A 114,317-nucleotide genomic window follows, 5' to 3' on the forward strand; every position below is an offset into this window, starting at 1 on the left:
CACCGGCAGTTGCGGTTTCATGGCGCTCTATCAGCAAGAGCTGGCGGAACAGGTTTCTGTTCCGGTGTTTTCCTCCAGCCTGATCCAGATCCCGCTGATGCACCAGATGGCGGGGCGGCGGGGCAGGGTGGGGGTAATCACCGCCCGCGCCTCTGCGCTGACGCCTGCGCATTTTGCGGCGGTTGGGGCGGGGGAGGCCCCTGTGGCGGTCATCGGAATGGAGGATAGGCAGGAGTTTTCCGAGGTCATCCTTCACAGCAAGCGGACCGCGATAGACGAAGAGAAACTGACAGCGGAGCTGGCGGCGGCAGGGCGGCAATTGCTGGAGCAGGCGCCGGATGTCACGTCGGTCGTGCTGGAATGCACTGATCTGCCGCCGTATGCGCACGCGCTGCAGGCAGCCATAGGCCTGCCGGTTGCGGATCTGACGACCCTGGCCGCGATGGCGCATTCGATCACCGTCCGGCGCCGTTTCTCTGGGCGTGTTCAATACGATTAGTCCAAGGAGCTGCGGCTTCGATCCAGCACCTTCGGGTACTGAAAGCGTCATCGACGGCAGCAAGAAAACCGTTCATGTCTGTAACAACGATAATCTGCAGGGCTGTTTCTGATCAGGTCAGGCCGAGAAGCGGCTCAAGGTATGAAACGCTAGGAATGCCAGACATGCTCTGCCGTCCTCTTGCAAGAAATGCGCTAATGTTAAGATTGGAAAAGACAAGGCTTCCCGAATTGTGAGGGTTCATCCCGTTTTTGAGACACGCAGACGCAGTGAACGGAAGAATTGGCGGGCTGCGCCGGAGCAAAACACCTCTGCTGGTTGCGTCAAACGGCTGTGCTTGTAAAATCCGTTTCCTGCGCACGGCAGAGGTAAGAGGTTGCCTGAACAGGGTTTGCAACGAATGGCGACGGAGCCGTAAATTATCGGGCTTGAATGAAACAGTGTCCAAATCCTGCTCCCGCAACCAAAGGTCACGACAAAGCCTCCGCAAAAAGCGGGGGCTTCTTCGTGTTCGGGCCCGCCGCACCCGCCGCCAGCCGCAGCAGCCCGGCCAGATCTCCTTTCAGGATCAGATCCAGGCCAGTGCCTTCCGCCGCGGGCATCAGCACGATCCGCCCGACCAGCGCCTCCTTGGCATCCTCCATGCCCTCGGCCGTGCCAAGGGACCTGATCAGCCGCGAGACCCGCTCCCGGTAGGCCTCCGCCATCGACGGGTGAAACACCACCGTGTCCGGGGCAGGGGTATGCGCCAGCTCCCGTTCCAGCAGCTGGCGCCGCGTGTCGAGCTCGATCATCCGGTCTTTGACCTGCTCCGCGGGCACGCCCGCGAGGATCGCATCCACCAGCTTCTGATGATCCCGTTTTGCGCGGGCCAGTACCTGTTCCTTTTCCTTGCGGCTCCCGGCGGCTGCCGCCTTCAGCCGGTTGCGCTCGGCTGTGTATTCTTCGCAGAAGACCTGCACCGCGTCCGGATCCATCAGGTGGTTCGCCAGTGCATCCAGCACCCGGGCTTCCAGGTCGTCCTGTTTGATCGTGCGCTTGTTGTTGCAGACCGCGGCTCCTTTGTTCCGCGCCGGGGAACAGCCGAAGCTGTTCTTGGAGATCTTGGCAAAGCCGCCTCCGCAGAAGCCGCAGGCCATCAGGCCGGAAAACAAGGTTTTGGGGCGGCGTGTTTGACGTCAGCGCCAATGGGACAATTTAGGGTGATTTGATAAGAGAGGGTTTCTGGCACATCGTAACCACCAAGGAGTGGAGATGAGACAGAAACCCGGAACACGCAAGAGCCACGGCGAGAAGGTCGTCAAGGACATCCGCCGCGCCACCCGGAAGCAGTATTCAGGTCAAGAGAAGATCAGGATCGTGCTGGACGGCCTTAAGGGCGAAGACAGCATTGCCGAGTTGTGCCGACGTGAGGGCATTGCACAGAGCCTCTACTACAGCTGGCTTAAGGAGTTCCTCGAAGCTGGGAAGAAGCGCCTGGCGGGTGATACGGCGCGTGCTGCGACATCGACCGAGGTCAAAGATCTGCGCCGTGAGGCTCGCGATCTGAAGGAAGTGGTTGCGGAGCAGGCCCTTGAACTGCGACTGCTCAAAAAAGGCATGATCGCGGATGGGGACGACGACGAATGAGATATCCCGCATCGGAGGAACTGGAGATTATCCGCCTCGTCGAAGGGTCGCATCTCCCGACCAACCGCAGGCTGGACAAGCTGAGCATCCCGAGGACGACTTTCTATCGTTGGTACGAACGGTATCAATCCGGCGCTCCTGAGGCGCTTGAGGACCGCCGCCCCAAGCCGTCACGGGTCTGGAACCGTATTCCCGAGCCTGTTCGCGAGACGGTCAAGGATCTGGCCCTGAAGGAAAACGATCTGTCGCCGCGTGAGTTGGCCGTTCAGTTCACTGACACGGAGAAGTATTTCGCGTCAGAGGCTTCGGTCTACCGCATCCTCAAATCCTGCGATCCGATCACCAGCCCGGCCTATGTGGTTCTGGCGGCGGCAGACGAGTTCAAAGACAAGACAACGCGTCCGTACGAGCATTGGCAAACTGACTTCACCTACCTGAAGGTTATCGGCTGGGGCTGGTTCTATCTGTCGACCATCCTCGATGACTACAGCCGCTACATCATCGCCTGGACGCTTTGCACGACAATGAAGTCAGGCGATGTCACCGACACCCTCGACTTGGCGCTGCAGGCTTCGGGGTGTGACCAGGCAACCGTCCTGCACAAGCCGCGCCTGCTCTCGGACAACGGGTCGAGTTACATCTCGGGTGAACTGGCCGACTGGCTGGAAGACCGGCAGATGGATCATGTCCAAGGTGCCCCATATCATCCGCAAACCCAGGGCAAGATCGAGCGATGGCACCAGACCCTAAAGAACCGCATCTTGCTGGAAAACTACGACCTGCCCGGTGATCTCAGGCAACAGATCGACGCCTTTGTCGACCACGACAACCACCGGCGCTATCACCAGAGCCTGCAAAACCTCACTCCGGCGGATGTCTATTTCGGGCGCGGCCAGACCATCCTGAAACAGCGAGAAAGGATCAAACGAAGGACCCTCGAAACCCGGCGTTTGCTTCACCGCAAATCCGCCGCATAATCAAACCAACAAGATGCGCCAAGCCCTCTCTTAGATCAGGCTGCCATCTGCCCCACAATCCCTGACGACGGACATCAAACCGGACCAGTCAGGTGCGGCTGATCAAGTGGAATATATTCTCGTTGGCCTGCTCATTGTGCCGTTCTCCCTGTCTGATCAAAGTCGGGCATACAGGACCAATGAAGCTTGACTGGCCTATTTTTGGAACACTGCCATTAGGCCGGTAGCGCGAATGGGGATTGCCGAGTGGCGGGCGGTTCAGGTGAAGCTGGCGATGGTTTTCAGCGCGCCGTCCAGCGCCTCCCCCTTTTCGTCCTGCAAGGCGGCTTCGCGCAGCCGGGCCACCCACTCGGGGCCGTCCTCGCGCGCCTGCACCATGCGGGCGCCTTCCAGCACGCGGGCAAACTTGCCGAGGCCCCGGGCGTGGGTGTCGGAGTAGCCCTTGATCAGGCGGCGGCAGCGGATCACCTCCACCGCCATGCCGTAGCGGTCTGGCAGGTAGCCCATCGCCATCGCGAGCCATTCCTCCAGATGCGCCTGCTCCACCGCGTGGCGGCGGGTGCGGCGGCGCCAGAACTTGAGCCCGCCCAACATGTAGAGCATCAGGAAGCCGCGCAGGCTGTCGGTGCGGATGCGGCGGCCCTTGCTGAACAGCTTCTCCAGCCGCGCCATCTGCCGCGGGCTGGCCTCGACCCTGGCGCCTAGCCCGGCAGGCAGCAGGCTCGCGATCTCCTCGGCCCGCGGGTGCAGGTAGTCGGTGAGTGTCATCAGCTTGCCGTCTGCCTTCATCTCCTCCTCGATCCGGCCGAAGCGGCTGCTGCGGGTCTTGAGGTCGGCAACCCGGATCACGTCGTCATAGGCCATGGCATTGGCGATGTATTTCGCGGCCTCGCGGCTCAGCTCATATCCGTGGTCCGCGCTGTCCATGGCCAGCACCTCATCGAGGCGGGAGAGGTATTCGCGGCCATACGCCAGGTCCTGGAACTCCACCACCTTCTGCAGGCCGGGCAGGGCCATCTCCTGCACCGCCTCCGGCATCTCCGCCACGCGCGTCGCCAGCTTTTGCCACTTGCGCAGCTTGCCCGCGGGGCCTTGCGGCTGCGCGGGGCCCGCGGGTGCGGGGGCTTCCGCGGGCCGCGGCTCGCCCTGCTGCGCCAGGTCGAACCCGGCGGCAAAGGCGCGCAGGCTGGGTTCCACGCCCTTGCCCGCGGCGCGGATCGCATCCTCGAAGGCTGCGCGCGGGAAGGGCAGGGCGCCGGAGCCTGCAAGCGCGCCGAAGAGCGAGGCGGAAATCACCGATCCGGCCCCGGTTGCGGCGCGCTCCATATCGGCCATCACCAGCTTGCGCGCCGCGGTCTCGGCCGCCGCGCGCACTTCGGAAGCATCGGCCATACCGTCGCCCGGCACCATCTTCTCAGATACAGCCAGCGCGCGGTGGGTGGAGGCGATGAGCGTGGTGCGGTCGGGTGTCACGAAGCCGCGCAGGATCGACCGGCCGGCCTCCATCATCTCCGCCGCGATCATGATATCGACGTCGCCGGGCGCAGGCGCGAGGGAGAACACCGGGTTTTTGACCGTGCCCGGCGCCATCTCGATGTAGTAGATCGTGGCACCGGTGCGCTGGGCGACGCCCGCGACGCTGGTGGCCTGCGCGCTGTAGCCTTGGGCGCGGGCCAGCGCCTCGATCCAGCTTGTCAGCACCCCGCCGCCCTGGCCGCCAACGGCAAGGATGGCGAGCTTGATCACCTCTGCGGCCGCAGGCTGGCTGCCTTGCGGGTTGATGGGCAGTTCCAAAGTCATCAGGCGGCCTCCCCCGCGTCATTGCCGGCGAAGGTGAGCTGCCGTGCGCTGCGGCGTGCCTGCAGCCAGGCGATCACCCGGCTGCGCAGGCCCGCCCGGCGGCGCTCCCGCTCGGAGGGGTTATGCACCACCCGCGCCTCGTAGAACGACGGGCAGAGGATCGCCGCATCGGCCACCTCGCCGCAGTTGCCGCAGCCGACACAGGTTTGGTCGATATGCGCCACCGGGTCGTCGCGCAGCGGGTCGTCCAGCTTCTTCAGCGACAGCGACGGGCAGCCCGAAAGCCGGATGCAGGCGTGATCGCCGGTGCAGACGTCCTCATCGACGCCGAAGCGGGGGATCTCCACCCGCGCGCCGTCCTTGATCGCCTTGTTGCGCTGGGGCTTCTCGCGGCGCTGCCGGTTCAGCATGCATTCCGAGGAGGCGACGATCACCTTGGGCCCGTCGTAATCGGTGGTCAGTGCCTCGCGGATGGTGGCGCGCATCTTTGTGACGTCATAGGTCCGGTCGATCTGCCGGATCCATTTGACGCCGGCACCTTCCAGCGCCTTGGTGATCGGGTTGTTGGTGGACTTGCTGGCGTTCTTGGCGCGGCTTGACGGGATGTCCTGCCCGCCGGTCGCGGCGGAATAGTAGTTGTCGACGATGATCGCCACGCTGTCCGACTTGTTGAACACCATGTTGCCGATCGACGTGCTGAGCCCGTTGTGCCAGAAGCCGCCGTCACCGAGGATCGAGATCGCGCGCTTCTCCCCGCCGCCGTCGAATGCCGCGTTGGACGCAGGCCCCAGCCCGTAGCCCATGGTCTGCCCGCCGATCTCGAACGGCGGCAGCGCGGCGAACAGGTGGCAGCCGATGTCGGCGGAGATCTGATGCTTGCCCAATTCCTGCTCGACCAGCTTCATCGAGGCAAAGATTGGCCGCTCCGGGCAGCCGGTGCAGAACCCCGGCGGGCGGATCGGCACGGTCTGGCTCAGATCCGGGATCTCGGGCGCGGGCGCATTGGGCGCGCGCACCTGGCCGGGCAGCAGGTGGGCCGCGTATTTGCGGAAGAAATCATCCAGCCCGTCCATCATCACCTGGCCGGTGTATTCGCCCGCCTTGGGGAAGATGCCCTTGCCTTCGAGCTTGGTCGCGCTGCCGGCCTTGAACAGCATGTTGCCAAGCTGCTGCTCGATGAACTCCGGCTGGCCTTCTTCCACCATCAGGACCGCGTCCTTGCCGTCGCAGAAGTCCAGAAGGTCGCTGTGCACCAGCGGGTAGGCCACGTTCATCACGTAAAGCGGCACCTCGGTATTGCCGCTGAGATCGGCCAGCCCCAGCCGCTGCAGGGCGCGAATCACGCTGTTGTACATGCCGCCGAGGCAGATCAGCCCGACCTTGCCGTCCTTTGGCCCGAAGCGCTCGTTCAGCCCGTTGTCGAGGATGTATTTCTCCGCTGCGGGCCAGCGGTTTTCGATCTTGTCGAGCTCGTGCTGGTAGGACATCGGCGGCAGAACCACGCGGGCGAAGTCGCGCTGCGGATTGGCCAGCGCGTCGCGCACGGTGAGCGGTGGGCGCAGGTTGTCGCGGCACTTGAAACTGCCGGTCACGTGGCAGGAGCGGATCCGCACCATCAGCATCACCGGCGTGTTCGACGCTTCCGACAGGGCAAAGCCGTCGCCAACCGACTTCACGATCGACGGCAGGTTGGGGCGCGGGTCCAGGAGCCAGAACTGCGACTTCATCGCAAAGGCATAAGACCGCTCCTGCATGATCGAGGAGCCTTCGCCGTAATCCTCCCCCACGATCACCAGCGCGCCGCCGGTCACGCCGGAGGAGGCGAGGTTCGCCAGCGCGTCGGACGCTACGTTGACCCCGACCGAGCCCTTGAAGGTCACCGCGCCGCGGATCGGGTAGTGGACGGAGGCCGCAAGCATCGCCGCGGCGGCGGCCTCGGAGGCATTGGCCTCGTAACGCACGCCCAGCTCGCCCAGCAGCTCCTCGGCATCGGCCAGCACATCCATCAGATGCGAGATCGGCGCACCCTGGTAGCCGCCGACATAGCCCACGCCATTCTCCAGAAGAGCCTTGGTGATAGCCAGGATGCCCTCACCGGTGAAGGTATGCCCCTCACCCTTGCGCAGATGTTCGACCTCTGCCTTGAACGACCTTTCGGCCATCGGCTCCTCCCTGGGTAGTTTGGTGTTCTCTTAGATCTGGTGCACCCGCACGTTGCGCAGGATGGTTTGCAGCGTGGCGGTGAACTGGCGCCGTTCCTCCAGCCCGATGCCTTCGAACATCTGCTGGTAGGCAGCGGCGACATGCGGCCACAGCTTGTCATGGGTGGCGCGGCCGTCAGCGGTGAGGAAGACGCGGGTGGCGCGGCTGTCGTCCGGGTCCGGGCGGCGTTCGATCAGCCCGTCGCGTGCCAGCTGGTCGAGCGAGCGGCTGAGCGTCGATTGCTCCACCACCGCATAGACCGCCAGTTCGCGGATCAGCAGCCCGTCGAGCACCGACAGCACCGCCAGCGTCCGCATCTGCGCGGTGGTCAGCCCCAGCGCTGCCATTTCGGTGCGCAAGCTGGCGTTGTAGCGCCCCATGATGCGGTTCATCAGGTAGGGCGGGAAGTTCTCCAGCCCGATTTCGCCAAGCCGTGGCAGCGGGGCCTGCGGCTGCGCCTCTGGCTGGTCCGACGGTTTGCCCTTGGTGTTCTCGTTCATGCGCCCATCCTCTTTGCCAGGTTGTACCCTGACCCGCCGCCAAGGCCGGGTCCCGGGTGGGTCGAGGCCCCGATCAGCGAAAGGCCCTTCACACCCGTGGCGTTATTGACCGATTGCGGGAAGGGGCGCCAGACAAAGAACTGGTCGAGCGTGCAGGCACCGCCATAGGGGTCGCCGCCTGCGAGGTTCATGTTGAGCGATTGCAGGTCGGCGGGCGAATAGGCGCGCCGGGCCAGCTTGATTTGGTCGAAATTGGCGATGTGGCGGGCGAGGATCGCCTCAATGCGGTCGGCAAAGCCTTCGCGGGTGGCCTCGGTCCACTCAGGGCTTGTGGCGATTTCGCCCGCGGCGTCACCCTTGATGACGCGCGGCGCATCCGGGATCTGCAGCCAGAGGATGGCCTTGCCATCGGGGCAGCGGGAGGGGTCGAGCCTGTGCGGCTGGCCCACGCAGATGGTCGGGGTTTCCGGCAGCATGCCGCGCTCCGCCTCGTTTGCGGATTTCGACACGCTGTCGATCCCGTCGGCGAGGTGAATGAGTGCCACGTCCTCCAGCCCCTCGGCGCGCCACTCGGGCTCCGCGTCGAGCGCGTAGTGAAGCTGGAAGTTGCCGCGCCCGTGGCGGAAGCTGCGCAGCGGTTCCGGGGCCATTTCTTCCGGCAGCAGGCGGCCATAGAGCTGCCCCGGCGTGACCGAGGCAATGACAGACGCACCGCGGATCGTCCCGCCCTCCGCGGTCTCCACCCCGCAGGCGCGGCCGCCTTCGGTGAGGATGCGGGTGACATCGGTGCCGGTGCGGATCTCGCCGCCGTTGGCCAGGATCAGCCGGTGGAACGCCGCCGCCGCGGCACCCGCGCCGCCCTTCACCACCGGCGCGCCGGCCGCTTCCAGGGCAAAGGCGATAACCCGGCCCATCTGGCCGGAATAGGTCGCCTCCGGCGTCAGCCCGCAATGCAGCACCCAGGGCGCCCAGAGTGCCTGGACATCGGCGCTGCTGTAGGAGGCCTCCAGCCAGCCGCGCGCGGGCTGCAGCGCCGCGCCCCCCCAAGCTTTCAGACCATTCAGCCCGCGTTTCCACGCCTGTTTCGCCACCAGCTTCGCGGTGTGGCGCGACCACAGCGGCCCGCTCAGGAGGCCGAAGAGGAACTCCGCATCCGCCTCGATCCCGCGCACGTCGCGGGCGTGGGCATCGCCATCGCCGGGGGCGAGCGCATTGAGGCCCGCGACATTGGCGGCGCGGTCCGTGGTCAGCACAGTGGCGCGCCCGTTCGGGCGCAGCACGGCGGTGGGGCTGGGCGTGTGGCAGAACTCCAGCCCGTGCTTGCACAGATCCTCCGCCAGCTCGGCATAGGCAGGCGAAGTGAGGAACAGCACGAAGGTCGCCGCCATCACGTCATGATAGAAGTCCGGCACCGTGATCTCGTCGGTGCGCATGCAGCCGCCAATCCGGTTCGAGCGTTCCAGCATCAGCACCCGCTGCCCCTTGCGGGACAGCAGTGCCGCGGCCACCAGCGCGTTGATGCCGGAGCCGATGATGATATGCGGGGCGGCGGCCATACGGCGTCAGCCCTTGGGCACCAGCGCCAGCGCGCGGATCGGGCTGCCGGTGCCGCGCGCGATCTTCAGGGGCGCCGCAATCAGGATCGCGCCCTTGGCGGGCAGCTTGTCGAGATTGGCAAGCGACGCGAGCCCGAAGCAGTTGTCGCGGTGCAAGAGGTTGTGCGCCGGGTAGGGCGGATCCATCAGCCCGGCCTGGCCCGCATCGGTGCCGATGCACTGGCTGCCCCAGCCGACGATGCCCTTGGACAGGAGGTACTCCACCGCATCCGGCGTCGGCCCGGGGCTGTGCGGCCCCTCGGCGTCGGCGTTGAGGAACAGCGCCTCGTCACTTGCTCGTTTGTCCCAGTCGGTGCGCATCACCACCCATTCGCCCTTGCCGATCTCGCCGTGCTCGGCTTCCCAGGCCTTGATGAGATCGGAGGTGAGCAGGAAGTCCGCTTTCTCCGCGCTTTCCGTCGAACAGTCGATCACGTTCACCGGCGCCACCAGCCGCTGCACGTCCAGCGTGTCGGTGTAGCCGTCGGCATAGTCCTTGCCGGTGATCCAATGGTGCGGCGCGTCGAAATGCGTGCCCGAGTGCTCGCCCAGCTTTAGCCAGTTCCAGGCGAAGAACGGGCCGTCTGCATCGTATTCGCTGATCTTGTGGATCTCGACCTTGGGGGTGTTCCTGGCGAAATCCTCCGGCAGCTGCAGGATCGGTGTGTCCGGCCCCAGGGTGCCGGAGCAGTCCACTACTTCGATTTCACCCGAAAGAATCTTGGCGCCAAATTCCGCCAACGCGTTGTTTGAAGTCATTTTATCTCTCCTGTTGCCCGCGGTCTGGCGCCGCTTTTTGCATCGCAATAAAGAAACACTAGACAGATTTATATGCATTTGCAAATATCATTCCTTATTGAGTTGAAGGATGAAAGCGATGCCCGCAAGCGCGGACGCAGTGATTATCGGCAGCGGCCACAACTCCCTGGCCTGCGCGGCCCATCTGGCCGCCAAGGGCTGGAGCGTTGCCGTTTACGAACGCGCGGGGCAGCCCGGCGGGGCGGTGAAAACGGGGGAGTACACCTTGCCTGGCTTCCGCCACGACTGGGGCGCGATGAACCTGTCGCTCTTTGCAGGCTGCGCTTTTCACAAGGTCTATGGCGAGGAGCTGGCCCGCCACGGCCTTTCCTTTTCCCCCGCGTCCGACTGTTTCGCCTCGGTCTTTCCCGATGGCAGCTGGCTGGGGGTGAGCAATGACGCCGCCGTCACCACCCAACGCATCGCGGCCGAGGATGCCGCCGACGGCGCCGCCTGGGCGGAACTGACAGAGGCCTTCCCGAAACAGGCGGAGACGCTCTTTGGCCTGCTCGGCTCGCCCATCAGCAAACGTGCATTTGCATCCTTGGGCTGGAAGTCCTTCCGCGGCATGGGTGGGGCGGGCATGCTCGACCTCGGCCGCTTCCTCGCCGCCTCGCCGCGGGGCTGGCTGGAGGAGACCTTCCGCGCGCCCAAGGTGCGCGCGCTTCTGGCTGCCTGGGGGATGCACCTGGACTTCGCCCCCGATGTCGCGGGCGGTGCGCTGTTCCCCTACCTCGAAGGCCAGGTGAACCAGGCCTTCGGCATGGTGCTGGGGCAGGGCGGGGCGGATGGGATGATCCGTGCCATGGCTTCGATGATCGAGGCGCGCGGCGGCTCCATCACCTGCAACGCCGAGGTGACCCGTGTCCTGCAGGAGGGCGGCCGGGCCACCGGAGTGGAGCTGGCCAGCGGAGAGGTGGTGCGGGCGAAGAAGGCGGTGATCGCCAATGTCGCGCCCGCGGCACTGCTGCGGCTCACCGGCGGCACGCCGGACAAGCGCTATGACAAGGGGCTCGAGAAATTCGCCCACGCGCCCGGCACGATGATGATCCACCTGGCGATGGACAGCCTGCCGGACTGGGCCGCGGGCGAAGACTTGAAGCGCTTCGCCTACGTCCACATGGCGCCGAGCCTCGACCAGATGGCCGCAACCTACGCGCAGGCCAAGGCGGGGCTTCTGCCCAGCGAGCCGGTGATCGTCTGCGGCCAGCCCACCGCCATTGACCCCTCCCGCGCGCCGGAGGGCAAGCATGTGCTGTGGCTCCAGGTCCGCATGGTGCCGGGTGAGATCGCGGGCGACGCGGCCGGGCAGATCGCGGCGAAGGACTGGGACGACGCGGCGGAGCCAATGGCGGAGCGCGCGCTCGATATCCTCGACCGCTACGCGCCGGGGGTGCGGGCGAAGATCCTCGGCCGCCACGTGGTGACGCCTTCGATGCTGGAGGCCGACAACCCCAACCTCGTCGGCGGCGACCAGGTCTGCGGCAGCCACCACCTCTCGCAGCATTTCATGTTCCGGCCCCTGCGCGGGTTTGCCGATGGCACCACCCCGGTGCGCGATCTCTACCACACCGGGGCCGCGGTCTGGCCCGGGGCAGGAACCGGAGCCGGGGCGGGATACCTGCTCGGGCAGAAACTGGCCGGCGCATAGGGGCAAAAGACCCCGCCAAGCAACAAGCGCCGGCCGCCACCATCAGGGAGAACGAGATGAAACTGACACGACGCACGTTATTGCAGTCCACCGCCGCCGGCGCCGCCCTTGCGGCCAGCGGCCTGCCCACGCTCGCCAACGGGATCGAAGAGCTGGTGATCGCCTACAACGTCAACCTGCCGAGCTGGGACCCGACGGTGGGCCCCTCGGCGGTGAACCCGACGATCCAGGGCCTCTACCAGTCGGTCTTCGACATGTTCATCCACCAGAACCCGGACCTGTCCTTTGATGCGGGCATCATCACGGATTACGGCTGGAACGAGGACAAGTCGCAGATCTGGATGGAGGTGCGCGAGGGCGTCACCTGGCACAACGGCGATCCGCTCACGCCCGAGGATGTGGTCTGGTCGCTGGAACGCGCGGGCGCGCCCGAGACCGGCAACCCGATCCAGTTCATCTGGGGCAAGGTCGGCAACTACGCCATCGACGGCAACCGGGTGACGGCGGATGTGAAGGAATACGAGCCGACGATCTTCAAGTGGATGAGCTTCCTCACCGGCTATGTTCTTCCGAAGAAATACTACGAGGAGGTCGGCGCCGCCGGGTTCGAGGCCAAGCCGGTCGGCACCGGCCCCTACATGGTGGAGAAGTTCGAGCGCAACGCCTTCGTGCGGCTGAAGGCCAACGACAACTATTGGGGCGGCGCGCCCGAGTTCAAATCGGTGACCATCAAGTTCGTCACCGACGCCGCCAGCCGCGTCGCCGAGGTGGAATCCGGCAACGCCCATGTGACCCTGGAGATGCCCTACGAGGAGTTCGACCGCCTGAAGGGCAAGGCAGGGATCGAGGGCACCGCCGCGCCGGTCTCCGATATCGGCATGATCTTCATCAACGATGTCGAGGCGATGACCGATCCCAACGTGCGCAAGGCGATGGCCCATGCGATCGACAAGCAGCTGATCATCGACCGCCTGCTGTCGGGCTATGGCGTGGCCATCGACACGCTGCAGACGCCGGATTACTCGGCCTTCGACGGCTCGATCAAGGTGGCCTACGATCCGGAGAAGGCCAAGGAACTGCTCGCCGCCTCCGGCTACGGGCCGGACAACCCGGTCAAGTTCACCATCCAGACCACCCGCGGCTTCAAGCCCAAGGATTACGAGATCATCCAGGCCATCGTCGGCCTCTGGCGCAAGGTCGGGATCGAGGCGGAGATCGAGGTCTACGAGATCGCCAAACACTACGAACTGCGCGCCGCCGACACGCTGGCACCGGCGGCCTTTTACAACTGGGGCAACGCCATCGGCGATCCGGCGACGTCCACCGGCTTTGCCATGTTCGGCCCCTCGCCGCATGCGGTCTGGGACGGGGAGGAGCTGATGCAGAAGATCATCCCCCTTTGGGGCGAGCCGGACGAGGAGAAGCGCATCGCAGGCTGGAAGGACGTCGACCGCCACATCGCCGAAAACGCGCTGGTGATCCCGCTGCTGCAGTATGTTCAGCCGATCCTGCACAGCGACGCGGTGAAAGTGACGCCGCATGCCTCCGGCGCGCTGCTGCCGCATCTGATGACGCGGGCCTGACGCAGAGAGCGCACACCGGGATAGGGCCGGACCCCTGGCCTGTCCTGGCCGCGGGGGCGGCGGCAGCGATGCCAGCCCCCCGCGGCCCTTTTTGACGAACCGACAAAATCAAGGGCACGGAAATGCAGATCCTGCGCCGAATACTCATCCGGCTGGCCGCCTCCCTGGTGACCTTGGCCGGCGCTGCCGTGATTGTCTTCGTGGTGATCCGCGTGGTGCCGGGCAACCCGGTTGCCATGATGCTGCCGCCCGGCGCCACCGCCGAGGACATCCAGCGGCTGCAAGAGCTCTACGGGCTCGACAAATCCATCTTCCAGCAGTTCCTGATCTGGCTCGGCGGCGTGCTGCAGGGCGATTTCGGCACCTCGATCTCGCTGCGCCAGCCGGTGGCGGAGCTGGTGCTCGGCCGGCTGCCCGCGACGCTGGAGCTGTCGGTGATGGCGCTGGTGATCGCGGTGATTTTGGGCGGCGCGATGGCGCTCACCGCAACGCTCTGGCGCGGCACCAGGACCGAGGGCGCCATCGACGTTGCGGGCGGCATGGCGCTTTCGGTGCCGGATTTCCTCTGGGGGCTGGTGCTGATCCTGCTGTTCGGGGTGCTCTGGCCGCTGTTCCACATCTCGGGCCGGATTTCGCCGGCGCAAGGCTTCGAGTTCCACACAAACTTCTACCTCTGGGAAAGCCTTGTCCGCCTGCGCTTCGCCGTCTGGGCTGACATCGTGGCCCATATGTTCATGCCCGCGCTGGCGCTGGCCATTCCGCTGGCGGCGATCATCTCCCAGCTCCTGAAACAATCGCTGAAGGAAACCATGCACCTCGACTACGTGACGCTTGCCCGCACCAAGGGCTATTCCGAGACCAGCATAATCCTGCGCGAGGCGCTGCCCAATGCGATCCTGCCGACGCTGACGCTGATCGGGGTGCAGTTCACCTTCCTGATCGGCGGCACGGTCATCATCGAGCGGCTGTTCTCTTACGAGGGCCTCGGCAACATGGCGATCGACGCGGTGATCAACCGCGACCTGCCGCTGATCCAGGGCATCGTGATCCTGTTTGCGCTCCTGTTCACCGTCGTGAACTTTCTGGTCGACATGACCTACGCCGCCCTGAACCCGAGGCTGCGCCATGCGTGACGCACGGGGAGAGATCCGCCGCCTGCCGGGCCCGCGGCTGTGGCTTGCGGGCGGCTGGCTGGCAATTCTGGTGCTGGCGGCGCTGCTCGCGCCCTGGATCAGCCCGCACGATCCGCTGGCGCAGGACCTGTTCGCGGGCCGCCTGCCGCCGGTGTGGGAGGCGGGTGCCGATCCGAATTACCTTTTGGGCACCGACAGCCTCGGCCGCGACGTGCTGAGCCGCATCCTGCATGGCGCGCGCCTTGCGCTGGGCATTGCGCTCATCGCGGGCACGCTAACCTGCCTGATCGGCGCCACGCTGGGGCTCATCGCGGGCTACTACGGCGGCTGGGTGGACCTTGCCGTGTCGCGGCTGGTCGATATCTGGATGGCCTTCCCGCCGGTGCTGTTTGCGATCCTGCTGATCGCGGTCCTCGGCACCGGCATGACCTCCATCATCATCGCCATCGTGGTGATCGACTGGACCCGCTTTGCCCGCGTGGTCCGGGCCGAGGCGATGGGCCAGGCGCAGATGGACTATGTCGCCTCCGCGCAAGTGGCAGGCCGCAGCCGCTTCGGCACGGTATTGGCCGAGATCCTGCCCAACGTGCTGCCCGCCATCGTGGCCCTGCTGACGCTGGAGATGGGCATCGCCGTGATCGTCGAGGCGATCCTGAGCTTCGTGAACCTCTCGGTCTCCACCGACGCGCCGACCTGGGGCGGGATGATCGCCGAGGGCCGCGCCTCGGTGCATCAGGCCTGGTGGGTGCTGGTGTTCCCGCTGGCGGCCCTGTTTCTCACCGTCCTCAGCTTCTCCCAGCTTGGCGAGGGGCTGAAGGACCATTTCGACCCGGTGCTGCGATGAGTTACTTGAGCATTGAAAACCTCGACGTGCGGCTGCGCACCGGCGTGCCGGTGCTGCGCGGCGTGTCATTGAGCGTGGCGGCGGGAGAATCCCGCGCGCTGGTGGGGGAAAGCGGCGCGGGCAAGTCGATGATCGGCAAGTCGGTTCTGGGCATCCTGCCGCGCGCGCTTCAGGTCACGGGCGGGCGCATCCTGCTGGACGGGGAGGACCTGCAGGCGCTGCCGCCCCGCACACGGCGCCAGCGCATCGGCGCCAAGGTGGCGCTGATCCCGCAGGACCCGCTCACCGCGCTCAACCCCTCGCGCCGCATCGGCCCGCAGATCACCAGCCGCCTGGTCGATATCCTCGGCTGGTCCCGCAAGGCCGCCGAGGCGCGCGCGCTGGAGCTTCTGGAGGAGGTGCAGATCCACGAGCCCGCCCGCGTGATGCGCGCCTATCCGCATGAGCTCTCGGGCGGCATGCGCCAGCGCATCCTGATCGCCGCTGCCTTTGCCGCGGAGCCGAAGCTCATCATCGCCGACGAGCCGACCACCGCGCTTGATGTGACGGTGCAGAAGCAGATCCTGCGGCTGATCCGCCAGATGCAGGAGCGCCACGGCACCGCTCTTCTGTTCGTGACCCATGACCTCGGCGTGGTCTCCAAGGTCTGCCAGACGATGAGCGTGCTTTATGCGGGCAAGGTGGTGGAGGACACCGGCGTGCGCGAATTCTTCCGCCAGCCGGTCCATCCCTATTCCGCGGCGCTTCTGGCCGCGACCCCGAAATACACGGACCCGGAGGGCAGCCTCACCCCGGTGCCACCCGGCGTGATTGCCGCGGTGGAGGCAGAGGTCGCCCTCAGCGACCGCAGGCGGGAGGCCGCGGAATGAGCGAGGTGATCTACGATGTGCGCGATCTGCGCCTGAGCTTCCCGGACATCTCGAAGAAGCCTTTACTGGGCCCGGCGCCGCGGGTGGACGTGCTGAAGGGCCTCAGCTTCCAGATCCCGAAGGGCGAGGTGCTGGGCATCGTCGGCGGCTCCGGCTCGGGCAAGTCAACACTCGGCCGTGCGCTGGTGCGGCTGATCGAACCCGACAGCGGCGGCATCACCTTCGAGGGCCGCGATATTACCCACGCAAGCGAGGATACCCTGCGCCCGCTGCGCGCGCGGTTCCAGATGATCTTCCAGGACCCGATGTCCTCGCTCAATCCGCGGCGGCAGGTCGGCGGTATCATCGCGGGGCCCTTGCGGGTGCAGGGCAGGGACAACATCCCAGCCCGGGTGCGCGAGGCGCTGGATATGGTGGGCCTGCCGCAAAGCTTCGCCAGCCGCTACCCGCATGAGCTCTCGGGCGGCCAGCGCCAGCGCGTCGGTATCGCCCGCGCCATCGCACTCAGACCGGAGTTCATCCTCGCCGATGAGATCGTCTCGGGCCTCGACGTGTCGAGCCAGGCGCAGGTGCTGAACCTGCTGGAGGAGCTGGTGCGCGAGCTCGGGCTGACGCTGGCCTTCATCAGCCATGACCTTTCGGTAATCCGGCGGCTGTGCAGCCGGATCTTGGTGCTCTACCGCGGCGAAATCGTGGAGAACGCGGAGACGGCCGCGCTGTTTGCCGCGCCTGAAGCCGCTTACACCCGCGAGCTGTTGTCAGCGATCCCCCTGCCGGACCCGGAACAGGACTGGGCTTGACGTCTGATTGCGGAGCCTAGTCTGATTGTTTCAGATGAGTGTAGTGGTGGCCTGGCTGTGCTTGGCTAGCGGTGTTGCTGCGTGTCAAGTGGGTGTTCTGCAAAATGTCGTTCCGCAGGCGGGGCATCCAAGACTGAGGTTGGGACTCTAGGCGCCGGTTTGGTTGAGAGCTTGTTACAGTTCTACCGAGCTCGCACAGATGGCCAAGATGCCTTTTGGAAGAAGGGGGCCGGGCTTAGTTGCTCAAGTCCCTCGCCCAACCTTTTTGATTTTCTACTGCCATGGAGGCTTGTCTAAGGCGTCCAGTTGGGGACGTCATATCGCAGGATTAGACCATGGAGTTCAGCGCGTCCATCCATACAGAACCCTTTGTGACACGTTCAGAAGGATACGACTGTCGTTCTCCCCTTCGACGTGTACTGGGCACTTGGTGAAGCAGCTTTTGAACCTTATGTTGGCATCGTTGGGCACACCGTTGGCTACGTGCTGCGCGGACGATCTAAGGCCTTTGCACCGCCAGGGCCATTAGCGTAACAGCTAGGTGATGGAAGACGCAACGCTGAATGAGTTGAGTGGTTCAATAGCGGCTCTGATGATGTGACCGCCCTCCGACGGCATCGGTGTGCCAAGGTGGTTCTGCGATGATCCACAAAGGAGGACGGTCACATCATCAAAGCAGAGGTATGAGCACCAGGCTGCACGCCATCTGTAACGGTCAGGGCAATCCGCCAGACTTGTCCGTTTCCGCCGAGCAGGGCAGTGACAACACCGGCGCGAGGTGCTGCGCAGTGTTACCACAAGACAGGCACAGAGCATACCAACGATTGGCAAACTGCTTTTCGTAGCTGTAGACCGACCCCACCTGTCTCGCGCGAGGTGGAACTGCAGTCAGATCTTCTAGTGCGCTCTGCCAGCGAGTGGTGGTCGCGGCGTCAATCAATGTGGCTCCTTGGGGCACGTGGTCCGTCAGCCCATCGACGTTGTTGACAAGCAGCCTGCGGCCCGCCACCAGGGTTTCAATGGCCACGAGCCCGTAGGCTTCCCATCGCGACGGCATCACCACGGCGTCGAGCCCGGCCATCGCGGCCACCGGGTCGGCGGCAAAGCCTTTGAAATGAATGCGCGGATCACCGGCGGCAAGTTCGCGGAGCAGGGTTTCCTCGCCGCCTTGACCATGGATGTGAAAGGCAACGGCAGGGTTTCGGGTGGCGCGGAAGGCCTTGATCAGCACGTCGAAACCCTTCTGCGGCTCCAGCCGTCCGATGGCGCCGATGGTCCTGACTGGGCCCACTGGCGGCGCAAGCGCGCGGAACGCGGACAGATCAACGCAGGACGGAATCACATGCAAAGCGGCAGGCCGTACGAAGCCCTCGGACTTCAGCCACTCGCCCTGCGCGGTGCTGACCGCAACGACATCATGGAACATCGCGTAGGACGCCCTGAGGAGCGCGCCGAAGCGACGTTTCCGCCGGACATTCAGAGCCGTGAAACTGCGGGTGTAGCTGTGTTCGACGTGAATGAACCGGGCCCTGGGGTTCAAGGTACGCAGAGCCGCCAGCACCGGCATGAGACGCCAGCTAATCGCCAGATGCGAGATGACCACATCTGCCTTCAGATGCCCTGCCGACAGGCTGTTCCGCTTTATCTCCAGCAGGCTGTGCTCGGCGTCGCGGGTCAGGTCGGGAGCCGTCATCATGTGGTCGATCACCCGCATCACACCGCCTGCGGTGGTGTCATCAACCAGGTGCGTGACGCGAACAGCCTTCATGATGGGACCTCCGTCCGGCTGCGCCGGGCAGCCAGGTCCATGGTTCGGCGCAAGACCCTCGGCCCGGTGAGGGCAAGCAGCGCGGTGGCCGCTAGGGTTGTTACAGATTTCAGCGGCTCCTCCCAAAGGGGGCGGAGGGAGCAGGCGAGCCACGCCTTGGCAAGTTGCACAGAACGGCGGCTGTCCAGACCGCTGATAGCCCGGCGGTTGAGATAGCGTAGCTGGTAGGCCCGCGCGGTTTTCTCCTGCTGCGCGAAAAATTGCGGGTTGATGGGGGCAAGCTTGCGCACCATCCGCTCCCACGCGGCGAGCTGGCGATCGGTCGCGGCAGACAGCCCGCCGGAGTGAACCCGGTAGCGTGTCAGCAGGCCCGGGATCCCCTCAAACGCCCAGTTGGTGGTCAGGGCAATGCGCAGCCAGCATTCAATGTCCTCGGACTGGCGGAAGGTTTCGTCGAAATACCAGTCGCGCTCAGTCTCGGTTTGGGGCCGAAAGGCGATCTCGTCCAGCACCGCGCGCCGGATCACGGCGGCGGAGCCGTTGCCGATCGGGTTGCGTTTGAAGATGTGCTTGGCATCGATGTTCTGCAGCCGTGGCCGCTGCGCCTGACCTGTCAGCGCGCCATCCTCTGTCATGAAGGCCGATCCGGCATAGCTGATCCCCACCAAGGGGCTGGCCGCCAGATGGCAGATGTGGCGGGCCAGCTTTTCCGGCTCCCACAGATCATCCGCATCGCAAAAGGCCACCACACCGCCCTGGGCGCAGGCAATGCCCATGTTGCGCGCGCCGGCAAGGCCGCGGTTTTTCTGGTGCACCACGCGAAAACGCGGATCGTTGCAGAAACGAGCCGCCACCGCGGCGGTCGCATCCGTGGAGCCATCATCGACCACGATGACCTCGAACTCTGCGCATGTCTGCGCCTGCAGGGAGGTTAGCGTTTCAGCGAGGGTCTTCTCGGCGTTGAAAGCGGGAACGATAATCGATGTGAACAGCATGAATTTATAGCTCCGGGAGTTAACGGGAGAACAGGGTGCGGCGCAGCGGTCCGGGCAGGAACGGCGCTAGAACTGCCCCGGCCAAGGTCAGCCCGCCCCTGCGGAACGGAGAGAAGAAACCACGGGGGCTTTGCAGAATGCCAAGAACCGTTTGCTTGAGCGCATAGGTCCGCCCTGCATTGAGGCGCAGTGAACGGCGGGCCAGATACCGGTGGTGAATCGCATGAGAGGCGGCGCTGGGGACAACGCCAAAGCCTGCGGCGGTTGCAATCGCCTGCTGGCGGCCCGCCCGCATCGCATCGAGGTCCGTGGACAAACCGCCGACAGAGGTGCGGTAGTAGGTGTGCAGGCTGTTGGCTCCCGTCACCCGGGCACCACCGCCGACCAGGCGGATCAGCCACTCGAGATCCTCGTTATGGACCATGGCCTCGTCGAAGCCGCCGCTGGCCGTGAAGACTCGGCGAAGCACGGCAAAATTGGACATGGTGCAAACCGGGTTTTCCGCCAGCAGCATGGCGATGCTCAGATCCTGCGGGGGCACTGTCGAAAACACGCTGGCGTCTGCCGGGCTGGCGCGGAAGAAACCGATCTGGCCATAGGCTCCATCGACGGCGCCTTGCCGGAAGATCGCACGGAGCTGCGCAAGTTTCTGTGGGTGCCAGATGTCATCCGCATCGCAGAACGCGATCACCGCGCCGCGGGCGTGCGCCATCGCGCCGAAGTTGCGGGCGGCACTGGGGCCCTTGCCGGGGTTTTGCACCAGCTGGATCCGGGCATCAGTGGCGGCGGCGGCGCGGACCAGGGTGCAAGTCGCATCGGTGGAGCCGTCATCGACCACGATCGCCTCCCAATCGGCGCAGGTTTGCGCCTGAAGCCCGGCCAGGGTGTCCCGGATCGTGGCAGCGGCGTTGAAGCTGGGAATGACGATGGAGAAATAGGACATGTCTCAAACCTCTGCGGTGCGGTGGCGGAAGGCCATGGAAAGGGTCGGCAGCGATGCCAGGGTCATCATCAGCGCGGCAACGGTGGCATAACCGATGGCGACGGCTGTCAGCCCGTAGGGGGCAAGCAGGCAGGTGTTCAGGATCAGCGCGCCGGTGGTGGCAAGCGTGACCCGGAATTCCTGGCCGGGTCTGCCGTTTGCGCGCAGCCAGCCGGCGGTGGCGGACCACAGGGTGGTCGGAATTGCGACCAGGCAGAGGATGGACACCACGCCCTCGATGCCTGACCAGCCGTTGCCGAATAGAACCGGGACGTAGAGCGGGGCCAGCAGCGACTGCGCAATGACGGCCGGGGCAATGATCCCGATCGCCAGAAGCACGCTTTGGCGCAGTGCCTGCAGCTTGTTAGCGCTGGCGCAGAGATGCGGAAACAGAACGGTCGAGAAGGCCACGGTAAAGGAGTTGGACAGGCTGAGCCCGGCGTTGAAGGCCATGAAATAGAGGCCGAGCGTTTCGGCTCCCATCAACGCGCCGACGATGACCTTGTCCGCCTGCAGACGCAGCGCCTTGACCAGCTCAACGCCCAGCACCGCCCAGCCATAGGACAGGAACGGGCGCAGCGGCGCATAGCCTTGGGAGGGGTCCGGGCGCCAGGGATGCAGGCGGCGCATGGCAACCAGCCAGACCGGTGCCGTCAGCAGGCGCGGCAGTACCAGCACCAGCGCGGAGGGCCAAATCAGCGCCAGCACCACCGACATCAGGTTCGACGCCACGATCTGCGTGCCCGAAATGGCCGCCGTCTGGCGCAGCTTACCGGCCCGCATGGCAAGACCTGCCTGCACCAGGCCTGCGGGCATGAACAGGTATTCGCCGGCCAGAATGAGGATCAGCGCAAGCAGCATCGCGCTGCCGCCGCTGGCATACAGCACCAGCCCCGCCAGCGACTGAAGCAGGAACAACCCGACGCACCAGACCCAGAAAATGCGGTGCGCGGTGGCGCAGGTCTGTTGCAGCTGCGCCGCCGGGGCCGCGATGATCTTTTGAATGACACCGTTTTCTGTCAGCGATTTAACGATATCGGCCGCCGCCAGCGCAGCCGCGGCAATGCCGATCTGGTCCAGATCAAGTGTGCGCGCCACCGCGATCACGACCAGCAACCGCGAAGCCTTGGCCGCAGCCTCGGACGCGCCGTAGGCAAAGAGGTTCTTTGCGAAAGAGGGGAGTTGCAGGGTGCGAGGCATCGGGACCTGTCCATGGGGGCTGTTGGACCAAGTGTTACCGACGTCCGCTCCGGCTGTCCCTCGCGCCCCGGGACAGGGCAATGGTGCAACAGAACTGCGCCATATCCGAACGGATAGCGCCGCGATATCAACACCCTCTCGACCGCTGTGACCGAATTCCGTATCACCGGTACAACCGCAGTGATCCGGCGAGCAGTTGAATGATGAAGCCCCTCAAAAATGGAACGGCAATTCTGGCGGTCTTGTCTTTGAGCAGCTGCGCGCAGATCGATCCGCCCGACAATCTGGAGCCGATTGCCTCTGGCGACGGGTATCAGGCGCAATACCGCGAACCGCATGTGTCCCGCAACGCGGCAGGCTTTTTGCAGTCCCGCGCCATGAACGAGGCCCGCTGTCGGCCGCCCGGTGGCGACACGGGTGGCAAAGGCGCCGGCACGGCGCAGGCGGCGCTGGCCGGGGAACGCTTTACCCGCAATGATCTGGTCAACGTGCGCGTCGGCGAGGATGAGACCTTCAACGGCGATTACGTGATATCCCGGGACGGCACGCTCAAACTGCCCTTCCTGCCGCCGGTCCGCGCGCAGGGCCGTACCGCGGCCCAGATCGAGGATGACATCGCCGCAAAGCTGCTCGCCGAAGATTTTTACGCGGAACGCCCGCGTTTGTCGGTCCGGGCCGCTGATTTCGCCTCGGTCACGGTGGGGGTTTCAGGCGCCGTTTTTGAACCCAAGGCGGTGGAAATCGGCGGCGTGCCCGGCGATCAGGTGGACTCGCGCCGACAGGGCGCCTTGGGGGCCTCGACCGAGGCGCGCAACCTGTCTGCCGCCTTGCGTGCGGCAGGCGGCGTGCGCCCTGACGCCGATGTTTCCGCGATTGAGGTGCGGCGTGGCAGCAGCGTTTACCGGCTGGATATGCGCGGGGTCTTCGAAGGCCAGAATGCCGTCGATATCATGTTGCTGACCGGCGACGAAGTGAACGTACCCAGCCGCGGATGTTTCCAGGAAGATCTGATGCGGCCCAGTCCCATCAGCCCGCCGGGCGTGACTTTGTTCCTGTCGAACCTGACCCAACCTGCGACCGGCAATGCGATCTCTGCCATCGGGCGCGAGGTGCGCGAGTTTCCGTATGGTACGCGCTATCTGCAGGCCGTGGTGGATACCAACTGCGTCGGTGGCGCCCGGGCCACCAGTGCTCATCGCTCTTCAGTTCTGTTTTCCCGCAATCCGGTCACCCAGGTGTCGGTCGTCATCGAGCGGAACATCGAAGACTTGCTGCGGCGGGCTGACAGGGACGATTATGACCCTTTCCTCCTGCCTGGAGACGCCATCGCCTGCTATGACAGCACCATCACCAACATCGGGGAACTCGGTCGCCTGATCGGTGCCTTCAAATACTGAGCCTGGTTCGGCCCGGATCGGGGTGGCGATACCGGGCTTGGCGGAGCGGGGCGGGGGCAGCCCATCATTCGCGGTGTCGTTCAGCAACGCTGCGGTTGAAGCGCGAGCAGCTCAGACGGATACCCCCAGAGTTTAAGCATCGGCCCCGCGATCAGGCTGCCTGGGGAACCGGAGCAACCCGCGCGGCAAGAAAGTCAGACAGGTCATGGGCCAGTTCCGCGCGATCCAGCGCAAAGGCCGCAGTCGCCTGCACAAACCCCTGCACGCTGCCGCAATCGAACCGTTCGCCATCGAACCGGAAGCCCGTAACCCCCGCGGCGGGAAGATCGGCGTTCATGGCATCGGTCAGCTGCAGCTCTCCGCCCGCGCCGGGCTCAATTGCAGCCAGGGCCGCAAAAATCGAAGGCTCCAGAATGTAGCGACCGACGACGGCATGCGTGGATGGTGCCCGTGCAGGATCCGGTTTTTCAACCATCGCACGGGCGCGGGTGAGCTTTCCGGTCTCTTGCGCAACATCAAGGATGCCGTAGGAGGAGGTCTGTTCGCGCGCCACCTTCATCGTGGCCACCATGTGCCCCCGGTTCAGTGCATGGGCTGTCACCATCTGGCTCAGCGCGCCGCGCGGCGCGCGGATCACATCATCCGGCAGCAGCACCGCGAAGGGTTCGTCTCCGACCAGGCGCGCAGCCAGCCCCACCGCATGCCCCAGACCCAAGGGATTGCTTTGGCGCACAAAAGACAGGGCGCCTTCGGGCAGGCGAGTCCGTGCGATGGCCTCCAGCGCGTCGGTCTTGCCCCGTGCCTCCAGCGTGTTTTCAAGGGCGGCGGCGGTGTCAAAGTAGTCCTCCAGTGCGCCCTTGCCTGCGGCGGTAACAAAGATGAATTCTTCGATCCCGGCCTCCCGCGCCTCGTCCACCGCGTATTGGATCAGCGGGCGGTCCACCAGCGGCAGCATTTCCTTGGGAATGGATTTGGTGGCGGGCAGAAAGCGGGTTCCCATGCCGGCAACCGGGAATACGGCTTTGCGGATATGCGTCATTGCGTGTCTCCTGTGTTTGGGGATCAGTAGGCGCCGCGGCCGGACACAACCGCGCCAAAGGTTCTGAGGATCAGCTGCAGGTTCAGCCTGAGCGAGCGGGCCTTGATGTAGCCGAGGTCCATCTCGATCATTTCCTTGAAGCCGACAGAGGCCCGGCCGGACACTTGCCACACACCGGTGATGCCGGGTTTGACTTTCAGGCGGCCGAGGGCGCGGGGCGGGTAGTCTGCAACCTCGCTCGGCAGGGCCGGGCGCGGCCCGACGATGGACATCTCGCCGCGCAGCACGTTGAAAAGCTGCGGCAGCTCATCAATCGAAGTGCGGCGCAACCAGCGTCCCACACGGGTGATCCGCGGATCCTGGCGGGATTTGAAGCAAAGCCCGTCCCGGTCCGAGGCGTGCAGGACCTCCGCGCGCCGGGTTTCGGCGTCTGCCGTCATCGAGCGGAACTTGAACATGGTGAACGTTCTGCCGTTCAGCCCCACCCGTGTCTGTTTGAAAAGCGCAGGGCCCCGGCTGTCCGCCCTGACCGCCAGCGCAGCCGCCAACAGCAGCGGCGTCAGCATCAACAGCGCCAGCACCGATACCGTGATGTCGAGACAGCGCTGCTGCAGGTTGGTCAGTTGCTTGCGCCGCAGTGCGGTCAAACCGGCATGGGCCAGAAAGCTGGCATTGCCGACCAGGTAGCGGCGGGCCATCCGGCGCGGTTCCATCGCCAGCCGCCAGACCCATTCCATGCGGGCGGCCCTGACGACCTTCGGTGCCCGCGCAACGGAGCCGGAGAGGAAGTCGAACAGCGCGCCGACGCCAAGGGTCAGGTCGGCCTTCAGGTGAGCGGCATTGCGGTGCAGCCACAGCTCCTGCATCGGGACGCCAAGCGCGACCAGCACGATGTCGGCGCCGCTTGCGTTGATTGCGGCAATTGCCGCATCGCTGTCCTGCGCGCCCTCGTACCCGTCGCGGGTGCCAGCGATGCACAGACCCGGGATATCTCGGAGCAGCCGTGCCGCCGCGGCATCCGCAACACCTGGCCGCCCGCCGAACAGGTAGACCGATTTGCCCATGGCCGCCGCCCGCTGCAACAGCTGCGGCACGAAGTCGGTTCCATTCAGATTTGCCGTCAGCGCGTGGCCGGTAAACTTTGCCGCCAGCTCTACCCCGATGCCGTCGGGCAGCAGGAGATCCGCCCCGGCAACGGCCTCTGCATAGTGGGGATCACGGCGGTGAATGTTGCAGCAATGCGCATTCATGAAGAACACCCGCCGCCGCCCCGGTGACAGCAGCTTGGCCGCAGCCCTGCTTGCGCTGGCGTCAACCAATTCGAGGCCGAGCGCCGGGAGGTAAACCGTCTGCAGGCGGCGGGATTTGACTGCCAGGCCCGCACCGAACTTCGAGGGAGAATATGCAAGTGTCATCTGCTAAGTCCTTGAGCTGTCGTTGGTTGCTCTCAGGCTGTTGCAGATGCTGGCGCCTCTCAACCGAGCGGGCGGACAGGTTCGGGCCTCTTTGGTATCCCCGGCTTGCCTTGCGGCTTTCAAAGTTATCCGCCCGGATCGGAAAATACCCGAAGGCCTGCCAAGCCGAGCGGAACAGAGGGCGTTTCCTCCGCGTCGGCAGCAGTGGTCCTACTCCATTGGGTAGCCGCGACTACGGATGTGCAGCGGGTTAGCCGGGCGCGTCGGCGCAGCGGCCGTGCCGCCGCGTTAGTCTCTGCTCGAAGGAGACTGACATGCTGCAGAAAATTGCCGGAAAACTTGAAGCGCCGCGCCGGTTCTGGCGCCGCCTGTCCCTGCGGCGCATCATCGTCGGCGGACGGCTTGGCGACACCAGTCGCCTGCGCCGATACCTTGCATTCTTCCTGCTGGGGCTGGCGCTGATCTGGGCGCCGATCAACGGCTATCTTCGGACCGCACCGCTTGCCTTCAAATCTCATGCCTCGCTGATCCTGCCCGGATCCGGGGCCTCGGCCTCGATGAACCTCAACGGCATCGGCCAGGCGTCCTCCTACGCCAATTCCGCCTTTGCCAGCAACTCCGTCAGCCCCACCGAAACCTACAAGCGCCTGATCGGCGCCGACCGCATCCTTGCGGCGGCTGCCGAGGCCATGGGACTGAACCGCCGGGATTTCGGCAAGCCGCGGATCCGGCTGGTGGATCAGACCAGTCTCATTCACGTCGAAATGACGGGCCCCAGCGCCGAAAATGCGCAGAAGCGCGCGGATGCCCTGCTGCGGGCCTTCTTCGATGAGCTGGACGCGCTGCGCAAGGATGAACAGGCCACCCGCGAGGACAGCGGTCTGGCCGCCATCGAGGACTACCAGCGTTCCGTGGCACTCACGCGGTTCGACATCGAGAAACTGCAAATGTCCTCGGGGCTGCTGTCAGGGGATGAGTTTGACGCGATGGTCGAAGATACCCGTGAACTGGAAGGCCGGGTCGAGGATCTATCCGGCGTGCTCGGGGAGAAGACGCAGAGCGTCGCCGCGCTTGAACGCACGCTTGGCATTCCTGCCGCCGCCGCGGCTGCGACCCTGAAGCTCTATGCCGATGCTGATTTCCTCGCGCTGATCGAGGAAAGCGGTGCCCATGCGGCTAAACTGGCTGAGGCCCGCGCCTCTTATGGAGAGGGGCATCCGAAAGTTCAAACCGCGCGCGCCGCCCAGGCTGCGGCTGAACGCGGCGCGATGGCACGGGCCGTGGCCGTCACCGGTATTGGCCGACAGAAGCTGGCCTTGCTCGATCTGGCTCCGGACGGCGCGCGCGCGGAACTGCTGGCCGAGCTTGTGCGCATGGATGCGGAGCGCCTCGGCACGGCGCGGCAGCATCAGACCCTGGTACAGCGGCTGGTGACGGAGCGGGAGCGCCTGCAGCAGCTGTCCGCCAGCGCGGCGCGGCTGAAGGATCTGCAACGCGACTTTTCCGTTGCCGAAGCAGTGTTTGCCTCGGCCATCGCGCGTGCCCAATCGACGAAATCAGATGTCTACGCCTCCTACCCGCTGGTTCAGGTGCTTGAAAACCCGTCGCTTCCCGAGCGCCCGTCGTCGCCCGACCGCAAGCTCGCCATTGCCGCCGGGGCGGCAGCGACCTTCATGTTGTTGATCGCGCTGGTGCTGGGCTGGATCCGGTCCGCGGTGATCGGCCGTCTGCTGGCCACACCCGAGGCGGCCGCAGCATGACCCCGCAGAACCCGGCAGAGCGGATGATCTACCGCACCATGGCGCTGACATGGCCCTTCTACGCTGTTGGCGCGCTCTACGTTGTCGGCCCGGTTCTGGCCTGGGTCCTGGGCGCGCTGGCGGTGCTGGCATTGTACCTTGGCCCGGCGTTTCGGTCCGACCTGCGTGCAGCCGGTCCGGTTCCGCTGCTGGTCTGGGCCTGGATCATCGGCATGGCGGTCATGCTGGTTGCACTGTGGATCGGGCATCTCGACTGGGGGCTTGGCCTCAAGAAGACCATCAAGTCCTCGATCGGCTGGGCCAAGGGCTGGGCGCTGCTGGCGCTGTTCCCATTGGTCGGCGCGGTACTGCCGATCCGCCGCGAGGTCCTGATCCGGGGGCAGTGTGTGATCGGGGCCTGGACGCTGGCACTGGCCCCGCTTCTGCTGGCAGCGCCTTACCTTGGGCTGCCGGAACGCATCTTCACCTCACCGCTTAAGGCGGTTGGCGGACCGGGGCCGGAGTATTTCAGCGTTTACCTCTTCACCTATGACCCGGCCAGCTGGACACCGCGCTGGCAATTCTACGCGCCCTGGTCGCCCTTCGCGGCTCTCTTGGGCGTCATCATGGTGTTGTTTGCGCTGGAGGAGAAGAACCGCAAATGGATGCTGGCGGGCGTCGCGGCAGGCATATTGATGATCCTCGCGTCCAAGTCGCGCATGGGGCTGGTGGGGCTGGTGGCCTGTACCGTGGCCCCGCGCATGCTGCCGCTGATCCTGCGTGGCTGGGCCTGGCATGTGACGGCAGCGCTGACCGCATCCCTGGCGATCACCGGCGGAACCTTGGCGGCGCTGGCAACAGATGCCGTGGCCGCGTTCAAGGGCGCCCGCGCCGACAGTACCCGGGTCCGCGAAACGCTTCAGCGGATCGCCAGCGAGCGCTGGCAGACCGACGCCTTCTGGTTCGGCCACGGCACGGTCCAGCCGGGCTCCCATGCGGTGGAATACATGCCTATCGGCAGCCACCACACCTGGTTCGGATTGCTGTTCGTGAAGGGCGTTGTCGGCTTTGCAGCCTTTCTGGTGCCTCTGGTCTGGCACATCGCATTTGTTATGACGGATGCGGCAAAGCACGCGCGTGGCCGTCTGCCGCTGGGCATCCTCATGACCATGGTGCTGCTTTCCTTCGGCGAAAACATCGAAATCGAAGCTTACATGCTCTGGCCGGGTCTGATCCTCCTTGGCGTGCATCTTCGCGAGGTCCGGATGGTTGAAGTCAGCGACGGTTCTGCAAAGACCGGGGCGCGTGTGGGGCCTTCTGGTGCGGTCTGCCAACCGTGAAGGCTGCTTCGGCTCAGGAACTTAATCCCTGGCTGAGGTGATCCAGTAACAGCCGAACTTTTGGCGATAGGTGACGGTTATGGGGGTAGATCGCCCATATGCCGTCATCGGGAGCGCGGTATCGTTCCAGCACCGGGACCAATTCGGCCGCCTTGATCCGGTCTTGCACGTAGTAGTCCGGCAACTGGATGATACCGATCCCCTTCAGCGCCGCATCAACCAGCGCCCAGCCGCTGTTGCAGCGGAGGCTGCCAGTGACACGGATGTGGCGGGGTTTGCCGTGCTCGTGAAAGCGCCAGAAATCCAGCGTTCCCTGGAGGCAGTTGTGCTGGTCCAGCTCGGACAGCGTTTGGGGCGTGCCCCGCTGTGACAGATAGCCCGGTGAGGCGCAGACGTAATGCGCGCGCGACGCCAGCCGTTTGGCCATCATCGTGCTGTCTTCAAGCTCCCCGAGACGGATCGCCAAGTCAAAGCGCTCGGCCACCAGATCGAGCCTTCGGTTGGTCAGTGTCAGGTTCACTTCCAGATCGGGGTATTGGACGGCGAAGTCGTTGATCAACGGCGCGATCCGATTTTCCCCGTAGGTCACCGGCGCGGTCAGCTTGAGGCGGCCCCTGGGGGTCTGGTGCAAGTCGGTGACCGCGCGCTCGGCCTCGGCCAGCCCGTCAAGCACCTGCCGACAGTGGTTGTAGTAGATCTGCCCGGTCTCGGTGATCGATACCTTGCGTGTCGTGCGGTAGAACAGCTTGACCGCCAGCCGGGCTTCCAGCGCGCCGACCTGACGGCTGACCTGCGCGGTGGAGATCCCCAACCGGTCTGCGGCTGCGGTGAAGCTGCCGGCCTCGGCCACCGCCACGAATTCAGTGACCCCTTCCCAGCTGAACATCCCGGTTCCTTTCACGACCTGTGCGATATGCCTGCGCACACTATTACCATGTTGTAATAGTCATTTGCAAAACGAGGCAATTAACCTCCTGAGGAAATAGACTACATCGCCGCCATCGCAACCGAACCCGGCGGCAAGCCGGGAAACCAATCGTTCCAATTGCAAGGCGAACCCCTATGACCGACATCATCAAATCCAAGGCTGCCGTTGCCTGGGGCCCGAAACAGCCGCTCTCCATTGAAGAAATCGACGTGATGCCGCCGCAGGCCGGAGAGGTCCGCGTGCGCATCATCGCAACGGGCGTCTGCCACACCGACGCCTTCACCTTGTCGGGTGACGACCCGGAAGGCATCTTTCCCGCCGTGCTCGGCCACGAAGGCGGCGGCATTGTTGAATCCATCGGCGAAGGCGTGACCAGCGTTGCCGTCGGCGACCACGTCATCCCGCTCTACACGCCGGAATGCGGCGAGTGCAAATTCTGCAAATCCGGCAAGACCAACCTGTGCCAGAAGATCCGCGAGACCCAAGGCAAGGGTCTGATGCCGGACGGTACCACCCGCTTTTACAAGGATGGTGAGCCGATCTTTCACTACATGGGCTGTTCGACTTTCTCGGAATACACCGTGCTGCCGGAAATATCGCTCGCCAAGGTGAACCCAGCAGCGCCGCTGGAGGAGGTCTGCCTGCTGGGGTGCGGCGTGACCACTGGCATGGGGGCGGTGATGAACACCGCCAAGGTCGAAGAAGGCGCGACCGTGGCGATCTTTGGCATGGGTGGCATCGGCCTGTCGGCGGTGATTGGCGCAACGATGGCCAAGGCCAGCCGGATCATCGTGATCGACATCAATGAGAGCAAATTCGACCTCGCCCGCAAGCTGGGCGCGACCGATTTCATCAATCCCAACGACTATGACAAGCCGATCCAGGACGTGATCGTCGAGTTGACGGACGGTGGCGTCGACTATTCCTTTGAGTGCATCGGCAATGTGAACGTAATGCGCTCGGCGCTGGAGTGCTGCCACAAGGGGTGGGGCGAATCCGTGGTGATCGGTGTCGCTGGTGCCGGTCAGGAGATCTCTACCCGTCCATTCCAGCTGGTCACCGGCCGGGTCTGGCGCGGATCGGCCTTTGGCGGCGTCAAGGGCCGGTCGGAGCTGCCCGACTACGTCGAACGTTACCTGCAGGGCGAATTCCAGCTGAATGATTTCATCACCCACACCATGGGCCTTGATGACATCAACACGGCGTTTGATTTGATGCACGAAGGCAAGAGCATCCGCACGGTCATCCACTTCGACAAGTAACCCGACTGAACCTTCAGGGCTGCGCCGACATCGGCGCAGCCAGCCTTACGCCGTTTCGCAGACACTCTGTGACCTGCAGGGACGAGAACTTGTTGCAAGAAGCGGGCGCAAGGCACCTGGTATCGGACACCAGACCGGCACCCGGTTGCCAACTGTTGCCAAGGCTACGCGCGACCGCCAATCCCCCGGCGGGCACATCCGGTCAGCCAACTTCCGACAGTTGCGCGCGGATGCGGTCGGCCGTTTGGGCGAGCGCCGTGTCACCGGGGCTCGGGGGCAGGGAAAACGCTTCGATCCCCTCTTCGAGATACCGCGCCGAGGACACATCGTGGCGGTGAAACATCGGCACCACATGGGCATGCGCGTGCGGCACATGGATACCGGTGTAGAAAAACGAAACCCGCTCGACCTCCCATTCCCGTTTCATCGCTCGCGCCAGCCGCTGACCAACGGCCATGATCCGCGCCGCGGTGAGTTCTGGCAGATCTTCGAACCAGCGGCAGTGCTGCTTGGGAATGATCAGCGCATGACCTTCACGGATCGGATGGAGATCGAGAAACGCAATTACCAGATCGTCCTCGAAAAGCTTGTGCGCGGGCAATTCGGCGTTGGCAATCTGGCAGAAGATACATGTGTCGGCCATCCAAGCCCCCTTGTTAAACGCCATCGGATCACGCTGCGGAAGATCTGCGCCAGCGCAGTGGTCTGGCTTGATTGGTAGAGCATGGCCAGTCTCAGGTCTATCGGGAGGACAGGTTTCGGCGCCGAAGGGCGATGGCGCAGGCTGAGCAGGGAGCGCTGACTGACGCAGGGCTGCTTTCATTCTTCGATCCGAACTTGACCCTCGCGCAGGCCGAACAGGAATTCATCGTCAAGAAATGGTGCTGGTTGACGCTCTTTTAGGCAAAACCTGCAACTGCCGGAGACGCAGCAGCATCTGGTTCCTCCCGTCTTTTCCGGGGCAATAGTGCCGCAACAGGCGCCCGGCGCGCAGCAGCAGACCCAAGGCAGCATGATGTCCATCCTCTTGATCCACACCGGCGGCACCATTGGCATGGAGCAGACCGAACACGGCTTTGCGCCCCGGATCGGCATCGTCGAGGATGCGGTGGCGGAGCTGACTGCAAGCGGACAGGCCGAAGGGCCGGTCGAGGTGCTGCGGCTGGATCCGCTGATCGATTCCGCGCAGGCCACGCCGGACGACTGGCGGCGGGTGGCGCGCAGCATTCATCAGGCGGCTGAGGCGCATGATGCCTTTGTGGTCACCCACGGCACCGATACGCTCGCCTATACCGCCGCGGCACTGTGCCTGTCGCTGGCGGGCCTGCGCAAGCCGGTGATCGTGACAGGCGCGATGCTGCCGCTGACGGTTGCGGGCAGCGACGGGCTGGACAACCTGACCGCGGCGCTGTTGGCAGCGCGGACGGCGCCGCCGGGGGTGTGGGTGCAGTTCGGTGGGCAGCTTCTGCATGGCGCACGGGTGCGCAAATCCCATTCCACGGCCTTTGACGCCTTTGAGGCCGCGCCCAGCGACGTGCCGCCGCTGCTGCCGTCACGCCAACCCGCATTGAACGACGTGCGCGCCCATAAGGTCGGCATCCTTTCGGTCGCCCCCGGCTGCTGTGTGGAATTGTTTGCGCATGCGGCGGCGGCCTGTGACGGGCTGGTGCTGCGATGCTACGGGTCCGGCACCGCCCCCGACACGCTGGCGATGCGCAGGGCGCTGCAGGCGGCCCATGACCGCGGGGTGCCGGTGCTGGCGGTCAGCCAGTGCCCCGAAGGCGGCATGCGGCTGGGCACCTATGCCGCGGGCAAGGTGCTGCAGGATACCGGCGTGGTCGACGGGCGTGACATGAGCCCGGAAATGGCCTTTGCCAAGATGCAGTTCGCGCTGAGTCTGTCCGGTGACTTTGACAGTCGCCGCGACTTCCTTGGCAGCAACCAATGCGGTGAAATGCTCGGCACTCCGGGCTGAGTTGAAACAAACCCCGCCCCCGCTACCTGACGCTGATACGGCGCCGGTCCGCTCGACCGGTGTGGGGCAAATCAAGGCCAGGCCGGGCATCCGCCTGGCGTCTGTGCATCAATTGCGGAGAATCCGCACAACTGAGGGACAAGTATCATGGAATTTCTGGAGTTAATCTTCGGCAAGATCGGAGACCTGACATGGGGCTGGTCGCTGATCCCGATCCTGGTGATCTTCGGCTGCTTCATCACAATCGCAACCGGCTTTGTCCAGGTCGAGTTCTTCGGACGCATGTTCCGGGTGCTTTCGAACAAGAACAACACCGACGACTCCAGCCGTATCTCCGCGCGTGAGGCGCTGCTGGTTTCGGTCGGCGGACGCGTCGGCGGCGGCAATATCGCTGGGGTGGCTGTGGCCATCACGCTTGGCGGGCCGGGCGCGGTGTTCTGGATGTGGGCAATTGCGCTGGTGGGCATGGCGACCAGCCTCGTCGAATGCTCGCTTGCGCAGCTGTTCAAGCGCAAGACTGGCGAAAAGACCTACCGTGGCGGCCCCGCCCGCGCCATCATCCACGGTCTCGGCCAGGAGTACCGCTGGCTGGCGGTGGTCTACGCGGTCTGCCTGATCGCGGCTTTCGGCCTCGGCTTCAACGCCTTCCAGGGCAACACCGTCGCGGGCGCGGTTCAGGACAGCCTCGGCATTGACCGGCTGTGGACCGGGATCTGCCTTGCAGTCATTTCCGGCGTCATCATCTTCGGCGGCATCCATCGCATTGCCAAGGCCTCCGATGTGGTGGTCCCGATCATGGCAATCGGCTATCTGCTGATGGCGCTGGTGGTGATTGTCATCAATATCACCAGCCTGCCGGGCGTGCTCTATGACATCGTCACCAATGCCTTCGGCCTGCAGGAAGCTGTCGGCGGTGGCATGGGCGCCGCAATCGCACAAGGTCTGCGCCGGGGCTTGTTCTCGAACGAAGCGGGCCTGGGCTCGGCGCCCAACGTTGCAGCGACAGCCGAGGTACGCCACCCGATCAGCCAGGGCATCACGCAGTCCTTCTCGGTCTTCATCGACACCATCGTCATCTGCTCCTGCACCGCTTTCGTCATCCTGCTGGGCGATGTTTACGTGCCCGGCGCCGAAGGTATCGACGGTGTCGCGCTGACCCAGCAAAGCATGGTTTCGCATCTTGGCGAATGGGCGCAGTACTTCCTGACCGGTGCCATCCTTCTGTTCGCCTTCTCGTCGATCATCTACAACTACTACCTCGGCGAAAACGCGATGACGGTGCTGACCAAGAACCCGGCGGGTATCCTGGTGCTGCGGATCGCCATCATCGGCATCGTCTTCCTGGGTGCCACGGCGCCGGGCGCCACCGCGGTGTTCTTCTTCTCTGATCCGATGATGGGCATCCTTGCGCTGGTCAACCTGCTGGCAATCATGATGCTGTTCCCGGTGGCGATGCGCCTCCTGCGCGACTTCCGCCGCCAGCTGAAAGCCGGGGTCGAGCGCCCGGTGCTGAACCCCGACGATTTTGCCGATCTCGATATCGACCGCGAAGCGTGGAAGGTTCCGGCGTCGTGATAGCTGCCGCGCCTTAAAGCGCAGCATGAATACCCCGGATCAGGCCGCGGCGCGATGCTGCGGCCTGTTCCATGTCCGGCGCCGGGCGCCATTTGCAAAGCGGGGCTTTTGCAGTACAATTTGCCGCAACGCTTCAAACAAACCGGCTAGGCAGGCGGGCGATTGTCGAGAGAACTTCCGGAAAACCTGCGCCTGCTGTGCAGCTATTACCCCTCGATCGCCGAGGTGTGTCGCAAGCTCGGGGCGAACCGTTCACAATTCAACCGTTACCTCAGCGGGCAGACCCAGCCTTCGCTGCGGCTGATGCGCAAGATCTGCGACTTCTTCGGCGTCGAAGAGGCCGAGCTGCTGATGCCGCATGCGCAGTTCAAGGAGCTGATCCGGCTGAAACCGCAGAGCGGCGGCGCGGAAATCGAACGCAACCAGCTGCGCAATGAAGCCGAGGGTATCCTGCAGGCGTCCATTCCCCAGCTCGAAGCCTATGCGGGGTTCTACTTCACCTACTACAACTCGATGTCGAACCCGGGAAAGATCCTGAAGGGCCTGACCAAGATCTACCGCACCCCCTACAGCATGAACATCAAGACGCTGGAGGTGATCGGGCGGCGGGGCCATGGCGGCTTTACCTGCAAGTATCAGGGCAGCTGCTACATGCTCGGGGACCGGCTGTTCATCACCGCGCTGGAGACGCTGACCCGCAACGAGGCGATCCAGATCATCCTCTACCCCAGCTATACCAACCGCATCCGCTACCTCGGCGGTATCATGTCGGGGGTCTCGGCCCATGCCACCCGCGCCCCGGCGGCCACGCGGATCGCGATGGAATTTCTGGGCAGGCGTATTGATCTGCGCCGGTCACTGGCGTTGTGCGGGCTGTTCGATCCGGGCAGCTCAGAGCTGCCCGACGCGGTGGAGCGGATAATTTCCGGCCACAGCGACCCGGCATCGCATCTGTTGATGGCGACGCCGGGCTGAGTGAGGCCGCCTTAGTTCTGCACGAGCACCGCGCGGTCCACGAGGCCGCGCGCCAAAAGCCGGGTGACATCCACCAGGTCCTTGCCCGTCCCGTCACAGGGAATGAGCGGCAGTTCGGTGCAGGCCAGCAGCACGGTTTCGCTTTCCAGAGTGCCGATCAGCTCCTGGAACTGCGCCACCACGGCGGGATCAGTGCCACCAAGGCGTTTGACGTCATAGATGATCTGGTGCAGCAGGCCGGGATCTTTTGGCGTCTCAACCTCGAAGACCTCGGCAAGCCGGTGATAGGCAGACCAGCGGTCCATCTTGGTCACCGGTGCCGCCCCGAGCAGCGCGACCGAGGTCAGGCCCCGGCGCTTCAGATAGTCCTCGACCACGTCGCCAACCGAGACGAGCTGGGCGGCGCGCGGCGTGGCCTTGATCTGGCGCTCGTAGTAATTCAGCGTGTTGCAGGCGATGCCGATGACGTCGCTTTGCGCCGCAAGGTCGTCGAACACCCGTTCCAGCTCGGGCCAGACCGCGAGGTCGTTGGCCTCAAGCTCCATCGACAACCCGAGCACGGGCGACGAAATGATCCGCACGCGCGGTCCGTCGAGATCGCCGGTATAGCGCTCGCCCAACAGCGCCTTGGTTTCCTCGATCACCTTCTGCCACAGGTCGACCCCGGCTTCGGGCCCGGATCCCGCAATCAGTCCGATGCGACGTCGTTCACTGCGCGGCAGAATATCTTCGGCCTTCATTAAATTCATCTCCTTACAGCAGGTTGACTGCATTCCACTGGTCCAGTGTGGTCTGGCGCATTTCAGCAGATACCGAACCAGATTGGTCCTTCGCAGTGTTGCATCGGGGCGCCTCTACCCGTGCCCAAGCGAGCATCCACCAGCATCTGGGCGAGATCGCACAGTTGCCAGGGAGATACCAGCGCAGCCATGCATCGTGAGGGGCGGCGCAGTTGCCATCGGTGGGTCAGCCGCGACAGGCAGCGCGCAGAGCGACGGTGCGAGCCGATAAAATTGGCTGCATCCCCACGGAGCTTGTCGTGCCCGGGTCACAATCTTGCCAAGAACGTGGCTAGGAATTGTTCTCATGGTTTGGATCGTTTCCCATTTCCGCCTTCCGAGACGGTTTATGTTCGCTTGTGCAGGGCTTTGCCTCGGTAGCCTGGCTGCCCCTGCGGCGTTCGCGTTCGAGATCACTGCGGATGAACCGGTGGTGATCCTGTACGATCAGGAAGGGCGACCGGGGAAATGGGCGTTTTCCGAGGCCCCGAAAGTCGGGCTGGTGTCCAACGCGCTGATGGCGCATGCGTCGTCCCTGTCAGGCAGAACAGACGTCTCGCTGCGCTTGGCCTCATCCGGCACCGCCGGTAACGCCGCGACCGACTGTGCGACGGACCAGATCATCGTGCCCTTCGGGCAGGCATTTGGCCCGGACACCCTTGCACGCTATACGAAGCGGCTGTCAGCCGAGGGGCACCAGACCGCACCTGCCGTCGCCCTTCGGCAAGCGGTGGCTGACCTCGCGGCGCTTGGCGGCGGGCGGGTGATCTATTTTGCCGACACGCTGTCAAGTTGCGACGATGACCCGCTGTGGATCGCGGAGACCGCCCCGGACAGCGTCCGGATCGACGTCGTCGCGATCGGCGCAGCGAGGGATCTTCATGAACTGTCGGAGCTGGCCTTGGCTTCGGACGGTGAATTTCACCTCTGGTCCGGCCCCGACGGCGGGGTCGAGCCGGGCGGACCGATGATCGACGAGGTGTTGCCGGTGATCCAAGGCGGTGATGACAGCCGCATCGGATCTCGGCCACCGCGAAACATTCCGCTGCCCGATGCAACGGAAGGGGCCGATGTGGGTATCGATGTTGCTGCGCTCCGGCTCCGTGCCCCCGGAGCAGGGAGCAGCCTCACGCGCATCGATACGGGGATCGACCAATGTCCGGCCTTCGACGCGCTGTCGCGCACTCTGCTGGACTACGCAAATGGGGTCGCTAGCGACGCGCCGGTTGCTCGGGACGACCCCGTTGCCATCGCCTTCGTGCTGGACGCCAGCGGCTCCATGGCGGGACGTCAGGGGGGGCGCAGCAAGATGGCGATCGCCAAAGACGCCCTCGGCGAAGCGGTGCAGGCGTTGGATGGTGTGAATGCGGTGGCCTCCCTGCGGGCCTATGGCTTTGATGACAGCCTGCCCAAGACGCCGGAAGCAAGCTGCCCCAACACCGCGGAAATCGTACCCTTTGGCCCCAACAACGGGCGGCGGATCGCCCGCGTCGCCGAAGGGCTGCGGCCCTATGGCTACACCCCGCTGGCAGCCTCGCTGCGGGCGGCAGGCGAGCGCTTGCAATCTGTCCCGGCCAGCCGCCGGGTTGCGGTGTTGATCTCGGACGGAGAGGAGACTTGCGGCGGCGACCCGGTGAGTGAAGCTGCGGCGCTAGCGGACGCGGGGATTGGCGTGAACACCTATGTCGTGGGCTACGACCTGGATCCGGACCAGCGCCGGGAATTGCAGGCCGTGGCAGAGGCAGGCGGCACCGCTTATCTGGATGCAAAGGACGGACCGGGTTTGCGGCGTGTGCTCAAGGAGCTGGTTTCGGTGGTCATCGAGAAGACCGAGCGCATCGCCCCAAGCTGCGCGAACCCGGTGCAGGGCGGCTTGACGCCGGAAACCGCCACCGAGATCCCGCCCGGCATTTACACCGTCGGTGAGCTGCTGGAGCCCGGCGAGTTTCGATATTATCGCACCTCCATGGAAGAAGGACATCGAGCGGTGATCCGCGGGTTGATCCAGTCCTGGCAATATGTCGACACCGCTGATGGGCCAAGGGAGTCTGGCGCGGCACCGGCCGCGCTGACCATCGAAACCCGCTACCCGGATGGTCGTCCCACCGCCGCGCAGTCCGCGCGCGAGGTGGGCATTCCGGGAACCCCGGTGGAGACAACGTTTGTGGACACCACAGGTGGTGGGGTGGTCTTTGGGCTGGGGGACGCCTATCGCCGACTGCCGCCAGAGAGCTTGTTCGAGGTTAGCATCGTGCCTTTCGGTGATGGCGGCCCCGGAGACGCAGGTGCTTTGGCTGACGGCGAGGACGTCGCGCGCATCGGCCCGAACGGGAATGCCGACGGACATTTCGGATACGAAGACACGAAGGATGTCTGGCACTATGAGCCAGAGGCCGTCGGGCCACTGACGGCCTCTTTGTCCTACCGCGAGGGGGCGCCGAAGTACCGCCTGACGGTCTATGACGCGGCCAGCGGCAAACGGATCGGGCGCGGCAACAATGGCCCGGTGCAGTTCGAGGCGACCGGCGCGGTCCGGATCGTGGTCGAGAACCGGGCGCCGAAACTGCGGCCGGAACTGGGGGCCTATACCATTCGGGTGTCAGATGAGTAAGCGCGTGACAGCCCTGACGGGCCTGATCCTGACCTTGGCCGGCCAGACGGCGGCCCAGGATACTGCGCCATTGCCGCAGCTCGCCGCGTCCTATCTGTCCGAGGTGATGGATGCGGCGCGGCTTCAGGCTGCGGCGGAGAGCCCGGCAGGTGCGCCGGAGGTCCCGAAGCTGCTCGCCGGAGATTCGAGGTGGGTGGCACCGCAGGCGCAGCCCGGAATTGGCCCTCTGATAGGTCATTTTGCGGTTCACGGCGCCGAAGCCGCGCAGATTTCGGACGTGCAGCTGGCGGGTGAAGCCGCGCGGGTGACGGCGAAGGTTTCCTATGCCGAGCTGCCCGATGTTGATTGGCCTGTGACGCTGGATTTCCTGTGGCTTGGAGGGGAATGGAAAATCCGCGAGGTGGCACCGACGCGGCGGCGTGCCTTGCCGATCGATGCCGCGCCGGATGATGTTCTCGTGGCCTATCTTTCCGAGCTGAAGACCGCGGTCCAACGGCATGCCGTCCTGCCGCGAGACAGCTGGCTCGCGCAGGCGCTGCAGTCGCGCTGGGTTGCGGGGGGAGGAGGATATTGGCGGCGCGCAGTTGACTGCCCGCGCGAGCAACGAGCGGACTGCATGGCTGCGCCGCTGCAGGGCGCGGGCCTGTGGACCGCCTTGGCGCGGGAGCGCGAGGTTAACGTCCGGATCACGGATTTCCGGCTTGACCCCGCACAGCCTTCCGGCGCGCTGACCGTCACCACCGTGCGGCGAACCTACACGGCGGTGGAGATCTTCGATGCCGCCCTCGAAAGGGACAAGCGGCACGGATGGCAGCTTACGTCCCTGGCGCTCCGTCAGGATGGGACAGCCCCGGCGGCGGTCAGCCTTGAGGTCGAGACCAGTAGCGGCCTTTCCCTCGTTGCCTCGCTGCTTGATGCGATCACCGGTCCCGGGGCGCCATCACAGGCCGACCTGCTTGCTGATCCCGGCACGTTCACCCGCCATTTTGCCGACAGCCGCGACGGTCGAAAGGCTGCAGCGCAGACCATGAACCTGCCCCTTCTGCTATCGGCGCTGGGGGGAGACGCAAGCCGCCGGACAATTGCGGCGGAAGGATCGGACCGCGTCAGGGTGCACTATGCCGATGACCGGGGAAATGGGCGGAGCCTGCTGTTCTCCCTCATCTCTACCGATGACGGTCCGAAGATCAGAGAGGTCCTGATAGAATGAACGCCATACGCCGTTGTGCGCTGATCTGCGCCGCCGCCCTGACCATCCCGGCTGCCGCCCAGGCGACCAAGCTCACCGATGTCTTTGCGGCGTCGGGTTTCCTTGATCCCGGCGCGAACACCTTTGATCAGGTCACCGATTTCATGAACGCCTGGGATGCCGGGCAGCAGATGCCGGATCAGTGGAGCGATGATGCCGCGCCGCCGGAACCGGAGGACATGACACTTGGCTCACAATGCCTGACCCATCAGGCCTGCATGACCTGCACCGATGGCGCCGCCGACCGGGCGAACCGCGCGTTTGAGGTTCTGGTCAACAACGAAAGGCTACTGGCGCGCACCCTGCGCAAGGCGAAGATCCTCCACACCCTTGCCGAAGGGGCGGCGGCGCAGCATCCGGCAGGAAAGGCCGCCTATGCGCTGCAGCAGATCCGCGATATCGAACCGGCCAAGCGCACTTTTTTCGAGAACCTGGGGAAAGCGCAGGCCAACGCGCTTGAGGTCATGCGGGACTCGTTGACCGTCATTGGCACCTGTGAGCAGCAGCACCTTGGCCAGACGACCTTTCTGGCCCTCGCGGAGCATAGCTACCAGATCGCGAAGATCCGTTTTGCCCTGGGTCTGAAAGGTGAAGCACAATGAAGCGGTTGGCAGCAGGATTACTGGTGGCAGCTGCACTGCCCGCCGCCGCCGCGCCGGTCAATGACGGCGACTACGCCACGGCCGAGCCGGTGGCGATTACCCAGCCCATCGCGGGCGGCCCCGACGGCGGACGCGAGGGGTTCTGGTTGATCTCCCTCGGGGGCGACGATCTGGCCGATGGCTACCGGATCGATCCGCCGCCGCAGGCCGGGGACAGGGTCGACATTATCGGTGCCACGGAGGACGGCCGCCGCATCCCGGCCACGATTGAACTGGTGCGGCGCTTTGGGGGGCAAGTGGTTGCCAGTGCGAGCCTCATGGAGCGCGCGTCCTACGCTGGCTGGGTTGCCGATGCACCGGTATTCCTCCGGGTGTCGATCCCAGCCGGATCAGCGCCGGAAGAGATGCTGGTCGGGGTGCGAATTACCCCGGCAGGGCGGGCGACCGCGACGAATGCCACCCCTGATGGCGGCCCCCGGAAAGACACGCAAGTCCCCCTGCTTGTGGTTCCGGCCAACTAGGCCGTGGACCAGCCAGGAACGGATTTCTGAAAGAGCGCCCGCAGGAATTGCCTGCGGGCGCTCGGGTCGTTTGAAGCAGTGTTATTCGGCTGGGAAGGGTTCGTCGTCTTCCACGGTCGACGCGATTCCGGCCATGCTCCGGCGGCTGTCGTTGATGATTGCCTTGATCAGGGCAAAGCCCATCAGCACCATCGCGAAGCTGAAGGGCAATGCGGCGATGACCATCGCGGTCTGAATGGCCTTGAGACCGCCGACCACGAGCAAGGCTCCGACGACCAATGCCAGCGCAAATCCCCAGAAGATGATATGGGGGCGTGCCTTGGGGCCATCGTCGCCGGCTGCATTGATGGTGTTGATGATCAACACGGCCGAGTCTGCCGACGTCACCAGGTAGGTCAGCAGCAGGATCACCACGACGACAGAAAACACCCAGGTCAACCCGTCGCTGAGCAAGACCGAAAGCGTGGCATAGAGCTGATCCGAAATCCCGACGCCGAGGATCGCGTTATCCGCCGTGCCGTTGAGTTCCAGATCAATGGCGGTGCCTCCGATGAATGCGAACCAGATGAAGCACATGATCGACGGAATGATCATAGCGCCGAGGATGAATTCGCGCACCGTGCGCCCCCGCGAGATCCGGGCGAGGAACAGGCCGACGAATGGCGTCACCGCGATCCACCAAGCCCAGTAGAACACGGTCCAGCCGCCTTGCCATCCGGCCAGCGCGGCGCCCTGTTCGGTGCCGTCATCGGACCATACGGTAAAGCTGATGCCGGGCAGGGCGCGCAGGTAGTCCCAGATGCCGACAAAGAACACCTCAAGAGCGAACAGCGTCGATCCGAACACCAGGAAGAAGGCCAGCAGGAAGAAGCTCAGCCCCATGTTCAGGTTGGACAGCCATTTGATCCCGCGTCCAACGCCGGACAGGGCGGACGCCGTGGAAGCACCGACGATGACCAGAAGGGCGAACAGGATCGCGGCAAAGGAAGCTTTCTGGCCGCCGTTTCCGTCGTCGACCAGCAGCCAGTCGCCGACACCAATGCGTGCAAGACCGGCCACGAATTGCTCCACGCCGAACCCAAGCGTCTGCGCGATGCCCAGAACGATGGCAACCACCGATACGATGTCCACCACGTGACCCAGCGGCCCGGACAGCGATTTTCCGAACAGCGGGATCAGCGCCGTGCGCACCGTCAGCGGCAGATTGCGCCGGTAAGAGAAATAGGCAAAGGCCAACCCGGCGATCGCATAGGCGCCCCAGGCCGACAGGCCCCAGTGCGCGAAGGACCAGACGTAGGCCGATCGCACCGTCTCGGCCGACATGCCGGCCACTTCACCAAGGATCACGTTGGGGTTGTTCTGGAAATGATAGATCGGTTCGGCGGTGGCGAAGGTCAGCATGCCGATCCCGATCCCCGCACTGAACATCATGGAAAACCAGGAGAAATTAGAAAACTCTGGCTTTTCATCATCGCGGCCCAGCCGCAAGCGGCCGGAGATAGGCAAGATCGCCAGAACCAGGCAGAGGATGAGGAAAAACGCGACGACGTAGATGTACCAGTAATTGAACACGCCAAGAATGAGCGTGTTGAACGAGCCCAGAGCGGTCGATGCGCTTTCGGGGAAGGCCACGGCCCAGACGATCAGCGCCGAAACGAGCAGCTTGGCTCCGACGGCCACGTTTTTGGAGAAGCCGGCGTAAAAGCCGCTCTCTGAAACTGGAATCTCCAATTGGTCTAAAGGTGGTTTCACGCTTTCCTCCCTGGTTGGTGAAACAAGTCCGCCAGCAGCCCCCGGCCTTGGGGGCTGTTGACGAGAAATTGGTGAGCTGGAATGTCTGCTCAGGTGGTTTGGCCCATCAGGCGCTCATCGAAGGGATAGCGGGTCAGGTTTTCGTAACCGTCGTCGGTGATCAGCACCTGATCCTCGAGCTTGATGGAGAAATCGCCGCCCTCGGGGCTGACCAGTGCCTCGACACACAGCACCATTCCCGGCTCCAGCTCATAGTCGAAGGCGCCTTCGACCATCTGATCCGGATAGGCGACCAGCGGCCATTCATCGCACAGTCCGACACCGTGCATCATGCAGCCGTATTTCTGCGCCTGGAACTGATCATCCAGTTTGTGGCAGGCGCGGCTGATGTCTTCGATATTCGCGCCGGGTTTCAGCAGTTCCATGTTGGCCTGGATATGCTCGTATCCGTGCTGCATGGCGTAGATCATGTCGGGGCGGGGCGGTTGATCGCCGATCCACCAGCTGCGCGAGATGTCGATGCAGATGCCATAGGCGCCGACGAGGTCGGTATCGAAACTGACGATCTCGTTGTTCTGGACGATCCGGGGACCGCATTCCTGGAACCACGGGTTGGTCCGCGGGCCAGAGGTGAGCAGCCGGGTCTCGATCCACTCGCCGCCGCGACGGATGTTCTCGGCGTGCAGGACCGCCCAGATGTCATCTTCGCTCATGTTGCCCTGCGGCACACCCTCGCGCGCGGCCTGTTCCATGATTGCCACCGCCTGTTCGCAGGCGTGATGGGCGCAGCGCATGGCCAGGATCTCGTCCGGCCCCTTGACCGCGCGGCACTTCTCGGTGACTTCCTCGCCGGGCATGATTTCAAGCCCTTGCGCCTGCAGCGCGTGCAGCCCGTGCAGCATGACCTTGTCGACCGCCAGGCGTTTGTTGCCGCCCGCGTGTTCCTGCAGAAGGATGCGGACTTCGTTCGAGAACTTGTCCGCCGCCACATCGATTTTGTCACCCCGGTCGAAGTAGAAGAGATCCGCGCCGGCGCGCTGTTCCCGCACCAGCGGGTTGAACTCGCTGAGGAACGGCGACTGCTTGTAATCCCAGATGACGAGATAGCCATCAGCGCACAGCAGCACCGCCCGGAAGGGGTTGTGGGTGTTCCACAGCTGCATGTTGGTGCTGTCGGTGATGTACCGGATGTTCAGCGGGTCGAACAGCAGGATGCCGCCGTAGCCGCGATCGTTGATGAAACGCGTCAGTCGCTCCCAGCGGAACTTGCGCATGGCCTGCAGGTCGGGCAGCTGCAGCCCGGCGGCTTCCCATTCGCGGAAGGCCAGCTGGGTCGGGCCGATCTCGACCCGGTCATTGTCATTGGGGGTGTTGTCACCCAGCGTTGCGCCGCGGCTGGGATCGATCTTTCGGACATCTCTGTGATGAGAATTCATGACGTGATCCCCTTTCTAAGGTCTGATTGCATGCAAAAATGCCCGCGCACCATCGGTGCGCGGGCCGTTGATCAAGCTATGTTCGCGGCCTGGTCCACGTATTGGCCGATCTCCGAATTCGGGATGCTCAGGTCGTGTTGTTCCGAGGCCTGATCTGCATATTTGCCGATGGCAGCGCGCGGGGTGCGCGGGGTGCGCTTTTCCGCGGTGTAATCGTTGATCAGGTCACAGGGCGTATAGTTGCGTTCGATCTCGTGCAGATCTTCTGCATCGAGCTCAGTTTCAAGCGCCGCAAATGCGGTGTCGAGCTGTGCAACACTGTCCGCGCCGACCAGCATCGACGAGATTTCAGGCTTGCGCAGAACCCAGGCCTGCGCCACCTGCGGCGCGGTGATGCCCTTGGCCTCTGCCACGCGCTGCACGGAACAGGCAATGTCGTAAGAGGCCTGGTCATTGTACATCTGCGCGGTGAAGAAATCGGTCTTGTTGCGCAGCGAGTGCGGCTCATTGGCCAGGATGCCCCGGGCCAGCGGACTGAACGCCGACACCCCGATACCCTGGTCCATGCAGAAGGGGATCATCTCGCGCTCTTCCTCGCGGTAGGCGCAGTTTAGCTGAAGCTGCATGTTGATCGGCTTGGACCAGCCATGCCGTTCGCAGACATTCAGGATCTTGGCGAATTGCCAGGTGTACATGGTCGACACGCCGATATACCGCGCCTTGCCGCTGCGCACGACGTCGTTCAGCGCTTCCATGGTTTCTTCGACCGGGGTTTCGGTGTCGAAGTAATGCAGCATGTAGATGTCGATGTAGTCCATCTTCAGACGCTGCAACGAACCATCGATCGCGTCCAGGATATGCTTGCGCGAGGTGCCGTAGGAATTCACGTCCTGACCGATCTGGTAGCCCAGCTTGGTGGTCAGGATCAGCTCATCCCGGCGCGCCAGGCGACGCAGGATGTTGCCAACCACGGCTTCGCCTTCGCCAGCCGAGTAGAAGTCCGCCAGATCGATGAAGTTGATGCCGTTGTCCAGCGCATGGCCGATCAGCGGCTCGCTTTCACTTTCGTCAAAGATCCAGGGCTTCCAGTCTTTGGATCCCATGTTCATCGTACCAAGGCACAGCCGAGAGACGCGCAGGCCGGAGTTTCCAAGGCGTGTGTATTTCATTCGACAGTCTTTCCTAGTGAATGAATGGATGGTGGAGAGGATAGGGGAGGATCACCCGTAGGCGATCCAGATCCCTTTGGTTTTGGTGTAGGAGCTGAGCGAGTGGATGGCCATTTCCTTGCCCCAGCCGCTTTCCTTGAAACCGCCGAACGGGCTGGACAGGCCGTAGCAGCCATAGCGGTTCACAAAGATCATGCCCGCATCCAGGCGGTCAGCCATCCGGTGCGCGACATTGATGTTGCCGGTGTAGACGCCGGCGGCCAGACCATAGGTGGTGTCATTGGCCAGCTTCAGCGCGTCTTCGGCGGTGTCGAACGGTGTGCAGGACAGAACCGGCCCGAAGATTTCCTCCTGGGCGATGCGCGCGGAGCCCGGCACATTCGCGAAGATCGTCGGACGGATGAACAGGCCGTTGGCATTGTCACCCTGCTGATCCGCATAGCCGCCGGCGACGAGTTCAGCTTCGCCCTTGCCGATCTCGATGTAGTCCATGATCCGCTTGAACTGCGCCGGGTTGCACTGCGGGCCTTGCTGCGCATCCGGCGAGAGCGGGTCGCCGCAGCGCACCGCCTCGGCCTTCTCGATCAGGCGGCTCATGACATAGTCATAGCTGCCTTTCTGGATCAGGAAGCGGGTCGGCTCGGAGCATTTCTCGCCTTTGTGCGAGAACATCACAGTAAAGGCGCGGTCGATTGCAGCATCCAGATCCGGCGTGTCGTCAAAGAAGATGCACGGCGACTTGCCGCCCAGCTCCAGCGTCACCGCCTTGAGGTTCGACTGGCCCGAGTTCTGCACGATCTGACGGCCCACGTTGGTGCTGCCGGTGAAGGACACCTTGTGGACGTCGCGGCTGACCGTCATGTGGTTGGCCACCGGCCCGTCGCAGACCAGCAGGTTCAGCAGCCCGGCAGGCAGGTCCAGCTCGCGGTCGATCAGCTCGAACAGGAATTGCGTGGCCAGCGGCGTGTATTCGGAGGGCTTCATCACCACAGTGTTGCCCATGGCCAGCGCCGGGGCGATCTTCAGGCTGGCCTGGTAGAGCGGGAAGTTCCAAGGCGCGATCAGGGCGCAGACGCCCACCGGCTCCTTGTTGGTGAAGTTCAGGAAGCCGTCTTCGACCGGGGAGACCTCACCGTAGAACTTGTCGGTCCAACCTGCGTAGTATTCGAAGATCTCGGCGCAGGTCGGGATATCGTCCACCATGGCCTCGGAGAGCAGTTTGCCATTCGGCAGGCTTTCCAGAATGGCCAGTTTCTGCGTGTTCTCCCGGATCAGTCGCGCAATGGCATTGAGCACATCGGCGCGCTGCTTGCGGGTGGTCTTGCGGCTCCAGACATCACTTTGGTGGCAGCGGTGGGCGGCGGCTGCTGCGGCATCCGCCTGGCCCGCATCGGCCAGCGCAATGGTGCTCAGCGTTTCGCCTGTGGCGGGATTTTTCACGTCCCAGGTCTGACCGGCGCCGGTCACCCACTGGCCGTCGATATACTGCTTCTTTTCCGCCTTCAGCCAAGTTTTGGCCCAGCTCAGATCTGCATCGAGTGTCATTGTACTTCCTCTATTTCGGAGAGAGCTGCGCGCACGATAGACACATCGCCCGCGGCCTGTTTCGCCACGGCCGAGGCACGGCTGTAGCCAAATTTGCGTTTGAGCTGCATGAGGCTCGGCCCCAGGCCCTGCGCATTTTCCGTGTTGCGCTGGATGTTCAGTTCCAGCCCCTGCACGCAATTGCGGCGCAGCGAGGCGACGCCGCCCTGCAACAGCGCGAGCATGTCGAGCAGGGCGATCACCACCAGCATCTGCCAGGGGTTGTAGTCCAGCTCTCCGTGATCCTGGGTCATGCGTACGGTCGCCGCGTGGCCACAGGCCATCATTGCGCATTGCATGGTGTATTCCGGGATCGTCGGGTTGATCTTGCCGGGAATGGCCGATGAGCCGGGCTGTTTTTCCGGCAAGCGGATTTCGCCGAAGCCTGCATGCGGCCCCGACGCCATCAGGCGCAGATCGCCGCCGAAACGGACAAGCGTCCGGGCGATCAGTTCCAGCGTCGAGGCCAGAGCCTGGAGCGGATCATGGGCTTGCGAAGCGGCAAACAGATTGTCGGCGCGGCGCAGATCATGCTCCAGCCCGGCTTGCTCCAGAACCGCGTTCAACTGGTCCATGATCTGGGCGAAGAAGTCCGGATCGCAATCATCGGTGCGGCCGATGATGTTGCCGCCCAGGTTTACCGCCGCCAGCTCGCTCGCATCGGATTGGGCGCGCTGTGTCAGCTGCCGCAGGTTGTGTGCAACCCCGCCAAAATAATCAGCCGCGCGAATATCCACTGCATCCTGCAGACAGGTGCGCGCCAGCTTGGGCTGATCCCCCGACCGGTCCGCGAACTGCTCCAGATCATCCACCAGCCCGCACAGCTCTGCCTCCAGCCCGGCCCATGCGGCACGCGCCGCGATATGGCAAGCCGTCGACAGGCAGTCGCTGGTGGAATGGTTGAGGTTGATGTGGTCGTTCGGGTGCAGCGGCGCGTAGCTGCCAAACGGCGCACCAAACCCGCGGTGATTTGCCAGATTGGCGAGCGCCTCATTGACGTTCATGTTGATGCCAATGCCGCCACCCCCATGAAATGAATGTATGGGAAAATCGGTCTCGAAGGGGCGGGACAGCAGATGGTCAATGGCCGCGCTGATCGCTGCTTCGGCGTCTTTCGGCAACGCGCCGATGGCCACGTTGGTGCGCGCTGCCGCGCGTTTGACGTGCAGCATCGCTTCGATCAGCTGTGGATATGCCGACAGCTTTTGTGCGCCAGAAACGGGAAATATCCCAACAGAGCGCTGTGTTTGCGCCCCATAGCAGGCAGCCGCGGGGACGAAGACCGCGCCAAGCGTATCATGCTCTGTCCTGAAATGATCCACTGGCCCCACGCCTCCCTCATGTCGAGCTGCCATGGCGTGTCTTTGGGGAAATTCAGGGATTCAGGCAAATTACAAAAAGGAATGGTCATTCCTTTTTGTAATGACCTTGGCGCCCAAAACCCTTAGGTCAGGGACAACCTGTTCCAACGACCTGCGCATCGACCCCATGAAATCACTTCCAAGTCTCACCTCACTCCGGGCGTTTTCAGTTGTCGGCAATTGCCTCAGCGTAACGGGAGCGGCCCAGCAGCTGGGTGTCACCCAGAGCGCCGTCAGCCGTCAGATCAAGGCGTTGGAGGACGCGCTGGACCTCAAGCTGTTTGATCGGGTCGGCAACAGTATTTCCCTGACGGACGAGGGCCGGGCCCTGCATGAGAGGGTGTATGAAACCTTCGGCCTGCTCGAAGACGCCGTGGGCGAAGCAGCCGGCTCCCTGAAGCGGCAGAAGATCAACCTGCTGGCCCCGCCGACCTTGGCATCCCGCTGGCTGACGCGGCGCCTGTCCTCCTATCCACAACGGTTTCCCGGTGTCGAACTGGCGATTCACACCGTGGCACGGCCGGATATCCGTATGGACTGCGTCGTCCATTTCGGTGCCCATCCCACGGCGGGATCGGAACATGTGCAACTGCTGGTGGAGCAGCACATCGCGGTCTGCTCACCCGCGCTTTTCGAAGACCGTGAAGCGATGCGGGCAAGCTGCCTTTTGCATGTTTTTGACAAGGGGGTGCGGTTTCCCCTGTGGGAGGACTGGCAAGCGCTTGAGCCGGACAACCCGGATCTTCCCAGCGGCACATCCATGGAATTTGCGACGCTGGAGCTTGCCATTCAGGCCGCCAAGAACTCGGTCGGTGTCGCCGTGGTTGACCGGAACATGATTGAATACGAGCTCAGCGCGGGCAGCCTCGTCCAGATTTCCCCGACAACCGTAGTTGGGCCAAATGGCTACTGGCTGGAAATTTCCGAAGGGCAGCAAGCCAAGCGGCGTTCGGTGCAGTTCTTTCGCTGGCTCAGAGGTGTCGCGGGGCTGACGGTGAACGCCTTGTAGCAATGGCGCGTCATGTCGGTTGCAACACCGTAGCGGCCCAGCGATCCCCGATGTCGCCAAAGCAGTCGTGGATCGAGTCGCTGGCGATACTGCTGCCGTTCGACAGTCTTCCAGCCAGTCCGAGCCCCTGTACCGGGGTGCCGTCTGCCCGGACCAGAACCGCATCCGATCTGCAGCATGCGCCCAATCCGTCATCAAGAGCCGAGAGAACCCTTGTCTCCAGCAGGCCCGATACCAGCGGTTCCGTCACTTGGCCAAGCGCCGGGGGCGGCAGCACGCTGTCGATCATGACGTCCGCGATCACAGCCGTGTCCTCGGCCTGTATCTCCCAGCCTTCCGGGCGCAGCCTGACGTCCGGATCGTCTGCGGCCCGCGGGTCTACCAATCCGGTTTCGATCAGCGTCAGCAGCTGGCGCGCCGTCTCGATCGGGGCCCCGTAGGAATACCGCTTCAGCCCCTCGTCAAACGCGGTAAAGGTGCGGGCGGTGTTCGGGGGGATCGGCCTGCTGTCATAAACACGGCGGAGCAGCGGCTGCCATTTGCGCCACAGCTGCCCGACCGTGTAGCCGATCGTCGGCAGATCCTGGCCCTCCGCCTGCCGGATGCCACAGCGCAACGCCTCGGACGTCGCGAGCTGTTCCTGGGTGCCCGCGGCCGCCACTTCCTGTTGCAGCCAGTCCTGGATGTCGTCCTGCTCCACTGCCCCGCCGACGGAATGGATCACACGAGCCACGGCAGCGCCAAGGGCCCCGAAAAGCGCGGAGGGCCCTGCGTCCGCGGCCCCCAAAAGCGCGGCGTGTAGGGCCGCCTCGAAGGCCGCATCTTCCTCCGGCAGCGGGTCAAACCGTGCGTCCAGCGCGGCATTCAGCGGCTTCGGCGCAGGCGGTTGCCCATCCAGTGAAAAGGGGATGATCCGGGCGGGCTCCCGTCCCGAGGCAATGTAGCGTGTGCCTTCAAACCGACCGCCCAGCCCCAGCGTCAGCATGCGGATCACATCGAGCGACGACAGGGCGAGTCCGCGAATGCCGACGATACGCCCGGCCCATGCGTCGGCCGCTTCGATCAACGCATGGCCGGGATAGGCCGTGCACAGCGGCAATCCATGGAGATGCGCATGTTTGCGCCAGCGTTCGAGCTGTGGATCCGGGTCCGTCTGTGGCTGACCAAGCGACATCAGCACATGTTCATAAGGGCCGTGGGAGTGGTCCGCGCACTGCAGCCGCCAGCCGGTCTGATCCTGATGCGCCGCGTTGACACGCGCCTGGTGATGTTCCACTGACACGGCTTCTGGCAACTGTGCCCAAAGGGCTTTGTACCGCTCATGCAAATAGGTGCCGAGCAGCGCGCGCGGCAGATAGGCGTCCCCATCCTGCGCGCCGTCTTGCAGGCGGTCTTTCAGCCAGGTCGAAAAATCCTGCTGCACCCCCGAGCACGGTGGCGGGGGTGGCAATGAGATGCTGCGCAGGGGCAGGTTCAGCAGGCAGATCTCGCTCTCGTCGGGGCTGAAGCTGGGGCCGGCCCCCGGCCAACGGGAGGGATCAAACACATCGATAGCGACCGAAGTTCCGGTGACCAACGCATGTCGCACCAGCGCCTCAAGCGCGCCAAGTCCACGCGGCCCGAAGCCGACAATCGCCACGCGGCGCCGGGCTTGCGTCATGATGCCATCCTCTCCTCTGCGCGCTTTCGCCACCTTGGGTCACAGTGGGCTGCAGGTGCAAGGAGATAAGTCGCGGACGCACAAAGTGGTTCCCGTTGATCGGATCGCGGCAAGCGCGGCTGTCCGTTGCAGCGGCGCGCGGCGGCTGTGCGCTTCAGCAGCCCAATGGCGGCAATAGGTTTCGGGAACGGTTGCTTGTCCGGCTGCGCGCGGACCGGCGTCTGGTGGTGTCTGCCAAAGGAAAATATGGTCACTTCGCTCGGTCGCATCTGGTACCGCAGGCAGCATCCCTGGTGTGAGCCATTTGCAAAGTGATGCGCTGCCGCTGAGCGGCAGGACTTGTCCCTCCCCGGCGAACCGGGGCGGGACCGCGATGCTCAGGTATTGGCCATTTCGCTGGCCGCACGCAGTCGATCGCGGAGTTTCTCCAGCGTGACGCCAGCGGCGGCGGCGGGCAGATCGGCAGGGCCGGCGTCATCCACCTGCGCCTGCACGCGTTTGTAGAACCCTGAGAGCCCGGCCAAGGTCTGAATCACCAGATCGAAATCCTGCAAGGATCGAAGTTCCTGGCTGGTTGGGGCGGTGCCCCGTTCCAGAATGTCCAGAACAACGTCTTCCAAGGCCTGCATCTGGCGCCCCAGCTGTTCCATTTCCCACGCCGAGGCGGCGCAAAGTTCGCTCAGGGCTTTGCCGGGACGCTCCATCTTTACAGCCGCCCGACGACCTGTTCGATGGCCTGCTTCATCGTCGCCACCGTGAACGGCTTGCGGATGATGTTGTTCAGGCCAAGCTGTTTACCGACCTGGATCATCTCAGGCGTCGGCTTGCCGGTCACCAGGATGAAACCGACCCGCTGGGTCACCTGGTGGCTGCGCAGGGCCTTCAGCAGGCCCAGGCCGTCCATGCCCGGCATGTTGTAGTCCGACAGCACCATGTGGACCGGTGTCTGAACCAGCTTCTGATAGGCGCCCTGGCCGGAATTTTCGACCATGTAGTTCTTGATGCCGATCTCGTCGAGGCTCTGCGTGATGATCCCCCGGCTGGTCGACATATCATCCACCACCATGACGCGAAGTGAGTCTTTCAAGCTCATTTATCTTTCCTTCTGCTCTGCTTGCAGCCGCGGTCAGTTTGTCCTGCCTGCGGGTGAGTTTAGGTAGGTTGTGATCCCGGCCGTCTTCAGGTGCTGCGCTGCCGGGCCTGACATGCGCTCGGAGTGACCGATGAAGAGGTAACCGCCCGGGTTGAGGACATTTTGAAAGGCGCTCCAGACTTTTTGCTGGGTCGGGTTGTCGAAATAGATCGCCACGTTCCGGCAGAAGATCACATCGAACTTGCCGCGGAACGGGAAGGGCTCGATCAGGTTCAGCACCCCGAAGGTGATCATCTGGCGCAGGCTATCCGGCAAACGGCCGTCGGCATCGCGGGCCGGCAACAGCGCGCGATACTTGGAGTCGATCTGGGCCAGCTCGTCCTCGGGGTATTTGGCCGCCTGGGCGGTACGCACCACCACCGGGTCAATATCCGTGCCGAGGATCTTGAAGTCCAAACGGGCCGCTTCGGGGCATTGCTCCAGCACCGTCATGGCGATGGAGTAGGGTTCCTGCCCGTTCGAGCAGCCCGCCGACCAGATCCGCACGCGTCCGCCATTGCGGGCACGCTCGACCAGCCCCGGCAACACGTCGTTGCGCAGGGTTTCGAAGTGATGCGGCTCCCGGAAGAAGTGCGTTACGTTCGTGGTCAGAAGCGACAGCAAGCCGCTGCGCTCCTGATCGGCGTTGGGGCCATCCAGGCTGGCAAGATAGTCCTTGAAGTTGGTGATGTTGCGCTGCCGCAGCTTGCGGGCGAGGCGCGACGACACCAGCGGCTTCTTGCTCTTGGCCATCGCCAGGCCGAAGTGCTTGTGCGCGAACTGCGCAATCGCTTCGAAGTCCTTGTCCGACAGCGTAAACCCTTCGGCCGCAGGGGAGATGGAACCCTCCGCGCTCACGGCAGTACCTGCTCCGGAGCCGAGATCACCGCGTCGAGGTTGATGATGCGCACCATGGTGTCATCATGCGAGATGATGCCCTGGATGTACTCCATCGTGTTGCGGCTATCGACCGGCGGCGTGTCCTGGATATCGTCGGGATTGATCGAGATGATCTCGGACACCGATTCCGCCAGCAGGCCAACGGGCTTGCCGTGCACCGAGACAACGATCACCACGTTGCGCTCGCTGGCTTCGGTCTGCTGCAGGCCGAAGCGGGCGGACAGGTCGTAGATTGGGATCACCGCGCCGCGCAGGTTCATCACCCCCAGCACGTCGGCAGGCGCATGCGGCAGGATGGTCACCGGCGACCAGCGGCGGATCTCGCGGATCTGGGTGATCTTCAGGCAGAACGCCTGGCCCGCCACGGTAAAGCTGACAAACTCGCTGTGTTCGGCGTGTTTCACTTCCTGGTCGGTTTGCTTAACTTCAGCTTGCATTGCTCAGTCTCCGCTCGGTGTCAAAGGCGGCTGCCGTGGGCGAGGCCGCAATGATGCTTTCAGGGTCCAGGATCATGGCGATCTTGCCGTCTCCGAGGATGGTTGCGGCGGCGACACCGGGAATTTCCCCGCAGACGCCGTCGAGGCTCTTGATGACCACCTGACGCTGGTCGTGGATGTCATCCACCGCCAGGGCGCAGCGTTGGCCGGTTTCGGTTTCCACCAGCAGATAGACGCCGGCCTGCTGTTCGCTCTCGCGGTACAGCCCAAGGGCACCGGCGACATCGCAGATCGGGACGAAGTTGCCGCGGATCGACAGGAGGGTGCCGTCGGCGCCCAGGTTGTTGATCATGTCATCGCTGCCGCGCATGGTCTCGACGATCGAGGTGATCGGCACCACCATGGTCTGGTCCGCGACCGACACCACCATGCCATCCATCACCGCCAGGGTCAGCGGCAGGATGATGGTGAAGGTCGAGCCCTTGCCGGGCGCGGAGGAGATGTTGATGCGCCCGCCGAGACCGGTCACCGCATTCTTCACCACATCCATGCCGACACCGCGGCCGGAGAGGTTCGAGATCTCCTTGGCGGTGGAAAAACCGGGCATGAACAGCAGGTTGTCGATTTCGCTGTCGGTCAGCTCGGCATTTTCCGGGATCAGCCCCTTTTCGATCGCGATCTGCTTGACGCGCGGGCGGTTCACACCGGCGCCATCGTCCTTGATCTCGATACAGACCGACCCCGACCGGTGCGAGGCCGACAGGCGGATCTCGCCGGTGGCGGGCTTGCCCGCCGCCTCGCGGTCCTCGGGCTTTTCGATGCCGTGGTCGACCGCGTTGCGCAGGATATGCGTCAGCGGGTCGGACAGCCGTTCGATCACCGTCTTGTCGACTTCGGTGTTTTCGCCCTCGTTGACCAGTTTACAGGTCTTGCCGGTGGCGGCCGAGGCCTCACGGACGATGCGGGCCATGCGCTGGAAGAGCGGCTTCACCGGCTGCGCACGGATGGCCATGACGCCTTCCTGAATGTCGCGGGCCAGGTTCTTGAAGCCTTCCAGCTCGGTCTCGACATCGCGCAGATCGGCCACGTTCAGATTGGCAATCTGCTGCGCCAGCATCGAATGGTTGATGATGAGCTCCCCGACAGCGTTGATCAGCCGGTCCACCCGCTCAAGCTCGACACGGAGCGTCGGCTTGGGACCACCGCGCTGCTCCTGTTTGCCGCTCTCGGCTTTCGGGGCCGATGCCTTTTCCACGGCGCTTGCCGGTGTGGCTTCGGGTTCGGGTGCGGGGACCGGCGGTTCAAAAGGGGCAGCAGCGGTCCCGCTATCCACTTCGGGCGACGGGTCGGGCAGGGCAGCGCCATCGGCAGGCGGGGCGCTGAACATTGCGTCCAGAGCCGCAAGCGCATTGGCCTCCGCCTCGGCGTCGTGATCTCCGACGATGGAGAGCTCGCACAGACCTTCGACAAACTCGAAGACCGCTTCCACGACCGAGCGCGGCTCTTTGGTGACCAAAACCAGGTCCCAGGCCAGGTAGCTGTCGTTGACGTCCATCGCGTCAAAGCCGGGCAGCTCGTTCTCGTCCAGCGTCACGGTCAGCTCGCCCATGTCCCGCAGCGCCTGGAACAGGAAGAACGGTTCATTGCCGGTGCCATACATCTCCTTTAGGGGATGGAAGCGAATCCGGTAGGTTTCCTCCTGCGGCACCACCGGTGCAGCGGCAAACCCGCCGAGATCGCCGACCGGCGTCGGCCCACCGAGCCCCATCGGCTCGAAAGACAGGTCTTCCTCTTCTTCCGGGATGTATTCATCCAATGCCGCCAGCAGGGTATCGTGGTGCGCCTCGTCCACCTGGCCGCCATCGCGGGCAACCTCGACCAGCGCCGACAGATGGTCGCTGGAACGCAGCAGCAGCTGGATCAGCTTTTCATCGAGGTCCAGTCGGTTGGAACGCACCTCGTCGAAGACGGTCTCGAACCGGTGGGCAAAAGCCACCAGGTCATCCAGGCCAAAGGCCCCGGCGCCACCCTTGATCGAGTGCACGGCGCGGAAGATCGCATTGACCACCTCAGGGTTGTGATCGCCTCCTTCGATAGCGGTCAGCCCCTCATCCGTTGCTTCGAGGAGCTCTTCGCACTCCTCAAAGAAGGTATCCTGAATCGACCCCGACATCTCAGGCCGCGGCTCCGGTTACGCGCTTCAGGGCGAAGATCAGCGACGCGTCGTCAAACGGTTTCGTGATCCAGCCGGTGGCGCCGGCGCCACGGGCGCGGGCCTTCAGCTCGGGCGCGCTTTCGGTGGTCAGCACCAGGATCGGCACCTTGGAGTTGATCTCGGTACCGCGCAATTCCTCGATCACGCCGAACCCATCGAGGTTGGGCATGTTGATGTCAGTAATCACGACGTCAGGATCGACGTCCGAATACATGTCCACGCCCTCGCGGCCGTCGACAGCGCAGTGGTATTCAAATCCGGCCTCTTCCAGGGTTGCGGCCAGAAGATTCCGAATGGTGCGGGAATCGTCGATTGCCAGGACTTTGGTTTTCATGCTGTTTCCTCGTCTTCAAAACGGTTGGGCTCCAATCCCAGCAACGTCAGGGACTTGCGGCAGGATTCGGTGATATTGGTGACCGAGAAACCGACGCCCTCGGAGCGCCACTGCTGTTCGGCGCCAAGCAGGAGCTGCAGGCAGCGCGACGGCATCAGGGCGACGCCGCTACAGTCGATTTCGACCGCCTTGGAGCGTGCCCCCTGCAGGAAGGAGACCAGCGGGTCGAGCTCTGCAAAGGCGTTCGGCAGATCCAATTTATGCTTTTGCGTTTCCGTTGTCATTTTCGGCGATTCGCACCCCCGTTGTCGGCGATCAGTTCGTTTTCTGTGCTGCCAGTCATAGGCAGCGGGCCTTAACATTTGATTGCCGCCCGAGGCCCGCTCGCGGGGATTCATAAGGACAATCCGCGCGATCTATTCCGCGAAATCAGATCAATTTTTATGGGGGCCTCACGGTGGCGAAACGGGCGGCGAATCCGACGCACGGCGAATCAGTTCACCGCTGGTCGTGCCGCTGTCAGGGCATTGCACGTGATGGTTGCCAGGGCACGATCAAACCCCGTTTCGGGGCGGCAGAGGCTCGCTCAAACAGCCCCGAAACCGCGCAAATCGCACTTGCGTAAGCCGCAAATTAAGAACTGGCGACCAGTCTGTTTCGAACGACATTTGCGGTGGCCCGAACCGCTCGATCTTGGAGAACAGAATGAAAGCGTTGCAATCGCTCAAGCTAGCCTACCGGCTGCCACTTTTTGTTGTCGGTTTTGGCCTGGCCATGACCGCTGCTCTTGTGACGATCAGTACGGTCTCTTTTCAAAACAGCGTAAAGCAAAGCGCTGAGGACCAGTTCCGATCCATGGTAGCGGACCGAAAATACTCGGTGACCACCCTGTTTGATGCCATCCAGGCGGATGTGCAAACCCTGGCGGCGGTGCCGTCGACCGCGACCGCGATCGAATGGCTGACGATGACCTGGAACGACCTCGAGGGGAACCCGGGTGAGATCCTGCGCAAGGCTTATATCGAGAATAACCCCAACCCGACGGGCAAGAAGCATCTGCTGGCCCGCGGCGACGGCGACTCCCCCTATCACATGCACCATGAAAGCTTTCACCCGGCCTATCGGACTCTGATCGAAAGCAAGGGCTATTACGATGCCTTCCTGATCAATCTCGCAGGTGACGTGGTCTATTCGGTGTTCAAGGAAAGCGACTTCGGCACCAATATGCTGAATGGCCCGCTGAGCGACAGCGGGCTGGCGAAAGTGTATCGCAAGGCTGTCGCAGGCAACCGCGGCGACGTCTTCTATGCCGACATGGAACCCTATGCGCCCAGCAACGGCGCAGCCGCGGCCTTTGCAGCCGCACCGGTCGTGAATGACGCCAACCTCACCGTGGGGGTGCTTGCGGTGCAAATCCCGGTGGACCTGCTGAGTGCCATCGTCAACAATGAACAGGGCATGGGCGAAACCACCCAGGTCTACCTGGCAGGGGCGGACGGAAAAGCACGGTCCTCTTCCCGGTTTGCAGGCGGTTACCAGGTTTTGTCCGACCTGCCGGATACCATGCAGATGCGCGAAGCCTTTGACGGTAAAATTCACGTGCTGCCGGAGGTCGAAGGTCTGAACGGTCAGTCGGTGCTGGCCTATTCCGAACCGCTGCCGCTGGCATTTGCAGATTGGGCGATCGTTGCCGAACAGGATTGGCAGGAGCTGATGGCACCGGCCGTGGCCAAGCGCAACAAGCTGCTGCTGGTCTCCGCCATCTTCGCCGCCGGCATGTCCCTCCTGGGCTGGCTGTTCGCGCGTTCGATCACCAAGCCGATCAACCGCATCTGCGATAACATGGAAGCGGTCGCCGGTGGCAATCTCGACACCGAGGTCGAGGCCGCGCAGCGCCGCGACGAGATCGGCAAGATCGGCAAGACGCTCCTGTCGATGCAGGACGACCTGAAACTGGCCCGCGCCGCCGAGGAGGAGCGCGCCGAGATGCAGCGCCAGCAGCAGCAGGTGGTCGACAACCTCAGCAACGGCCTGATGTGCCTGGCGGAGGGCGACTTCTCGCAGCCCATCGACACCCCCTTCCCGCCGGAATACGAACAGCTGCGGCAGAATTTCAACAGCACCGTCAGCAACCTGAACGCCACCGTGCAGCAGGTGATCGCGGCCTCCGGCAGCATCCGCAGCGGCGCCGCCGAGATCAGCCAGGCCTCGGACGACCTGTCACACCGTACCGAAAGCCAGGCCGCCACCCTCGAACAGACCGCTGCCGCGCTGGACGAGCTGACCGCGAGCGTGAAATCTGCCGCCGAGGGCGCGCGCAGCGTCGAGGCGACCATGCAGCAGGCCCGCGATGAGGCCGAGACCAGCGACGCCGTGGTCCAAAGCGCCGTGGCCGCGATGACCGAGATCGAGCAATCCTCGGCCCATATCAGCCAGATCATCTCCGTGATCGACGACATTGCCTTCCAGACCAACCTTTTGGCGCTGAACGCCGGGGTCGAGGCCGCGCGAGCGGGCGAGGCCGGCAAGGGCTTTGCGGTGGTCGCAAGCGAGGTGCGAGCGCTGGCGCAACGCTCATCCGAAGCGGCGATGGAGATCAAGACGCTGATCTCCGACAGCTCCAAGCAGGTCGAGCGCGGCGTGGATCTGGTTGGCAAGGCGGGCGAGGCGCTGCAAAGCATCGTGTCGCAAGTGACCCATATCTCGCAGCTGGTCTCCGGCATCGCCGAGGGTGCGGCGGAGCAATCCACCGGCCTGCATGAGATCAACACCGGCGTCACCCAGCTGGATCAGGTGACCCAGCAGAACGCGGCGATGGTCGAACAGGCCACCGCGGCCGGGCATATGCTCAACAGCGATGCCGGGAAGCTGGCTGAGCTGGTCGGCCAGTTCCGCGTGATCGGCGGTGACGCGCAGCCTGCCGGGTCGCTCGAAACCGCTGGCAAACGCCCCCCCCTCGCCGAGGCCCGAAAAGGCGCCGACACGCGGAGCCAAGCGGCCGGCGCCGCCGCAGTGGTGATGGCGAGCGATGGCAATGCCGCGCGCGATGTCTGGCAGGATTTTTGAACCTTAACCAGGGATGCCGCCGCACCGGCGGCGGCATCCTCTGACCATGGCAATCTGTGTCGCCCATTTCTGCGACACTGAAACGAGATTGGGGAACCCATTGTCTTCGAAGAACTTATTGATCATTACCACGGATCGAAACTTTGCCATGTCGCTGAAAAGCTACATGGAACAAACCTATCCAGGCATGAAGGTGTATCTGGCCAACAATTTGATGATGGCCTACAATCAGGCCGAGGCGGCGCAGCCGGTATTTGCCTTTGTCGAAGACGGGTTCACCAAGCTGCCCGAATTCGAAATGATGATGGCGCTGTTTTCGGCCATGGACACGCGCTGGGTGTCGGTCATGGACACTTTCGGCGCGACTCCGGCCCGGAAATCTTCACCTTTGCTGGACGTCGGCGCCGGCATCTTCGAGCTGACCAAGGCGGATCACCCCAGTCAGTTCGCCCAGCATTTCGACATGATGGTGAAGGCCCCGCGTCGTGGTCGCGGCGCCGCGGTCGGCTCTGCGGCCCGCCCTGCGGCCGCGGCCGGGGGCAGCAAGAAGATGATCCTGATCGGGTCTTCTACCGGCGGGGTCGAGGCGTTGCGCAATGTCCTGGTGGGGTTCCCATTTGACTGCCCGCCCACTCTGATCGTGCAGCATACCGGCAAAAATTTCGGCTCTGGCCTGGTGTCGCTGCTGGATCGCATCTGCCCGGCGCGGGTCCGCGCCGCCGAAGACGGGCTGACGCTGGAACCCGGCTATGTCTATGTTGCGGCCGGTCAGCGCCGCCACATGGGGCTGAGCAACCGCGCCCCTCGGCGGCTGCGGATGAAAGAAGGGCCGGATATTTCCGGTCATACGCCGTCTGTTGACGCGCTGTTCACCTCTGCCGTGCCATATGGAAAGGACGTTGTAGCCACAATTCTGACCGGGATGGGACAGGACGGCGCCCGCGGCCTTCTGGAGCTGCGCAAGGCAGGCGCCAAAACCTTTGCCCAGGATGAGAAATCTTCGGTCGTCTATGGCATGCCCAGGGTTGCCTGGGAGATGGGGGCAGCCCAGCAGCAGGTGCCGCTGGCCCACATGGCCAGCACTCTCCTTCAGGCCAGCAAGGCCTGAACAGATCGCAGGAAGGGACGAACTAGCCTTGAACAATGTTTTTGCCAACACGAAGCCCGTGACTGTTCTGCAAGGAGACTACCGCGTGACAACGGACCCCAAGACCGTGTTCTCGACGGTTCTGGGCTCCTGCATCGCGGCCTGCATCTATGACCCCGACCGTGGGGTGGGAGGCATGAACCACTTCCTGCTGGCCAATGCCAGGGGCGGTGGGGCGGCCAACGCCCGCTATGGCATTCACGCGATGGAGCTGCTGATCAACGGCATCATGAAGAAGGGCGCGGTGCGCTCCAATCTCAAGGCCAAGGTGTTTGGCGGTGCCAAGATGTCGGTAAACCTGTCGGACATCGGCGCGGCGAATGCCGACTTCGTCCAACGGTTCCTGCGCGACGAGGGCATCCCTTGCATCTCGTCGAGCGTTGGCGGCACCTCGGCCCGGCGGGTCCGCTTCCACCCCTGCTCCGGTGCGGCGCAGCAGACCCATGTGCAGGACGACCGCCAGCTGGGCGAACTGGAGCAGCGCGCCGTTGCAGCACCGCCTGTGGCCCCGGCTCCGGCTGCCGCGGGCGCTGGTGTCGTCGACCTGTTCTGACAAGATATTGCTGCCGCCTGCCAGTCTTTGCTGGCAGCAGACGCCGTGGCGCCGTGAATTACCGATTGCCCGTATTTGCGGGCACGGTTAATTCCTTAAGGGACATGACCAAGCGCAAGGCATCATCAGAGGTTACTGGCCGTCGACTGCTCCATTGGGTAGCCGTGTTGGCGGTCGCTGTCCTGTGCGGTTTCGGCTCTGTTGCCTCGGCGCAGGTAACGGTCTTTGCCGCTGCAAGTACGAAGAACGCCCTGGACGAGGCGGCAGACGCCTTCACCGGGGCCACCGGCGAGGACGTCATCCTCTCCTACGCGGCCTCCTCAGCGCTGGCGCGTCAGATTCAGCTCGGTGCGCCTGCGGATGTCTTCCTTTCGGCGAATACGACCTGGATGGATGTGCTGGAAACGGACGGTCTTGTCGCGTCTCGCAGTCGCAGCGACCTCCTCGCCAACGACCTGGTTCTGATCGCGCATGGCGCCGACGCCCCGCCGCTGGACCTTGCTCAAACCAATCTCGCCGAGGTGCTGGGCGATCGGCATCTGGCCATGGCTTTGGTCGATGCGGTTCCTGCCGGGATCTACGGCAAGGCGGCGCTGAGCACGCTCAATCAATGGGACGCTGTGGCGCCCAAGGTGGCCCAAGCCGCCAACGTGCGCGCAGCCTTGGCGCTGGTCTCCGCGGGCGCGGCCCCGCTGGGTGTGGTTTATGCCACGGACGCGCGGGCAGAGCCGACGGTGTCCGTCGTTGCCACCTTTGCCGCTGACAGCCATCCGCCCATCGTCTACCCCATCGCTGCCGTGACCGCGGGCCAGCAGCAGGCGGCAGAGGCCTTCATCAAGTTCCTGAGCGGGCCGGAGAGCCAGGCCATTTTCCTGCGCCACGGTTTCAGAGCGGTCCGCAAGTGAGCGGTGTCATTGCATGGCTCGGCCCGCCGGAATGGCAGGCGGTACAGCTGTCGCTGCGGGTGTCATTCTGGGCAACCCTTGCGGCCTTACCGCTGGCCCTGCTCATCGCACATGCCCTCGCCCGACGCCAGTTTCGCGGCAAGCAGCTTCTGAACGGCTTGGTGCACCTGCCCCTTGTCCTGCCGCCGGTGGTGACGGGCTATCTGCTGTTGATGGTCTTCGCGCCCAAGGCACCCGTCGGGGCAGCCCTTCAGCAATTCGGCGTGGTGTTTGCCTTTCGCTGGACCGGTGCGGCGCTGGCGGCGGCGATCATGGGATTTCCCCTGATGGTCCGCGCCATCCGCCTGTCGATCGAGGCGGTCGACCCCAAGCTGGAGGAAGCCGCGGCAACGCTGGGCGCATCGCGCCCCTGGGTATTCACCACGGTGACCCTGCCGCTCATCCTGCCCGGGGTGCTCGCCGGGGTGGTCTTGGGGTTTGCCAAGGCGATGGGCGAATTTGGTGCCACGATCACATTCGTCTCCAACATTCCGGGCCAGACCCAGACGTTGCCTTCCGCGATATACGCCTTCCTGCAGGTGCCCGGCGGCGAAAGCGCGGCCCTGCGACTGACGCTGATTTCGGTCGCGATTGCGCTGGCCGCCTTGTTGCTGTCTGAATGGCTGGCGCGCCGGGTCGCGGCACGGGTCGGAGGACGCTGAATGCTGTCTGTCGAGCTCAAACACCGTCTGCCCGATTTTTCACTGGACGTACGTTTTGATGCGCCATTGGGGGTCACGGTCCTGTTCGGACGCTCAGGTACCGGAAAGACCACGGTTGTACAGGCGGTTGCGGGGCTGCTGCGCCCCGATCGCGCACGCATCGTGGTGGATGGCGAGGTGCTGGGCGATACCGATCAACGCCATTGGCTGCCCCCACACAAGCGCCGGATGGGCTACGTATTTCAAGACGCCCGATTGTTTCCACATCTGACTGTCCGGCAGAACCTGCTTTATGGACAGAAATTCGCGCCCCGGGGCAGCAAGCCTGAAAGCCTGGACCGGGTTGTGGCGCTTTTGGGAATAGGGTCGCTGCTTCACCGGCGGCCGGGTCTGCTGTCTGGCGGCGAAAAACAGCGGGTGGCCATTGGCCGGGCCTTGCTGTCAGCGCCGCGGATGCTGCTCGCCGATGAGCCCCTGGCAGCCCTCGACGAGGCGCGCAAGGCGGAGATCCTGCCGTATTTCGAGCGGCTGCGTGATGAGATCGGCATACCGATCCTTTATGTGAGCCATTCGGCAGCCGAGGTTGCCCGACTGGCAACGACCGTTGTCGTCATGCAGGATGGCCGGGTCCGGCATCAGGGCGCCGCCGCCGATGTTCTGGCCGACCCCGAGGTCATGCCGACCGGTGTCCGCTCTGCCGGCGCGCTTTTGAAAGCGCGCGTGCGCTGCCACCACAGCGATGGTCTGACAGAGCTGGACGCGGGCGGGGTGGCGCTTTTCCTGCCGCGTATTGACCGCACGCCCGGCACGACGGTTCGCGTGCGCATCGCCGCGCATGAGGTGATCCTGTCGCGCCAACGTCCCGAGGGACTGTCAGCGCTCAATATCCTTCCCGGACAGGTCGAGCACATTCGCACCGGCAGCGGGCCGGGGGCGATGGTCTCCTTACGAACGCCGGCGGGCAGGGTGCTCGCCCGTGTGACGCGGCGCTCGGCCGCTGCCCTGGACCTGGCCCCCGGTGTCGATTGCCACGCGGTGCTCAAGACCGTGTCCATCGCTCCGGTGGACATCGGGCGGGGCCAGTGAAGATCCACCTTCAAAAATAGCAAAACAATCCTTCAGGTATCCTTGATACGGAAACAAGTTCGGTTGCGCGCAGCAGGCGGGTATCAATAGGGCAGCACTTCAGCAGGAAAGGCAGCCGATGACCAAACGATCCTACTACGCACCAGAAGGCGGGCTGCCGCCGCAGACACAGTTGCTGACCGACCGCGCCATGTTCACCGACGCCTACGCGGTGATTCCGAAGGGCACGATGAGCGACATCGTCACCAGCCTGCTGCCATTCTGGGAGAAGTCCCGTTTCTGGGTGCTGTCGCGCCCCTTGTCCGGCTTCGCCGAGACCTTCTCGCAGTACATCGCCGAGGTGCTGCCCGGTGGCGGCAGTGACCGGCCGGAAACCGAAGCAGGCACCGAGGCAGTGCTGTTTGTCGTCCAAGGCTCCATGACGCTGACCATCGACGGCGCAGTCCATGAGATGGAAGAAGGCGGCTATGCCTACCTGCCCCCCGCGGCCGACTGGAGCCTGCGCAACAACAGCGATGCGCCGGTGCGGTTCCACTGGATCCGCAAGGCCTATCAGGCGGTTGCGGGGCTTGACGCGCCCGACGCCTTTGTCACCAACGAAAACCATGTCGACCCGACCCCGATGCCGGGCACCGAGGGTAAATGGGCCACCACCCGCTTTGTCGATCCCAACGACCTGCGCCACGACATGCATGTGACCATCGTCACCTTTGAGCCCGGCGCGGTGATCCCCTTTGCCGAGACCCATGTGATGGAACACGGGCTGTACGTGCTGGAGGGCAAGGCGGTCTATCGGCTGAACCAGGACTGGGTCGAGGTCGAGGCCGGCGATTACATGTGGCTGCGCGCCTTCTGCCCGCAGGCCTGCTATGCCGGCGGGCCGGGCAAATTCCGTTACCTGCTCTACAAGGATGTGAACCGCCACATGCCGCTGGCACCGCAGCGCTGATGCGGTAGTTCTGACAAGCCAAGATTTCGCGCCCCGGCCCCTTGATGGTTCCGGGGCGTTCTTTTCATGCAGCGCCGTAAGTCTGCCGTCAGCCCGCCGGGGCACCCAACCCATGCGACAGCTTGGCCGCGGCCTCCTTGACCAGGGTGCCAATTCCGCTGATGCCGCCGTCAGGCATCCGCGCGGTCGGGCCGGAAACCGAAATTCCCGCCAGCACCTCGCCCTGCATGCCCAGGACAGGCGCCGCGACGCAGCGCATTCCGGGCGCTTTTTCCTCGTCGTCGAAGGACCATCCACGACTGCGGATCTTTTCCAGATCCGCGCGCAAAGCATCCGCCGAGGTCAAGGTTTTCGCGGTAAAACGCTCCAGCGTGCGGCCGCGTAGGAACCGGGTCAACTGGTCGTCGCCGTAACAGCTCAGCAATGCCTTGCCGATGCCCGAGGCGTGCATCGGCGACGTGGTTCCCGGCGGAAAGAAGGCGCGGATCGATTCATGGGTTTCCACCTGGCTCACGAACATCACGTCACCACCGCGTTCGATGCCGAGGTTGGAGGTCTCGCCAGTCGCCTCCATCAGCTCGCGCATTACCGGTCGGGCGCGTTCGATCACGCCAGAGCGACGCAGGAAAGCAGAGCCGAGGCGAAAGGCCATCGCGCCGATATGCCAGGTCTGCGTCTGCGGCTCCATCTCGACGATCTGGCGCGCCTCCAGCGTGGACAGCACCCGGTACATGGTGGCCGCCGACTGGTCCAGCGCGGTGGCAAGCTCGGTCAGCGTCATGCCACTGGCCCCGGCCAGCGCATCCAGCACGTCCAGCGCCCGGTCCAGCGACTGGATGGTGGCAGGCTGGCTGCTGGCGTTGAACGCTTTGGGGCGCCCCTTGCGACGCGGTGCCTGCGACATTTTCAAGCCTCCCAAGGCAATTCCAACAGCAGCTTATGGATAATTATGAAAACGCATTCTGTACAGTGAAAAAACTAAAGCACTTGAATTCATGCGAAAATTCTAACTTTTCTGCATTTGTGAAAGCTTTTTTCAAAAAAATTTCCCTCCGCGCCGCCCCGTATTAAGGTGCAGGAAATCGCCACAGGAGGGCACGACATGAGCTTTCAAAACCCGGTTTTCATTCCCGGTCCCACCAACATGCCGGAAGTGCTGCGCAAGGCAGTGGACATGCCGACGTTGGACCACCGCTCGCCGCTGTTCGGCCAGATCCTGCACCCGGCGCTGGAAGGCGTGAAGAAGGTTCTGAAAAGCGAGAGCGCCGAGATCTTCGTCTTCCCGTCCACCGGCACCGGCGGCTGGGAAACCGCGATCACCAACACGCTGAACTCCGGTGACAAGGTTCTGGCGGCGCGCAACGGCATGTTCAGCCACCGCTGGATCGACATGTGCCAGCGTCACGGGCTGGACGTGCAGGTGGTTGAAACCCCCTGGGGGCAGGGCATCCCGGCCGACCGCTACGAAGAAATCCTGACCGCCGACACATCGCACGAGATCAAGGTGGTTCTGGCCACCCACAACGAAACCGCAACCGGTGTGAAATCCGACATCGCCGCCGTCCGCCGCGCGCTGGATGCGGCCGGCCACCCGGCGCTGTTGTTTGTTGACGGCGTGTCCTCCATCGCCTCGATGGATTTCCGCATGGACGAATGGGGTGTCGACATTGCCGTCACCGGCTCGCAAAAGGGCTTCATGCTGCCGCCGGGCCTCGCTATCGTCGGCTTCTCACCACGGGCAATGGAAGCAGCTAAGACCGCGACCCTGCCGCGCACCTTCTTTGACATCAAGGACATGGCCGCAGGCTACGCCAACAGCGCCTACCCCTACACGCCGTCGGTCGGTCTGCTGAACGGTCTGAACATGGCTTGTGGTATGCTGTTGGACGAAGGGCTGGAGAATGTCTTTGCCCGCCACCACCGGATTGCCGAGGGCGTGCGCGCCGCGGTCCGCGCCTGGGGGCTGGAGCTGTGCGCGGTGTCGCCGGACGTCTACTCCGACAGCGTCAGCGCGATCCGCACGCCGGACGGCTTTGACGCCAACAAGTTCGTCAGCCTCGCGGCCGAGAAGTACGGCGTCGCCTTCGGCACGGGCCTGGGTGAGGTCGCGGGCAAGGTGTTCCGCATCGGCCACCTCGGCAGCCTGACCGACGTGATGGCCCTGTCGGGCATCGCAATCGCCGAAATGGTGATGGCCGACCTTGGCCTGAACATTCAGCTGGGTTCCGGCGTGGCGGCGGCGCAGGACTACTACCGCGGCAACACCGCCTCCAGCGCCAAGGCTGCCGCCTGATGAAGGATACCGCTATGTATATCCCGACCTACGAGGACATGCTGGCCGCGCATGAGCGCATCCAGCCGCATATCCGGCGCACGCCGGTGCGCACCTCTGCCTTTCTGAACGAACTGACCGGGGCGGAGCTGTTCTTCAAATGCGAGAACTTCCAGGAGCCGGGCGCCTTCAAGGTGCGCGGTGCCACCAACGCGGTGTTCGGGCTGGACGAGGAACAGGCGCAGAAGGGCGTCGCAACGCATTCCTCGGGCAACCATGCGTCCTGCCTGTCCTACGCCGCGATGCTGCGCGGCATTCCCTGCAACGTGGTGATGCCGCGCACCGCGCCGCAGGCCAAGAAGGACACCGTGCGCCGCTATGGCGGCAAGATCACCGAGTGCGAGCCCTCGACCTCCTCGCGCGAGGAGACCTTTGCCAAGGTGCAAGCCGAGACCGGCGGCGATTTCGTGCATCCCTACAATGACCACCGCGTCATCGCGGGGCAGGGCACCTGCGCCAAGGAGTTCGTGGAGCAGACCGACGGGCTCGACATGGTTGTGGCCCCAATCGGCGGCGGCGGCATGATCTCGGGCACCTGCCTGACGCTGTCCAACCTGGCGCCGGAAACCCAGGTGATCGCGGCAGAGCCGGAGCAGGCCGATGACGCCTACCGCAGCTTCAAGGCGGGCTACATCATCGCCGATGATGCGCCCAAGACCGTGGCCGACGGGCTGCTGGTGCCGCTGAAGGATCTGACCTGGCATTTCGTCAGCAACCACGTCAGCGAGATCTACACCGCCTCGGACGCGGAGATCATCGACGCGATGAAGCTGATCTGGAAGCACCTGCGGATCGTGATGGAGCCGTCCTCCGCGGTCCCACTCGCCACCATTCTGAAAAACAAGGACGCCTTCGCGGGCAAACGCGTGGGCCTGATCGTCACCGGCGGCAATGTCGATCTCGACAAACTGCCCTGGATGAACAGCTAAACTGGGGAACAAAACAATGAACGCACAGACAAATTTTGATCAGCTCGAAGTCGGCTATGACGTCCCGGCGGTCCCGGGCATGGACGAGGCTGACATCCAGACCCCGGCGCTGGTCCTCGACCTGGACGCGCTGGAGCGCAACATCAAGAAGATGGGCGATTACGCCAAGGCGCATGGCATGCGCCACCGGGTGCACGGCAAGATGCACAAGTCGGTGGACGTGGCCAAGCTGCAGGAAAAGCTCGGCGGCGCGGTTGGCGTCTGCTGCCAGAAGGTCTCCGAGGCTGAGGTTTTTGCCCGTGGTGGCATCAAGGACATCCTGGTGTCCAACCAGGTGCGCGACCCGCAGAAAATCGACCGTCTCGCCCGCCTGCCAAAGCTGGGCGCGCGCACCATCGTCTGCGTTGATGACATCGACAACGTGGCCGACCTGTCGGCAGCGGCGCAAAAGCACGGCACCGAGCTGGAAGTCTTTGTCGAGATCGACTGCGGCGCAGGCCGCTGCGGCGTGACTACAACTGAAGCGGTTGTTGAAATCGCCAAAGCCGTGAACGCGGCAGAGAACCTCAAGTTCACCGGCATCCAGGCCTATCAGGGCGCAATGCAGCACATGGACAGTTATGAGGACCGCAAGGCCAAGCTGGACATCGCCATCGCGCAGGTTGCCGATGCGGTCGAAGGCTTGAAGAAGGAAGGCATCGAGTGCGAGCTGGTCTCCGGCGGCGGCACAGGCTCCTACTACTTTGAATCGAACTCGGGCGTTTACAACGAGCTGCAGTGCGGCTCCTACGCCTTCATGGACGCGGACTATGGCCGCATTCTGGACAAGGACGGCAACCGCATCGACCAGGGCGAGTGGGAAAACGCCTTCTTCCTGCTGACCCAGGTGATGAGCCACGCCAAGGCCGACAAGGCCATCGTCGATGCCGGCCTCAAGGCGCAATCCGTGGACAGCGGCCTGCCCTTCATCTTCGGCCGCGACGACGTGGAATACATCAAATGCTCGGACGAGCATGGCGTGGTATCCGATCCGACCGGCGCGCTGAAAGTCGGCGACAAGCTGCGCTTGGTGCCCGGCCACTGCGACCCCACCGCCAACGTGCATGACTGGTACGTCGGCGTGCGGGGCGGCAAGGTCGAATGCGTCTGGCCCGTCTCGGCCCGCGGCAAGGCCTACTAAGAACGACCCCCAGACTGGCGGAGGTGCGCATGCCGCCCTCCGCCAGTCTGGGGGTCGTGCAACAACGATTTCCAGCCTGGTGGCACCCCGTCCAAGGGCTGCGCCAACTGCTGAGGAGAAACAGACATGTATATCGTTCCGGAAAAAGCGATTGCCGACCTGGTGACCCGCGATGCGTCCTTCGATGCGGTCGAAAAGGTCTTTGCGGCGATGGCCGCGGGCGACGCCTACAACTTCCCCGTGGTGCGCGAGGCCATCGGTCACGAAGACGCGCTCTATGGCTTCAAGGGCGGCTTTGACCGCGCGGGCCTGACGCTGGGCCTGAAGGCCGGGGGATACTGGCCGAACAACCTGGAAAAGCGCGGACTGATCAACCACCAGTCAACTGTCTTCCTGTTCGACCCCGACACCGGCAAGGTGAAAGCGATGGTGGGCGGCAACCTCTTGACCGCGCTGCGCACGGCGGCGGCGTCCTCTGTCTCGATCAAGCATCTGGCCCGCAAGGACGCCAAGGTGATCGGCATGATCGGTGCGGGCCATCAGGCCAAGTTCCAGCTGCGCGCCGCGCTGGAGCAGCGCGAGTTTGAAAAAGTGATCGGCTGGAACCTGCATCCTGAGATGCTGCCGAACCTGCAGGAGGTGGCTGACGAGGCTGGCGTGCCGTTCGAGGCGGTTGAGCTGGACGGCATGCGCGAAGCGGATGTGATCATCTCGATCACCTCGTCCTTCGATGCGATCCTGAAGGCCGATCAGGTCAGCCCCGGCACCCATATCGCCTGCATGGGCACCGACACCAAAGGCAAGCAGGAAGTTGACCCGCAGCTGCTGGTCAAGGCGGACGTCTTCACCGACGAGGTCGCCCAGTCGGTCTCCATCGGCGAGGCGCAGCACGCGGTGGCGCAGGGTCTGATCCAGGAGGCAGACGTTGCCCAGATCGGCGCGGTCATCAACGGCACCAACCCGGGCCGCACGTCTGACGACCAGATCACCCTGTTCGACGGCACCGGCGTCGGGCTTCAGGATCTGGCCGTCGCGGCCTCTGTCGTTGAGGTTGCGGTGGAAAAGGGCATCGCCATCGAGGTCGATTTCTAAGCCCCAGCCAGAAACATTTTCTGCAATTATCCGCGTAGCGGATCGGCAGGAGAGAGGTGTACCTCTCTCCTGCTTTTTCTTGGGAGTCTCCAAACATGTATCTTGGACTGAGCCTGCTGGTGGTGGGCGTGGTGCTGTGCCTGAACGGCATCTGGCAGATGGGCCGTATCCAGGACCGGGAAATCATCCTGATCAATGCGGTGGCGGCGCTGGTGTTCTTTGCCATCGTGCTGCTGACCGCGCTGGCGGCGGGCCAGCCTGCCGATCTGCTGGATGCGGGCATGACGCTGCTGTTCGGCACCACCTACCTGTGGGTCGCCTACAACCGGGCAACCGGCTCCAGCGGCGAGGGGCTGGGCTGGTTCAGCGGTCTCGTGGCGCTGACCGCGGCGCCGATGGCCCTGCGGGTGCTGGCGCAGGCCGAGGGGATCTTCGACCTGTGGCTCGCGGCCTGCTGGGCGGCCTGGGCCGGGCTGTGGTTCCTGTATTTCCTGAACCTCGCCCTGCGCCGCGGCAGCGCCCGGCTGACCAGTGCCGCAACGCTGTTCTGCGGGGTCTTCACCGGCTGGCTGCCGGGTCTGGCGGTGCTGCACGGGATTGCCTTGTAACCCCCACGGAAAAAGCCGGCCCAAGCACGGGCCGACTTTCTGTTTTTGGTTGCCTTCCGGCCTGGCTCAGGCGCGGTCTTCCTGCGGCAGCGATCCGCGACCATGACCGCTCAGCCCGCCCGAGACTTCCTCGGTGGCTTCACCCGCCAGATCCTGCGGCAGCAGCAGGTTCAGCACGATGGCAATCAGCGCCGCCGGCAGCAGACCGCTGGTCAGCAGGATGCGCGCTGTATCCGGCATGTGCTGCAGCGCACCCGGCTCCAGCTGCAGGCCGAGGCCGATGGAGAGCGCAATGGCGAAGATCACCATGTTGCGGCGGTTCCAGTCCACGTCCGACAGCATCGAGACACCTGCCGCGACCACCATGCCGAACATCACGATCACGCCGCCGCCCAGCACCTCGATCGGCACCGTGCGGATCACCGCGCCCACCTTCGGAACGAGCCCGCAGATGATCAGGAAGATCGCGCCGCAGGTCACCACGTGGCGGCTCATCACACCGGTCATGGCGATCAGGCCCACGTTCTGGCTGAACGAGGTGTTGGGGAAAGCGCCGAACAGACCCGCAAAGGCGGTGCCGACACCATCGGCATAGGTGGCGCCTGCGATTTCCTCCTCGGTGGCCTCGCGGCCCGCGCCGCCCTTGGTCACGCCGGATACATCGCCCACGGTCTCCACCGCCGAGACAAAGCTCATCAGGCAGAAACCGATGATGGCGGCTGCCGAGAACTCGACCCCGTATTTGAACGGCTGCGGCAGGGCAAAGGCGGCGGCGCGCTCCCAGGAGCCGGAGATCGCCTCGAAGCTCAGCATGCCGACCATCAGCGCGTAGACATAGCCCACGATCAGCCCCAGCAGCACCGCCGAGACCGACAGCATCCCCTTGGTGAAGAACTTGAGCCCCAGAGTGACCACGATCACCACCAGCGCGGCGGACCAGTTCAGCAGCGAGCCATATTCCGGCGTGCCGATCGCAGGCACACCGCCCGCGGCGTACTGGATGCCGACCTTGACCAATGCCAGACCGATCATGGTGACCACGAGGCCAGTGACCAGCGGCGGCAGGGCAAAGCGGATCTTGCCGATCACCGTCCCCAGAAGGCCGTGGAAGATACCGCCGACGATGACGCCGGTGAACAGGGCGGCGAGACCGTCAACGCCCTTGCCCGCAACCAGCGGGATCATGATTGGCAGGAAAGCAAACGACGTGCCCTGAACAATCGGCAGCGCCGAGCCGATCGGCCCCAGGGTGAGGGTCTGCAACAGGGTGGCGATACCGGCGAACAGCATCGACATCTGGATCAGGTAGAGCAGTTCCGGAAAATCCGGCGAGTTGGAGCCAAAGCCGAAACCGGCCGCGCCCGCCACGATGATCGCCGGTGTCACGTTCGAGACAAACATCGCCAGAACATGCTGGATTCCCAGCGGAATCGCCTTGTGCAAAGGGGGGGTGTAATTGGGATCGCGCAGCTGTTCTGGCGTCCCGATGGAAGTATCGGCCATGGGGGGTCTCCTGTCGGTCATGGGGATCTTGCCGCTTCTTGTTTTTATGGCGGCTTCGGTTTGTGTGGTCAGGCCGAGGACCTCAGCCTGAAACCACCGTAAAGGGGTCCTCGAACCAGTGTTCCTCCAGGTTCGGGGTATCGCCGATGCGGTCGACGACGATGTATTGGCCGGGCGCACCCAGCGGGGCCAGAACCCCGTGCCAGGTTCCGCGGTGCAGGTTGATCGACTGGCCCGGCTGGCTGATGAAGGCTTGGGGATTGACCGGGACGCCTTCCGCGTCCTCGGCCACCACCACCAGCATCGGCACGCCGCTGACCGGCACGAAGGCCTGGCTGCCCTCCGGGTGCCGCTCCACCATGTCGAGCGTATAGGGCAGCTGCCGCGCCTTGGCGTCGAACAGGCTGATACCCGCTCGCCCGCCGGGGCCAAAGTCGAGCGTTGCGCGGTCGTGGTGACGACCGCACATGCCCTGGTTGATGATCTTGTCCGGCGCGCCGGTGACCTCGATCACATCGCCAAAGGGCGCAAACGCCGCCGCTGTCAGCGGCGCTGCGATCAGCTCACGGCTCATGGCAGCAAATCCTGCAGGCGGAACTGGGCAATATGCTCCACCTGGCGACAGGCCTCGTCGAACTCGGTCGCGCGGTCGTTGCCGATGCGGCGATCGAAGGCCTCCATGATCGAGGCCTTGGTGTGGTCGCGCACCGCGATGATGAAGGGAAAGCCGTGCTTTTCCACATAGTCGCTGTTGAGCCGGGTGAAGGTCTCGCGCTCCTCATCCGTCAGCATATCCAGCCCGGCGCTGGACTGTTCCGCGGTGCTCTCGGCGGTCAGACGACCTGCGGCGGCCAGCTTGCCCGCCAGATCCGGGTGCGCGGTCAGCACGCCCAGGCGTTCTTCCTCGCTGGCGGTGCGGAAGATCCGGCACAGCGCGTTGTGGACACCTGCTGCGCAGTCATGCGCGGGACCCAGCTCCAGATCAAAGGCACGGTCGGCGATCCAGGGCGAATGCTCGAAGATCGAGCCGAACGTCGCCACGAATTCGTCGCGTGCCATCCGGCTGGGGCGCAGGCGCGTCTGCGGCGGATGGGTCGCCGCCCAATGCTCGGCAATGTCGATGCGGCGCGGGCACCAGACGCCCTCGAACCCCTGGATATAGTCGATGAAGCGCTTCAGCCCGGCGATCTTGCCCGGACGCCCCACAAGGCGGCAGTGCAGACCGATGGTCATCATCTTCGGCGCCCCGGCCTCGCCCTCGGCATAGATCACGTCGAACGCATCCTTCAGGTACTGGAAGAAATGCTCGCCCGTGATCCAGCCCGGCGAATTGGCAAAGCGCATGTCATTGGCTTCCAGCGTGTAGGGGATGATCAGCTGATCGCGCCCGTTCACCTCCAGCCAATAGGGCAGGTCGTCGTCGTAAGTGTCCGAGATGTAGTCGAACCCGCCCTCTTCGGCGACAAGGCGCACGGTGTTGGCGCTGCAGCGACCGGTATACCAGCCGCGCGGGCGCTCACCCACGACCTCGGTGTGCAGGCGTACGGCCTCGGCGATGGCGGCGCGCTCCTCTTCCTCGGGCATGTCCTTGTGCTCGACCCATTTCAGCCCATGCGAGGCAATCTCCCAATCGGCGTCCTTCATCGCCTGCACCTGCTCGGGCGAGCGTGCTAGGGCGGTGGCAACACCGTAGATGGTCACCGGGATGCCCGCGCCGGTGAACAGCCGGTGCAGCCGCCAGAATCCGGCACGGCTGCCGTATTCATAGATCGATTCCATGTTCCAGTGGCGCTGGCCCGGCCATTGCGCCGCACCGGGGATGTCGGACAAAAACGCCTCGGATGCGGCGTCCCCGTGCAGAACACAGTTTTCACCGCCTTCTTCGTAGTTGAGGACAAATTGCACGGCGGCCTTGGCCCCGTTGGGCCACTGCGGATCGGGTGCGGATGCACCGTAACCGCGCAAATCACGAGGGTATCGCGTCACGTCAGGTCTCCTGTCTTTTTCCTAGTTATAGAACAAAATAATCGCTCCGGGCTTTCAGTAAATTTTTGAAAGAACTTTTTGGCCTTTCCTTCTGTATGGTCGGCCTCGGACGGCGCATATTTGACCAAACTTCATGACTAAGGAGGCTGGCATGGCCGGATTTCTGACCACCCATGTTCTGGACACCGCCCGCGGCTGCCCGGCAGAAGGGCTGAAAATCGATCTCTACCGGATCGAAGGCACTGAGCGCACCCATCTGCGCAGCCTGACCACCAATGACGACGGCCGCACTGACGAGCAGATCCTGCCCGCCGCCGAATTCGTCACCGGCACCTATGAGCTGGTGTTCCACGCAGGCGATTACCTGCGCGCCACCGGTCAGGCCGGTGCGGATCCGCTGTTCCTTGACGAAGTGCCGCTGCGCTTTGGCATCAGCGAGGCGGACAGCCACTATCACGTGCCGCTGCTGCTGTCGCCCTACGGCTATTCCACCTACCGCGGCAGCTGAACCAACTCTTCCAACATCGCTCTCCTCCCGCTTGGCTCTGGCCAGCGGTTCCCGCCCTGGGCAACCGGGGCGGGCTTTTTATTCCTGCGGCAGCGATGCCTGAATGTGATCCACCATGAAGTCCATGAACAAACGGACCTTCGGGTCCTGGTGGCGGCGGTGGACGTAGAGGCAGGCCATCTGGATCGGCACCGGCGGCTCCTGCTCCAGCACCGGCACCAACCGGCCCGACGCCAGATGCTCGGAGATTTCAAAAACCGGCTTCAGGATGATCCCGTGTCCGTCCAGCGCCCAGCTGGTCAGCACATCGCCATGGTCCGATTCGAACGGGCCCGTCACCGTCACCCGCTTGACCCCGTCCCCGCTGCGTAGCGGCCACTGGAACTCCGGCGCACCGGGATAGCGCAGATTGAGACAGTCATGCGCATCCGTCTTCAGCTCGTCGCTGTTTTTCGGCTGGCCGCGCTTGCGGATATACTCCGGCGAGGCACACAGCACCCGCGGGCAATCGGCGATCTTGCGGATGCGCAGGTTGGAATCTTCGGGCACGCCGAGGAAAAAGGAGGCATCCAGCCCCTCGGCCGCCAGATCCAGCTTGCGGTCCGACAGCCGCAACCGGATCGAAATCAGCGGATAGGCTTCCTTGAACTTCGGCACCGCCGGCGCAATCAGCCGCCGCCCCAGCCCCAGGGGGGCGGCCACATACAGCGTGCCGCGCGGCGTCTGGGTGACGCTGCTGATGTCGGCCTCTGCCTCGTCCACCGCCTCCAGGATCTTGACCGCACCGCGGTAGAACAGGTTGCCCTGCTCGGTCGGGTTCAACAATCGCGTGGTGCGCTGGAACAGCCGCACGTTCAGATGCTCCTCTAGCTGCGAAATCCGCGAGGACGCCACCGCTGCCGAGATCCGCATGTCGCGCGCAGCGGCCGACATGTTGCCAAGTTCATAGACCCGGACAAAGGTGCGGATATTGTCGAGATAAGCCATGCGGATATTCTTCGAGTTATTTTGAAACAGCTTGGACTTTTTACCTAATACATGAAAATAGCGGCATGCTCTAGTGTCCTTGCCAAAGCTTATGAGGAGAGAACAATGGAAGAGCTTGTGATCATGTGGGACTGGCTGGGCTTTGCGGTCCGCTGGCTTCACGTCATCACCGCCATTGCCTGGATCGGGTCGTCTTTCTACTTTGTCGCGCTGGATCTCGGCTTGCGGAAGGTTCCGCACCTGCCGGTCGGCGCGCATGGCGAGGAATGGCAGGTCCACGGCGGCGGTTTCTATCACATCCAGAAATATCTGGTGGCGCCGGAAAACATGCCGGAGCACCTGACCTGGTTCAAATGGGAAAGCTACGCCACATGGCTGTCGGGGGCAGGGCTTTTGATGATCGTCTATTGGGCCGGCGGCGAGCTGTACCTGATCGACTCCAGCAAGGCGGATCTCGCCCTGTGGCAGGGTATCCTCATCTCCGGCGCATCGCTCAGCATCGGCTGGCTGGTCTATGATTTCCTGTGCAAATCGCCCTTGGGGGAAAAGCCGACCGTGCTGATGGTGCTACTGTTCGTGCTGCTGGTCGCCATGGGCTGGGGCTACAACCAGATCTTCACCGGCCGCGCGGTGATGCTGCATCTGGGCGCCTTTACGGCTACCATCATGACGGCAAACGTGTTTTTCATCATCATGCCGAACCAGCGCATCGTGGTGAAGGACCTGCAGGAAGGCCGCACCCCGGATGCCAAGTACGGCAAGATCGCCAAGCTGCGCTCGACCCACAACAACTACCTGACGCTGCCGGTTGTGTTCCTGATGCTGTCCAACCACTACCCGCTGGCCTTCGCCACCGAGTACAACTGGCTGATCGCGGCGCTGGTGTTCCTGATGGGGGTGACGATCCGCCACTACTTCAACAGCAACCACGCGGGCACCTCTAACCCGACCTGGACCTGGCCGGTCACCGCGATCCTGTTCATCGGCATCATGGCCCTCAGCCAGGCGCCGCTGCAGCAGGACAGCTACGAAAAATCCGAGGCGCGGGAGCTGACCAAGAGCGAACAGGTCTTCGCCAGCAACCAGCATTTCGAGGACGTGATGAACGTCGTGCCCGGCCGCTGCGCCATGTGCCACGCGCGCGAGCCCTATTACGACGGCATCCGCCGCGCGCCCAAGAACGTGCTGCTGGAAACCCCGGCCGACGTCGCGAAATACGCCAAGGAGATCTACCTCCAGGCCGGCGCCACCGTGGCCATGCCCCCCGCCAACGTGACCCACATGGAGGAGGACGAGCGCGCGCTGATCCGCCGCTGGTACGCCAGCGCCTCCAAGGATCTGCCGTTTGCGCTTGCCGCGAACTGACGCGACCGCAGAACACGCAAATTCAGAACCCCGCCTGCACGGCGGGGTTTTCTTTGTGCGTCCGCCGAGCGCGCCGTTTCTGATCAGCACCCCGACACAAGCAATCTTCGGCAAAATATGCTAGCCTTTCAAAAGGAAGCGCGCCGTTGCCTCGGTTGCCTCACGCTCCGGACGGCGCGGGTCACCACGCCCTGCACCTGCCACATGGCCATGCCCACACCCGCGGCAGCGGCCTCGCCGGGACCGGGGCAGACGAAGGAGGTAGCAAATGTACACAAAGATAATCGCAATCGGGTTCGCCCTCTGCGCCACCCTTGCCGCTTGCGGCGATACCACCGGCGAGCAGCTGGTCTATGGCGCCGGTGCCGGCGCCGCCGGAGCGGCCATTCTTGACGGCAATGTCGCCGCAGGCGCAGCTGTCGGCGCCGCCGCCAACGTGATCTACTGCAAGGAAAACCCGGGCCGCTGCTGACGCGTTCAGCACGGGCCGCATTGGCCAGCGTTGACGGGTCGTAATGGGGGCTAGGTGCCAGCCTCGATCCGACGGAACGCGGCCATGCCGTGCTTGACCGCGTAATCCACGAACAGCCGGATCTTGGGATCCTGCAATTTGCGATGCGGATAGAGACAACCGAACACCGTCGGCTCCGGCGGGGTGTCGGGCAGGATCTCCACCAGCGCGCCGCTGCGCAGATGCTGCGCCACGTCGAACCGCGGCTTGTTGACGATGCCGTGCCCGTCCAGCGCCCAGGCGGTCAGCACATCGCTGTCGTCGGCATCAAAGCGGCCTGCGACCTCCAGCTTGCGCGGGCCGTCCGGCGTGCTCAGCGTCCAGTAGTATTCCGGCGAGCGCGGATAGCGCAGCAGCAGGCAGTTGTGGCCGCTCAGCAGATCCTCGGGCGCCTGCGGCGTGCCGTGGCGCTCCAGGTAACCCGGCGCGGCGCACAGCACGCGGCTGCAGTCGGCGATCTTGCGCATCTTCAGGGTGGAATCATGCGGTGTGCCGATGAAGAAGGCCACATCCAGCCCGTCCGCCAGGATGTCCACCTTGCGGTCGGACATCCGCATTCGGATTTCGGTGGCGGGATAGGCCTCGGCGAATCCGGGCACTAAGGGCGCGATGATGCGGCGGCCCACGCCCAGGGGCGCGGTCACCCGGATCACCCCGCGCGGCGCCTCGGAGAAATGCGCCACCACCGTCTCGGCCTCCTCGATTGATTCGAGCACCTTCTTGGCCTCGGCGTAAAACAGCTGCCCCACCTCTGTCGGGGTCAGCGATCGTGTGGTACGATTGAACAGGCGCACGCCCAGATGTTTTTCCAGTTCCTTGATGCGCTTGCTTGCGACCGCGGGTGTCAGCCGCAGATCCCGCCCGCCGGAGGTGATGCTGCCCAGTTCGACGACCCGGACAAAAACGCGCAGAGATTCGAGATAAGACATAGATAACAGTCCTTTGCGGGGCCTTTTGGCGGCGGTGCGGGAAAGCTGCATTGCGCGGGCGCCGCCGCTGATACAGCCTGTTCCGGCAGGCTTTAGCCTAAACATTTTCAACAGGGTGTTGAAAGCTTTTCGCGAATGCAGCCGTTAACCGTGGCAGTCGGAAAGTGTAAAAATGCAGCAACGCAGAACATGCTGTCTAGCGACGACTTTGGAGGCCAGATGGAACATCAAAACGACATTCGCCTAGTGCTGAACGGGCGCGAGGTTGCGGTCAAGGACGTGAAGGCGACCACGACCCTGTTGGATTTCCTCCGGCTGGAGCAGCGGCTGACCGGCACCAAGGAAGGCTGCGCCGAGGGCGATTGCGGCGCCTGCACCGTGCTGGTGGGCCGCCTGCAGGACGGCGCGCTGCGTTTTGAAACCGTCAATGCCTGCATCCGCTTCCTGGCTTCTCTGAACGGCTGCCACGTGGTCACGGTCGAGCATCTCTCTGGTCCCAAGGGCCGTCTGCACCCGGTGCAGCAGGCGATGGTCGACTGCCACGGCAGCCAGTGCGGCTTCTGCACACCCGGCTTCGTGATGTCGCTTTACGCGTTGTGGATGCAGACCCCGCAGCCGACTGAAGCACAGGTCGAAACCGCCGTGCAGGGCAACCTCTGCCGCTGCACCGGCTATGAGCCGATCGTGAAGGCCGCACTTGCGGTGAACCAGTACGGCACGCCCGCCAACGACTACCTCAACACCGAGCGTGCGGCGCTGACAGCACAGCTGGAGGCGATCCAGCCCAAGACCCGCGTCGTCACCGGCCCCGAGGACGACCGCGCTATCCTGCCGCTGGACGTGGCGGATCTGGCCGAGGTTCTGGCCGAAAACCCCAAGGCCACCATCGTCGCAGGCTCCACCGACGTGGGCCTGTGGGTCACCAAGTTCATGAAGCCGATCTCGCCGGTGGTCTTCGTCTCCCACCTTGAGGAGCTGAAGGCAATCGAGCTGACCGACGAGGCGCTGACCATCGGCGCCGGTGTCACCTACACCGAAAGCGAGGCCGCCATCCGCGAGGCCTTCCCGCACCTGGTCGAATACTGGGACCGTATCGCCGGCTGGCAGGTGCGCAACATGGGCACCATCGGCGGCAATATCGCCAACGGCTCGCCCATCGGGGACACCCCGCCGGTGCTGATCGCGCTGGGGGCCGAGGTGACACTTCAGAAGAAAGACGGCGCGCGCACGCTGCCGCTGGAAGATTTCTTCATCGACTACGGCAAGCAGGACCGCGAACCGGGCGATTTCGTCGCCTCGATCCGCATCCCGCGCCCGGCGAAGGGCCAGATTGACGCCGCCTACAAGATCTCCAAGCGCCGGGACGAGGATATTTCCTCGGTCGCGGCAGGGATCAGCGTGACGGTTGCCGATGGCACCATCACCGCCGCACGCATTGCCTTTGGCGGCATGGCGGCCACCCCGAAACGCGCCTCGGGCGCCGAGGCGGCGCTGGTCGGCCAGCCCTGGAGCGAAGCCGCGTTCGACGCCGCCGCCGAGGCGGTGAAGCAGGATTTCACCCCGCTCAGCGACTGGCGCGCCTCGGCCGAGTACCGCAGCCTGACTGCCGGCAACCTGCTGCGCCGCTTCTACCTGGAAAACGATGCGGACAAGCCCGGTGCCGTCCGGCTGGCCGTCGCCTGAGGAGAATTTGCGATGAAAGACCATCAGACCGTCAGCGGCGCCGTGCATCAGGATCGCCAGCACGACAGCGCCATCAAGCACGTCACCGGCCGCGCCGAATACACCGACGACATCGCCGAACCCGTCGGCACGTTGCACGCTTACCTGGGCGTCTCGACCGTGGCCCACGCCCGGATCAAGGGCATCGACCTGTCTGCCGTGCGCGCCGCCCCCGGTGTGGTGGATGTGCTGACCGCCGAGGATGTTCCCGGCGTCAACGACATCAGCCCCACCGGCAAGCAGGATGAGCCGGTGTTCCCGACTGAGAAGGTCGAATTCCACGGCCAGCCGCTGTTCGCGGTGATCGCCGAAACCCGCGACGCTGCCCGCCGTGCCGCCGAACTGGCGAACGTCGATTACGAGGTGCTGCCGCACGCGCTGGACCCGGTCGAGGCGCAGGAGGCAGGCTATCCGATGGTCACCGACCCGCTGAAGCTGGAGCGCGGCGACGTCGAGGCCGGCCGGAAGGCCGCTGCCCACCGTATCCAGGCCCGGATGAGCATCGGCGGCCAGGACCACATGTATCTGGAAGGCCACATCGCCTTTGCCCTCCCCGGCGAGGACGAGGATGTGATCGTCAACTGCTCCACCCAGCACCCCAGCGAGGCGCAGCATATGGTGGCGCATGTCCTGGGCGTGCCCAACAACGCCGTGACCGTCAACGTGCGCCGGATGGGCGGCGGATTTGGCGGCAAGGAAAGCCAGATGAACCTGTTCTGCGCGGTGGCCGCAATCGCCGCGAAGAAACTGAACCGCCCGGTCAAGATCCGTCCCGACCGCGATCAGGACATGACCGCCACCGGCAAGCGCCACGATTTCGTGGTGGATTACGATGTCGCCTTTGACGACGCGGGCCGCATCCAGGCGGTCGAGGGCGGCTTTGCCGCGCGTTGCGGCTATTCCTCTGACCTATCCGGGCCAGTGACCGACCGCGCGCTGTTCCACGCCGACAACGCCTATTTCTATCCCAACGTGCTGCTGAAAAGCCGCCCGATGAAGACAAACACTGTCTCCAACACCGCGTTCCGCGGTTTTGGCGGCCCTCAGGGGGTGATCGTCGCCGAGCGGATGATCGAAGAGATCGCCTATGCCCTCGGCAAGGACCCGCTGGATGTGCGCAAGGCAAATTTCTACGGCGAGGAAGGCCGCGACCTCACCCCCTACCACCAGAAGGTGGAGGACAACATCCTCGACCGTCTGGTCGGCGAGCTGGAGGAAAGCGCCGAGTACCGCAAGCGCCGCGAAGAGATCATCGCCTTCAACAAGGAGTCGAAGATCATCAAGAAGGGCATCGCCCTGACCCCGGTGAAATTCGGCATCTCCTTCACCGCGACCTGGTACAATCAGGCAGGGGCGCTGATCCACGTCTACAACGACGGTTCGATCCACCTGAACCACGGCGGCACCGAGATGGGGCAGGGCCTCAACACCAAGGTGGCGCAGGTGGTGGCCGATGCCTTCCAGGTTGATTTCGAGCGCATCAAGATCACCAAGACCACCACCGAGAAAGTGCCGAACACCTCCGCCACCGCGGCTTCGTCCGGCTCGGACCTGAACGGCATGGCCGCCCTGGACGCGGCAAAACAGATCGTCGCCCGGCTGACCACATTCGCAGCCGAGAAATACGGCGTGCCGGAGGCCGAGGTCGAATTTCTGCCCAACCGTGTGCGCATCGGTGGCGAGGTCGTCACCTTCGACGCGCTGGTGAAGGAAGCCTACATGGCCCGCGTCCACCTGTCGGCGGCAGGCTTCTACAAGACCCCGAAGATCCACTGGGACCGCGCCGCGGGCAAGGGTCGGCCGTTCTTTTACTACGCCTATGGCGCCGCCTGCTCCGAGGTGTCGGTGGACACGCTGACCGGGGAATACCGGGTCGAGCGCACCGACATCCTGCATGACGTGGGCCGCTCGCTGAACCCGATCCTGGACAAGGGCCAGGTCGAGGGCGCCTTCATCCAGGGCATGGGCTGGCTCACAACCGAGGAACTGTGGTGGGACAAGGAGGGCCGCCTGCGCACCCACGCGCCCTCGACCTACAAGATCCCGCTGGCCTCTGACCGGCCGCGCATCTTCAACACCCGGCTGGCGGAATGGTCCGTCAACAAGGAGCGCACCATCAAGCGGTCCAAGGCCGTGGGCGAACCGCCCTTCATGCTGGGGATCTCGGTGTTCGAGGCGCTGTCGATGGCGGTGGCCAGCACCGCGGATTACAAGCACTGCCCGCGCCTCGATGCGCCCGCCACGCCCGAACGCGTGCTGATGGCGATCGAAACCCTCAAGGCGCAGGGCTGAGCCATGCACCGCCGCGCCACCCTTCAGGACTTCCTGTCCAGCCACAAACATGTGGTGCAGGTGCGCCTCAGCCGCGTGCGGGGGTCTTCCCCGCGCGAGGTCGGCACCTGCATGTATGTGGCGGCGGAGGGCCTGTGGGGCACCATCGGCGGTGGCCAGCTGGAATACATCGCCATCGACCACGCCCGGCGGATGCTGCAAACCCATGTCATCAGCGACACGCTGGACGTGCCATTGGGGCCGGAAATCGGCCAGTGCTGCGGCGGACGGGTGGAAATGACGCTGGCGCAGATGCGCCAGGCTGACCGCGACAGCGCCCTCGCCGAGGAGCAGGCGGCGCAGGCCGCCCTGCCGCATGTCTACGTGATGGGCGCAGGCCACGTCGGTCGCGCGCTGGCGGATCTGTTCCAGCACCTGCCGGTGCGCTGCATCCTGATCGACCAGCGTGCCGAGGAGCTGGCGCTGTGCAACGCGGATGTGGAGATCCGCCAAAGCGCCATTCCCGAGATCGACATCGCCACCGCCCCTGCGGGCAGCGCCTTTGTCGTCCTCACCCACGATCACGCGCTCGACTTCCTGCTTGCCTCCGCTGCCCTGCAGCGCGGCGATGCGGGCTATGTCGGGCTGATCGGATCGGCCACCAAGCGGGAGAAATTCCGCCGCTGGTGCCGGGACCATTGCGACGGTCTGGCAACTGACCGTCTCATCTGCCCCATCGGGGCAAGCGGTAGCCGCGACAAGCGGCCCAGCGTCATCGCAGCCTTCGTGGCCGCAGAGGTGATCGCTGATCTGACCTATGAACCTGCCGCGTCCGCTCCATCACGGAGCATTGACCTGCCCAATGCGGGCAGCCAACCGGACGCAGGGGGAGACACGGCTGAGGAAATCAGCCGCTAAGGACTGCGTCCTCTTTGACAGGAGGAGGCCGCCATGACCACAGGGCGGAGCTACAGCTACAATTTCTTTGCGCGGAATGACTTCAGTGCATTCTGGGCCTTGTTCACCGACAACCTGATCAACCTGATCGTGCTCTCGGGCATCTGCCAGTTCGTGTTCCAGATGCCTGCGGACATCGTCTTTGGCCGCATCGTGCCGGGCGCGGCGGTGGCCATTCTGGCCGGCATCGCGGTCTACACCTGGATGGCCAAGCACGTGGCCGAGAAACAGGGCCGCGACGTGACCGCGCTGCCCTACGGCATCTCGACCCCGGTGATGTTCGTCTACCTGTTCGGCGTGATCGGCCCGATCTACTGGTCCACCAATGACGCCATGCTGGCCTGGCAGGTGGGCATCGGCGCGGGCTTCATGGGCGGCATCGTCGCCGCGATGGGCGCCATCGTCGGCCCCTGGCTCAAGCGGGTGACCCCGCGCGCGGGCATGCTCGGCACGCTCTGCGGCATTGCGCTGGTGTTCATCGGCACCGTGCCGCTGGCCACGATTTTCGAGAACCCCTTCATCGGCTTTGCCTCGATGATCATCATCCTCTGGGGTCTGGTCGGCCGCCACCGGCTGCCGTTCAACATCCCGGCGGGCCTTCTGGCGCTGATCGTCGGCACCGTGGTGGCGCTTGGCATGGGCGAGGCCTCGGTCTCCTTCGACGGCGTTGGCGTCTACCTGCCGATCCCCTACTTCGGTGATCTGATCGCGGGCATCCAGCATCTGTTCGCCAACCCGGAGCTGTTCCTGGTGCTGGTGCCGGTTCAGATCTACAACTTCATCGAGACCATGAACAACGTCGAGAGCGCCGAAGCCGCAGGCGACCATTACCCGGTCGGCCTCTGCCAGGTGACCGACGGCGTCGGCACCATGATCGGCGCGGTGTTCGGCTCGCCCTTCCCGACCACCGCCTATATCGGCCACCCGGCCTACAAGCGCATGGGCGCGCGTTCCGGCTACATCATCGGCGTCGGCCTGGTGATCCCCTTTGCCGCCTTCTTTGGGCTCTTGGCCTTCCTCAACAACCTGATCCCCGTGGCCGCCGCCGCGCCGGTGCTGGTGTTTGTCGCCCTCAGCCTCGTGACCAACACCGCGCATTCGGTGAAGACCGACCACATCGCCGCCGTAACCATCGCGATGATGCCGCATGTCTCGGCCTTCCTGGTGATCAAATGGGGCGCGCTGGCCGGGGCCCTGGGCGCATTGGGCGCCACCGGCATGGCACAGCTGGGCGATCCTGAGCTGACCGCGGCGCTGTTGCAGCAGGGGGCGCATTACGAGGGCCATCTGGCGCTCAGCCAGGGCGCGATCCTGACCGGGCTGATCTGGGGCGCCATCGTTGCCAGCGTCATCGACGGCGACTTCCGCAATGCGGGCGGCTTTGCCCTGGCGGCGGCGCTGATGTCGCTGGTCGGCGTGATCCACTCCGCCAGCCTGCACTGGCCCGAGTTCAGCGGCATCGCGCTCGGCTACCTGATCGCGGCGGGTTTCCTTTTCATCTACCCGATCTTCCACAAGGCGGAAGAACGCACGCAGGACGACACACAGCCCCGCGCGCCGCATCTTCCGGCGGGCGAATAACCCCTCATGACACAGGGTCGGGGGCCCCGCGCCCCCGACCCTAAACCCAAGGACATCAAGGACATGACACCAAAACAGACGCTGCTACGCGGGCGAGTGCTGGATTTTTCCGCCGAACCGCAGGACCCCGAGGACACCGGCGCCTATGACTACATCGAGGATGGCGCGCTGCTGGTTGCAGACGGCATGATCCTGGCCAAGGGCAGCTATGGCGAACTGGCCCGGCAGGCCCCGCAGGCAGAGGTGATCGACCACCGCCCCCATATCCTGATGGCCGGCTTCATCGATACCCACCTGCATTTTCCGCAGGTGCAGGTCACCGCCAGCTGGGGTTCGCAGCTCCTGGACTGGCTCAACAATTACACCTTCCCGGAAGAAACCCGCTTTGCCGATGGCGCCCACAGCGCCGAGATGGCCGGGCACTTCATGGACCTGCTGACGGCCCATGGCACCACCACCGCGGTGGCCTACTGCTCGGTCCACAAGGCCTCGGCCGAGGCCTATTTCGACGCCGCCGCCGCGCGCGACATGCGGATGATCGGCGGCAAGGTGATGATGGACCGCAACGCCCCCGACGGCCTGCTGGACACCCCGGTCAGCGGCTATGACGACAGCAAGGCGCTGATCGCCCGATACCACGGCCAGGGCCGCGGGATGTATGCGATCACGCCGCGCTTCGCCATCACCTCGACCCCGGCGCAGCTCGAGATGGCGGGCGCGCTGGTGCAGGAACATCCCGAGTGCTACGTGCAGACCCATCTGTCTGAGAACCATGACGAAATCGCCTACACGGCAGAGCTTTACCCGCAGGCGCGCGACTATCTGGATGTCTACCAGTCGAACGGGCTGCTGACCGAAAAGATGCTCTTGGGCCATTCGATCCACCTGCAGCCGCGCGAGATCGATGCGCTGGCGGAGACCGGCGCCAAGCCGGTGTTCTGTCCGACGTCGAACCTGTTCCTCGGCAGCGGGCTGTTCGATGATGCGGGCCTGCGCGACCGTGGCATCACCAATGCCATCGCCACCGACATCGGCGCCGGCACCAGCTATTCGATGCTGCAGACTCTGAACGAGGGCTACAAGATCCTGCAATTGCAGAACCAGAAGCTGCACCCTTTGCGCGCCTTCCACTGGATCACCCGCGGCAACGCCCAGGCCTTGGGGCTGGAGGACAAGATCGGCACGCTGGAAGCCGGGACCGAGGCCGACATCGTGGTGCTGGACGCTCGCGCCACCCCGGCGATGGACCTGCGCATGCAGCGCGCCGAGACCCTGTCCGAGGAGCTGTTCGTTCTGCAGATGCTGGGCGACGACCGTGCCATCGCACAGACCTACGTGGCAGGGAAACCCATGAAGCCGGCTTCTTGATCACCGAAAACGCAACCGGCAGCCGCTGTAACAAGCGGCTGCCATGCTTGCCTGAGTACAGGCATTCTTTGCTGGCTTCACCCCAACACAACTGCCACCTGCGCAGACCGGCAGGTGGCAGTCATCAGTTTAGGATCTTGTCTGCATTCCTTGCTTCACGGGCTGCAGACAAGAGGTCACGCAGTGGCCGCTGCTCGCGCTTCGCGTTTTTCATCCCGCGCAAAGAAGATCAGGTAGAACACCGGCGCAGCGACCAGAGTCAGCACGGTGGCAAAGGCGAGACCGCCCATAATCGTAATGGCCATGGAGACAAAGAAAGCATCCGTCAGCAGCGGCGCCATGCCAAGAATGGTGGTCACTGCGGCCAGCATCACCGGGCGCAAGCGCGAGACCGACGCCTCGACAATGGCCTCCCGCAGCGGCTTGCCGGTTTCACGCACCAGGTCGATTTCCTCGACCAGTACGATGCCGTTCTTGATCAACATGCCTGACAGGCTGAGCAGGCCCAGAAGCGCCGTGAAGGTGAAGGGAAAGCCGGTGCCCAAAAGACCAATGACCACGCCGTTCACCGACATCGGCACCAACAGCCAGATGATAATCGGCTGGCGCAGGGCGTTGAACAGCAACACCGAGATCAGAACCATGATCAAAAGCGTGACCGGCAACTGTTTGCCAAGGCTTTCGTTTGCATCGCCAGAGCTTTCATGTTCACCGCCCCATTCCATCATGTAGCCGGGCGGGATCTCCATTGCCTCGATGGCGTCCTTCACCTCGGCAAAGACCGTTGCGGCGGTCATATCCGGTGGAATGTCGGCCCCGACCGTCAGGGTTGGGACCCGGTCGCGGCGGTGGACGAGGGTATTTTCAACCACCACGTCAATTCCGTCGATCATCTGTTCCAGCGGAACAGAGCTGCCCGAGGACGCGGAGAACACGACTTGATCGTAGATGTTGTAGGTCTGTTCAGGCGCGCGACGTACCACGATCGGGATCTGGCGATCACGCTCACGGAAAACGCCCATCTGTAAGCCGTCGGTCGAAAACTGCAGCGCATCCGCGATGTTTTCTCGGGTAACACCGGCGGTCTGCGCGCGGTCGGTCGCGTAGATCGGCTTCAGCGCGACCTCCTGCTCGCGCCAGTCATGTCGCGGCATCAGGATATTGGGAGAGGCGGCTTCGAGCCGTTCGATGGCTTCTCGGCCCAGTTCGCGCAACACCTTGGGATCCGGTCCGGAAAACCGTACCTGGATCGGGTCACCGCCGCCCGGACCGAAGACAAGCCGCTTGGTGCGGAATTCGCCCTCGGGGAACTGCGCCTGACCAAAGGCTTCCAACTCCGCCTGAAGTGGCGGGATCGCGTCCAGGGTCTCGGTGCGAATAATCAAATGACCATAGCTGGGATTGGGCTTCTCGGCCGAATAGGTCAACATGAAACGCGTGGCGCCCTGACCCGCGAAAGAGGCGACCGAGACCACATCGTCCCGCTCGGCCAGCCAATCTTCAAAGACTTTCAGATGCGCGCTGGTTGTCTGGATCGATGTGCCTTGCGGCAACTTGTAGTGGACGAAGAACAGCGGCGTGTTGGAGTCCGGGAAGAACTGCTGCCGGACCTGGCCAAAGCCGATGAAACAGACCACGGTGATGCCCGCAAGCCCGGCAACCACCAACCAGCGCAGCTTCAACGATGCACGCAGTACGGCCCCGTAGGCGCGAAACAGCAGCCCGCCATAGGCGTCCTTGCCGCCCTCCGCCCCTTGTTTGAAGAAGTAATGCCCCAGCAGCGGCGTCGCGGTCAGCGCCAGAAGCCAGCTGAGCAGCAGGGAAATCGCGATGACGGCGAACAGCGAGAACAGGAACTCGCCCGAGGCATCGGGGCTGAGACCGATCCCGGCAAAGGCCATGATGCCGATGACGGTCGCGCCCAGCAGCGGGATTTGCGTTTTGGCTGCTGCCTCGTGAGCCGCTTCGCGGGAGTTTCGGCCGCGAGACATCGCGATCTGCATCCCTTCGGCAACCACAATGGCATTGTCGACCAGCATGCCCATGGCAATGATCAGCGCGCCGAGCGAAATCCGCTCCATCTCGATCGAGAAGAGATTCATGAAGAGCAGCGTGCCCACAACCGTCAGCAGCAATGTGCTGCCCACAACCACAGCGGCGCGCCAGCCCATGAACAGCGCCAGCACCACCACCACGATGGTCACCGACATCGCCAGATTCACAAGGAAATCGTTGGAGGCCTGCTCGACAACCACATGTTGTTGATAGATTGGTTTGAGTTCAACACCGTAGGGGATCTGTCCGTCCAGTTCCGCCAGCTTGGCATCGACCTTCTTGCCGACTTCCACGATGTTTTCCGAAGAAAGACCGGCAATGCCGAGCGTGAAGGCTTCGACACCGTCATAGCGAATGATCAGGTCGGGATCGTCAATTCGGCCACGATGGACATCTGCCATGTCAACAACGTTGATGACCTCGCCTTGCCAGCCGATCGCCAGACCCTGGATGGCGCTGACGGAGTCTGAGCCTTCGGGTGCGTTCAGCCTTGTGTCCGACGGGCCTGCATCCAGTCGACCTGCAGAGCGAACCGAATTGGCGGTTGCAAGGGCATTGCCGATCGCGTCGATCGGAATGTTCTGGTTCACGGCAATCGCCATTCTGGGTTCGACGAAAATGGCCTCTTGCGGCAGGCCTGCGATCTCTACATCCGCCACCCCGTCTACGGTCAGCAATTCGCGTCGCAGAAACGTGGCCAGCTCGTGTTTCTCGGCGTCCGTGTAACCTTCGGCGGTCACGGCATAGAACAGGCCAAAGACATCGCCGAAACCATCGTTGACAAAAGGCTGGCTGACGCCCTCTGGCAGCTGTCTGGCCGCATCGCGGATTTCCGCACGCAGCTCGGTCCAGATCGCGGGCAGTTCGGTGCCATCGTAGGTGTCCTGCATTTCGACCTCGATCAGGGAGTGCCCCGGGCGGTTGACCGAAGTGATGCGTTTTACCTGTCCCATCTTCTGAATCGCGGATTCCAGCGGCTCAGAGACTTCCAGGGCCACCTGTTCGCTGCTGGCACCGGGATACTGCGTCGAGATGACGGCGGACTTGATGGTGAAGGCCGGATCTTCGAGCCGCCCAAGGTTGAGAAAGCCCCAGATCCCCCCCAGCAACGCGGTCAGCATGATGATCCAAGTGTAAAGCGGCCGGTTGATCGACCCGCGTGCAATGTCCATCAGTCTGCCCTCAATTTCCAAAGCCGGTGAAGCGGCTGACCGCCTGGCCATCCTTCAGCGCGCCGCCCCCGGTCAGCACGATTTCCTCGCCGCCGCTGAGACCGTCAGTGATCCGGAAATCACCGTTCTGTGTTGCCTCGACCTGAACCGGGGTCCAGGTGACGGTACCTTCAGAGGCACCGGTTGGTGAGAACACCATGACGCCCGTGCGACCATCCGTGTCTGCCACAAGGGCGGTGGCCGGTACCCGGATTGCCGCACTCCCTGTGTCGACCCGCACGTTGACGGTTGCTGACGCGCCGGGCAGGATCTGACGGTCGGCGGGTGGATCAAGACGCAGGGTCACCCGGTAGGTTTGGCCGATGCTGCTGGCCTCGGCATCGTATTCCAGCATCTCCAGGGGGTATTCGGTCGACTGGCCGGGAAACTGCGCGGAGATCGTCACGACATCGCTTTTATCGGCCTGCTGAAACAGGATCTCCGGCACGTCGACCTTGATGTGCAGTTCCGACATGTCATGGAGACGCACCACCGGAGTGCCGGCGCTGATCGTGGTGAATTGTTCCACCTCCCGGCGCGAGACAAGGCCGTCAAACGGGGCGTTCAATGTGGCGTGCTCGAGGGCGTATTCGGCATCGCGCAACGCCACCCGGGCAAGACCCGCTTCGGTTTCGGCGTCGTCGATCGATACCTGGCTGACAGTCCCGGTCAGTTTTTCCAGACGCGCCACGGTCCGGTCAGCCTGCTCCTTGCGCAAGCGGGCCTGTTCCAGTTGCAGTTCAAACGGCTCAAGATCCAGCTCGGCGATCAGGTCACCTTTGGCCACCGTTCCTCCCTCGGATACCGGGTATTTCAGTATCTGCCCGCTGACCTGAAAGGCCAGGTCCACTGTCTGTTTGGCGGCGACTTGACCAAAGAATTGCCGTTCCAGCAGAAGGGCTTGAGACGTGGCTGTCATCAGTTTGACAGGCTTGACGGGCTCCTGGGCCAAGGCTGCGGATGAGAGAAGAAACACTCCCAAGATCAGGGTTAAACTATTCTTCCAAAGCATCTATGTCTCTCTTTCCGGGCGCGGGTACGTCACGCGCAAACTATTTGGTTCGAGGCCGCGTATCATGCATCAGGCCGATCCCCATAACCCGCTTCAGGGCGGGGCAGGGGGCTAAACTGTCGGCATCATCAAGACATGATGCCACGGGGAGAACGGTTTCACGCATGTTTGGCAAAATCTTTCCCCGGCTGGCAGACGGCTCCAGCACTGACCGCATGGTGCTTAATCCATGTAAAAAGAAAATCCTGTGAACAAGATCACAATTCCGAGATGCAGCATGGGGTCTCGACTGGAATTTGGCGGTGGTGTTGCATGTAATTCGGCGACGTCATGATTTGCGAGGTTCAGGTGGGTTGCCGAAATTGGGCATTGTCCGCAATTGATCGTCAATGGCGGACCCGACGTCAGCCTTGGGCGACGCTAGCCCGCGGCCAAGCTTTGCACCCTTGGCCAATTTTCTCAGTGGCTATAGTTCATACCAAAAACGGCCACCCGGAAGGGCGGCCGCTTGTTTGGAAGGAAGGGTGGGGCCCTAGCCGAGCTGCACACTCAATGGATCGTGCGCATAGACCCAAGCCGGATCTTCCGGCTCTTTCAGCCAGGTATTTGCGTTTGAGATGGTCTGCACCTTGGTTGCCCGTTCACGGCGGGTGGTTTCATAGATCCGGAAGGCGGTGGCGTAATCCGCGGTTCCGGTTTCCACCAGGCTGCGGGTCAGCACAGCGGCGTCCTCGATTGCCATGCAGGCGCCCTGGGCCATATGCGGACGCATCGGGTGGCAGGCATCGCCCAGAAGGCAAAGGCGGCCCTGGCTCCAGAGGTTAAGCGGGTCGCGGTTCCAGAACGGCCATTTGGTGACTTCCTCGGTGGCGTCGATCAGCGCGTTGACCATGGGGTGCGAGCCGCCGAAGATCACCTCCATCTCCTCGCGCGAGCTGTCAACAAAACCGGTGTCATGCTCCCAGCCGTCCACCGGCACGCCGGTGACGTAGTAGTACTCCGACCCGTTGCCCTTGGTTGCATAGGCCATGATGTGGCGCGACTGCTCCCACCACCATTTGACGCAGGGTTCAAAATCCAGGCCGGAGGCGCGCAGCTTGTCCATGTTGACCAGCGCCCGGTGCCCGACCCAGCCGGAGAACCGGGGTTTTTCGACACCGAGCAGTTTCTCGCGGATCACGGAGTTGATGCCGTCCGCGCCGATCACCAGTTTCGCCGAAACCTGCTTGCCATTGGCGAAGGTGAGTAGCACGTCGTCATCGCGTTCCGTGATGTCGGTCAGCCGATGGTCAAAGTGGAGCCGGTCCTGTGGCAGTGCGGCGATCTGTTCCGCATGCAGGTCGCCCCGGTGAATGGTGATATAGGGCGCGCCATATTCCTTCTTGGCAAAATCGCCCAGTTCGATGCGGGACAGATACTCGCCGGTCAGCCCGTCGCGAGAGTACCAGTAATCCGGGTGCGAGCCGATGGAGGCCAGCCGGTCCTCCAGCCCGATCTTGCGGAACACTTTCATCACGTTGGGGCCAATGTGGATACCCGCGCCAAGGCGGGTGAATTCCGGCGCCTGCTCGAACGTGTGTACCGAGAAGCCCGCTTCATCCAGCAGCGCCATCGCCGCGGCGCCGCCGAGACCCGCGCCGATAACGGCGATGTCCACCTGTTCGATCGAGTGCATGTCAGTTCCTCTCTGTCACGAATTAGATTGTTTGTGTGCTAACAAATATTCTGCCGCCGGTCCAGATTAAAGCAATGGGAAAAATGCAGGTTTCAATGCAAACCGCCCTGTTTTCGTGTGAAACAGGGCGGTTGAAGGGGAAGGAATATTTGTTTTTACACATACAAAGATTGCAACGGGCGTCAATCCCACTGCGGCAGGTCCGGTGCATAACGGGCGCGGACATAGGAGGTGAGTGATTCGATCTGTGTTTCGCTCAGCTCGCCGCCGAAGGCCGGCATGTCGCGCAGATCGTGGCTCATCGGTGCCGTCAACCCGTCGCGGATTACAGTCTTCATCGTTTCGGGCGAGGGTGCGCGCACCGCCGCGGACTGGCCTAGCGACACATGCGCCGCCGTCACGGAACCGGACAGCGCCGGTTCGTGGCAGGTAGCGCAGGCGCTTTCAAACAGGCGGTGAGTGGTGTCCGGCGCGGCAGGCAGCACCGGGGCTGGGGCGGGTGCCGCGGTGCCGCTGGCCTGGGAGGCCAGATAGATCGCCATGGCGCGGATATCACCGTCCGACACCCCATCGAGACTTTCGACCACATCGGCCATCGGTCCCGACGCCGCGGCGCGCCCCGGCGCAACGCCTTCGCGCAGATAGCTATAGAGACTATCGGCGTCCCAGCCGCGCGCGCCTGCGGCCTCTCCTGCCAGCGCCGGTGCAAACCATCCTTTGATCATCGCGCCGGACAGCGCTGCCGGGCCGGTCTTTTCTGCCCCCAGCGCGTTGCGCGGCGTGTGGCAGGCGCTGCAATGGCCGACGCTCTCTACCAGGTAGCGGCCGCGGTTCCATTCTTCGGACTGGGCGGGATCGGCGGCAAGTGCCTCCGGGCGGTGGAAGAGCGCATTCCAGACCGCATTGCTGGCGCGAAGGTTTGCCGGGAAGACCATCTGCGCTCTAGGCGCCTCTGCCTGCACCGGCGGCAGGGTCTGCAGATAGCCATAGAGCGCGTACATGTCCTCGCCGCTCATCTTGGCGAAGGATGTATAGGGAAAGGCCGGGTAGAGGTTGTGACCGTCGCGGCTGATCCCCTGGCGCATGGCGCGGTCAAAGGCAGTGAAGCTCCACCCTCCAAGACCGGTGTCCGAATCCGGGGTCAGGTTGGTTGTATAGATGGTGCCAAAAGGCGTTTCCACCGGGCGGCCGCCGGCATTTGGCAGACCGCCGTCTGCAGTGTGGCAGGTGGCGCAGTTGCCGGCGGCAAAAACCTGCGCACCGCGCTCCAGCAGCTCTGCCGAGAAGCTGGCCGCGCCGGGGGCGGCCCCTGCGGGGATCGCGCGGGCCATCGGAAGGGCAACCGCGCCCGCGGTCAGCGCGCCGCCAAGGGCCGCAGCCATCGCCAGCATTCGCGGTTTGCGCCGTTTTCGCGCCGGGGCAGGGGCGGGCAAGGCGGAGGTCCCCATATCGTGCGGAGCAATCCCCAACGCGTCGCGCATCCGCTCCGGGGTAAAGGGCGCCTCGCGCATGCGCACGCCGGTGGCGTCGAAGATCGCGTTGGCGATGGCGGCGGCAGAGGGCACCGCGGCGCTCTCGCCCACGCCCAGTGCCGGTTCATCCGGGCGTTCCATCAGCGTGGTTTCGATCTCGGGTACCTCCGGGAAGGTGCTGATCGGATAGGTGGCCCAGCTTTGCGGCGTCACCGTGATCTCGTCAAAGCTGACCTCTTCCTTCAGCACCCGGCCTGCGGTCTGGTTGACGTTGCCATGAATCTGATGGCGCACCCCGTCTGGGTTGATGACCAGACCCTGGTCCTGACCAACAAAGACGCGGGTAAGGGTAACCTCGCCGGTCTCCATGTCGACGGCAACGTCGCAAATCCAGGCTGCAGCCGCGGCCGCAGTGCCGGGAAAGGGGCCGTGGACATAGGTGGCATAGGCAAAGCCGGTGCCATAGGCCATCCGCCCCTCACGGCGCAGACGGGGTTTCTCGCGGGCGTCCCAGCCTGCGGCCTCGGCGGTGCGCCGGATCAGCTCGGCGGCGCGGGGATCGTCAATGTGCTGCAGGCGGAAGGCAACCGGATCCGTGCCTGCCTCATGCGCCATTTCGTCGATGAAGCTTTCGTGGGCGAAAGTGTTGGGCAGGGCTGAGACGCCGCGCATCCAGGCGGCGCGCACGATTGGCGCCATGTCATGCACGGTGATGCGCTTGTGCGGGATACGGTAGGGCGGCACCGTGGTGCGGTCACCCATGTCCGAGGGGCGCGGTTCCGGCGAGACGGCGCCGGTCAGCAGCAGCGCAAGGTTGGGCCCACGGTTCGAGGGATACCAGGTGTCGAGGCTGTAGGCGTGCAGCGCCCCGTCCTTCAGGCCGCCGGAAATGTCCATCAGCTGGGCGGCGCCCTTCGGCTCCCACAGGTGTTCCTGCGACCGGGTCAGCTGCACCCGCACCGGACGGCCCAGAGCGCGCGCCATCAGCAGTGCATCGCCACAGACGTCATCGGCGCAGTTGCGCCCGTAACAACCCGCCGCCTGATAGCGCCGGATCTCGATGTCTTCGGGCGCAAGGCCGGTCAGCGTCGCAAGGTCGCCGCGCAGCATGTGGGGGTTCTGGCTACCGGACCAGACCACCGGCGCGCCGCCGTTCCAGTCGGCCACCGCGCAAGACGGCCCGATGGAGCCGTGCAGATGATAGGGCCAGACATAGGTGCGTGACAGGGTGGTTTCCGACTCGGCCATGCCGCGGTCAAAATCGCCGGTCCGGTCCAGCGCGCGCGGGGTCGAGGGCTGGTTGCGGATCGCATGTCGCAGGTCGCTTAGGTCTGGCGCGGCGGGTGGCTGGCGCCACTGCACCGGCAGCGCCTCGGCGATGGCCTGCGCCTGATCGGCGCGCTCTGCAGCAACGCCGAGAAAATCACCCTGCCGTACCACCGCAATGAAACCGGGCATGTGCTGCACGGCGGTCTCGTCCCAGCCGATCAGGCTGGTGCCGATGAAGGGGCCGCTGTCGCGCCCGGTATAGGGCGGGCGGATCACATGGCCATGGATCATGCCGGGCACATCAACGTCGTGGATGTAGGTATGCTGGCCGGTGACCTTGGCAGGCAGATCCTGCCGCGGGGTCTTCTGGCCGACAATGGAATAATCCGCAGGCGATTTCACCGGGATGGACAGATCGAGCGGCAGTGACTCTGCACGGCCTTCGAGCAACGCCTCGTAGGAGACGGCGGTGTCCTTCCAGAGGATCCGGCCTTCGCTCAGCGCCACACCGTCATTTGGTGCGTTCAGCCGCCGGGCACCGCGCCGGGTAAGCTCCTGGCGCAGTTGGGCAGCAGCCGCGCGCAGGGGAACAGCGGTCACCTGGATGGTTTCCGAGGCGATGGTCGGCCCCTGGTCGGGGGTGCGGTTGGTGTCCCCGAGGACGACCTGCACGCGGCTGAGCGGCAGTCCGGCCTCTTCGGCGACGATCTGAGCCAGGGCGGTCTGGATGCCAGTACCCAGATCCACGTGCCCGTTAAAGGCGGTCAGCACGCCACTGCTGTCGAAGGTGACGAAGATTTCGCGCCCGGCCTCCGTCTCGCGGTGGATCGACAGGCTGCCAAAGGGGAGGTCGGTCATGCGGGGTGCGCCTTTGCGGTCTTGGGTACGGGCGCAGTGGCGGGCTGTGCCTTGGCGGCGGCCATCAGCCGCGCCGCGTGCTGCACCGACGCGATGATTTCCTTATGGGTACCGCAGCGACAAAGGTTATGGGTCAATGCTGTCCGGATGCGCGCCGCATCCGGCTGCGGCTCCTGCCTCAGCAGCGCCACTGCACTCATCACCATGCCGTTCAGACAGTAGCCGCATTGCGCGCCTTCCTCAGCCACGAAGCCCGCCTGAACCGGGTGCAGGGCGCCGGTTTCACGATCCGCGAGCCCCTCCAATGTCGTAACTTCGCGACCTCTGACCTGCCCCGCGCGCATGACGCAGGCCCGCGCCGGGGCATCGTCCACCAGAACCATACAGGCGCCGCACTGGGCCATGCCGCAGCCGTATTTCGGCCCCTTCAGGCCCAATTCGCTGCGCAGGATGTCAAGCAGCGTGCGGTGCGGGTCGACCGACAGGTCGTGCCCCGTGCCATTGACCTGCAGATGCAGTGTTTTTGCCGTCTCCGCCATTCAGAGAGCCTCCCTTGTCGTGTGCAGCATGTCCTGTGGACCGCTGCGCCCTTGGTATTTTTGGGTGTATACAAACAAGTTTTTCGGCGTAGCGCAATGGTCGACCACTGCATTTTCCCGGCATTGGCCCGCCACGTTAAGGGAATGTCTAAAATGTGGGCACGCAAACAGTCTGAAAACGCGAAGAAATCTCTCCGAACAAAGCCCAGACCCTTGTCGCAAGGTTGCCTCCGTGGCGCAGCCATGTAAACGGTGAAGCAGACAGATAACATTGGAGTGCCTGCAAATGCCGCCGCGCCACCACGACGAGACCTCCGGTAAAACAGCGCAGACCGCGACGGAATACGTGCTGGACGAGCAGGTGGGCTTCTTGCTGCGCAAGGCCTATCAGCGGCACCAGACGATTTTCACGGAGCGGATGATCGGCGGGCTGACAGCGACCCAGTTTTCGATGCTGTTCCGCCTGGTGCAGGTGACGGGCCCAATTTCGCAGAACGCGCTGGGTCGTCTGGTTGCAATGGACGCGGCGACCACCAAGGGCGTGGTCTCGCGGCTGCAAGCCCAGGGGCTGGTGACCACTGAACGCGATACTGAAGACAAGCGCCGCTACATGCTGCGCTCGACTGAGAAAGGCCGCGCCCTCATTCAGGAGGCGCTGCCAGTGGTGATGGGCATCTCGGAAGCGACACTGGCGCCATTGACCAAACGCGAGAGCGAAACGTTCTTGCGGCTGCTGGCAAAGCTCTGCTGACCCTCCGCGCACGGCTGGCGTGCGGCTGAAGTCACAAATAGCATCTGCGAGATTCGGCAATTCGGCCGGGGTCCGACCCTGAGCCCGGTCGCGATTCGCGCCTGCATTCGCGTGGCAGGCTTAGAACACAGTGCGCGTCTGATTATCAGATGTGCCAGCGTAGCTTTCAAGAGTATTTCGCGTCCTCTCTTCATCCAGATAGCATCTAAACACTTGAAATAACGCAAGTTTGCAAAAGGTGCGTTTTTTAAACTTGTTTCTGTACGAACAAAATCCTACACATGAAATAATTCGTACACAAACAGGTGCAGGACATGAAACCCTATCGGATCGGCCAGATCGTCCCCAGTTCCAACATCACGATGGAGACCGAAATCCCGGCGCTGCTGCGGGCGCGGGAGGCCATCGCGCCGGAGCGGTTCACCTTCCACTCCTCGCGGATGCGGATGAAGCATGTGACCAAGGAAGAGCTGGCAAAGATGGATGCCGACAGCGACCGCTGTGCGCTGGAGCTGTCGGACGCCAAGGTCGATGTGATGGGCTACGCCTGCCTGGTGGCGATCATGTCGATGGGCCACGGCTATCACCGCGTGTCGCAGGAACGCCTGCACGGCGTGACCAAGTCGAACGAGGCGGCGGCCCCGGTGGTGACCTCTGCCGGTGCGCTGGTCGAAGGCATCCAGGCCATCGGCGCCAAGAAAATCGCGGTGGTCGCCCCCTATATGAAGCCACTGACCGAAATGGTGGTGGAATACATCCGCAACGAGGGCATCGAGGTAGTGACGTGGCGCGCACTGGAGATTTCCGACAACCTCGCCGTGGCGGCGCATGACCCAATGAACCTGCCCGGCATCGTGTCGGAAATGGACACCACCGATGTTGATGCCGTGGTGCTGTCGGCCTGCGTGCAGATGCCCTCGCTGCCGGCGGTTTCCACCGTCGAGGCACAGGTGGGCAAGCCGGTGCTGACCGCGGCCATCGCCACCACATGGCAGATGCTGAAGGCGCTGGAGCTCGACACCCGCGTTCCCGGCGGCGGCACCCTGCTGTCCGGCGCGTATTGAGGGAGGCGCACATGGCACTCGGATACAACGTCCACGCAAATGGCATCCGCCAGCACCTGATCCGCTATGCGGGCCCCGAGGGCGCGCCGGAACTCCTCGTCATTCCGGGCATTACTTCCCCCGCGATCACCTGGGGCTTTGTCGCCGAGCGGCTGGCAGAACGGTTCGACGTTCACGTGCTGGACGTGCGCGGGCGTGGGCTGTCGGAAACCGGAGACCTCGACTACACGCTGGATGCGCTGGCCGATGACGCAATCGCGCTGGCGCGGCAGATGAACAACCCCGTGGTCATGGGCCATTCGATGGGCGCTCGGATCGCGATCCGCGCCAACGCCCGCGATGCGACGCCTTTTGCCGGGTATATCCTGGTCGACCCGCCGATGAGCGGCCCGATGCGCCGCGCCTACCCGTCGAAATGGCCGTGGTATGGCGACAGCATCGTGATGGCGGCACAGGGCTGCTCGGCGGAGGATATGCGCGCCTATTGCCCGACCTGGACCGAGGAGCAACTGGCCTTGCGCGCCGAATGGCTGCACACCTGTCACTGGGGCGCGATCCGCACCGCCTTTGACGGCTTCCACACCGACGACATCCACCAGGACATCCCCAAGATCGGCAAGCCCGCACGGCTGGTGATCGCCGGGGGCGCGACGGTTGTGGATGCAGATGACCAGGCCGAGGTGGCAGAGCTGAACCCGAAGATCGAACAGCGCATCGTACCCGGCGCAGGCCACATGATCCCTTGGGACGACCTCGAAGGGTTCCTCGCCGCCGTTCTCGACTTCAACGCATAACAAACACGACTTCAGGGAGAAACGTGATGGACCATCAGAGCTTTACCGAAATCTGCGTACATCAGCTGAAAATGTCCGGCGTGCAGAAGGACGAGCGCCTGGTCGTGCTGACACAGGGCAACGAGCGTCTGGATTATGCCGATGCCTTCATAGCGGCAGGCCGGATCCTCGGCGCTAACATGTACCACATGCGCCTGCCCGCGCCGCCGGTCGCCGGGGCCTGGGCGGTGGGCGAGACCGGTTTGGCAGCCATGCCCGATGCGGTGGAGGCGCTGAAGAATTGCGACATGCTGATCGACTGCATCTTCCTGCTGTTCAGCCCCGAGCAGATGGCGATCCAGGCGGCCGGAACCCGCGTGCTGACTGCGGTGGAGCCGCCGGAGCTGCTGGCGCGGATGCTGCCAAGCCAGGAACTGCGCGAGAAGGTTGAGATCGGTGCGGACTACCTGTCGCGCGCCAAGGTGATGCGGATCACCTCGCCGCATGGCACCGACGTGACCTACAAGCTCAACACCTATGAGACCGTGGCCGAATATGCCTGCACCGACACGCCGGGCCGCTGGGACCACTGGCCCTCGGGCTTTGTCTTTACCGGCGGCGACGATGACGGCGTGGACGGCACCATCGTGGTGGCGCCGGGCGACGTGCTGCTGCCGCAGAACATGTATGTGCGCGACCCGATCACCTACACCATCGAGAAAGGCTGGATCACCGACATCCGCGGCGGGCTGGATGCGGAACTGGTGAAATCCTACATGCAGGCCTTCAATGATCCGCGCGGCATGGGGATGAGTCATGTCGGATGGGGCATGAACCCCAATGCCAAATGGCACGGTATGACCCCGGGCGAATTCCCCGGCGGCATGGGGATGGAGCCGCGCAGCTTTTACGGCAACGTGATGTTCTCGACCGGCCCCAACAACGAGCTGGGCGGACCGAACGACACCGCCTGCCACCTCGACATCCCGATGCGCGGCTGTTCGCTGTTCCTGGATGACGAGCCGATCGTGATCGACGGCGATCTGGTGGTGAAGGAAATGCAGATGGAGCGCGGCTGAGGCCGCGGGGGAGGGGGCAGCATGTCTCAGGAACAGGTCTATTCGGATGCGGGCTTTGGCCAGCCGGTGCCGCGCGGCACCCGGCCCGCCATCGTGGTGGTGGATTTCTCCTACGGGTTCACCGACACGCAATACCCGACCGCCGCTGACATGTCCGCGCAGATTGCCGCGACCCGACGGCTGACGGACAAGGCGCGCGCCATGGGTCTGCCGGTGATCTATACCACCATCGCCTTTCAGCCTTGGGAGCGTGAAGCGCTGCCCTGGCTGAAAAAGGCCGCCGGAATGGCGGCCCTTGCCGCGGGCAGCCGCCTGGTGGAAATCGACGCCGCCACGGGTATCGCGGCGGCAGATCCGGTGATTGTCAAACACGGCGCTTCTGCTTTTCACGGCACCAATCTGGCGGGCCTACTAACCGGAGCAGGGGTGGATACGGTGATCGTCACCGGCGCCACCACTTCTGGCTGTGTGCGCGCCACCGTGGTCGATGCGGTGCAATCCGGCTTCAACGTTCTGGTACCGCGGGACTGCTGCGCAGACAGGGCGCAAGCACCACATGACGCGAACCTTTACGACATGAACCAGAAATACGCGGACGTCACCGACGCCGCCGATATCGAGGACTGGCTCGACAGCCTGGCCTGAGCCGTGTCATCTGCGGGCGTCAGCGCCCGCAGGCCGGATGCGGCAGACTTAAACAACAAGCGGTGCAGCAAAGCATCCTCTAACATAACTCAACGATCCAACGGGAGCGCAGAACAATGCTACGTACAGTATCCCTGTGGCTGGTGGGGCTGGTCATTCTGGCCTGTTACGCCGTGCCTTACGGCCTGCTTGGCGACACGCCGAGCTGGACCGGTGCCTTTCTTTTCTGGACCCTTGCGGGGGTGGCCATCATCGTGCTGAACGCGCTGGCCACCGCCTCTTTCACGGAGGACGAGGAATGAGCCAGTCTTTCATCTGGTACGGCATCGCCGCCTATGTGGTGATCTCCATCATCGTCGCTATCCTGTCGCGGGCGGGCAAATCCACCACAATGTCGGATTACTTCCTCGGCGGCCGCAGCATGGGCGGCGTGGTCTCGGCACTCAGCTATTCGGCCACCACCTATTCCGCCTTCATGATGGTCGGGCTGGCCGGGCTCACCTACAAGGGCGGCGTCGGCGCGCTGGGGTTCGAGATCGTCTATTTCGCCGGCGTGTCGCTGGTCGCCATTTTCGGCCCCCGCTTCTGGGCGGCGGGCAAGAAATACGGGTTCGTCACCCCGTCGGAGATGCTGGGCGCGCGCTACGGCAGCCGCTGGGTTGCAATCGCGGCGGCGATCGTCAGCTGCATCTTCCTGATCCCGTATTCCGCAGTGCAGCTCTCTGGCGTGGGCTATCTGGTGTCCGGCATGTCGGACGGCGCGATTTCCTTTGGCACCGGGCTGCTGATTGCAACCGCGCTGGCGATCTTCTTCTCCTACGTGGCGGGCATCCGTTCGGTCATGTGGACCGACAGCCTGCAGGCGCTGGTGATGATCGTTGCCTCCTCCATCGTGGCCATTCTGGTCGTCAGCGAGCTGGGCGGCTTCACCGGCATGTTTGAAACCGTCGCCGAACGCAAACCCGAGATGCTGACGGTGCCGGGACCGGGATTGTTCAGCCTGCAAACCTTCATCGGGCTGACCATTCCGTGGTTCTTCTTCTCGATCTCAAACCCACAGGTCAGCCAGCGCCTGTTCATGCCGGAATCCAAGGCCGCTCTGCGCCGGATGCTGCTGATCTTCCTGTGTTTTGGCCTGATCTACACGCTGGTGTCTGTGATCTGGGGGTTCTCGGCCTTCGTCGCCTTCCCGGAACTGGAGCGCGCGGATCTCGCGACCTCAGTGCTGCTGGCCTCTGATTTCGTGCCGCCGGTACTGGGAGTGATCGTGATGGTCGGTATTCTGGCCGCGGCCGTGTCCACCATCGATTCAATCCTGCTGACGCTGTCATCGATGCTGGCGCGCGATGTTTACGGCAATGTCAGCGGCGACCAGTCCGATCACCGCCAGCTGTGGATCGGCAAGCTGGTGATCCCGGTGATCTCCGTTCTCGCCCTTGGCTTCGCCGCGCTGGAGCTGAGCCTGATCTCGATCCTGTCGGTTGCCGCCTCGGCCGGGCTGGTGGTGACCGTACCCGCCATTGTCGGCGCCTTCTTCTGGAAGCGCGGCACGGCCGCCGGTGCGCTGGTCTCGATTGCGGGTGGCGGGCTGTTCGTGATCGCAATGTATCTGACCGGCAACAAGCTGTTCGGCTACAACGCGGGCATTCTGGGCCTGCCGGTGTCGACGCTGCTGTTCGTCGGTGTCAGCCTTCTGAGCCGACCCACTGACGAGGTGACCGAAGGCTTTGTTTCGTCAAGGTCGACCGCCGTTCCGGCAGCACCGGTGAAGGCTGGTTGAGCCAAGCCGTTCGTCAAAGTCGATCTGCATCCCCGGCATCATTGGTGCCGGGGATGCTTCGCATCAGGGAAAGGGAAATCTTCCTAACGCTTCTGAGACAGTGAGCCGCATAACCGCTGGGCTGTCGCTACATCATTTAACATAATTGTAATTCTACGATGGAGAGGCCTGATGGCACGCACTCTCCAAAAGTCAACGAGGAATAGACCTCATTCCAACCAAGCAATCATGCATGCTCCGCATCGCTGTTTGTTGCCGCTCGGTCTGGTCCCACGCGGATCACTTCGCATCCCAATGCCCGGCACTGCTGCTGAACGTCTTCAGGCAGGTCCGCCCCGGTCACGACAACGTCATACTCCCACACCATGCCTTTGCGACACGGCAATGCCTTGCCGAGCTTGCTGGCATCCATGACCAAGACCGTGCGCCGCGCACAGGCGGCGATGGCTGAGCGGGCCGCGACTTCCTCAGTGTTGTAGTCCAGAACCGCACCGCAGGGTGATAGCCCTCCACAACTGAAGACCGCGAGGTCAACGAGGAAGCTGCTGAAGAACGTCACCGATGCCGCGCCGATCACGTCAAGATCACGAAGACGCAGCGTGCCACCGGAAAGCACCACTTCAGCCCCCTCCGCTGACTGCAAGGCGATGGCGGCATGTATGCTGTTGGTGGCGATGAACAAATCTGCACGGCTGGCCGCCAGCATGCGCGCACAGGTCTCCACCGTGGTGCCGGTGCCAAGCGCGATCCGGGCACCATTGGGGACAAGGTCGCGCACCGCCATGGCGATCTGCTGCTTTTCTGCCCGTGCCAAGCTGGCCCTGGGCGCATACCCGATATTTTCCGAGGGCTGGCGCAGCCGCACCCCCCCGTTGCGCCGCTGCACCAATGCAGCCTCATCCAACTGACGCAGATCACTGCGGATCGTCTGCACCGAAACGCCCAACCGCGCCGCAAGCGCGGCTGCGGACAGTTCTTCCGCCTCGCACAACAGCGCGATGATGGCATCGCGTCGCCGGGTCATGTCCTCCTTACGCATCCGCTTTCCTTTGAAAATAGCCTTGCCGCCCCCTCGGGTAGCAGGCCGTAGTCCATGCGGGCAAGATAATAATATTGTTGGGAAACTGTCACAAAACCTTTTCAGACTCGGGGAATAACGGCGGCACGCACACTTTCGTACGAAAGCCAAAACCGGAGATTTCCGATGAAAACCCTTCTGTCTGCCGCCACGCTGGCTCTGGTCGCTACGGCGCCCCTGGCCGGCACTTTGACTCTTTATACCTCGCAGCCCAACGCCGACGCGCAAAAGACCGTCGACGCCTTCATGGCCGCCCACCCGGGCATTGAGGTCGACTGGGTGCGCGACGGCACCACCAAGCTGATGGCCCGGCTCACCGCCGAGATCGAGGCCGGCAACCCGCAGCCCGACGTGCTGCTGATCGCAGACACCGTGACACTGGAAGGCATGGCGCAGGCCGGCCACCTCAAGGCCTACCAGTCGCCCGAGGCACAGGCCTATGACCCGGCGCTCTACAGCGCCGATGGCTACTATCACTCGACCAAGCTGATCACCACCGGCATCGTCTACAACACCGGCGCCGCCAGCCAGCCGACCTCCTGGGGCGATCTGGCCGATCCGTCGCTGAAGGGCCAGCTGGCGATGCCCTCGCCGCTCTACTCCGGCGCAGCACTGATCCACCTCGCGACCCTGACCGGCGACGACAAGCTGGGCTGGGACTACTACGGGGATCTCGCCGCCAACGAGGCCCGCGCCCAGGGCGGCAACGGTGGCACCTTCAAGGCGGTCGCCTCCGGCGAGAAGCCCTATGGCGTGGTCGTCGACTTCCTCGCCATCCGCAACAAGGCTGACGGCTCGCCGGTTGAATTCGTCTTCCCTGAAGAGGGCGTCTCCTACGTCACAGAACCGGTGGCGATCCTCGAGACCGCCAAGAACGTCGATGCGGCGCAGAAGTTCGTCGACTTCGTGCTGTCGCAGCAGGGCCAGCAGCTGGTGCTGGACATGGGTTACATCCCGGCCCGCAACGGCATGGGCGTGCCCGAGGGCTTCCCGGCCCGCGAAGAGATCAAGCTGATGGCCTTTGACCCGGCCCAGGCGCTGCAGGACGCCGACGCGAACAAGGCGAAATTCGCAGAGCTCTTCGGCGCCGAATGACACGCGCGATCGCATATCCCAGCAGCAGCCGGTCCGAGGGTCGGCTGCTGACGCTGGTTCTGGGGCTGGCCATCCTGGTCACCCTGGCGCCGGTCGCCCGGCTGTTCCACGAGGGGCTGACCGCTGGCGGCGGCCTCAATCCCGGATTTCTGGCCGAGGTTCTGGCCAAGCCCGCCACCCGCTCGGCGCTGTGGCATTCGCTGGTGACAGCGGGGCTGGGAACCTTGATTTCCGTGCTGATCGGCGGCGTCTTTGCCTTCCTGGTGGCGCTCACCGACCTGCGGCGCAAGGCGGCGCTGGTGTTCTGCCTGATGATCCCGATGATGATCCCGCCGCAGATCACCGCCCTGTCCTGGACCCAGGTGATGGGCCCGTCGTCGGTGTTTCTCAAGACCCTTGGCCTCGCACCGCCGCTCGGCGCGCCGCAGCCCCTGTATTCCCCCGGCGGCATTATCCTCCTGCTCGGCATCCAGCATACCTCCATCATCTTTCTGACCCTGCGCGCCGGGCTGCGCGCGATCCCGCAGGACGCGGTTGAGGCCGCGCGGATTTCCGGCGCCCGCGGGCTGCGGATCTGGTGGCAGGTGGTGCTGCCGCTGACCCTGCCCAGCTTGCTGGGCGGCATCGCGATCACCTTTGTCACCGCGCTCGGCAATTTCGGCATCCCGGCGATGCTGGGCATTCCGGCAGGCTATGCCACCCTGCCGACGCTGATCTACCAGCGGCTGGCGGGACTTGGCACCGCGGTGCTGGCCGAGGTTGCGGTGCTGGCCATGCTGATCGGCGCCGTCGCCATCGCGGGCATCCTGCTGCAGCGCTTCTTCCAGCGCCGCCAGCGGTTGCACCTGACCGGCTCCGGTGGCCGCCCGCTGATGATCCCCTTGGGCCGCGCCCGGCTGCCAGTCGAGATCGCGCTGTGGCTGGTGATCGCCGCGATCCTGGTGCTGCCGATGGCCGGCCTGCTGGCGACCTCCCTGGTGCCGGCCTACGGCGTGCCCCTGCGGCTCGACACCCTGTCGCTGGACGGCTGGCACGAGGCGCTGTTCCGCCAGCCTGCCACCCGACGCGCCTTCGTGAACTCCTTCCTGCTGTCGGCCGGGGCGGCGGCGCTGCTGATGGCCCTGTGCCTGCCGCTGGCCTGGCTGATGGAGCGACACAAGACCCGCGCGGGGCAGCTGTTCGACAGCCTGCTGGACCTGCCCTATGCGCTGCCCGGCGTGGTGCTGGCGATCGCGATGATCCTCCTGATGATCAACCTGCCGTTCACGGAGGCCACGCTCTACGGCACGATCTGGATCATCTTCCTCGCCTATCTTGCGCGTTTCCTTGCGGTGATGTTCCGCCCCGTGCAGTCGAGCCTGCGCCAGCTCGATCCCGCCATGGACGAGGCCGCCCGCGCCGTCGGCGCACCATTGTGGCGGCGGCTGCGCGACATCATCCTGCCGCTCTCGGCCCCTGCCGCCGCGGCCGGCGCGATCCTGGTGTTCCTTACCGCCTTCAACGAGCTCACCGTCTCGGCGCTCCTGTGGTCCTCGGGCACCGAGACGCTGGGCGTGGTGATCTTCAACCTCGACGACAGCGGCGAGACGGTGATGGCCTCGGCCGTGGCCATGACCATCGTGCTGGTCGTCATGTTCCTGATGGCGGTGATCCAGCTGACCTCCCGCCACCTGCCCAAAGGAGTTGTCCCATGGCAGAGCTGACCCTCACCGGTCTTGCCAAGCATTTCGGCAAGACTGCTGCGCTGCAATCCGTCTCCACCACGGTGGAAAACGGCGAGTTCCTCGCCCTTCTCGGCCCTTCCGGCTGCGGCAAGTCCACCCTGCTGCGGCTGCTCGCCGGCTTCGAGCAACCAAGCGAAGGCAGCATCCACATCGGCGCGCAGGAGGTGGCCAATGCCGCCACCGATCGCCACGCCGCACCGGAGGACCGCAACATCGGCTTCGTGTTCCAGTCCTACGCCCTGTGGCCGCATATGACCGTGCGCCGCAACGTCGGCTACCCGCTGGAGATCCGCAAACTGCCAAGAGCCGAGCGCGAAGCCCGCATCGACGCCGCGCTGGCCGCCACCGCGCTGCAGCCTTACGCCGACCGCATGCCCTCGGATCTGTCGGGCGGCCAGCGGCAGCGGGTGGCGCTGGCGCGCTGCCTGGTCTCGGACCCGACCGCCGTGCTGCTGGATGAGCCGCTGGCCAATCTCGACGTCGCCCTGCGCGCCTCGATGCAGGAAGTGTTCTGCGACTTCCACCAGCGCACCGGCGCGACGATGGTCTATGTCACCCACGACCAAGCCGAGGCAATGGCGATGGCCGACCGCATCGCGGTGATGAACGAGGGCCGGATCGTGCAGCTCGACACGCCAGAGGCGCTCTATGCCCGTCCCCGCAGCCGCTTTGTGGCCGAGTTCATCGGCGATGGCACCGTGGTGCCGCTGTCCGGCCCCCAGCACAGCGGCACCAGCTGCGAGGCCAGCCTGCTGGGCACCCGCCTGCCGGTAAAAACCGACAGCCCCAGCCCGACACTGGCCTGTCTCAGGCCGGAAAACCTCGCCATTGCGGAAACCGGAGACATCCGCGCCCAGGTCGCCCGCGCAACCTATCTCGGCGGTCGCTACCGGCTGGACCTGGTCGCTGCCACCGGCGACGCGCTGGTCGCCCAGAGCCTGACCCGCTACGCCCCCGGCAGCCAGATCGGGCTGACCCTGACGCCGCCCTGGGCCTTCGCCGCCGCCTGATCCGGAGACACCACATGAGCACCATCACCGTTCTCTCCGGCATCGGGGACAAGGGCCCGGCCGCGATGCGCCTCGACACCGGTCACCGCCGCTGGCTGTTGGACTGCGGCTTCGGGCCCGAGGCCAACGCCAATTTCGACCCCGCCTGGCTGGAGGGCGCCGATGCGGTCTTTGTCACCCATGACCATATCGACCACATCGGCGGCGCCGCTTACGCGGTGGAGGCCGGCCTGCCGATCTATGCCACCCGCCGCACCGCGCAGGCGCTGCCGCCCTCGGCCCGGGTGCAGGAGCTGCCGGAGCAGGGCGAGGTCCTGCTGGACGGCGTGCGCCTCACCACCGGGCGCAACGGCCACGCGCTTGGCGGCGTGTGGTTCCACTTCGACCTCGGCGGCGGGCTGTTCTATTCCGGCGACTGGTCAGAGGAATCCGCCTGGTTCGCCTTTGACGCGCCGCCGCCCGCCGAGACCGCGATCATCGACTGCTCCTACCACCTGAACCCGGTGCCGCAGGCGCAGCGGCTGGCCGATCTCGACGCGCTGATCGACCGGCTGGAGGGCCAGATCCTGCTGCCGGTGCCGCCCTCGGGCCGCGCAGGCGAACTGGCGCTGCACCTGATGCGCCGCTTCGGACCCGAGGCGGTGCTGCTGGACCCCGAATGCGCCGCCGCCCTGCGCGCTGCCCTGGCCTCCGGCGGCGTTGCCCCCGGCGCGCAGGAGATCGCGCCGCTTCTGGAGCGCGGCCCGCTGGACGCGGCCCGCTTTCTGATCTGCGACACCCCCAACGCCGACGGCGGCGCGGCCTGGGCCTATGTGCGCGCCTGGCGCGAAAGCGGCCGGTTGGGGCGCGATGCGCATGTGATCTTCACCGGCCACATGACCGCCCATGCCCGCGGCATTGAGGCGGTCGAGGGCGGGCATTTCTGCCGCTGGAACGTGCATCCGCCGCTGCCGGACCAGATCGCGATGATCCGCCGCCTCGGCGCCAAACGCTTTGCCCCCGCTTTCTGCACCCTGCCCGAGGACTACCTGGTGGAACCCGGCTTTGACGCCCAGGTGTTCCTGCATGAAACGGTGGCGCTGTGACCGGGCCGCTGCCCCCCCTGCCCACCCGCGCCTTCTGCCTGATCCGCCACGGCGAGACCACGGCCAACCGCGCGAGCCTCATCGCCGGGCGTCTGGATGTGGCACTGACGGAGGCAGGCCGCGAGCAGGCCCGCGCCCTTGCGGACCGCGACTGGCCCCAGCCACTGGCCCTGTTCACCAGCCCGATGGCCCGGGCCCACGAAACCGCGGCGCTTGGCTTTCCCAACTGTCCTGCAACTGTGCTGGACGGTCTGCGCGAACGCGACTGGGGCATCTTCGAAGGCCGCCCCCTGGCCGAGCTGCCCCGGCGCGAGGGCACACCAGACAACGGCGAGGGCTGGGCTGAGATGATCCTGCGCGTCCATGCCGCGCTGACCGACTGCATCCGGCAAGCAGGCCCTGCGCTGCCGGTGATCGTCTGCCACTCCGGCGTCATCCGCGCGACCCGCCTGCTGACCGGCCAGCCGGACGTCGGACAGCGCGCCCCCAACGCGCGCGCCATCCATTACCGTCCGCTCCCCGGCGGCACCCCCCTGACCCACAAGGAAGAGATTGATGAGCTTTGACACCCCCGCCCGCCGCCCCTGCGCCGTCTTCGACATCGACGGCACGCTGGCCGAATTCGACGCCGAGCGGCTCGGCCCGCTGGTGCACGGGCCGGAAAAACACTGGGACGCCTTCCACGACGCCATGGCGGAAACCGCGGTGATCGCGCCGGTGGCCCGGGTGCTGCGGCAGCTGAAGGTCGGCGGCGAGCAGATCGTGCTGTGTTCAGGCCGCCCCGCAGGCTGGGTGGCGCAGACCGTGGCCTGGCTGGAGGCGAACGATCTGCCCTTTGATGGCATCTACCTGCGCCCCGGCGATGCCGACGAGCTGAGCGACCCGGACGTAAAGCGCGACCTGCTGCAGCAGATGCGGCTCGACGGGTTCGATCCCTGGATCGTCTTTGACGACCGCGCCAGCGTGGTTGATTTCTGGCGCAGCGAAGGGCTGGTCTGCCTGCAATGCGCCCCCGGCGCGTTCTGAGCAGCCCTCGCGCGCGCGGCCTCAGTCGCCCAGCGGCTGCGGCCCCGTGCGCCCGTGATAGGCGGTGAGCGACGCGCGGATGCGGCGCAGGTTCTCGGTGGTTTCATCCATCGCCTGCGCCACCGCCATCGCCAGCGCATCGACCACGATCATGTGGATATAGCGCGAGGCGGTGGGCTTGTGGATGTCCCGGTCCTCCGGCAGGTCCAGCAGGATCGGCACCGTGCAGGCATGGGCCAGCCGGGTGCCGGGCTTGGTGATGCAGATGGTCGTCGCACCATAGCCGCCGGCAATCTCTGCCGCACCGACGATGGCATCCGCCTCGCCGCTGGCCGAGATCAGGAACAGCACATCCCCAGCCTTCAGCGTCGCCGCGCGCATCTGCAGGATGTAGCTGTCGCTGGTCGACACCGCCGGGATTCCCAGCCGGAAGAACCGGTTCGCCGCCTCCTGCGCCACATTGGAAGAGCCGCCGCCAATGCCCGCGAAAACCAGATGCCGGGTCTCCAGCATGGCTGCCTTTGCGCGCTCCATCGCCTCTGCATCGATCTGCTGCTGCATGGCGCTGGCCGAGGCATATAGCGCGCCGAGGATCTGATCGATCGCCGTATCGCCGCGCACCTGTTCGGGCAGCGGCTTGGCGGTCAGATATTGCTGGCTGACCGCAAGGTTCTGCGCCAGCCGCAGCTTGAACTCGCGAAACCCGTCGCAGCCGAGCGTCCGACAGAAGCGGATCACCGTCGGGGTGCTGACATCGCAGTGCCCCGCCAGCTCGGCGATGGTCATGGCGCTGATCTGCTCCAGATGCGCCTTGACGAAATCGGCCACCTTCTGCTCCTGCGTCGGCAGCTGCCCGTCATGGCGGCGCAGCGAGGAAATCACGTCCGCGGTTCCCGAAATACCCTTCTTCGGAGGCAGCCCGTCAGCGGTAGAAGCAATGGTTTCGTCGGTCACGGCGGTCTCCTTGGTTACGCCGAGAAACGTAACTCAGATACATTTTCGGGTCAAACCGACAAAAATCTAAGATGGTTTTTCAGGCATTTGTCGAAAATACGTACCTTAGTAACAAAATTATGTTGATTTCATGCCGCCAACCTGAGTTAAATGTACTTCAAGTACAAGCAAGCTCAGGGGAGGTGAGCGATGCGGAAATGGGCCGAAACCGCCAGCGTCAAAATCAACTCAACCGTCGAAGCCATCGTCGCCGCCCTGATGCTGGCGCTGGTGCTGGATGTCTGGCTGGGGGTGATTGACCGCTATTATTTCCACTGGCAGCTGCCCTGGCCCGAGGTTCTGGCCCGCTACCTGATGATCTGGGCGGCAATGCTGGCGGTGTCCTCCGGCATTGCGCGGCGCGACCACATCGGGCTGACCGCCTTTGTGCTGGCGTTGCCGACGGGGCTGCGCCGGGCGGCGCTGATCTGCATGGATCTCCTGGCACTGGCGCTGTTTCTCTACGTGCTGTGGTTCGGCATCGGCTTTGCCGCCAGCGGCGCACCGCGGCAGGCGATGATCTTCGGCGTCAGCCTTGCGCCCTTCTATGCCGCCATCCCGGTCTCTGCCGCGCTGGCCGCGGTGCAGCTGGCGCTGGTGCTGATGCGCGACATGGGCAGCCACATCGACAACCCGCCCTTCAACGATCGCCTCGAGGAGGAAACACCATGATCGCCGCGATCGCATTTGTTGTCCTCATCCTGTTCGGCATGCCGATCGGATTTGCCATCGGCCTTGCCGGCGTCGTCGGCCTGATCGACATGGGCGGCACCAGCTTCCTTGCCATCGGTCCCAGCAAGATCTTCAACGGGCTGAACATCTTCCCTTTCCTCGCGATGCCCTTCTTCATCCTGGCGGGTGAGATCATGAACGACATCGGCATCACCGGGCGGCTGGTGAAGCTGGCGCAGGTGCTGGTCGGACGCTTTCGCGGCGGGCTGGCGCATACCAATATGCTGGCCTCGGTATTCTTTGCCGGGCTGACCGGATCCGCCACCGCCGACGCCGCCGCCTTTGGCCGCACGTTGGTGCCCGCGATGGTCAAGGAAGGCTACAAGCGCGACTACGCCTGTGCGGTCACCGCCGCCGGGTCGATCATCGGCCCGACCATCCCGCCCTCGGGCCTGATGGTGGTCTATGGCTCGCTGATGGGCGTGTCGATTGCCGGGCTGTTCGCGGCAGGCATCCTGCCCGGTCTGGTGATCTGCCTGGTCTGCATGGGCGTCATCGCCATCGGCGGCAAGCGCGAGAACCTGCCCAAGGCCATCCGCGGCGCCACCCCCCGCGAGATCTGGGACACCTTCCTGTCCTCCCTCACCGCGCTCGCCATGCCCGTCATCATCCTCGGCGGCATCCTCGGCGGCATCGTCACCCCGACAGAGGCCGCATCGATCGCCGTTGCCTATGCCATCTTCATCGGCGTCTTTGTCTACCGCACCCTGACCCTGCGGGGCTTCTACGGCATGCTGGTGCGCACCGCGCGCATCACCGGGGTGATCTTTGTCATCATCGCCTTTGCCGGCATTCTCGGCTGGTGGATGAGTTTCGAGCGCATCCCGCAGCTGATCGCGGAAACCGTGCTGGGCCTGTCCGACAACCGCTATGCGGTGATCGCCATCATCATCGGCCTCTTGCTGATCGTCGGCATGGTGATGGACATTACCGCCATCCTGATCATCCTCGCGCCGGTGCTGGTGCCGCTGAGCGAACAGGTCGGGCTGGAGCCGATCCACGCAGGCATCATCTTTGTGCTGGCGCTGAACATCTCGCTGATGACACCCCCGGTGGGCGCCTGCCTCTTCGTGCTGTCCTCCGTCACCGGCGAAAAGCTGGAGCGCATCTCGATGAAGCTGATGCCCTTCCTGCTGGCCGAGGTCGCCATCCTGTTTGTCTTTGCCTTCTGGGAGGACGCGGCCCTGCTGCTGCCCCGGATGCTCGGCTTCGCCCAATAACCAAAACCAAATCAAATCCAACAAGGAGGAAACTCATGAACACTCTCATCAAGGGCCTGACCGTCGCGGCAACGCTGACCGCAACCACCGCATCGGCGGGCGGGGTCATCAAATTCGGCCACGACAACAAGACCGACCCGTTCGAAAATCCGGCCCACGCCTGCACCGCCGTGTTCTCCAACATCGTCACTGCGGACACCAACGGCTCCGTCACGGTTGAGGTCTTCGGCTCCAACCAGCTCGGCTCGGCTGCGGAACATGTGCAGCAGGTGCGCGACGGCATCATCCAGGCTACGCTGACCTCCACCGGCGCGCTGGCCAGCTACTACCCGCGCATCGACGTCTTGAACCTGCCCTTTGCCTTCAACGGCAACGCCTCCACCTATGAAGTCTTCGACGGCCCGTTTGGCAAGGAACTGGCCGCCGATATCGAGGCTGAGCTGGGTGATGTTGTGGTGCTGGGCTTTCCGGACACCGGCGGTTTCTTTGCGGTCACCAACTCCAAGCGCCCGATTGCCAATCTCGAAGACTTCGAGGGCATCCGCATCCGCACCATGACCCTGCCCTCGCATCAGAAAATCATGCAGTCGCTGGGCGCCGAGGCCTACCCCCTGTCCTGGGGTGAGGTCTACTCCGGTCTCCAGACCGGCGTGATCGACGGCCAGATGAACCCGGTTCCGATCATCTCATTCGCGAACTTCGCCGAGGTACAGGAACACCTGACCCTGACCAACCACCTGTTCTCGCCCTACACCTTCATGATCAACCGCGCCTTCTACGAGGGTCTGAGCGAGGCCGAGCAGGCCACCCTGCACACCGCCGCCGAGAACTGCGTCATCGCCAGCCGCGGCCTGTCCCGCGTGATCGAGGCCTCGGACCGCGGCCTTGGCGGGCTGATGGACAAGATCAAGGTCACCGCCCTCACTGCCGAGCAGCGCGCCGCCATGGCCGCCGCCGCCCAGCCCGCGTTCGAGGCCCATGTGGCCGAGAACATGGACGCCCGCGCCGGTGAGCTGCTGGCCAAGTTCAAGGAACAGGTCGCCGCGGCCAACGCCTCCGCCTACCTCGACTGACCTCTGCGCCGGCCTGCGCGTTTGCGGGCCGGGCACCCTGGGCAGGCGTCCTTTTGCGCCTGCCCGAATCCCCCGACCAAAGGACCGAACCATGCGGGTCTTCTGCGCCTCGATTGCCACTGAAACCAACACGTTCTCGCCGCTGCGGACCGATTTCTCGGACTTTGCCCAAAGCTTCTACGCCGCCCCCGGCGACCACCCCGAGACCCCGACCCTGTGCAGCGCGGTGTTCCCGGCCCTGCGCAAGCGCGCCGCCGCAGGCGAGGTCGAACTGATCGAGGGCACCGCCACCTGGGCCGAGCCCGGCGGCTTGGTCAACGCCCGCACCTGGGCGCGGCTGCGTGACGAGGTGCTGGAGCAGCTGCGTGCCGCCCTGCCAGTGGACGCGGTGGTGCTGGGGCTGCACGGCGCGATGATCGCGGATGGCTGCGTTGATTGCGAGGGCGTGCTGATCGAATCCGTGCGCCAGATCGCCGGGCCGGACGTGCGCATCGGCGTCACCTTTGACCCGCACAGTCACCTCAGCGAAAAACGCGTGGCAAACGCGGACATCATCACCGTGTTCAAGGAATTCCCCCACACCGATTTCGTCGAGACCGGCGAGGCCTGCGTCGACCTGACCCTGCGCGCCGCCCGTGGAG

98 protein-coding genes (2 of these 98 cut by a window edge) are annotated in these 114,317 nt (G+C 64.2%); 57 read left to right on the forward strand and 41 right to left on the reverse strand.

What is annotated here, in order from left to right; all coding sequences use genetic code 11:
• Positions 1–499: the 3' portion of an aspartate/glutamate racemase family protein gene (locus tag ACZ52D_RS19215; protein ID WP_464443704.1), read on the forward strand. Its footprint begins 227 nt before the window's first position; only the last 499 of its 726 coding nucleotides appear in the window; the start codon falls outside the window, past its left edge; its stop codon occupies positions 497–499.
• A 470-nt stretch (positions 500–969) separates the two neighbouring features.
• Here the strand turns inward: ACZ52D_RS19215 and ACZ52D_RS19220 are convergent, their stop codons facing one another.
• Positions 970–1,653, reverse strand: a complete 684-nt coding sequence (locus ACZ52D_RS19220; protein WP_464443705.1) for a recombinase zinc ribbon domain-containing protein — start codon at positions 1,651–1,653, stop codon at positions 970–972.
• A 100-nt stretch (positions 1,654–1,753) separates the two neighbouring features.
• Here ACZ52D_RS19220 and ACZ52D_RS19225 point away from each other — a divergent pair.
• Positions 1,754–3,105 (forward strand): IS3 family transposase gene (locus ACZ52D_RS19225; protein ID WP_464443706.1). Its coding sequence is split into 2 segments (ribosomal slippage): positions 1,754–2,096 and positions 2,096–3,105, totalling 1,353 coding nucleotides; the frame shifts between segments, so codons are not numbered across the junction.
• Between the two features lie 258 nt (positions 3,106–3,363).
• Here ACZ52D_RS19225 and ACZ52D_RS19230 read toward each other — a convergent pair.
• The 5 genes from ACZ52D_RS19230 to ACZ52D_RS19250 are packed head-to-tail and all read right to left on the reverse strand — an operon-like array spanning position 3,364 to position 9,961.
• Positions 3,364–4,905 (reverse strand): indolepyruvate oxidoreductase subunit beta family protein, encoded by a 1,542-nt coding sequence (locus ACZ52D_RS19230; RefSeq protein WP_464443707.1) that lies wholly within the window; start codon positions 4,903–4,905, stop codon positions 3,364–3,366.
• Positions 4,905–7,067, reverse strand: a complete 2,163-nt coding sequence (locus ACZ52D_RS19235) for a thiamine pyrophosphate-dependent enzyme (RefSeq protein WP_464443708.1) — start codon at positions 7,065–7,067, stop codon at positions 4,905–4,907. The genes ACZ52D_RS19230 and ACZ52D_RS19235 overlap by 1 nt, the downstream gene beginning before the upstream one ends.
• A gap of 30 nt (positions 7,068–7,097) precedes the next feature.
• Entirely contained in the window at positions 7,098–7,607 is a 510-nt protein-coding gene (locus ACZ52D_RS19240) for a MarR family winged helix-turn-helix transcriptional regulator (protein WP_464443709.1), read from the reverse strand.
• Positions 7,604–9,163, reverse strand: coding sequence for a phytoene desaturase family protein (locus ACZ52D_RS19245; RefSeq protein ID WP_464443710.1), 1,560 nt, complete (start codon positions 9,161–9,163; stop codon positions 7,604–7,606). Before ACZ52D_RS19245 ends, ACZ52D_RS19240 begins: the two co-directional genes overlap by 4 nt.
• Positions 9,164–9,169: 6 nt before the next feature.
• Complete coding sequence (locus ACZ52D_RS19250; protein WP_464443711.1) at positions 9,170–9,961, reverse strand: cyclase family protein; 792 nt, start codon at positions 9,959–9,961, stop codon at positions 9,170–9,172.
• Positions 9,962–10,079: 118 nt separating this feature from the next.
• Between ACZ52D_RS19250 and ACZ52D_RS19255 the strand changes: the two genes are divergently transcribed.
• From ACZ52D_RS19255 to ACZ52D_RS19280, 6 genes are all read left to right on the forward strand, one after another.
• Complete coding sequence (locus ACZ52D_RS19255) at positions 10,080–11,651, forward strand: phytoene desaturase family protein (protein WP_464443712.1); 1,572 nt, start codon at positions 10,080–10,082, stop codon at positions 11,649–11,651.
• A gap of 56 nt (positions 11,652–11,707) precedes the next feature.
• On the forward strand, positions 11,708–13,234 hold the full coding sequence (locus ACZ52D_RS19260; RefSeq protein WP_464443713.1) for an ABC transporter substrate-binding protein: 1,527 nt from the start codon (positions 11,708–11,710) through the stop codon (positions 13,232–13,234).
• 122 nt (positions 13,235–13,356) lie between these two features.
• On the forward strand, positions 13,357–14,367 hold the full coding sequence (locus ACZ52D_RS19265; RefSeq protein WP_464443714.1) for an ABC transporter permease: 1,011 nt from the start codon (positions 13,357–13,359) through the stop codon (positions 14,365–14,367).
• Positions 14,360–15,211, forward strand: a complete 852-nt coding sequence (locus ACZ52D_RS19270; protein WP_464443715.1) for an ABC transporter permease — start codon at positions 14,360–14,362, stop codon at positions 15,209–15,211. Before ACZ52D_RS19265 ends, ACZ52D_RS19270 begins: the two co-directional genes overlap by 8 nt.
• Positions 15,208–16,080, forward strand: a complete 873-nt coding sequence (locus ACZ52D_RS19275; RefSeq protein ID WP_464443716.1) for an ABC transporter ATP-binding protein — start codon at positions 15,208–15,210, stop codon at positions 16,078–16,080. Before ACZ52D_RS19270 ends, ACZ52D_RS19275 begins: the two co-directional genes overlap by 4 nt.
• Complete coding sequence (locus ACZ52D_RS19280; RefSeq protein WP_464443717.1) at positions 16,077–16,880, forward strand: ATP-binding cassette domain-containing protein; 804 nt, start codon at positions 16,077–16,079, stop codon at positions 16,878–16,880. The genes ACZ52D_RS19275 and ACZ52D_RS19280 overlap by 4 nt, the downstream gene beginning before the upstream one ends.
• A 715-nt stretch (positions 16,881–17,595) precedes the next feature.
• On the opposite strand, the gene ACZ52D_RS19285 is transcribed toward ACZ52D_RS19280, so the two are convergent.
• The 4 genes from ACZ52D_RS19285 to ACZ52D_RS19300 are packed head-to-tail and all read right to left on the reverse strand — an operon-like array spanning position 17,596 to position 21,825.
• Positions 17,596–18,594: a glycosyltransferase gene (locus ACZ52D_RS19285; protein WP_464443718.1), complete on the reverse strand. Its 999-nt coding sequence runs from the start codon at positions 18,592–18,594 to the stop codon at positions 17,596–17,598.
• 50 nt (positions 18,595–18,644) lie between these two features.
• Complete coding sequence (locus tag ACZ52D_RS19290; protein WP_464443719.1) at positions 18,645–19,643, reverse strand: glycosyltransferase family 2 protein; 999 nt, start codon at positions 19,641–19,643, stop codon at positions 18,645–18,647.
• A gap of 19 nt (positions 19,644–19,662) precedes the next feature.
• Positions 19,663–20,586, reverse strand: a complete 924-nt coding sequence (locus ACZ52D_RS19295; protein WP_464443720.1) for a glycosyltransferase family 2 protein — start codon at positions 20,584–20,586, stop codon at positions 19,663–19,665.
• 3 nt (positions 20,587–20,589) lie between these two features.
• A complete protein-coding gene (locus ACZ52D_RS19300; protein WP_464443721.1) occupies positions 20,590–21,825 on the reverse strand; it encodes an oligosaccharide flippase family protein in 1,236 nt (411 codons plus the stop codon).
• A gap of 200 nt (positions 21,826–22,025) precedes the next feature.
• Here ACZ52D_RS19300 and ACZ52D_RS19305 point away from each other — a divergent pair, with 200 nt between their 5' ends.
• Positions 22,026–23,222, forward strand: a complete 1,197-nt coding sequence (locus tag ACZ52D_RS19305) for a polysaccharide biosynthesis/export family protein (protein WP_464443722.1) — start codon at positions 22,026–22,028, stop codon at positions 23,220–23,222.
• Between the two features lie 151 nt (positions 23,223–23,373).
• Here ACZ52D_RS19305 and ACZ52D_RS19310 read toward each other — a convergent pair whose 3' ends face one another.
• Together ACZ52D_RS19310 and ACZ52D_RS19315 are read right to left on the reverse strand one after the other, a co-directional pair.
• Positions 23,374–24,261 (reverse strand): UTP--glucose-1-phosphate uridylyltransferase, encoded by an 888-nt coding sequence (locus ACZ52D_RS19310; RefSeq protein WP_464443723.1) that lies wholly within the window; start codon positions 24,259–24,261, stop codon positions 23,374–23,376.
• 23 nt (positions 24,262–24,284) lie between these two features.
• Complete coding sequence (locus ACZ52D_RS19315; RefSeq protein ID WP_464443724.1) at positions 24,285–25,676, reverse strand: WecB/TagA/CpsF family glycosyltransferase; 1,392 nt, start codon at positions 25,674–25,676, stop codon at positions 24,285–24,287.
• A 314-nt stretch (positions 25,677–25,990) separates the two neighbouring features.
• Between ACZ52D_RS19315 and ACZ52D_RS19320 the strand changes: the two genes are divergently transcribed.
• Positions 25,991–27,436, forward strand: a complete 1,446-nt coding sequence (locus tag ACZ52D_RS19320) for a GumC domain-containing protein (RefSeq protein WP_464443725.1) — start codon at positions 25,991–25,993, stop codon at positions 27,434–27,436.
• Positions 27,433–28,755, forward strand: coding sequence for an O-antigen ligase family protein (locus ACZ52D_RS19325; RefSeq protein WP_464443726.1), 1,323 nt, complete (start codon positions 27,433–27,435; stop codon positions 28,753–28,755). The genes ACZ52D_RS19320 and ACZ52D_RS19325 overlap by 4 nt, the downstream gene beginning before the upstream one ends.
• 13 nt (positions 28,756–28,768) lie before the next feature.
• Here ACZ52D_RS19325 and ACZ52D_RS19330 read toward each other — a convergent pair whose 3' ends face one another.
• The gene (locus tag ACZ52D_RS19330) at positions 28,769–29,641 is read right to left on the reverse strand and encodes a LysR family transcriptional regulator (protein ID WP_464443727.1); all 873 of its coding nucleotides are present in this window, start codon (positions 29,639–29,641) and stop codon (positions 28,769–28,771) included.
• A gap of 176 nt (positions 29,642–29,817) precedes the next feature.
• Between ACZ52D_RS19330 and ACZ52D_RS19335 the strand changes: the two genes are divergently transcribed.
• Entirely contained in the window at positions 29,818–30,945 is a 1,128-nt protein-coding gene (locus tag ACZ52D_RS19335) for an S-(hydroxymethyl)glutathione dehydrogenase/class III alcohol dehydrogenase (protein ID WP_464443728.1), read from the forward strand.
• 202 nt (positions 30,946–31,147) lie between these two features.
• Here the strand turns inward: ACZ52D_RS19335 and ACZ52D_RS19340 are convergent, their stop codons facing one another.
• Complete coding sequence (locus ACZ52D_RS19340; protein WP_464443729.1) at positions 31,148–31,588, reverse strand: HIT family protein; 441 nt, start codon at positions 31,586–31,588, stop codon at positions 31,148–31,150.
• A gap of 372 nt (positions 31,589–31,960) precedes the next feature.
• Here ACZ52D_RS19340 and ACZ52D_RS19345 point away from each other — a divergent pair, with 372 nt between their 5' ends.
• From ACZ52D_RS19345 to ACZ52D_RS19355, 3 genes are all read left to right on the forward strand, one after another.
• Entirely contained in the window at positions 31,961–32,920 is a 960-nt protein-coding gene (locus tag ACZ52D_RS19345) for an asparaginase (protein ID WP_464443730.1), read from the forward strand.
• 147 nt (positions 32,921–33,067) lie between these two features.
• Positions 33,068–34,495 (forward strand): alanine/glycine:cation symporter family protein, encoded by a 1,428-nt coding sequence (locus ACZ52D_RS19350; protein WP_222456038.1) that lies wholly within the window; start codon positions 33,068–33,070, stop codon positions 34,493–34,495.
• 162 nt (positions 34,496–34,657) lie between these two features.
• Positions 34,658–35,470: a helix-turn-helix domain-containing protein gene (locus tag ACZ52D_RS19355; protein WP_464443731.1), complete on the forward strand. Its 813-nt coding sequence runs from the start codon at positions 34,658–34,660 to the stop codon at positions 35,468–35,470.
• A gap of 11 nt (positions 35,471–35,481) precedes the next feature.
• Here the strand turns inward: ACZ52D_RS19355 and ACZ52D_RS19360 are convergent, their stop codons facing one another.
• Entirely contained in the window at positions 35,482–36,210 is a 729-nt protein-coding gene (locus tag ACZ52D_RS19360) for an aspartate/glutamate racemase family protein (protein WP_464443732.1), read from the reverse strand.
• 388 nt (positions 36,211–36,598) lie between these two features.
• On the opposite strand from ACZ52D_RS19360, the gene ACZ52D_RS19365 reads away from it, so the two are divergent.
• The 4 genes from ACZ52D_RS19365 to ACZ52D_RS19380 all read left to right on the forward strand — a co-directional run bounded on the left by ACZ52D_RS19365 (position 36,599) and on the right by ACZ52D_RS19380 (position 41,232).
• Positions 36,599–38,860, forward strand: coding sequence for a vWA domain-containing protein (locus tag ACZ52D_RS19365; protein ID WP_464443733.1), 2,262 nt, complete (start codon positions 36,599–36,601; stop codon positions 38,858–38,860).
• Between the two features lie 70 nt (positions 38,861–38,930).
• Positions 38,931–40,070 carry a hypothetical protein gene (locus ACZ52D_RS19370; protein ID WP_464443734.1) on the forward strand — a complete coding sequence of 380 codons (1,140 nt, stop codon included), beginning with the start codon at positions 38,931–38,933 and terminating at the stop codon, positions 40,068–40,070.
• On the forward strand, positions 40,067–40,711 hold the full coding sequence (locus ACZ52D_RS19375; RefSeq protein ID WP_464443735.1) for a hypothetical protein: 645 nt from the start codon (positions 40,067–40,069) through the stop codon (positions 40,709–40,711). The genes ACZ52D_RS19370 and ACZ52D_RS19375 overlap by 4 nt, the downstream gene beginning before the upstream one ends.
• Positions 40,712–40,734: 23 nt before the next feature.
• Entirely contained in the window at positions 40,735–41,232 is a 498-nt protein-coding gene (locus ACZ52D_RS19380; RefSeq protein ID WP_464443736.1) for a hypothetical protein, read from the forward strand.
• 81 nt (positions 41,233–41,313) lie between these two features.
• Here ACZ52D_RS19380 and ACZ52D_RS19385 read toward each other — a convergent pair whose 3' ends face one another.
• From ACZ52D_RS19385 to ACZ52D_RS19405, 5 genes are all read right to left on the reverse strand, one after another.
• Positions 41,314–42,984 carry a BCCT family transporter gene (locus ACZ52D_RS19385; protein WP_464443737.1) on the reverse strand — a complete coding sequence of 557 codons (1,671 nt, stop codon included), beginning with the start codon at positions 42,982–42,984 and terminating at the stop codon, positions 41,314–41,316.
• A gap of 89 nt (positions 42,985–43,073) precedes the next feature.
• Positions 43,074–44,420 (reverse strand): dimethylsulfonioproprionate lyase DddP, encoded by a 1,347-nt coding sequence (dddP, locus tag ACZ52D_RS19390; RefSeq protein ID WP_464443738.1) that lies wholly within the window; start codon positions 44,418–44,420, stop codon positions 43,074–43,076.
• A 71-nt stretch (positions 44,421–44,491) separates the two neighbouring features.
• Positions 44,492–45,589, reverse strand: a complete 1,098-nt coding sequence (locus ACZ52D_RS19395; protein ID WP_222456029.1) for an aldo/keto reductase — start codon at positions 45,587–45,589, stop codon at positions 44,492–44,494.
• Between the two features lie 51 nt (positions 45,590–45,640).
• On the reverse strand, positions 45,641–47,134 hold the full coding sequence (locus ACZ52D_RS19400) for an aldehyde dehydrogenase family protein (protein WP_464443739.1): 1,494 nt from the start codon (positions 47,132–47,134) through the stop codon (positions 45,641–45,643).
• Complete coding sequence (locus ACZ52D_RS19405; RefSeq protein WP_464443740.1) at positions 47,131–48,528, reverse strand: lyase family protein; 1,398 nt, start codon at positions 48,526–48,528, stop codon at positions 47,131–47,133. Before ACZ52D_RS19405 ends, ACZ52D_RS19400 begins: the two co-directional genes overlap by 4 nt.
• 67 nt (positions 48,529–48,595) lie before the next feature.
• Between ACZ52D_RS19405 and ACZ52D_RS19410 the strand changes: the two genes are divergently transcribed.
• The gene (locus ACZ52D_RS19410; protein ID WP_464443741.1) at positions 48,596–49,543 is read left to right on the forward strand and encodes a LysR family transcriptional regulator; all 948 of its coding nucleotides are present in this window, start codon (positions 48,596–48,598) and stop codon (positions 49,541–49,543) included.
• Positions 49,544–49,553: 10 nt separating this feature from the next.
• On the opposite strand, the gene ACZ52D_RS19415 is transcribed toward ACZ52D_RS19410, so the two are convergent.
• The 8 genes from ACZ52D_RS19415 to ACZ52D_RS19450 form a co-directional block, all read right to left on the reverse strand.
• The gene (locus ACZ52D_RS19415) at positions 49,554–51,203 is read right to left on the reverse strand and encodes an FAD/NAD(P)-binding protein (protein WP_464443742.1); all 1,650 of its coding nucleotides are present in this window, start codon (positions 51,201–51,203) and stop codon (positions 49,554–49,556) included.
• Positions 51,204–51,580: 377 nt separating this feature from the next.
• The gene (locus ACZ52D_RS19420) at positions 51,581–51,907 is read right to left on the reverse strand and encodes a hypothetical protein (protein ID WP_222456024.1); all 327 of its coding nucleotides are present in this window, start codon (positions 51,905–51,907) and stop codon (positions 51,581–51,583) included.
• A 2-nt stretch (positions 51,908–51,909) separates the two neighbouring features.
• A complete protein-coding gene (locus ACZ52D_RS19425; protein ID WP_222456023.1) occupies positions 51,910–52,296 on the reverse strand; it encodes a response regulator in 387 nt (128 codons plus the stop codon).
• A gap of 33 nt (positions 52,297–52,329) precedes the next feature.
• Positions 52,330–53,193 carry a CheR family methyltransferase gene (locus tag ACZ52D_RS19430; protein WP_369928325.1) on the reverse strand — a complete coding sequence of 288 codons (864 nt, stop codon included), beginning with the start codon at positions 53,191–53,193 and terminating at the stop codon, positions 52,330–52,332.
• A complete protein-coding gene (locus ACZ52D_RS19435; RefSeq protein ID WP_039135497.1) occupies positions 53,190–53,672 on the reverse strand; it encodes a chemotaxis protein CheW in 483 nt (160 codons plus the stop codon). The genes ACZ52D_RS19430 and ACZ52D_RS19435 overlap by 4 nt, the downstream gene beginning before the upstream one ends.
• Positions 53,662–55,845 (reverse strand): chemotaxis protein CheA, encoded by a 2,184-nt coding sequence (locus ACZ52D_RS19440; protein ID WP_222456021.1) that lies wholly within the window; start codon positions 55,843–55,845, stop codon positions 53,662–53,664. The genes ACZ52D_RS19435 and ACZ52D_RS19440 overlap by 11 nt, the downstream gene beginning before the upstream one ends.
• A 1-nt stretch (position 55,846) precedes the next feature.
• The gene (locus ACZ52D_RS19445) at positions 55,847–56,221 is read right to left on the reverse strand and encodes a response regulator (protein WP_222456020.1); all 375 of its coding nucleotides are present in this window, start codon (positions 56,219–56,221) and stop codon (positions 55,847–55,849) included.
• On the reverse strand, positions 56,218–56,505 hold the full coding sequence (locus ACZ52D_RS19450) for an STAS domain-containing protein (protein ID WP_222456019.1): 288 nt from the start codon (positions 56,503–56,505) through the stop codon (positions 56,218–56,220). Before ACZ52D_RS19450 ends, ACZ52D_RS19445 begins: the two co-directional genes overlap by 4 nt.
• A 421-nt stretch (positions 56,506–56,926) precedes the next feature.
• Here ACZ52D_RS19450 and ACZ52D_RS19455 point away from each other — a divergent pair, with 421 nt between their 5' ends.
• The 7 genes from ACZ52D_RS19455 to ACZ52D_RS19485 all read left to right on the forward strand — a co-directional run bounded on the left by ACZ52D_RS19455 (position 56,927) and on the right by ACZ52D_RS19485 (position 64,628).
• Complete coding sequence (locus ACZ52D_RS19455) at positions 56,927–59,287, forward strand: methyl-accepting chemotaxis protein (protein WP_464443743.1); 2,361 nt, start codon at positions 56,927–56,929, stop codon at positions 59,285–59,287.
• A 166-nt stretch (positions 59,288–59,453) separates the two neighbouring features.
• Positions 59,454–60,395 carry a CheB methylesterase domain-containing protein gene (locus tag ACZ52D_RS19460; RefSeq protein ID WP_464443756.1) on the forward strand — a complete coding sequence of 314 codons (942 nt, stop codon included), beginning with the start codon at positions 59,454–59,456 and terminating at the stop codon, positions 60,393–60,395.
• Between the two features lie 28 nt (positions 60,396–60,423).
• Positions 60,424–60,987 (forward strand): chemotaxis protein CheD, encoded by a 564-nt coding sequence (locus ACZ52D_RS19465; RefSeq protein ID WP_369924910.1) that lies wholly within the window; start codon positions 60,424–60,426, stop codon positions 60,985–60,987.
• Positions 60,988–61,091: 104 nt separating this feature from the next.
• Complete coding sequence (gene modA, locus ACZ52D_RS19470; RefSeq protein ID WP_464443744.1) at positions 61,092–61,892, forward strand: molybdate ABC transporter substrate-binding protein; 801 nt, start codon at positions 61,092–61,094, stop codon at positions 61,890–61,892.
• An 8-nt stretch (positions 61,893–61,900) separates the two neighbouring features.
• The gene (modB, locus tag ACZ52D_RS19475; RefSeq protein WP_464443757.1) at positions 61,901–62,593 is read left to right on the forward strand and encodes a molybdate ABC transporter permease subunit; all 693 of its coding nucleotides are present in this window, start codon (positions 61,901–61,903) and stop codon (positions 62,591–62,593) included.
• Complete coding sequence (gene modC, locus ACZ52D_RS19480) at positions 62,594–63,679, forward strand: molybdenum ABC transporter ATP-binding protein (protein ID WP_464443745.1); 1,086 nt, start codon at positions 62,594–62,596, stop codon at positions 63,677–63,679.
• A gap of 118 nt (positions 63,680–63,797) precedes the next feature.
• Positions 63,798–64,628 (forward strand): bifunctional allantoicase/(S)-ureidoglycine aminohydrolase, encoded by an 831-nt coding sequence (locus tag ACZ52D_RS19485; protein ID WP_464443746.1) that lies wholly within the window; start codon positions 63,798–63,800, stop codon positions 64,626–64,628.
• Between the two features lie 88 nt (positions 64,629–64,716).
• Here the strand turns inward: ACZ52D_RS19485 and bhcR are convergent, their stop codons facing one another.
• Entirely contained in the window at positions 64,717–65,532 is an 816-nt protein-coding gene (bhcR, locus tag ACZ52D_RS19490) for an HTH-type transcriptional regulator BhcR (protein ID WP_464443747.1), read from the reverse strand.
• Positions 65,533–65,730: 198 nt separating this feature from the next.
• Here bhcR and bhcA point away from each other — a divergent pair, with 198 nt between their 5' ends.
• From bhcA to ACZ52D_RS19515, 5 genes are all read left to right on the forward strand, one after another.
• Positions 65,731–66,921, forward strand: coding sequence for an L-aspartate--glyoxylate aminotransferase BhcA (gene bhcA, locus ACZ52D_RS19495; protein ID WP_464443748.1), 1,191 nt, complete (start codon positions 65,731–65,733; stop codon positions 66,919–66,921).
• A complete protein-coding gene (gene bhcB / locus ACZ52D_RS19500) occupies positions 66,921–67,889 on the forward strand; it encodes a beta-hydroxyaspartate dehydratase BhcB (RefSeq protein WP_464443749.1) in 969 nt (322 codons plus the stop codon). Before bhcA ends, bhcB begins: the two co-directional genes overlap by 1 nt.
• A gap of 16 nt (positions 67,890–67,905) precedes the next feature.
• On the forward strand, positions 67,906–69,069 hold the full coding sequence (gene bhcC, locus ACZ52D_RS19505; protein WP_464443592.1) for a 3-hydroxy-D-aspartate aldolase BhcC: 1,164 nt from the start codon (positions 67,906–67,908) through the stop codon (positions 69,067–69,069).
• 126 nt (positions 69,070–69,195) lie between these two features.
• Positions 69,196–70,161 carry an iminosuccinate reductase BhcD gene (bhcD, locus tag ACZ52D_RS19510; RefSeq protein WP_464443593.1) on the forward strand — a complete coding sequence of 322 codons (966 nt, stop codon included), beginning with the start codon at positions 69,196–69,198 and terminating at the stop codon, positions 70,159–70,161.
• Between the two features lie 95 nt (positions 70,162–70,256).
• Complete coding sequence (locus ACZ52D_RS19515; protein ID WP_464443594.1) at positions 70,257–70,769, forward strand: AmiS/UreI family transporter; 513 nt, start codon at positions 70,257–70,259, stop codon at positions 70,767–70,769.
• Between the two features lie 66 nt (positions 70,770–70,835).
• Here the strand turns inward: ACZ52D_RS19515 and ACZ52D_RS19520 are convergent, their stop codons facing one another.
• The 3 genes from ACZ52D_RS19520 to puuE all read right to left on the reverse strand — a co-directional run bounded on the left by ACZ52D_RS19520 (position 70,836) and on the right by puuE (position 74,258).
• Positions 70,836–72,272, reverse strand: a complete 1,437-nt coding sequence (locus ACZ52D_RS19520) for a uracil-xanthine permease family protein (RefSeq protein ID WP_222456005.1) — start codon at positions 72,270–72,272, stop codon at positions 70,836–70,838.
• An 82-nt stretch (positions 72,273–72,354) separates the two neighbouring features.
• Positions 72,355–72,846 (reverse strand): ureidoglycolate lyase, encoded by a 492-nt coding sequence (locus ACZ52D_RS19525; protein ID WP_464443595.1) that lies wholly within the window; start codon positions 72,844–72,846, stop codon positions 72,355–72,357.
• Complete coding sequence (gene puuE / locus ACZ52D_RS19530; RefSeq protein ID WP_464443596.1) at positions 72,843–74,258, reverse strand: allantoinase PuuE; 1,416 nt, start codon at positions 74,256–74,258, stop codon at positions 72,843–72,845. The genes ACZ52D_RS19525 and puuE overlap by 4 nt, the downstream gene beginning before the upstream one ends.
• 151 nt (positions 74,259–74,409) lie before the next feature.
• On the opposite strand from puuE, the gene uraH reads away from it, so the two are divergent.
• Entirely contained in the window at positions 74,410–74,766 is a 357-nt protein-coding gene (gene uraH, locus ACZ52D_RS19535) for a hydroxyisourate hydrolase (RefSeq protein ID WP_464443758.1), read from the forward strand.
• 78 nt (positions 74,767–74,844) lie between these two features.
• On the opposite strand, the gene ACZ52D_RS19540 is transcribed toward uraH, so the two are convergent.
• Positions 74,845–75,753 (reverse strand): LysR family transcriptional regulator, encoded by a 909-nt coding sequence (locus ACZ52D_RS19540; protein WP_464443597.1) that lies wholly within the window; start codon positions 75,751–75,753, stop codon positions 74,845–74,847.
• Positions 75,754–75,858: 105 nt separating this feature from the next.
• Here ACZ52D_RS19540 and ACZ52D_RS19545 point away from each other — a divergent pair, with 105 nt between their 5' ends.
• Together ACZ52D_RS19545 and ACZ52D_RS19550 are read left to right on the forward strand one after the other, a co-directional pair.
• Entirely contained in the window at positions 75,859–77,118 is a 1,260-nt protein-coding gene (locus ACZ52D_RS19545) for a urate hydroxylase PuuD (protein WP_464443598.1), read from the forward strand.
• Between the two features lie 268 nt (positions 77,119–77,386).
• Positions 77,387–77,590: a hypothetical protein gene (locus ACZ52D_RS19550; RefSeq protein ID WP_464443599.1), complete on the forward strand. Its 204-nt coding sequence runs from the start codon at positions 77,387–77,389 to the stop codon at positions 77,588–77,590.
• Positions 77,591–77,640: 50 nt separating this feature from the next.
• On the opposite strand, the gene ACZ52D_RS19555 is transcribed toward ACZ52D_RS19550, so the two are convergent.
• Entirely contained in the window at positions 77,641–78,558 is a 918-nt protein-coding gene (locus tag ACZ52D_RS19555; protein WP_464443600.1) for a LysR family transcriptional regulator, read from the reverse strand.
• A 219-nt stretch (positions 78,559–78,777) separates the two neighbouring features.
• Between ACZ52D_RS19555 and xdhA the strand changes: the two genes are divergently transcribed.
• The 5 genes from xdhA to guaD all read left to right on the forward strand — a co-directional run bounded on the left by xdhA (position 78,778) and on the right by guaD (position 86,457).
• The gene (xdhA, locus tag ACZ52D_RS19560) at positions 78,778–80,241 is read left to right on the forward strand and encodes a xanthine dehydrogenase small subunit (protein ID WP_464443601.1); all 1,464 of its coding nucleotides are present in this window, start codon (positions 78,778–78,780) and stop codon (positions 80,239–80,241) included.
• 12 nt (positions 80,242–80,253) lie between these two features.
• Positions 80,254–82,572, forward strand: a complete 2,319-nt coding sequence (gene xdhB / locus ACZ52D_RS19565) for a xanthine dehydrogenase molybdopterin binding subunit (RefSeq protein WP_464443602.1) — start codon at positions 80,254–80,256, stop codon at positions 82,570–82,572.
• 3 nt (positions 82,573–82,575) lie between these two features.
• Complete coding sequence (gene xdhC / locus ACZ52D_RS19570) at positions 82,576–83,469, forward strand: xanthine dehydrogenase accessory protein XdhC (RefSeq protein WP_464443603.1); 894 nt, start codon at positions 82,576–82,578, stop codon at positions 83,467–83,469.
• A 33-nt stretch (positions 83,470–83,502) separates the two neighbouring features.
• The gene (locus ACZ52D_RS19575; RefSeq protein WP_464443604.1) at positions 83,503–85,089 is read left to right on the forward strand and encodes a xanthine/uracil/vitamin C permease; all 1,587 of its coding nucleotides are present in this window, start codon (positions 83,503–83,505) and stop codon (positions 85,087–85,089) included.
• Between the two features lie 63 nt (positions 85,090–85,152).
• The gene (guaD, locus tag ACZ52D_RS19580) at positions 85,153–86,457 is read left to right on the forward strand and encodes a guanine deaminase (RefSeq protein ID WP_464443605.1); all 1,305 of its coding nucleotides are present in this window, start codon (positions 85,153–85,155) and stop codon (positions 86,455–86,457) included.
• Between the two features lie 176 nt (positions 86,458–86,633).
• On the opposite strand, the gene ACZ52D_RS19585 is transcribed toward guaD, so the two are convergent.
• The 5 genes from ACZ52D_RS19585 to ACZ52D_RS19605 all read right to left on the reverse strand — a co-directional run bounded on the left by ACZ52D_RS19585 (position 86,634) and on the right by ACZ52D_RS19605 (position 96,548).
• Entirely contained in the window at positions 86,634–89,684 is a 3,051-nt protein-coding gene (locus tag ACZ52D_RS19585; RefSeq protein WP_464443606.1) for an efflux RND transporter permease subunit, read from the reverse strand.
• Positions 89,685–89,694: 10 nt separating this feature from the next.
• Positions 89,695–90,735 (reverse strand): efflux RND transporter periplasmic adaptor subunit, encoded by a 1,041-nt coding sequence (locus ACZ52D_RS19590; RefSeq protein WP_464443607.1) that lies wholly within the window; start codon positions 90,733–90,735, stop codon positions 89,695–89,697.
• A 532-nt stretch (positions 90,736–91,267) separates the two neighbouring features.
• Positions 91,268–92,410 (reverse strand): FAD-dependent monooxygenase, encoded by a 1,143-nt coding sequence (locus tag ACZ52D_RS19595; protein WP_464443608.1) that lies wholly within the window; start codon positions 92,408–92,410, stop codon positions 91,268–91,270.
• A gap of 182 nt (positions 92,411–92,592) precedes the next feature.
• On the reverse strand, positions 92,593–96,009 hold the full coding sequence (locus tag ACZ52D_RS19600; RefSeq protein WP_464443609.1) for a molybdopterin cofactor-binding domain-containing protein: 3,417 nt from the start codon (positions 96,007–96,009) through the stop codon (positions 92,593–92,595).
• Positions 96,006–96,548, reverse strand: coding sequence for a (2Fe-2S)-binding protein (locus ACZ52D_RS19605; RefSeq protein ID WP_464443610.1), 543 nt, complete (start codon positions 96,546–96,548; stop codon positions 96,006–96,008). The genes ACZ52D_RS19600 and ACZ52D_RS19605 overlap by 4 nt, the downstream gene beginning before the upstream one ends.
• Before the next feature lie 286 nt (positions 96,549–96,834).
• On the opposite strand from ACZ52D_RS19605, the gene ACZ52D_RS19610 reads away from it, so the two are divergent.
• The 7 genes from ACZ52D_RS19610 (at position 96,835) to ACZ52D_RS19640 (ending at position 102,640) form a co-directional block, all read left to right on the forward strand.
• A complete protein-coding gene (locus tag ACZ52D_RS19610; protein WP_464443611.1) occupies positions 96,835–97,299 on the forward strand; it encodes a MarR family winged helix-turn-helix transcriptional regulator in 465 nt (154 codons plus the stop codon).
• 314 nt (positions 97,300–97,613) lie between these two features.
• Complete coding sequence (gene ndpH / locus ACZ52D_RS19615; RefSeq protein WP_464443612.1) at positions 97,614–98,363, forward strand: maleate isomerase; 750 nt, start codon at positions 97,614–97,616, stop codon at positions 98,361–98,363.
• Between the two features lie 11 nt (positions 98,364–98,374).
• Positions 98,375–99,157 (forward strand): alpha/beta fold hydrolase, encoded by a 783-nt coding sequence (locus tag ACZ52D_RS19620; RefSeq protein WP_464443613.1) that lies wholly within the window; start codon positions 98,375–98,377, stop codon positions 99,155–99,157.
• Positions 99,158–99,183: 26 nt separating this feature from the next.
• A complete protein-coding gene (locus ACZ52D_RS19625; protein ID WP_464443614.1) occupies positions 99,184–100,215 on the forward strand; it encodes a M29 family metallopeptidase in 1,032 nt (343 codons plus the stop codon).
• A gap of 21 nt (positions 100,216–100,236) precedes the next feature.
• Positions 100,237–100,860: an isochorismatase family protein gene (locus tag ACZ52D_RS19630; RefSeq protein ID WP_222455984.1), complete on the forward strand. Its 624-nt coding sequence runs from the start codon at positions 100,237–100,239 to the stop codon at positions 100,858–100,860.
• Between the two features lie 116 nt (positions 100,861–100,976).
• Positions 100,977–101,162 carry a hypothetical protein gene (locus ACZ52D_RS19635; RefSeq protein ID WP_222455983.1) on the forward strand — a complete coding sequence of 62 codons (186 nt, stop codon included), beginning with the start codon at positions 100,977–100,979 and terminating at the stop codon, positions 101,160–101,162.
• Positions 101,159–102,640, forward strand: a complete 1,482-nt coding sequence (locus tag ACZ52D_RS19640) for a sodium:solute symporter family protein (protein WP_464443615.1) — start codon at positions 101,159–101,161, stop codon at positions 102,638–102,640. The genes ACZ52D_RS19635 and ACZ52D_RS19640 overlap by 4 nt, the downstream gene beginning before the upstream one ends.
• A 226-nt stretch (positions 102,641–102,866) precedes the next feature.
• Here ACZ52D_RS19640 and ACZ52D_RS19645 read toward each other — a convergent pair whose 3' ends face one another.
• Entirely contained in the window at positions 102,867–103,679 is an 813-nt protein-coding gene (locus ACZ52D_RS19645) for a DeoR/GlpR family DNA-binding transcription regulator (RefSeq protein WP_464443616.1), read from the reverse strand.
• A gap of 165 nt (positions 103,680–103,844) precedes the next feature.
• Between ACZ52D_RS19645 and ACZ52D_RS19650 the strand changes: the two genes are divergently transcribed.
• The 6 genes from ACZ52D_RS19650 to ACZ52D_RS19675 are packed head-to-tail and all read left to right on the forward strand — an operon-like array spanning position 103,845 to position 109,658.
• Positions 103,845–104,813 (forward strand): ABC transporter substrate-binding protein, encoded by a 969-nt coding sequence (locus ACZ52D_RS19650; protein ID WP_464443617.1) that lies wholly within the window; start codon positions 103,845–103,847, stop codon positions 104,811–104,813.
• Complete coding sequence (locus tag ACZ52D_RS19655; protein ID WP_464443618.1) at positions 104,810–106,516, forward strand: ABC transporter permease; 1,707 nt, start codon at positions 104,810–104,812, stop codon at positions 106,514–106,516. Before ACZ52D_RS19650 ends, ACZ52D_RS19655 begins: the two co-directional genes overlap by 4 nt.
• On the forward strand, positions 106,504–107,547 hold the full coding sequence (locus ACZ52D_RS19660; protein ID WP_464443619.1) for an ABC transporter ATP-binding protein: 1,044 nt from the start codon (positions 106,504–106,506) through the stop codon (positions 107,545–107,547). The genes ACZ52D_RS19655 and ACZ52D_RS19660 overlap by 13 nt, the downstream gene beginning before the upstream one ends.
• Positions 107,548–107,561: 14 nt before the next feature.
• The gene (locus ACZ52D_RS19665) at positions 107,562–108,632 is read left to right on the forward strand and encodes an MBL fold metallo-hydrolase (RefSeq protein ID WP_464443620.1); all 1,071 of its coding nucleotides are present in this window, start codon (positions 107,562–107,564) and stop codon (positions 108,630–108,632) included.
• Positions 108,629–109,198 (forward strand): histidine phosphatase family protein, encoded by a 570-nt coding sequence (locus tag ACZ52D_RS19670; RefSeq protein ID WP_464443621.1) that lies wholly within the window; start codon positions 108,629–108,631, stop codon positions 109,196–109,198. Before ACZ52D_RS19665 ends, ACZ52D_RS19670 begins: the two co-directional genes overlap by 4 nt.
• A complete protein-coding gene (locus ACZ52D_RS19675; protein ID WP_464443622.1) occupies positions 109,188–109,658 on the forward strand; it encodes a phosphatase domain-containing protein in 471 nt (156 codons plus the stop codon). Before ACZ52D_RS19670 ends, ACZ52D_RS19675 begins: the two co-directional genes overlap by 11 nt.
• A gap of 21 nt (positions 109,659–109,679) precedes the next feature.
• On the opposite strand, the gene ACZ52D_RS19680 is transcribed toward ACZ52D_RS19675, so the two are convergent.
• Positions 109,680–110,612, reverse strand: coding sequence for a MurR/RpiR family transcriptional regulator (locus ACZ52D_RS19680; RefSeq protein WP_464443623.1), 933 nt, complete (start codon positions 110,610–110,612; stop codon positions 109,680–109,682).
• Positions 110,613–110,801: 189 nt separating this feature from the next.
• Between ACZ52D_RS19680 and ACZ52D_RS19685 the strand changes: the two genes are divergently transcribed.
• The 4 genes from ACZ52D_RS19685 to ACZ52D_RS19700 all read left to right on the forward strand — a co-directional run.
• Complete coding sequence (locus tag ACZ52D_RS19685; protein ID WP_464443624.1) at positions 110,802–111,323, forward strand: TRAP transporter small permease; 522 nt, start codon at positions 110,802–110,804, stop codon at positions 111,321–111,323.
• The gene (locus ACZ52D_RS19690) at positions 111,320–112,603 is read left to right on the forward strand and encodes a TRAP transporter large permease (RefSeq protein ID WP_464443625.1); all 1,284 of its coding nucleotides are present in this window, start codon (positions 111,320–111,322) and stop codon (positions 112,601–112,603) included. Before ACZ52D_RS19685 ends, ACZ52D_RS19690 begins: the two co-directional genes overlap by 4 nt.
• 35 nt (positions 112,604–112,638) lie before the next feature.
• Positions 112,639–113,676, forward strand: a complete 1,038-nt coding sequence (locus ACZ52D_RS19695) for a TRAP transporter substrate-binding protein (protein ID WP_464443626.1) — start codon at positions 112,639–112,641, stop codon at positions 113,674–113,676.
• Positions 113,677–113,767: 91 nt separating this feature from the next.
• Positions 113,768–114,317, forward strand: the 5' end (the start) of a protein-coding gene (locus ACZ52D_RS19700) for a M81 family metallopeptidase (protein ID WP_464443627.1). Its footprint extends 920 nt past the window's final position; 550 of the gene's 1,470 nt are visible here — the first part of the coding sequence; its start codon is at positions 113,768–113,770; the stop codon falls past the right edge of the window.

This window comes from Leisingera sp. S2M4 (assembly GCF_055398055.1).

Bases quoted from the DNA above. Each gene is read 5' to 3' on its own strand.
- ACZ52D_RS19230 (WP_464443707.1), bottom strand. From the start codon at position 4,905: ATGACTTTGGAACTGCCCATCAACCCGCAAGGCAGCCAGCCTGCGGCC.
- ACZ52D_RS19235 (WP_464443708.1), bottom strand. From the start codon at position 7,067: ATGGCCGAAAGGTCGTTCAAGGCAGAGGTCGAACATCTGCGCAAGGGT.
- ACZ52D_RS19240 (WP_464443709.1), bottom strand. From the start codon at position 7,607: ATGAACGAGAACACCAAGGGCAAACCGTCGGACCAGCCAGAGGCGCAG.
- ACZ52D_RS19245 (WP_464443710.1), bottom strand. From the start codon at position 9,163: ATGGCCGCCGCCCCGCATATCATCATCGGCTCCGGCATCAACGCGCTG.
- ACZ52D_RS19250 (WP_464443711.1), bottom strand. From the start codon at position 9,961: ATGACTTCAAACAACGCGTTGGCGGAATTTGGCGCCAAGATTCTTTCG.
- ACZ52D_RS19255 (WP_464443712.1), top strand. From the start codon at position 10,080: ATGCCCGCAAGCGCGGACGCAGTGATTATCGGCAGCGGCCACAACTCC.
- ACZ52D_RS19260 (WP_464443713.1), top strand. From the start codon at position 11,708: ATGAAACTGACACGACGCACGTTATTGCAGTCCACCGCCGCCGGCGCC.
- ACZ52D_RS19265 (WP_464443714.1), top strand. From the start codon at position 13,357: ATGCAGATCCTGCGCCGAATACTCATCCGGCTGGCCGCCTCCCTGGTG.
- ACZ52D_RS19270 (WP_464443715.1), top strand. From the start codon at position 14,360: ATGCGTGACGCACGGGGAGAGATCCGCCGCCTGCCGGGCCCGCGGCTG.
- ACZ52D_RS19275 (WP_464443716.1), top strand. From the start codon at position 15,208: ATGAGTTACTTGAGCATTGAAAACCTCGACGTGCGGCTGCGCACCGGC.
- ACZ52D_RS19280 (WP_464443717.1), top strand. From the start codon at position 16,077: ATGAGCGAGGTGATCTACGATGTGCGCGATCTGCGCCTGAGCTTCCCG.
- ACZ52D_RS19285 (WP_464443718.1), bottom strand. From the start codon at position 18,594: ATGCGGGTGATCGACCACATGATGACGGCTCCCGACCTGACCCGCGAC.
- ACZ52D_RS19290 (WP_464443719.1), bottom strand. From the start codon at position 19,643: ATGCTGTTCACATCGATTATCGTTCCCGCTTTCAACGCCGAGAAGACC.
- ACZ52D_RS19295 (WP_464443720.1), bottom strand. From the start codon at position 20,586: ATGTCCTATTTCTCCATCGTCATTCCCAGCTTCAACGCCGCTGCCACG.
- ACZ52D_RS19300 (WP_464443721.1), bottom strand. From the start codon at position 21,825: ATGCCTCGCACCCTGCAACTCCCCTCTTTCGCAAAGAACCTCTTTGCC.
- ACZ52D_RS19305 (WP_464443722.1), top strand. From the start codon at position 22,026: ATGATGAAGCCCCTCAAAAATGGAACGGCAATTCTGGCGGTCTTGTCT.
- ACZ52D_RS19310 (WP_464443723.1), bottom strand. From the start codon at position 24,261: ATGACGCATATCCGCAAAGCCGTATTCCCGGTTGCCGGCATGGGAACC.
- ACZ52D_RS19315 (WP_464443724.1), bottom strand. From the start codon at position 25,676: ATGACACTTGCATATTCTCCCTCGAAGTTCGGTGCGGGCCTGGCAGTC.
- ACZ52D_RS19320 (WP_464443725.1), top strand. From the start codon at position 25,991: ATGCTGCAGAAAATTGCCGGAAAACTTGAAGCGCCGCGCCGGTTCTGG.
- ACZ52D_RS19325 (WP_464443726.1), top strand. From the start codon at position 27,433: ATGACCCCGCAGAACCCGGCAGAGCGGATGATCTACCGCACCATGGCG.
- ACZ52D_RS19330 (WP_464443727.1), bottom strand. From the start codon at position 29,641: ATGTTCAGCTGGGAAGGGGTCACTGAATTCGTGGCGGTGGCCGAGGCC.
- ACZ52D_RS19335 (WP_464443728.1), top strand. From the start codon at position 29,818: ATGACCGACATCATCAAATCCAAGGCTGCCGTTGCCTGGGGCCCGAAA.
- ACZ52D_RS19340 (WP_464443729.1), bottom strand. From the start codon at position 31,588: ATGGCCGACACATGTATCTTCTGCCAGATTGCCAACGCCGAATTGCCC.
- ACZ52D_RS19345 (WP_464443730.1), top strand. From the start codon at position 31,961: ATGTCCATCCTCTTGATCCACACCGGCGGCACCATTGGCATGGAGCAG.
- ACZ52D_RS19350 (WP_222456038.1), top strand. From the start codon at position 33,068: ATGGAATTTCTGGAGTTAATCTTCGGCAAGATCGGAGACCTGACATGG.
- ACZ52D_RS19360 (WP_464443732.1), bottom strand. From the start codon at position 36,210: ATGAAGGCCGAAGATATTCTGCCGCGCAGTGAACGACGTCGCATCGGA.
- ACZ52D_RS19365 (WP_464443733.1), top strand. From the start codon at position 36,599: ATGTTCGCTTGTGCAGGGCTTTGCCTCGGTAGCCTGGCTGCCCCTGCG.
- ACZ52D_RS19375 (WP_464443735.1), top strand. From the start codon at position 40,067: ATGAACGCCATACGCCGTTGTGCGCTGATCTGCGCCGCCGCCCTGACC.
- dddP (WP_464443738.1), bottom strand. From the start codon at position 44,420: ATGAATTCTCATCACAGAGATGTCCGAAAGATCGATCCCAGCCGCGGC.
- ACZ52D_RS19395 (WP_222456029.1), bottom strand. From the start codon at position 45,589: ATGAAATACACACGCCTTGGAAACTCCGGCCTGCGCGTCTCTCGGCTG.
- ACZ52D_RS19400 (WP_464443739.1), bottom strand. From the start codon at position 47,134: ATGACACTCGATGCAGATCTGAGCTGGGCCAAAACTTGGCTGAAGGCG.
- ACZ52D_RS19405 (WP_464443740.1), bottom strand. From the start codon at position 48,528: ATGGCAGCTCGACATGAGGGAGGCGTGGGGCCAGTGGATCATTTCAGG.
- ACZ52D_RS19410 (WP_464443741.1), top strand. From the start codon at position 48,596: ATGACCTTGGCGCCCAAAACCCTTAGGTCAGGGACAACCTGTTCCAAC.
- ACZ52D_RS19415 (WP_464443742.1), bottom strand. From the start codon at position 51,203: ATGACGCAAGCCCGGCGCCGCGTGGCGATTGTCGGCTTCGGGCCGCGT.
- ACZ52D_RS19420 (WP_222456024.1), bottom strand. From the start codon at position 51,907: ATGGAGCGTCCCGGCAAAGCCCTGAGCGAACTTTGCGCCGCCTCGGCG.
- ACZ52D_RS19425 (WP_222456023.1), bottom strand. From the start codon at position 52,296: ATGAGCTTGAAAGACTCACTTCGCGTCATGGTGGTGGATGATATGTCG.
- ACZ52D_RS19435 (WP_039135497.1), bottom strand. From the start codon at position 53,672: ATGCAAGCTGAAGTTAAGCAAACCGACCAGGAAGTGAAACACGCCGAA.
- ACZ52D_RS19440 (WP_222456021.1), bottom strand. From the start codon at position 55,845: ATGTCGGGGTCGATTCAGGATACCTTCTTTGAGGAGTGCGAAGAGCTC.
- ACZ52D_RS19445 (WP_222456020.1), bottom strand. From the start codon at position 56,221: ATGAAAACCAAAGTCCTGGCAATCGACGATTCCCGCACCATTCGGAAT.
- ACZ52D_RS19450 (WP_222456019.1), bottom strand. From the start codon at position 56,505: ATGACAACGGAAACGCAAAAGCATAAATTGGATCTGCCGAACGCCTTT.
- ACZ52D_RS19455 (WP_464443743.1), top strand. From the start codon at position 56,927: ATGAAAGCGTTGCAATCGCTCAAGCTAGCCTACCGGCTGCCACTTTTT.
- ACZ52D_RS19460 (WP_464443756.1), top strand. From the start codon at position 59,454: ATGGAACAAACCTATCCAGGCATGAAGGTGTATCTGGCCAACAATTTG.
- modA (WP_464443744.1), top strand. From the start codon at position 61,092: ATGACCAAGCGCAAGGCATCATCAGAGGTTACTGGCCGTCGACTGCTC.
- modC (WP_464443745.1), top strand. From the start codon at position 62,594: ATGCTGTCTGTCGAGCTCAAACACCGTCTGCCCGATTTTTCACTGGAC.
- ACZ52D_RS19485 (WP_464443746.1), top strand. From the start codon at position 63,798: ATGACCAAACGATCCTACTACGCACCAGAAGGCGGGCTGCCGCCGCAG.
- bhcR (WP_464443747.1), bottom strand. From the start codon at position 65,532: ATGTCGCAGGCACCGCGTCGCAAGGGGCGCCCCAAAGCGTTCAACGCC.
- bhcA (WP_464443748.1), top strand. From the start codon at position 65,731: ATGAGCTTTCAAAACCCGGTTTTCATTCCCGGTCCCACCAACATGCCG.
- bhcB (WP_464443749.1), top strand. From the start codon at position 66,921: ATGAAGGATACCGCTATGTATATCCCGACCTACGAGGACATGCTGGCC.
- bhcC (WP_464443592.1), top strand. From the start codon at position 67,906: ATGAACGCACAGACAAATTTTGATCAGCTCGAAGTCGGCTATGACGTC.
- bhcD (WP_464443593.1), top strand. From the start codon at position 69,196: ATGTATATCGTTCCGGAAAAAGCGATTGCCGACCTGGTGACCCGCGAT.
- ACZ52D_RS19515 (WP_464443594.1), top strand. From the start codon at position 70,257: ATGTATCTTGGACTGAGCCTGCTGGTGGTGGGCGTGGTGCTGTGCCTG.
- ACZ52D_RS19520 (WP_222456005.1), bottom strand. From the start codon at position 72,272: ATGGCCGATACTTCCATCGGGACGCCAGAACAGCTGCGCGATCCCAAT.
- ACZ52D_RS19525 (WP_464443595.1), bottom strand. From the start codon at position 72,846: ATGAGCCGTGAGCTGATCGCAGCGCCGCTGACAGCGGCGGCGTTTGCG.
- uraH (WP_464443758.1), top strand. From the start codon at position 74,410: ATGGCCGGATTTCTGACCACCCATGTTCTGGACACCGCCCGCGGCTGC.
- ACZ52D_RS19540 (WP_464443597.1), bottom strand. From the start codon at position 75,753: ATGGCTTATCTCGACAATATCCGCACCTTTGTCCGGGTCTATGAACTT.
- ACZ52D_RS19545 (WP_464443598.1), top strand. From the start codon at position 75,859: ATGGAAGAGCTTGTGATCATGTGGGACTGGCTGGGCTTTGCGGTCCGC.
- ACZ52D_RS19550 (WP_464443599.1), top strand. From the start codon at position 77,387: ATGTACACAAAGATAATCGCAATCGGGTTCGCCCTCTGCGCCACCCTT.
- ACZ52D_RS19555 (WP_464443600.1), bottom strand. From the start codon at position 78,558: ATGTCTTATCTCGAATCTCTGCGCGTTTTTGTCCGGGTCGTCGAACTG.
- xdhA (WP_464443601.1), top strand. From the start codon at position 78,778: ATGGAACATCAAAACGACATTCGCCTAGTGCTGAACGGGCGCGAGGTT.
- xdhB (WP_464443602.1), top strand. From the start codon at position 80,254: ATGAAAGACCATCAGACCGTCAGCGGCGCCGTGCATCAGGATCGCCAG.
- xdhC (WP_464443603.1), top strand. From the start codon at position 82,576: ATGCACCGCCGCGCCACCCTTCAGGACTTCCTGTCCAGCCACAAACAT.
- ACZ52D_RS19575 (WP_464443604.1), top strand. From the start codon at position 83,503: ATGACCACAGGGCGGAGCTACAGCTACAATTTCTTTGCGCGGAATGAC.
- guaD (WP_464443605.1), top strand. From the start codon at position 85,153: ATGACACCAAAACAGACGCTGCTACGCGGGCGAGTGCTGGATTTTTCC.
- ACZ52D_RS19585 (WP_464443606.1), bottom strand. From the start codon at position 89,684: ATGGACATTGCACGCGGGTCGATCAACCGGCCGCTTTACACTTGGATC.
- ACZ52D_RS19590 (WP_464443607.1), bottom strand. From the start codon at position 90,735: ATGCTTTGGAAGAATAGTTTAACCCTGATCTTGGGAGTGTTTCTTCTC.
- ACZ52D_RS19595 (WP_464443608.1), bottom strand. From the start codon at position 92,410: ATGCACTCGATCGAACAGGTGGACATCGCCGTTATCGGCGCGGGTCTC.
- ACZ52D_RS19600 (WP_464443609.1), bottom strand. From the start codon at position 96,009: ATGACCGACCTCCCCTTTGGCAGCCTGTCGATCCACCGCGAGACGGAG.
- ACZ52D_RS19605 (WP_464443610.1), bottom strand. From the start codon at position 96,548: ATGGCGGAGACGGCAAAAACACTGCATCTGCAGGTCAATGGCACGGGG.
- ACZ52D_RS19610 (WP_464443611.1), top strand. From the start codon at position 96,835: ATGCCGCCGCGCCACCACGACGAGACCTCCGGTAAAACAGCGCAGACC.
- ndpH (WP_464443612.1), top strand. From the start codon at position 97,614: ATGAAACCCTATCGGATCGGCCAGATCGTCCCCAGTTCCAACATCACG.
- ACZ52D_RS19620 (WP_464443613.1), top strand. From the start codon at position 98,375: ATGGCACTCGGATACAACGTCCACGCAAATGGCATCCGCCAGCACCTG.
- ACZ52D_RS19625 (WP_464443614.1), top strand. From the start codon at position 99,184: ATGGACCATCAGAGCTTTACCGAAATCTGCGTACATCAGCTGAAAATG.
- ACZ52D_RS19630 (WP_222455984.1), top strand. From the start codon at position 100,237: ATGTCTCAGGAACAGGTCTATTCGGATGCGGGCTTTGGCCAGCCGGTG.
- ACZ52D_RS19635 (WP_222455983.1), top strand. From the start codon at position 100,977: ATGCTACGTACAGTATCCCTGTGGCTGGTGGGGCTGGTCATTCTGGCC.
- ACZ52D_RS19640 (WP_464443615.1), top strand. From the start codon at position 101,159: ATGAGCCAGTCTTTCATCTGGTACGGCATCGCCGCCTATGTGGTGATC.
- ACZ52D_RS19645 (WP_464443616.1), bottom strand. From the start codon at position 103,679: ATGCGTAAGGAGGACATGACCCGGCGACGCGATGCCATCATCGCGCTG.
- ACZ52D_RS19650 (WP_464443617.1), top strand. From the start codon at position 103,845: ATGAAAACCCTTCTGTCTGCCGCCACGCTGGCTCTGGTCGCTACGGCG.
- ACZ52D_RS19655 (WP_464443618.1), top strand. From the start codon at position 104,810: ATGACACGCGCGATCGCATATCCCAGCAGCAGCCGGTCCGAGGGTCGG.
- ACZ52D_RS19660 (WP_464443619.1), top strand. From the start codon at position 106,504: ATGGCAGAGCTGACCCTCACCGGTCTTGCCAAGCATTTCGGCAAGACT.
- ACZ52D_RS19665 (WP_464443620.1), top strand. From the start codon at position 107,562: ATGAGCACCATCACCGTTCTCTCCGGCATCGGGGACAAGGGCCCGGCC.
- ACZ52D_RS19675 (WP_464443622.1), top strand. From the start codon at position 109,188: ATGAGCTTTGACACCCCCGCCCGCCGCCCCTGCGCCGTCTTCGACATC.
- ACZ52D_RS19685 (WP_464443624.1), top strand. From the start codon at position 110,802: ATGCGGAAATGGGCCGAAACCGCCAGCGTCAAAATCAACTCAACCGTC.
- ACZ52D_RS19690 (WP_464443625.1), top strand. From the start codon at position 111,320: ATGATCGCCGCGATCGCATTTGTTGTCCTCATCCTGTTCGGCATGCCG.
- ACZ52D_RS19695 (WP_464443626.1), top strand. From the start codon at position 112,639: ATGAACACTCTCATCAAGGGCCTGACCGTCGCGGCAACGCTGACCGCA.